This is a genomic window from Variovorax sp. ISS6, assembly GCF_056523145.1.
Map to the genome: position 1 here is coordinate 3,621,325 of NZ_JAWRZC010000001.1, position 109,154 is coordinate 3,730,478.

At 70.4% G+C, this 109,154-nt stretch carries 111 protein-coding genes (2 of these 111 only partly in view); 65 read left to right on the plus strand and 46 right to left on the minus strand.

The features are described 5' to 3' along the window. Positions 1-98: the 3' end of a PQQ-dependent sugar dehydrogenase gene (locus tag AC1HIL_RS16665; RefSeq protein WP_057597281.1), read on the plus strand. The gene continues 982 nt to the left of window position 1, outside the view; 98 of the gene's 1,080 nt are visible here — the last part of the coding sequence; its start codon lies off the left edge, out of view; its stop codon occupies positions 96-98. A gap of 3 nt (positions 99-101) precedes the next feature. Here the strand turns inward: AC1HIL_RS16665 and AC1HIL_RS16670 are convergent, their stop codons facing one another. Together AC1HIL_RS16670 and AC1HIL_RS16675 are read right to left on the minus strand one after the other, a co-directional pair. Next, positions 102-893 (minus strand): alpha/beta fold hydrolase, encoded by a 792-nt coding sequence (locus AC1HIL_RS16670; protein ID WP_479672223.1) that lies wholly within the window; start codon positions 891-893, stop codon positions 102-104. Positions 894-903: 10 nt separating this feature from the next. Next, positions 904-2,541 carry a 4-hydroxyphenylacetate 3-hydroxylase family protein gene (locus tag AC1HIL_RS16675; RefSeq protein WP_479672224.1) on the minus strand — a complete coding sequence of 546 codons (1,638 nt, stop codon included), beginning with the start codon at positions 2,539-2,541 and terminating at the stop codon, positions 904-906. A gap of 131 nt (positions 2,542-2,672) precedes the next feature. Here AC1HIL_RS16675 and AC1HIL_RS16680 point away from each other — a divergent pair, with 131 nt between their 5' ends. Next, the gene (locus AC1HIL_RS16680) at positions 2,673-3,296 is read left to right on the plus strand and encodes a TetR/AcrR family transcriptional regulator (RefSeq protein WP_261210927.1); all 624 of its coding nucleotides are present in this window, start codon (positions 2,673-2,675) and stop codon (positions 3,294-3,296) included. Positions 3,297-3,374: 78 nt separating this feature from the next. Next, positions 3,375-3,977, plus strand: coding sequence for an isochorismatase family protein (locus tag AC1HIL_RS16685; protein ID WP_093342637.1), 603 nt, complete (start codon positions 3,375-3,377; stop codon positions 3,975-3,977). A gap of 12 nt (positions 3,978-3,989) precedes the next feature. Here the strand turns inward: AC1HIL_RS16685 and AC1HIL_RS16690 are convergent, their stop codons facing one another. Both AC1HIL_RS16690 and AC1HIL_RS16695 read right to left on the minus strand, forming a co-directional pair. Next, the gene (locus AC1HIL_RS16690; RefSeq protein ID WP_216087358.1) at positions 3,990-5,375 is read right to left on the minus strand and encodes an FAD-dependent oxidoreductase; all 1,386 of its coding nucleotides are present in this window, start codon (positions 5,373-5,375) and stop codon (positions 3,990-3,992) included. Between the two features lie 44 nt (positions 5,376-5,419). Continuing rightward, positions 5,420-6,397: a Bug family tripartite tricarboxylate transporter substrate binding protein gene (locus AC1HIL_RS16695; RefSeq protein WP_479672225.1), complete on the minus strand. Its 978-nt coding sequence runs from the start codon at positions 6,395-6,397 to the stop codon at positions 5,420-5,422. A gap of 131 nt (positions 6,398-6,528) precedes the next feature. Between AC1HIL_RS16695 and AC1HIL_RS16700 the strand changes: the two genes are divergently transcribed. The 7 genes from AC1HIL_RS16700 (at position 6,529) to AC1HIL_RS16730 (ending at position 17,056) form a co-directional block, all read left to right on the plus strand. Further along, positions 6,529-7,302: a GntR family transcriptional regulator gene (locus AC1HIL_RS16700; protein ID WP_479672226.1), complete on the plus strand. Its 774-nt coding sequence runs from the start codon at positions 6,529-6,531 to the stop codon at positions 7,300-7,302. Positions 7,303-7,346: 44 nt separating this feature from the next. Further along, complete coding sequence (locus AC1HIL_RS16705) at positions 7,347-9,326, plus strand: propionate--CoA ligase (RefSeq protein ID WP_479672227.1); 1,980 nt, start codon at positions 7,347-7,349, stop codon at positions 9,324-9,326. Positions 9,327-9,506: 180 nt separating this feature from the next. Continuing rightward, entirely contained in the window at positions 9,507-12,383 is a 2,877-nt protein-coding gene (locus AC1HIL_RS16710) for a 2-oxoglutarate dehydrogenase E1 component (protein WP_057597272.1), read from the plus strand. A gap of 138 nt (positions 12,384-12,521) precedes the next feature. After that, positions 12,522-13,778: a 2-oxoglutarate dehydrogenase complex dihydrolipoyllysine-residue succinyltransferase gene (odhB, locus tag AC1HIL_RS16715; protein ID WP_479672228.1), complete on the plus strand. Its 1,257-nt coding sequence runs from the start codon at positions 12,522-12,524 to the stop codon at positions 13,776-13,778. Positions 13,779-13,792: 14 nt separating this feature from the next. Beyond that, on the plus strand, positions 13,793-15,223 hold the full coding sequence (gene lpdA, locus AC1HIL_RS16720; RefSeq protein ID WP_057597456.1) for a dihydrolipoyl dehydrogenase: 1,431 nt from the start codon (positions 13,793-13,795) through the stop codon (positions 15,221-15,223). 73 nt (positions 15,224-15,296) lie between these two features. Further along, positions 15,297-16,394: a cell division protein ZapE gene (zapE, locus tag AC1HIL_RS16725; RefSeq protein WP_057597455.1), complete on the plus strand. Its 1,098-nt coding sequence runs from the start codon at positions 15,297-15,299 to the stop codon at positions 16,392-16,394. Continuing rightward, on the plus strand, positions 16,391-17,056 hold the full coding sequence (locus tag AC1HIL_RS16730) for a hypothetical protein (protein ID WP_479672229.1): 666 nt from the start codon (positions 16,391-16,393) through the stop codon (positions 17,054-17,056). Before zapE ends, AC1HIL_RS16730 begins: the two co-directional genes overlap by 4 nt. Positions 17,057-17,087: 31 nt before the next feature. On the opposite strand, the gene AC1HIL_RS16735 is transcribed toward AC1HIL_RS16730, so the two are convergent. Next, entirely contained in the window at positions 17,088-17,855 is a 768-nt protein-coding gene (locus tag AC1HIL_RS16735) for a PP2C family protein-serine/threonine phosphatase (protein WP_261210920.1), read from the minus strand. Between the two features lie 114 nt (positions 17,856-17,969). Here AC1HIL_RS16735 and AC1HIL_RS16740 point away from each other — a divergent pair, with 114 nt between their 5' ends. Beyond that, positions 17,970-18,173, plus strand: coding sequence for a YdcH family protein (locus tag AC1HIL_RS16740; RefSeq protein WP_057597458.1), 204 nt, complete (start codon positions 17,970-17,972; stop codon positions 18,171-18,173). After that, positions 18,170-20,332, plus strand: coding sequence for an ATP-dependent DNA helicase (locus AC1HIL_RS16745; RefSeq protein WP_479672230.1), 2,163 nt, complete (start codon positions 18,170-18,172; stop codon positions 20,330-20,332). The genes AC1HIL_RS16740 and AC1HIL_RS16745 overlap by 4 nt, the downstream gene beginning before the upstream one ends. 80 nt (positions 20,333-20,412) lie before the next feature. On the opposite strand, the gene AC1HIL_RS16750 is transcribed toward AC1HIL_RS16745, so the two are convergent. After that, positions 20,413-21,216: an outer membrane protein assembly factor BamD gene (locus tag AC1HIL_RS16750; RefSeq protein ID WP_057597452.1), complete on the minus strand. Its 804-nt coding sequence runs from the start codon at positions 21,214-21,216 to the stop codon at positions 20,413-20,415. Positions 21,217-21,230: 14 nt separating this feature from the next. Here AC1HIL_RS16750 and AC1HIL_RS16755 point away from each other — a divergent pair, with 14 nt between their 5' ends. The 20 genes from AC1HIL_RS16755 (at position 21,231) to AC1HIL_RS16850 (ending at position 42,109) form a co-directional block, all read left to right on the plus strand. Next, positions 21,231-22,256, plus strand: a complete 1,026-nt coding sequence (locus AC1HIL_RS16755) for an RluA family pseudouridine synthase (RefSeq protein ID WP_057597451.1) — start codon at positions 21,231-21,233, stop codon at positions 22,254-22,256. 136 nt (positions 22,257-22,392) lie between these two features. Further along, positions 22,393-23,286 (plus strand): SMC-Scp complex subunit ScpB, encoded by an 894-nt coding sequence (gene scpB, locus AC1HIL_RS16760; protein WP_479672231.1) that lies wholly within the window; start codon positions 22,393-22,395, stop codon positions 23,284-23,286. After that, on the plus strand, positions 23,283-25,121 hold the full coding sequence (locus tag AC1HIL_RS16765; RefSeq protein ID WP_479672232.1) for a pseudouridine synthase: 1,839 nt from the start codon (positions 23,283-23,285) through the stop codon (positions 25,119-25,121). The genes scpB and AC1HIL_RS16765 overlap by 4 nt, the downstream gene beginning before the upstream one ends. A 158-nt stretch (positions 25,122-25,279) precedes the next feature. Then, positions 25,280-25,705 carry a nucleoside-diphosphate kinase gene (gene ndk / locus AC1HIL_RS16770; protein ID WP_019653122.1) on the plus strand — a complete coding sequence of 142 codons (426 nt, stop codon included), beginning with the start codon at positions 25,280-25,282 and terminating at the stop codon, positions 25,703-25,705. A 21-nt stretch (positions 25,706-25,726) separates the two neighbouring features. Continuing rightward, a complete protein-coding gene (gene rlmN / locus AC1HIL_RS16775) occupies positions 25,727-26,902 on the plus strand; it encodes a dual-specificity RNA methyltransferase RlmN (RefSeq protein WP_479672233.1) in 1,176 nt (391 codons plus the stop codon). A 4-nt stretch (positions 26,903-26,906) separates the two neighbouring features. Beyond that, positions 26,907-27,758 carry a type IV pilus biogenesis/stability protein PilW gene (gene pilW / locus AC1HIL_RS16780; protein ID WP_261210916.1) on the plus strand — a complete coding sequence of 284 codons (852 nt, stop codon included), beginning with the start codon at positions 26,907-26,909 and terminating at the stop codon, positions 27,756-27,758. Beyond that, the gene (locus AC1HIL_RS16785; protein WP_422097291.1) at positions 27,751-28,701 is read left to right on the plus strand and encodes a helix-turn-helix domain-containing protein; all 951 of its coding nucleotides are present in this window, start codon (positions 27,751-27,753) and stop codon (positions 28,699-28,701) included. The genes pilW and AC1HIL_RS16785 overlap by 8 nt, the downstream gene beginning before the upstream one ends. A 14-nt stretch (positions 28,702-28,715) precedes the next feature. Next, a complete protein-coding gene (gene ispG / locus AC1HIL_RS16790) occupies positions 28,716-29,972 on the plus strand; it encodes a flavodoxin-dependent (E)-4-hydroxy-3-methylbut-2-enyl-diphosphate synthase (RefSeq protein WP_413764554.1) in 1,257 nt (418 codons plus the stop codon). Between the two features lie 13 nt (positions 29,973-29,985). Continuing rightward, positions 29,986-31,323 (plus strand): histidine--tRNA ligase, encoded by a 1,338-nt coding sequence (gene hisS, locus AC1HIL_RS16795; RefSeq protein WP_057594716.1) that lies wholly within the window; start codon positions 29,986-29,988, stop codon positions 31,321-31,323. A gap of 89 nt (positions 31,324-31,412) precedes the next feature. Beyond that, on the plus strand, positions 31,413-32,105 hold the full coding sequence (locus AC1HIL_RS16800) for a YfgM family protein (protein WP_057594717.1): 693 nt from the start codon (positions 31,413-31,415) through the stop codon (positions 32,103-32,105). Positions 32,106-32,117: 12 nt separating this feature from the next. Beyond that, complete coding sequence (gene bamB / locus AC1HIL_RS16805; RefSeq protein ID WP_479672234.1) at positions 32,118-33,260, plus strand: outer membrane protein assembly factor BamB; 1,143 nt, start codon at positions 32,118-32,120, stop codon at positions 33,258-33,260. Between the two features lie 50 nt (positions 33,261-33,310). After that, entirely contained in the window at positions 33,311-34,657 is a 1,347-nt protein-coding gene (gene der, locus AC1HIL_RS16810; protein WP_057594719.1) for a ribosome biogenesis GTPase Der, read from the plus strand. 161 nt (positions 34,658-34,818) lie between these two features. After that, positions 34,819-35,064: an RNA chaperone Hfq gene (gene hfq / locus AC1HIL_RS16815; protein WP_056582504.1), complete on the plus strand. Its 246-nt coding sequence runs from the start codon at positions 34,819-34,821 to the stop codon at positions 35,062-35,064. A 58-nt stretch (positions 35,065-35,122) separates the two neighbouring features. After that, positions 35,123-36,292, plus strand: coding sequence for a GTPase HflX (gene hflX, locus AC1HIL_RS16820; protein WP_057594720.1), 1,170 nt, complete (start codon positions 35,123-35,125; stop codon positions 36,290-36,292). 74 nt (positions 36,293-36,366) lie between these two features. Next, positions 36,367-37,731: an FtsH protease activity modulator HflK gene (gene hflK, locus AC1HIL_RS16825; RefSeq protein WP_057594721.1), complete on the plus strand. Its 1,365-nt coding sequence runs from the start codon at positions 36,367-36,369 to the stop codon at positions 37,729-37,731. A gap of 20 nt (positions 37,732-37,751) precedes the next feature. Continuing rightward, the gene (hflC, locus tag AC1HIL_RS16830; RefSeq protein WP_057594754.1) at positions 37,752-38,645 is read left to right on the plus strand and encodes a protease modulator HflC; all 894 of its coding nucleotides are present in this window, start codon (positions 37,752-37,754) and stop codon (positions 38,643-38,645) included. Between the two features lie 28 nt (positions 38,646-38,673). Continuing rightward, complete coding sequence (locus AC1HIL_RS16835) at positions 38,674-38,862, plus strand: DUF2065 domain-containing protein (protein WP_057594722.1); 189 nt, start codon at positions 38,674-38,676, stop codon at positions 38,860-38,862. A gap of 118 nt (positions 38,863-38,980) precedes the next feature. Beyond that, entirely contained in the window at positions 38,981-40,141 is a 1,161-nt protein-coding gene (locus AC1HIL_RS16840; RefSeq protein ID WP_261210910.1) for an ATP phosphoribosyltransferase regulatory subunit, read from the plus strand. A 21-nt stretch (positions 40,142-40,162) separates the two neighbouring features. Then, complete coding sequence (locus AC1HIL_RS16845) at positions 40,163-41,494, plus strand: adenylosuccinate synthase (RefSeq protein ID WP_057594724.1); 1,332 nt, start codon at positions 40,163-40,165, stop codon at positions 41,492-41,494. Positions 41,495-41,584: 90 nt separating this feature from the next. After that, positions 41,585-42,109: a phosphoribosyltransferase gene (locus AC1HIL_RS16850; protein ID WP_057594725.1), complete on the plus strand. Its 525-nt coding sequence runs from the start codon at positions 41,585-41,587 to the stop codon at positions 42,107-42,109. A gap of 67 nt (positions 42,110-42,176) precedes the next feature. Here AC1HIL_RS16850 and AC1HIL_RS16855 read toward each other — a convergent pair whose 3' ends face one another. From AC1HIL_RS16855 to AC1HIL_RS16870, 4 genes are all read right to left on the minus strand, one after another. Beyond that, on the minus strand, positions 42,177-42,635 hold the full coding sequence (locus tag AC1HIL_RS16855) for a VOC family protein (RefSeq protein WP_261210909.1): 459 nt from the start codon (positions 42,633-42,635) through the stop codon (positions 42,177-42,179). A 61-nt stretch (positions 42,636-42,696) separates the two neighbouring features. After that, positions 42,697-43,584 carry a helix-turn-helix domain-containing protein gene (locus AC1HIL_RS16860; RefSeq protein WP_479672235.1) on the minus strand — a complete coding sequence of 296 codons (888 nt, stop codon included), beginning with the start codon at positions 43,582-43,584 and terminating at the stop codon, positions 42,697-42,699. A 1-nt stretch (position 43,585) separates the two neighbouring features. Next, positions 43,586-45,913, minus strand: a complete 2,328-nt coding sequence (locus tag AC1HIL_RS16865) for a VIT domain-containing protein (protein WP_479672236.1) — start codon at positions 45,911-45,913, stop codon at positions 43,586-43,588. A gap of 22 nt (positions 45,914-45,935) precedes the next feature. Next, a complete protein-coding gene (locus tag AC1HIL_RS16870; protein WP_422097285.1) occupies positions 45,936-46,397 on the minus strand; it encodes a MerR family transcriptional regulator in 462 nt (153 codons plus the stop codon). An 80-nt stretch (positions 46,398-46,477) separates the two neighbouring features. Between AC1HIL_RS16870 and AC1HIL_RS16875 the strand changes: the two genes are divergently transcribed. Both AC1HIL_RS16875 and AC1HIL_RS16880 read left to right on the plus strand, forming a co-directional pair. Then, positions 46,478-47,674, plus strand: coding sequence for a PLP-dependent transferase (locus AC1HIL_RS16875; RefSeq protein WP_261210905.1), 1,197 nt, complete (start codon positions 46,478-46,480; stop codon positions 47,672-47,674). Positions 47,675-47,759: 85 nt separating this feature from the next. After that, the gene (locus tag AC1HIL_RS16880; RefSeq protein WP_261210904.1) at positions 47,760-47,963 is read left to right on the plus strand and encodes a hypothetical protein; all 204 of its coding nucleotides are present in this window, start codon (positions 47,760-47,762) and stop codon (positions 47,961-47,963) included. Positions 47,964-48,069: 106 nt separating this feature from the next. Here the strand turns inward: AC1HIL_RS16880 and AC1HIL_RS16885 are convergent, their stop codons facing one another. Beyond that, a complete protein-coding gene (locus tag AC1HIL_RS16885) occupies positions 48,070-48,657 on the minus strand; it encodes an arylesterase (RefSeq protein ID WP_172705552.1) in 588 nt (195 codons plus the stop codon). A gap of 81 nt (positions 48,658-48,738) precedes the next feature. Between AC1HIL_RS16885 and AC1HIL_RS16890 the strand changes: the two genes are divergently transcribed. Genes AC1HIL_RS16890 through rlmB form a run of 4 tightly spaced genes read left to right on the plus strand, consistent with a single transcriptional unit; the run spans position 48,739 to position 51,745 of the window. Beyond that, on the plus strand, positions 48,739-49,449 hold the full coding sequence (locus AC1HIL_RS16890; RefSeq protein WP_057594733.1) for an ABC transporter ATP-binding protein: 711 nt from the start codon (positions 48,739-48,741) through the stop codon (positions 49,447-49,449). 40 nt (positions 49,450-49,489) lie between these two features. After that, complete coding sequence (locus AC1HIL_RS16895) at positions 49,490-49,963, plus strand: ribosomal protein L7/L12 (RefSeq protein WP_296733953.1); 474 nt, start codon at positions 49,490-49,492, stop codon at positions 49,961-49,963. Between the two features lie 5 nt (positions 49,964-49,968). Then, positions 49,969-50,952 carry a hypothetical protein gene (locus AC1HIL_RS16900; RefSeq protein ID WP_479672237.1) on the plus strand — a complete coding sequence of 328 codons (984 nt, stop codon included), beginning with the start codon at positions 49,969-49,971 and terminating at the stop codon, positions 50,950-50,952. A 46-nt stretch (positions 50,953-50,998) separates the two neighbouring features. Further along, on the plus strand, positions 50,999-51,745 hold the full coding sequence (rlmB, locus tag AC1HIL_RS16905; RefSeq protein ID WP_093342589.1) for a 23S rRNA (guanosine(2251)-2'-O)-methyltransferase RlmB: 747 nt from the start codon (positions 50,999-51,001) through the stop codon (positions 51,743-51,745). A gap of 16 nt (positions 51,746-51,761) precedes the next feature. Here rlmB and AC1HIL_RS16910 read toward each other — a convergent pair whose 3' ends face one another. Further along, positions 51,762-51,935 carry a hypothetical protein gene (locus tag AC1HIL_RS16910; RefSeq protein WP_057594737.1) on the minus strand — a complete coding sequence of 58 codons (174 nt, stop codon included), beginning with the start codon at positions 51,933-51,935 and terminating at the stop codon, positions 51,762-51,764. A gap of 92 nt (positions 51,936-52,027) precedes the next feature. Beyond that, positions 52,028-52,636 carry a helix-turn-helix domain-containing protein gene (locus AC1HIL_RS16915; protein ID WP_261210901.1) on the minus strand — a complete coding sequence of 203 codons (609 nt, stop codon included), beginning with the start codon at positions 52,634-52,636 and terminating at the stop codon, positions 52,028-52,030. Positions 52,637-52,690: 54 nt separating this feature from the next. Here AC1HIL_RS16915 and AC1HIL_RS16920 point away from each other — a divergent pair, with 54 nt between their 5' ends. Then, on the plus strand, positions 52,691-53,212 hold the full coding sequence (locus AC1HIL_RS16920; protein ID WP_479672238.1) for an N-acetyltransferase family protein: 522 nt from the start codon (positions 52,691-52,693) through the stop codon (positions 53,210-53,212). Positions 53,213-53,215: 3 nt separating this feature from the next. Here the strand turns inward: AC1HIL_RS16920 and AC1HIL_RS16925 are convergent, their stop codons facing one another. The 4 genes from AC1HIL_RS16925 to AC1HIL_RS16940 form a co-directional block, all read right to left on the minus strand. Next, positions 53,216-53,692: a DUF3237 domain-containing protein gene (locus tag AC1HIL_RS16925; RefSeq protein WP_296725432.1), complete on the minus strand. Its 477-nt coding sequence runs from the start codon at positions 53,690-53,692 to the stop codon at positions 53,216-53,218. A gap of 3 nt (positions 53,693-53,695) precedes the next feature. Further along, positions 53,696-54,670, minus strand: coding sequence for an aldo/keto reductase (locus AC1HIL_RS16930; RefSeq protein ID WP_057594741.1), 975 nt, complete (start codon positions 54,668-54,670; stop codon positions 53,696-53,698). A 42-nt stretch (positions 54,671-54,712) separates the two neighbouring features. Continuing rightward, positions 54,713-55,312 carry a chromate transporter gene (locus tag AC1HIL_RS16935; protein WP_057594742.1) on the minus strand — a complete coding sequence of 200 codons (600 nt, stop codon included), beginning with the start codon at positions 55,310-55,312 and terminating at the stop codon, positions 54,713-54,715. A 61-nt stretch (positions 55,313-55,373) separates the two neighbouring features. Then, complete coding sequence (locus AC1HIL_RS16940; protein WP_057594743.1) at positions 55,374-55,940, minus strand: chromate transporter; 567 nt, start codon at positions 55,938-55,940, stop codon at positions 55,374-55,376. Between the two features lie 87 nt (positions 55,941-56,027). On the opposite strand from AC1HIL_RS16940, the gene AC1HIL_RS16945 reads away from it, so the two are divergent. After that, a complete protein-coding gene (locus AC1HIL_RS16945; RefSeq protein ID WP_057594744.1) occupies positions 56,028-56,948 on the plus strand; it encodes a YihY/virulence factor BrkB family protein in 921 nt (306 codons plus the stop codon). A gap of 6 nt (positions 56,949-56,954) precedes the next feature. Here the strand turns inward: AC1HIL_RS16945 and AC1HIL_RS16950 are convergent, their stop codons facing one another. Continuing rightward, positions 56,955-57,536 carry a DUF924 family protein gene (locus tag AC1HIL_RS16950; protein WP_057594745.1) on the minus strand — a complete coding sequence of 194 codons (582 nt, stop codon included), beginning with the start codon at positions 57,534-57,536 and terminating at the stop codon, positions 56,955-56,957. Between the two features lie 141 nt (positions 57,537-57,677). Here AC1HIL_RS16950 and AC1HIL_RS16955 point away from each other — a divergent pair, with 141 nt between their 5' ends. The 4 genes from AC1HIL_RS16955 to AC1HIL_RS16970 all read left to right on the plus strand — a co-directional run bounded on the left by AC1HIL_RS16955 (position 57,678) and on the right by AC1HIL_RS16970 (position 61,127). Beyond that, the gene (locus AC1HIL_RS16955) at positions 57,678-58,127 is read left to right on the plus strand and encodes a CHRD domain-containing protein (RefSeq protein WP_057594746.1); all 450 of its coding nucleotides are present in this window, start codon (positions 57,678-57,680) and stop codon (positions 58,125-58,127) included. A gap of 211 nt (positions 58,128-58,338) precedes the next feature. Further along, positions 58,339-59,469, plus strand: a complete 1,131-nt coding sequence (locus tag AC1HIL_RS16960) for a patatin-like phospholipase family protein (protein ID WP_057594747.1) — start codon at positions 58,339-58,341, stop codon at positions 59,467-59,469. A 90-nt stretch (positions 59,470-59,559) separates the two neighbouring features. Then, positions 59,560-60,330 (plus strand): acetoacetate decarboxylase, encoded by a 771-nt coding sequence (locus AC1HIL_RS16965; protein ID WP_057594748.1) that lies wholly within the window; start codon positions 59,560-59,562, stop codon positions 60,328-60,330. 14 nt (positions 60,331-60,344) lie between these two features. Then, the gene (locus AC1HIL_RS16970; protein WP_261210897.1) at positions 60,345-61,127 is read left to right on the plus strand and encodes a 3-hydroxybutyrate dehydrogenase; all 783 of its coding nucleotides are present in this window, start codon (positions 60,345-60,347) and stop codon (positions 61,125-61,127) included. A 12-nt stretch (positions 61,128-61,139) separates the two neighbouring features. Here AC1HIL_RS16970 and AC1HIL_RS16975 read toward each other — a convergent pair whose 3' ends face one another. Then, positions 61,140-62,084: a bifunctional helix-turn-helix transcriptional regulator/GNAT family N-acetyltransferase gene (locus AC1HIL_RS16975; protein ID WP_479672239.1), complete on the minus strand. Its 945-nt coding sequence runs from the start codon at positions 62,082-62,084 to the stop codon at positions 61,140-61,142. A gap of 218 nt (positions 62,085-62,302) precedes the next feature. On the opposite strand from AC1HIL_RS16975, the gene AC1HIL_RS16980 reads away from it, so the two are divergent. The 3 genes from AC1HIL_RS16980 (at position 62,303) to AC1HIL_RS16990 (ending at position 66,518) form a co-directional block, all read left to right on the plus strand. Beyond that, a complete protein-coding gene (locus AC1HIL_RS16980; protein ID WP_057594751.1) occupies positions 62,303-64,717 on the plus strand; it encodes a YgiQ family radical SAM protein in 2,415 nt (804 codons plus the stop codon). Positions 64,718-64,757: 40 nt separating this feature from the next. Continuing rightward, a complete protein-coding gene (locus AC1HIL_RS16985) occupies positions 64,758-65,537 on the plus strand; it encodes a helix-turn-helix domain-containing protein (protein ID WP_422097276.1) in 780 nt (259 codons plus the stop codon). A gap of 63 nt (positions 65,538-65,600) precedes the next feature. Next, on the plus strand, positions 65,601-66,518 hold the full coding sequence (locus AC1HIL_RS16990) for a DMT family transporter (protein WP_479672240.1): 918 nt from the start codon (positions 65,601-65,603) through the stop codon (positions 66,516-66,518). Here AC1HIL_RS16990 and AC1HIL_RS16995 read toward each other — a convergent pair. Further along, positions 66,472-66,852, minus strand: coding sequence for a tautomerase family protein (locus tag AC1HIL_RS16995; protein WP_261210894.1), 381 nt, complete (start codon positions 66,850-66,852; stop codon positions 66,472-66,474). The two genes, AC1HIL_RS16990 and AC1HIL_RS16995, sit on opposite strands and share 47 nt — an antisense overlap. Before the next feature lie 127 nt (positions 66,853-66,979). On the opposite strand from AC1HIL_RS16995, the gene AC1HIL_RS17000 reads away from it, so the two are divergent. After that, positions 66,980-67,915, plus strand: a complete 936-nt coding sequence (locus AC1HIL_RS17000; protein ID WP_479672241.1) for a hypothetical protein — start codon at positions 66,980-66,982, stop codon at positions 67,913-67,915. On the opposite strand, the gene AC1HIL_RS17005 is transcribed toward AC1HIL_RS17000, so the two are convergent. Beyond that, positions 67,875-68,879, minus strand: a complete 1,005-nt coding sequence (locus AC1HIL_RS17005; protein ID WP_479672242.1) for a LysR family transcriptional regulator — start codon at positions 68,877-68,879, stop codon at positions 67,875-67,877. The two genes, AC1HIL_RS17000 and AC1HIL_RS17005, sit on opposite strands and share 41 nt — an antisense overlap. A 140-nt stretch (positions 68,880-69,019) precedes the next feature. On the opposite strand from AC1HIL_RS17005, the gene AC1HIL_RS17010 reads away from it, so the two are divergent. Beyond that, positions 69,020-70,015, plus strand: a complete 996-nt coding sequence (locus tag AC1HIL_RS17010) for a Bug family tripartite tricarboxylate transporter substrate binding protein (RefSeq protein WP_057594284.1) — start codon at positions 69,020-69,022, stop codon at positions 70,013-70,015. A 21-nt stretch (positions 70,016-70,036) separates the two neighbouring features. Here the strand turns inward: AC1HIL_RS17010 and AC1HIL_RS17015 are convergent, their stop codons facing one another. Continuing rightward, on the minus strand, positions 70,037-70,915 hold the full coding sequence (locus AC1HIL_RS17015) for a CoA transferase (RefSeq protein WP_479672243.1): 879 nt from the start codon (positions 70,913-70,915) through the stop codon (positions 70,037-70,039). Positions 70,916-71,027: 112 nt separating this feature from the next. On the opposite strand from AC1HIL_RS17015, the gene AC1HIL_RS17020 reads away from it, so the two are divergent. After that, positions 71,028-71,930 carry an SDR family oxidoreductase gene (locus tag AC1HIL_RS17020; protein WP_479672244.1) on the plus strand — a complete coding sequence of 301 codons (903 nt, stop codon included), beginning with the start codon at positions 71,028-71,030 and terminating at the stop codon, positions 71,928-71,930. A gap of 9 nt (positions 71,931-71,939) precedes the next feature. Here the strand turns inward: AC1HIL_RS17020 and AC1HIL_RS17025 are convergent, their stop codons facing one another. Continuing rightward, the gene (locus AC1HIL_RS17025; protein ID WP_261210888.1) at positions 71,940-72,398 is read right to left on the minus strand and encodes an Lrp/AsnC family transcriptional regulator; all 459 of its coding nucleotides are present in this window, start codon (positions 72,396-72,398) and stop codon (positions 71,940-71,942) included. A gap of 128 nt (positions 72,399-72,526) precedes the next feature. Between AC1HIL_RS17025 and AC1HIL_RS17030 the strand changes: the two genes are divergently transcribed. Further along, on the plus strand, positions 72,527-73,135 hold the full coding sequence (locus AC1HIL_RS17030; RefSeq protein WP_479672245.1) for a glutathione S-transferase: 609 nt from the start codon (positions 72,527-72,529) through the stop codon (positions 73,133-73,135). Here the strand turns inward: AC1HIL_RS17030 and AC1HIL_RS17035 are convergent, their stop codons facing one another. Then, entirely contained in the window at positions 73,136-73,525 is a 390-nt protein-coding gene (locus AC1HIL_RS17035) for a DUF488 domain-containing protein (protein ID WP_479672246.1), read from the minus strand. Positions 73,526-73,538: 13 nt separating this feature from the next. Next, on the minus strand, positions 73,539-75,410 hold the full coding sequence (locus AC1HIL_RS17040; protein WP_479672247.1) for a PhoX family protein: 1,872 nt from the start codon (positions 75,408-75,410) through the stop codon (positions 73,539-73,541). 96 nt (positions 75,411-75,506) lie between these two features. Between AC1HIL_RS17040 and AC1HIL_RS17045 the strand changes: the two genes are divergently transcribed. Both AC1HIL_RS17045 and AC1HIL_RS17050 read left to right on the plus strand, forming a co-directional pair. Further along, the gene (locus tag AC1HIL_RS17045) at positions 75,507-76,334 is read left to right on the plus strand and encodes a crotonase/enoyl-CoA hydratase family protein (RefSeq protein WP_479672248.1); all 828 of its coding nucleotides are present in this window, start codon (positions 75,507-75,509) and stop codon (positions 76,332-76,334) included. Positions 76,335-76,702: 368 nt separating this feature from the next. Then, the gene (locus tag AC1HIL_RS17050; protein ID WP_057594268.1) at positions 76,703-77,017 is read left to right on the plus strand and encodes a hypothetical protein; all 315 of its coding nucleotides are present in this window, start codon (positions 76,703-76,705) and stop codon (positions 77,015-77,017) included. A gap of 21 nt (positions 77,018-77,038) precedes the next feature. On the opposite strand, the gene AC1HIL_RS17055 is transcribed toward AC1HIL_RS17050, so the two are convergent. Next, positions 77,039-78,190, minus strand: a complete 1,152-nt coding sequence (locus tag AC1HIL_RS17055; protein WP_479672249.1) for a DSD1 family PLP-dependent enzyme — start codon at positions 78,188-78,190, stop codon at positions 77,039-77,041. Positions 78,191-78,325: 135 nt separating this feature from the next. Between AC1HIL_RS17055 and AC1HIL_RS17060 the strand changes: the two genes are divergently transcribed. Beyond that, positions 78,326-79,189, plus strand: coding sequence for a LysR family transcriptional regulator (locus AC1HIL_RS17060; protein WP_422097266.1), 864 nt, complete (start codon positions 78,326-78,328; stop codon positions 79,187-79,189). Between the two features lie 102 nt (positions 79,190-79,291). Here the strand turns inward: AC1HIL_RS17060 and AC1HIL_RS17065 are convergent, their stop codons facing one another. Both AC1HIL_RS17065 and AC1HIL_RS17070 read right to left on the minus strand, forming a co-directional pair. After that, entirely contained in the window at positions 79,292-79,858 is a 567-nt protein-coding gene (locus tag AC1HIL_RS17065; RefSeq protein WP_479672250.1) for a DUF4865 family protein, read from the minus strand. Positions 79,859-79,982: 124 nt separating this feature from the next. Continuing rightward, positions 79,983-80,687: a GntR family transcriptional regulator gene (locus AC1HIL_RS17070; RefSeq protein ID WP_479672251.1), complete on the minus strand. Its 705-nt coding sequence runs from the start codon at positions 80,685-80,687 to the stop codon at positions 79,983-79,985. A gap of 128 nt (positions 80,688-80,815) precedes the next feature. Here AC1HIL_RS17070 and AC1HIL_RS17075 point away from each other — a divergent pair, with 128 nt between their 5' ends. Continuing rightward, on the plus strand, positions 80,816-81,826 hold the full coding sequence (locus AC1HIL_RS17075) for a VOC family protein (protein WP_296734380.1): 1,011 nt from the start codon (positions 80,816-80,818) through the stop codon (positions 81,824-81,826). 47 nt (positions 81,827-81,873) lie between these two features. Then, entirely contained in the window at positions 81,874-82,728 is an 855-nt protein-coding gene (locus AC1HIL_RS17080) for a fumarylacetoacetate hydrolase family protein (protein ID WP_057594263.1), read from the plus strand. A 16-nt stretch (positions 82,729-82,744) separates the two neighbouring features. Here the strand turns inward: AC1HIL_RS17080 and AC1HIL_RS17085 are convergent, their stop codons facing one another. From AC1HIL_RS17085 to AC1HIL_RS17125, 9 genes are all read right to left on the minus strand, one after another. Continuing rightward, complete coding sequence (locus tag AC1HIL_RS17085) at positions 82,745-83,449, minus strand: ABC transporter ATP-binding protein (RefSeq protein WP_479672497.1); 705 nt, start codon at positions 83,447-83,449, stop codon at positions 82,745-82,747. Positions 83,450-83,466: 17 nt separating this feature from the next. Further along, entirely contained in the window at positions 83,467-84,225 is a 759-nt protein-coding gene (locus tag AC1HIL_RS17090; protein ID WP_261210877.1) for an ABC transporter ATP-binding protein, read from the minus strand. Continuing rightward, positions 84,222-85,238 (minus strand): branched-chain amino acid ABC transporter permease, encoded by a 1,017-nt coding sequence (locus tag AC1HIL_RS17095; protein ID WP_093342540.1) that lies wholly within the window; start codon positions 85,236-85,238, stop codon positions 84,222-84,224. Before AC1HIL_RS17095 ends, AC1HIL_RS17090 begins: the two co-directional genes overlap by 4 nt. A 34-nt stretch (positions 85,239-85,272) precedes the next feature. After that, entirely contained in the window at positions 85,273-86,145 is an 873-nt protein-coding gene (locus AC1HIL_RS17100; RefSeq protein WP_057594262.1) for a branched-chain amino acid ABC transporter permease, read from the minus strand. Between the two features lie 10 nt (positions 86,146-86,155). After that, on the minus strand, positions 86,156-87,400 hold the full coding sequence (locus tag AC1HIL_RS17105) for an ABC transporter substrate-binding protein (RefSeq protein ID WP_479672252.1): 1,245 nt from the start codon (positions 87,398-87,400) through the stop codon (positions 86,156-86,158). Between the two features lie 76 nt (positions 87,401-87,476). Then, positions 87,477-89,864 carry a xanthine dehydrogenase family protein molybdopterin-binding subunit gene (locus AC1HIL_RS17110; RefSeq protein ID WP_479672253.1) on the minus strand — a complete coding sequence of 796 codons (2,388 nt, stop codon included), beginning with the start codon at positions 89,862-89,864 and terminating at the stop codon, positions 87,477-87,479. After that, positions 89,861-90,394, minus strand: coding sequence for a (2Fe-2S)-binding protein (locus tag AC1HIL_RS17115; RefSeq protein WP_479672254.1), 534 nt, complete (start codon positions 90,392-90,394; stop codon positions 89,861-89,863). The genes AC1HIL_RS17110 and AC1HIL_RS17115 overlap by 4 nt, the downstream gene beginning before the upstream one ends. Next, entirely contained in the window at positions 90,394-91,263 is an 870-nt protein-coding gene (locus AC1HIL_RS17120) for an FAD binding domain-containing protein (protein ID WP_479672255.1), read from the minus strand. The genes AC1HIL_RS17115 and AC1HIL_RS17120 overlap by 1 nt, the downstream gene beginning before the upstream one ends. 16 nt (positions 91,264-91,279) lie before the next feature. Continuing rightward, positions 91,280-91,921: a CoxG family protein gene (locus AC1HIL_RS17125; RefSeq protein ID WP_479672256.1), complete on the minus strand. Its 642-nt coding sequence runs from the start codon at positions 91,919-91,921 to the stop codon at positions 91,280-91,282. Between the two features lie 147 nt (positions 91,922-92,068). On the opposite strand from AC1HIL_RS17125, the gene AC1HIL_RS17130 reads away from it, so the two are divergent. From AC1HIL_RS17130 to AC1HIL_RS17155, 6 genes are all read left to right on the plus strand, one after another. Next, entirely contained in the window at positions 92,069-92,746 is a 678-nt protein-coding gene (locus AC1HIL_RS17130; protein ID WP_479672257.1) for a TetR/AcrR family transcriptional regulator, read from the plus strand. A gap of 120 nt (positions 92,747-92,866) precedes the next feature. Continuing rightward, complete coding sequence (locus tag AC1HIL_RS17135; protein WP_261210870.1) at positions 92,867-93,817, plus strand: sulfurtransferase; 951 nt, start codon at positions 92,867-92,869, stop codon at positions 93,815-93,817. A gap of 106 nt (positions 93,818-93,923) precedes the next feature. Further along, the gene (locus AC1HIL_RS17140; RefSeq protein WP_479672258.1) at positions 93,924-95,105 is read left to right on the plus strand and encodes a YeeE/YedE family protein; all 1,182 of its coding nucleotides are present in this window, start codon (positions 93,924-93,926) and stop codon (positions 95,103-95,105) included. Positions 95,106-95,216: 111 nt separating this feature from the next. Further along, on the plus strand, positions 95,217-96,848 hold the full coding sequence (locus AC1HIL_RS17145) for an FAD-dependent oxidoreductase (protein ID WP_479672259.1): 1,632 nt from the start codon (positions 95,217-95,219) through the stop codon (positions 96,846-96,848). After that, the gene (locus tag AC1HIL_RS17150) at positions 96,845-97,174 is read left to right on the plus strand and encodes a 4Fe-4S binding protein (RefSeq protein WP_057594253.1); all 330 of its coding nucleotides are present in this window, start codon (positions 96,845-96,847) and stop codon (positions 97,172-97,174) included. The genes AC1HIL_RS17145 and AC1HIL_RS17150 overlap by 4 nt, the downstream gene beginning before the upstream one ends. Further along, positions 97,174-98,154: an ABC transporter substrate-binding protein gene (locus AC1HIL_RS17155; RefSeq protein ID WP_422097256.1), complete on the plus strand. Its 981-nt coding sequence runs from the start codon at positions 97,174-97,176 to the stop codon at positions 98,152-98,154. The genes AC1HIL_RS17150 and AC1HIL_RS17155 overlap by 1 nt, the downstream gene beginning before the upstream one ends. A 136-nt stretch (positions 98,155-98,290) precedes the next feature. On the opposite strand, the gene AC1HIL_RS17160 is transcribed toward AC1HIL_RS17155, so the two are convergent. From AC1HIL_RS17160 to AC1HIL_RS17180, 5 genes are all read right to left on the minus strand, one after another. After that, a complete protein-coding gene (locus tag AC1HIL_RS17160) occupies positions 98,291-99,316 on the minus strand; it encodes a transporter substrate-binding domain-containing protein (protein WP_479672260.1) in 1,026 nt (341 codons plus the stop codon). Then, positions 99,309-100,142 carry an ABC transporter permease gene (locus tag AC1HIL_RS17165; RefSeq protein WP_479672261.1) on the minus strand — a complete coding sequence of 278 codons (834 nt, stop codon included), beginning with the start codon at positions 100,140-100,142 and terminating at the stop codon, positions 99,309-99,311. Before AC1HIL_RS17165 ends, AC1HIL_RS17160 begins: the two co-directional genes overlap by 8 nt. Next, positions 100,139-100,951, minus strand: a complete 813-nt coding sequence (locus AC1HIL_RS17170) for an ABC transporter ATP-binding protein (RefSeq protein WP_057594250.1) — start codon at positions 100,949-100,951, stop codon at positions 100,139-100,141. The genes AC1HIL_RS17165 and AC1HIL_RS17170 overlap by 4 nt, the downstream gene beginning before the upstream one ends. An 11-nt stretch (positions 100,952-100,962) precedes the next feature. Continuing rightward, the gene (locus tag AC1HIL_RS17175) at positions 100,963-102,078 is read right to left on the minus strand and encodes an ABC transporter substrate-binding protein (RefSeq protein ID WP_479672262.1); all 1,116 of its coding nucleotides are present in this window, start codon (positions 102,076-102,078) and stop codon (positions 100,963-100,965) included. Positions 102,079-102,213: 135 nt separating this feature from the next. Next, positions 102,214-102,657 carry a hypothetical protein gene (locus AC1HIL_RS17180; protein ID WP_479672263.1) on the minus strand — a complete coding sequence of 148 codons (444 nt, stop codon included), beginning with the start codon at positions 102,655-102,657 and terminating at the stop codon, positions 102,214-102,216. 128 nt (positions 102,658-102,785) lie between these two features. On the opposite strand from AC1HIL_RS17180, the gene AC1HIL_RS17185 reads away from it, so the two are divergent. Then, entirely contained in the window at positions 102,786-103,505 is a 720-nt protein-coding gene (locus tag AC1HIL_RS17185) for a nitroreductase family protein (protein ID WP_479672264.1), read from the plus strand. Positions 103,506-103,515: 10 nt separating this feature from the next. Here AC1HIL_RS17185 and AC1HIL_RS17190 read toward each other — a convergent pair whose 3' ends face one another. Genes AC1HIL_RS17190 through AC1HIL_RS17200 form a run of 3 tightly spaced genes read right to left on the minus strand, consistent with a single transcriptional unit; the run spans position 103,516 to position 106,660 of the window. Further along, a complete protein-coding gene (locus AC1HIL_RS17190; protein ID WP_479672265.1) occupies positions 103,516-104,691 on the minus strand; it encodes an acetyl-CoA C-acyltransferase in 1,176 nt (391 codons plus the stop codon). Further along, entirely contained in the window at positions 104,676-106,082 is a 1,407-nt protein-coding gene (locus tag AC1HIL_RS17195) for an AMP-binding protein (RefSeq protein WP_479672266.1), read from the minus strand. The genes AC1HIL_RS17190 and AC1HIL_RS17195 overlap by 16 nt, the downstream gene beginning before the upstream one ends. Beyond that, positions 106,082-106,660, minus strand: a complete 579-nt coding sequence (locus tag AC1HIL_RS17200) for a biotin transporter BioY (RefSeq protein ID WP_057594244.1) — start codon at positions 106,658-106,660, stop codon at positions 106,082-106,084. Before AC1HIL_RS17200 ends, AC1HIL_RS17195 begins: the two co-directional genes overlap by 1 nt. Before the next feature lie 261 nt (positions 106,661-106,921). Between AC1HIL_RS17200 and AC1HIL_RS17205 the strand changes: the two genes are divergently transcribed. After that, entirely contained in the window at positions 106,922-107,152 is a 231-nt protein-coding gene (locus tag AC1HIL_RS17205) for a hypothetical protein (protein WP_479672765.1), read from the plus strand. A gap of 34 nt (positions 107,153-107,186) precedes the next feature. Here AC1HIL_RS17205 and AC1HIL_RS17210 read toward each other — a convergent pair whose 3' ends face one another. After that, positions 107,187-107,456, minus strand: a complete 270-nt coding sequence (locus tag AC1HIL_RS17210) for a hypothetical protein (protein ID WP_057594242.1) — start codon at positions 107,454-107,456, stop codon at positions 107,187-107,189. Between the two features lie 223 nt (positions 107,457-107,679). Here AC1HIL_RS17210 and glgX point away from each other — a divergent pair, with 223 nt between their 5' ends. Next, positions 107,680-109,154, plus strand: partial view of a glycogen debranching protein GlgX gene (glgX, locus tag AC1HIL_RS17215; RefSeq protein ID WP_479672267.1) — the 5' portion only. 655 nt of this gene lie beyond the right edge of the window; 1,475 of the gene's 2,130 nt are visible here — the first part of the coding sequence; the start codon lies at positions 107,680-107,682; the stop codon falls past the right edge of the window.

The window sequence follows — 109,154 nt, forward strand, 5'->3', positions numbered from 1 at the left end:
GCGCGCGCATCCGAGACGTGAAGCAGGGGCCCGACGGGCTGCTCTACGTGCTGACCGACGAGTCGAACGGCAAGCTGCTGCGGCTGCGGCCGAACTGAGCGTCAGCCGGGGCAGCCGGGCAGCGACAGCGTCGGCAGCATCCGCTGCCACAGGCGCCGCCATTCGGGCCAGTCGTGGCCGCCCTCGGTGGTGAAGACGCGTTCGGCCGGCAGCGCACCGGCCAGCAGCCGGTGACTGAAGGCGAAGCGGTCGTCGAGGCCGTAGCCCAGGTAGAGCGGCGGCCGCGCGCCCGCCGTCTGCGTGTAGCCCGCGTAGCCGCGCAGCCATTGCCAGAGCTGGGTTTCGTTCGGCGTGCGCGGGGTGGCGGCGCCGCTGTCGAGCGGCCCGTTCCACTTCGCGAGTCCGCCCGCGTTGGCGATGTCGGTGCTCAGCGTGCGTTCGCCCAGGTAGGGCGCGATCGCCACCACGCCGGCCAGTTCGCCCGGATGCGTCTGCGCGTAGAGCAGGCCGCCGAAGCCGCCGAGAGAGATGCCGACGATCCAGATCTGGCGGTAGCCCTGGCGCCGCGCGGGCGCGATCACATCGGCGCTCAGCCGTTCGAGCACGGTCCTGTCGTTGTAGTAGCCCAGGTGCGCGTCGACCAGCATCGTGTCGACCGCGAGCCGGTTCTCGCGCACCGCCTCGACGAAACCCTCGCGCTCGAACTCGTCGGGCGTCGAATAGGCGCCCGGCAGCATCACGAGCAGGGTGTAGGCCTGGCGCGTGCAGCGCTGGGTTTCGAGCACGGTCGCCAGCGGCACCGTGCTCTTGCGCACGCCGCCGCAGCCGGCCACCAGCAGCACGGCACCGATGCCGAGAGCCGCGAGGCAGAGCCGCTTCGTCAGGACTTTCATCCCGCCGAGTCTAGGCCTGGGCGCGGTGAGGCTTGGGCAGTTCGACCATCACCGGCTGCCCGGGCGTGGTACAGCCCGTGTCGCAGCACTTGCCGGGCTGGCGGTTGCGCGTGATCGCGCGCTGCGGATCGTGCGGCGCGGCCGCGGGCGAGCCGTCGGCGGCGATGCCGCGCTCGAGCAGCCGCTCGACCAGCTCCACCTTCGAGCCCACTGGGTAGTGGCGCCAGATCTCCTGCTTCATCGCGGCGGGCGAACCGCCGCCGTGCAGGCTGATCACGCTGTACCAGCCGCCCTGGTAGCCGGCCGTCAGGTCCTCGATGAAGCGGGCCGCCTCGATGCGCTGTTCGTAGGGCACGGCCGGATTGGCGCGCAGCACGTCCGACAGCCGCGCCGCGGTCTCGGGGTTGTGGTCCTCGTCGGGGCCGGGCAGGGTGACGATCAGGCCGCCGCTCACGGTGTGGGCGATGCGGTGCATGTCGTAGACCTTGGTCGCGAGCAGCAGCTTGCCGATGTTGCTGAACACCGGGTCGGGCATGAAGACCGGGCAGTGCTCGTCGGCCTTGCCGTAGACGCTGGCCGCCACGCCGCAGGCGAAGAAGCCCTCGGTGATGCTGATGAGCTCGACCATCTGCTCGCGCAGATGGCTCTCCTTGCCCGGGTCGAAGCCGTTGGCCTCGCACATCAGCGCGCCGGCGCCGATCAGCAGGTCGCCGAAGCCCGCGCGCGCGCCGATGCAGCTGTGGCGGTGGTGGGTGGCGTAGCTGTAGGTGAGGTGGCCCGAGTGTTCCCAACTGCCGTCGGAGCCGTCGTAGAACACGCGCTCCCACGGCACCAGCACGCGGTCGAAGATGCACACGCCGGTGCTCTGGCCGTACTTGCGGCTGAACAGGGCGTCGCCGTGCTCGAGCTTCTCGCCGGGCCGGCCGGCCGGTCGTGCCACGATCGTCAGGCCCGGCGCGTCGAGCGGCACCGCGCAGCAGACGGCGAAGTCCGCGTCCTCGCGGCCCATGTTGCGGCAGGGCATGACCAGCAGCTCGTGCACGTAGGGCGCGCCGGTCACGATGGCCTTGGTGCCCGAGATCACGATGCCGCGCGCGTTGCGTTCCACCACGTGCACGTAGCTGTCGACGTTGGCCTGCTCGTGCGGCCGGCGGCTGCGGTCGCCCTTGGCGTCGGTCATGGCCACGCCCAGGGTCAGGTCCTGGTCCTGCACGCGGTGCAGGTACTCGAGGAAGCGCGCCGTGTGCTCGCCGCCGCCGCGCGCGTCGTCGATGCGCGCCGACACCTGGGCGATCGCGTTGAGCGCGTCGTGCGTGAGGTAGCGCTGCGCGCAGCCGGTTTCCTGACACACCAGCCGCACCGCCTCGAGCTTGTTGAGTAGGTCGCCGGCGCTGGTGTTGAGGTGCGAGAGCCGGTTCACGCGCTTGCCGCTGGTGTGCTGCACCGCGGTCATCAGCGGTTCGTACTGCGCCTTCAGCGCATGGTCGTAGGTCAGCGCGATGGCGTTGATGCCGGGGCGGAACGCGGGCTCGTCGGCCACGCTCTCGACGCGCCGGCCATCGACGTAGACGACGGGCTTGTAGCGGCGCAGCGATTCGCGGTAGTCGGCGCCGGACATCAGCGCGGCCGAGGGGAGCGGGGCGTTCATCGTGGGTGTCTCCGGTGGTTGTCGTGCGGGCCGGATCGGGCCGGCTCCGCTAAATTTAAACACTGTTCAAAAAATTGATCAACCGTTAAGAAAAATGAGCAACACTTAAAAGAAGGGCTACAGTCCAGCCCATGCAGGCCAAGCTCCAACGACGACAGACCCTGAGCGATGCGCGCCGCGCGCTGGTGCTCGACGCGGCGCGGGCCGTGTTCTCCGAGGCCGGCATCGAGGGCGCGAGCATTCGCGAGATCGCGCGTCGCGCCGGCTACACGCCCGGTGCCATCTATTCGTACTTCGAGAGCAAGGAGGCGATCTACGCCGCGCTGCTCGACGAATCGCTGCTGCGCCTGCGCACCGCGGTGGGGGAGGCCGAGGCCTTCGCGGAGCGGCCCGCGCTGACATTGGCGTCCAAGGCGCGGGCCTGGTTCGGCTTCTACGCGGCCCATCCGCGCGAGCTCGACCTCGGCTTCTACCTGGTGCACGGCATGCGGCCGCGCGGCCTGACCAGCGAGCTCGACCATGCGCTCAACGACCGGCTGAAGGAGGCGCTCGACCCCTGCGAGGAAGCGCTGCGCGCCATGGGGCTCGATGCCGCCGAGGCGCTGCGCGAGAACACCGCCCTGTTCGCGCACGGCGTGGGCCTGCTGCTGATGCGGCACACCGGGCGCATCCGCATGTTCGGGCAGTCGGCCGATGCGCTGTTCGAGGCCTACATCGGGCAGCTCGTGGCCCGCGTGCGGCCGGCGGTGGCCTGAGCCGGCGTTTTCGGTGTTAGTTTCCAGGGTCCAGGACGCACGGCGTCCCCGCAACCCTCAGAAGAAAGAACCTCGCCCATGCTGCTCGACGCATCCCAATCCCAACTCGTGCTGGTCGACTATCAGGCGCGACTGATGCCGGCGATCTTCGAGTCGGAGGCGGTCGCGCAGAACGCGGTCCGCCTCGGCAAGATGGCCCGGCTGTTCGATGTGCCCGTCTTCGGCACCGAGCACAACCCGTCCAAGCTCGGCGAGAACCTGCCCGATATCCGCGCGCTGTGCCGCCGCACGCTCCCGAAGATGCACTTCAGCGGCGTCGAGGAGGGGCTGGGCGAATGGCTGCGCGTGCCGGCGAAGGCGCCGCAGGGCAATGCGCGCAGCCTGCCCAAGCACCTGCAGAAGCCGGCCGCGGCCGCCGAGGAGCGCAACACCATCGTCATCGCAGGCTGCGAAGCCCATGTCTGCCTGCTGCAGACCGCGCTCGACCTGCTGGAGGACGAGTTCGAGGTCTGGGTCGTCACCGATGCCTGCGGTTCGCGCACCGAGCGCAACCGCGACGCCGCCTTCGACCGCCTGGCCGGCGCGGGCGCCGAGCTGGTGACGACGGAGATGGTCGGCTTCGAATGGCTGCGCACGGCCGAGCACCCGGCCTTTCCGGAGCTGCTCGCGCTGGTGCGCTGAGCGCGCCGGGCGTCAGTCCTGCCGCACCTCGCTCGCGAGCAGCGGCATACCGAGTTCGCGCAGGGCCTGCTGGATCTGCGCCACCGGTGCCTGGCGCACCGTCATTCCTGTCTCCACCGCGATCGCGGCGGCCACGCCCGCGGCCTGGCCGGTCGCCATGCAGGCCGGCATGTTGCGCGAGCGCGCATGGGCCTCGTGGTTGGCCGAGATGCAGCGGCCCGCGACCAGCAGCTGCTCGATCCGCTTCGGCAGCAGGCAGCGGTAGGGGATCTCGTAGGGCGGCATGCTCTGGAAATCGACGTCGCCGCCCTTGGGGTCGTGGATGTCGAGCGCCGAAGTGTCGGCGGCGATGCTGTCCTCGAAACGGGTCTCGCCGCGCGAGTCCGGGCCGGTCAGCGTGTATTCGCCCTCGATGTGGCGAGTTTCGCGCACGCCCAGGATCGGCGAGACCTGCCCGAGCCGCGCCTGCTCGAAGCCCGGCACGCGCTCGCGCAGGAAACGGCACACGCCCTCGATCTGGCGATAGCACTCGAGGATCGCGCCCGTGAACTGCGCCGGCGAGAACACGTCGACGCCGAGCACGCGCGTGGCATTCACGTACATCTGGCCGTCGGCCGTCTTCAGCGTGATGTTGTCGCGCTGCAGCTTCACGCCGGTTTCGTCCTGGAAGCGCCGCAGCATGCCGTTGAAGCCGGTCAGCCACAGGCCGTAGGCCAGCCCTTCACGGTCGCGCGGGATGGCGCGCGCGGGCACGTCCTCGCAGTCGCGGGCCCAGTCGGCCAGGCGCTCGAGGTCGACGTTCTTCATGATGAAGTACATCGACACCGGCTGCATGCGGGCCTCGGCTTCGCCCGAACCCATCACGAACGGGGCGCCGGCCTTGGCCGCCATGTCGGCATCGGCCGAGCAATCGATCAGCACCTGGGCCGCGATGAACTGGCGCCCGGCCTTGCTCTCGATGAACACGCCCTTGACCGTGCCGTCCTCCACCCGCGGCGCGGAGACGAAGGTCTCGAACAGGATCTGCACGCCGGCCTCCACGCACAGGCGCGTGAGCAGCATCTTCATGACCTCGGGATCGGTCGGCGAGGCGATGCGCACGCCGCCGGTCTTGGTGGTGGCCATATAGTCCTCGCCGGCGCCGCCGGCCGAGCGCGCGAGGTTCCAGATCTCGAGCGGGATGCCGCCGATCAGCGAGCCCGAGGGCTTGGTGTTCAGGCCCAGCGTGAGGATGCCGCCGAGCGAGCCGAAACGCTCGATCAGCACGACCTTGCGGCCGCGCCGCGCGGCGGCGATGGCCGCGACCGGGCCCGTGGTGCCGCCGCCGACGATGACGATGTCGGCCTCCATCAGCACGGGAGTCTGGCGGGCGGGTTCTTGGATGGTGCTCTGTGTCACTGCGTTGCTTTCCTGGGGTGGGTGGGAATTGGAGGGGAGGGCGGTCAATCGAGCTTGGCGCCCGATTCCTTGATGGCCTTGGACCACTTCGCGATCTCGCTGCGGTTCCAGGCCGCGAACTGCTCGGGCGTGTTGCCGACCACGATCGCGCCGGTGGCCGCCAGCTGCTTCTGCAGCTCGGGCAGGCGCAGCACCGCGACCATGTCGTTGTAGATCTTGTCGGCCACCGGCTTGGGCGTGCCGGCCGGCACCAGGGCGCCGATCCAGGACACGGCCTCGAAGCCCGGCAGGCCGGATTCGGCGGCGGTCGGCACCTCGGGCAGCGCGTCGACCCGCTTCAGGCTGGTCACCGCCAGCGGCTTGAGCCGGTTCGACTTCACATGCGGCATGACGGCGACGATGTTGTCGAACATCAGCCCGATCTGCCCGCTGAACATGTCGTTGTAGGCCGCGGGCGTGCCCTTGTAGGCCACGTGCAGCAGGTCGGTGCGGGTTTCCGCCTTGAACATCTCGCCGGCCAGGTGGTTCGAGGTGCCCACGCCGCCCGAGCCGAAGTTGAGCTTGCCGGGATTGGCGCGCGCGTACTCGACCAGCTCCTTGACGTTGTTGGCCGGCACCGAGGGGTTGGCCACCAGCACCAGCGGCGTGATGGTGACCAGCGTCAGCGGCTGGAAGTCCTTGAGGTAGTCGTAGTTGAGCTTGGTGTAGAGGGTGGTGCTGATCGCGTTGGCCACGGTGCCGAAGAAGATCGTGTAGCCGTCGGCCGGCGCGCGCGCGGCGAGTTCGCTGCCGAGGTTGCCGCCCGCGCCGGGCTTGTTGTCGATGACCACCGGCTGGCCCCATTTCTCCGACAGCTTCTGCCCCACGGCGCGCGCCACCACGTCGGTGGCGCTGGCGGCCGGGAAGCCGAACAGGATGCGGACCGGCTTGGTCGGCCACGGGGTGTCGGCGAAGGCCGGGCTGCCGGCCAGGCCGGCGAGGGCGGCGGCCACGGTGGCCGCGAGCAGGCTTTTCTTGCGCATGGTTTGTCTCCTGGGCTTTGGATCCATGGGGCGGTCTTGCTTGCGCCCCTGTTCATTCAGAGCTTCAATGCTATGGTGCTATATAGCACTTGTCAATTTCGGAGGCGGGTAGCATCGCGTCCCATCACCTCATGAACGAACTCGACAGCCCAGCTTCCGACGATCCCCTGGGTGCCTACACGCACCCGGGCGCCTCGGGCCTGGCCAAGTACGCGCAGCTGCGCGAAACCCTGGTGACCGCCATCCGCAGCGGCTACTGGCGTCCTGGCAGCCAGCTGCCGGCCGAACGCGAACTGGCGCGACGCACCCGCTACAGCCTCGGCACGGTGCAGCGCGCGCTGCGCGAGCTGGCCGACGACGGCATCGTGGTGCGTACCCATGGCAGCGGCACCTATGTGGCCGAGGGGCGCGGTGCCATCGATGCGCCGCTGCACCTGCGCTTCCTCGGCGACGAGGGCGGCGCGGCCAGCTTCCTGCCGCTCTACCCCAAGGTGCTGTCCCGCGCACGGGTGCCCGAGCGCGGTCCCTGGTCCGACTGGCTGCGGCTCGGCGGCGAGGACATGGTGCGCATCTCGCGGCGCATCAGCGTCAACCACGAGTTCAACGTGTTCAACCGGCTCTACTTCAGCGCGGCGGCGTTTCCCGGCATCGCCTCGGCGCCGCTGCCCAGCCTCGACGGCGCCAACCTCAAGCAACTGCTCGGCACCGAGGGCCACATGCCGGTGACGGAAATGCGCCAGCGCGTGTCGTTCGTGGTCTTCGGCGACGAGGCGAGCGGCGTGCTCGAGGTGCCGCCCGGCACGCGCGGCATGCTGCTCGAGAGCGCGGCCATGGCGGGGCGCCAGCCGCTGTACTTCTTCGAGTCGTTCATTCCGCCGAACGAGCGCCGGCTCGACGTTTCCTGAGCGCGCGGCAGGCCTGCGTCAGTTCCGCGCAAGCGCGCCTGCCGATGATCTTCGAGGACGGGCCGAGGCGCGCGCCCGCAGAAATACAAGCACGAGAGACAGGAGACAGCATGCCGAACTACGAAGAATTCCACCGCCGGTCGATCGACGCGCCCGAGGCCTTCTGGGCCGAGCAGGCCCGGCTCATCGACTGGCAGAGCCCGCCGCAACGGATCCTCGACGCGAGCCAGCCGCCGTTCGCGCGCTGGTTCGTCGGCGGCACCACCAACCTGTGCCACAACGCCGTCGACCGCCACCTGGCCGAGCGCGGCGACCAGCCGGCGCTGATCTTCGTCTCGACCGAGACCGGCACCGAGAAGAGCTACAGCTTTCGCGAGCTGCATGCCGAGGTGCAGCGCAGCGCCGCCAGCCTGGTCGAACTGGGCGTGGGCCGCGGCGACCGCGTGCTGATCTACATGCCGATGATTCCCGAGGCCGCGTTCGCGATGCTGGCCTGCGCGCGCATCGGCGCCATCCACTGCGTGGTGTTCGGCGGTTTCGCGAGCGGCTCGCTGGCCACGCGCATCGAGGACGCCGAGCCCAAGGTGGTGGTGAGCGCCGACGCCGGTTCGCGCGGCGGCAAGGTGATCGCGTACAAGCCGCTGCTCGACGAGGCGATCCGCCTGTCGAGCCACAAGCCCGATGCGGTGCTGCTGACCGACCGCGGCCTGGCCCCCATGGCGCTGGTGGCGGGGCGCGACCACCTGGCGAGCGAGCTGCGGCAAAAGTATCTCGACGCGCAGGTGCCCTGCACCTGGCTCGAGTCGACCGAGATCAGCTACACCATCTACACCAGCGGCACCACCGGCAAGCCCAAGGGCGTGCAGCGCGACGTGGGCGGCTACGCGGTGGCCCTGGCCGCGAGCATGAAGCACATCTTCGACGGGAGGCCCGGCGAGACCTACTTCTCCACCAGCGACATCGGCTGGGTCGTGGGCCACAGCTACATCGTCTACGGCCCGCTGATCGCCGGCATGGCGACGGTGATGTACGAGGGCCTGCCCACGCAGGGTCTCGACGGCCAGCCCGACGGCGGCATCTGGTGGCGTCTCGTCGAGAAGTACAAGGTGACGGTGATGTTCAGCGCGCCGACCGCGGTGCGCGTGCTCAAGAAACAGGATCCCGCACTGCTCAAGAAGTACGACCTCTCGACCTTGCGCGCGCTGTTCCTGGCCGGCGAGCCGCTCGACGAGCCCACCGGCCGCTGGATCGCCGAGGGCCTGGGCGTGCCGATCATCGACAACTACTGGCAGACCGAATCGGGCTGGCCGATCATCACCATCGCCAACGGCGTGGAGAAGAAACCCAGCAAGTTCGGCAGCCCCGGCGTGCCGATGTACGGCTACAAGGTGAAGATCCTGCACGAGTCGACCGGCGAGGAACTGACCGCGCCGAACGAGAAGGGCGTGGTCGTGGTCGAGGGGCCGACGCCGCCGGGCTTCATGCAGACCGTGTGGAGGGACGACGCGCGCTTCGTCAACACCTACTGGAAGAGCGTGCCCGGCAAGATGGTCTATTCGACCTTCGACTGGGGCATCCGCGACGAGGACGGCTATTTCTACATCCTCGGGCGCACCGACGACGTGATCAACGTGGCCGGCCACCGGCTCGGCACGCGCGAGATCGAGGAAAGCATCTCGGGCCACGCGGGCGTGGCCGAGGTCGCGGTGGTGGGCGTGGCCGACGCGCTCAAGGGCCAGGTCGCGATGGCCTTCGTGGTGCCCAAGGACGGGCGGGCCGCGAGCGACGAGGCGCTGGCGCTGAAGCTCGAGGGCGAGATCATGAAGACCGTGGCCGACCAGCTCGGCGCGCTGGCCCGGCCGGCGCGGGTGCGTTTCGTGGGCGGGCTGCCCAAGACCCGCAGCGGCAAATTGCTGCGCCGCGCCATCCAGGCGGTCTGCGAGGGCCGCGATCCGGGCGACCTGACGACCATCGACGACCCCGCCACGCTGCAGCAGATCAAACTGTTACTTAAGCCAGCCTGAGTTCCCCGCCTGGGGGGTTGTGCATCCGCTTTCAACCGTCATATGGTTGGCGTGGCACAATCGCCCGGTACTCAGGCCCTTCCCCAGCCACAGTCGCATCCGCCAATCGGTTCAGCCGTGTCGCGGAAGGTTTCTTAAACCAGCTCGTGCTTCCCACAGGGAAGCGAAGGTCAGCGCAATATGAGCGATTCATCGACTCCATCGGTGTATGCCGCCTACCAAGGCAACACCTACCTCTTCGGCGGCAACGCGCCCTATGTCGAGGAGATGTACGAAAACTACCTCGCCAACCCCGGCAGCGTGCCCGACAACTGGCGCACCTACTTCGACGCGCTGCAGCACGTCCCCGCCGCCGACGGCACCAACACCCGCGACGTTCCGCACCAGCCGGTCATCAACGCTTTTGCCGAATTGGCGAAGCAGGGCACGACCAAGGTCGTGCAGGCCAGCGGCGCCGACTCCGAACTCGGCCGCAAGCGCACCGCCGTCCAGCAGCTGATCGCCGCCTACCGCAACGTCGGCGCCCGCTGGGCCGACCTCGATCCGCTCAAGCGCGCCGAGCGTCCCGCCATTCCCGAGCTCGAGCCCTCGTTCTACGGCTTCACCGACGCCGACCTCGAGACGGTGTTCAACACCAGCAACACCTTCTTCGGCAAGGACACCATGTCCTTGCGCGACCTGCTCAACGCACTGCGCGAAACGTACTGCGGCACCATGGGTGCCGAGTACATGTACACCACCGACCAGAACCACAAGCGCTGGTGGCAGCAGCGGCTCGAGAGCGCCCGCACCAATCCCAAGCTCAGCGCCGAGCAGAAGAAGCACGTGCTCAACCGCCTGACCGCGGCCGAGGGCCTCGAGCGCTTCCTGCACACCAAGTACGTCGGCCAGAAGCGCTTCTCGCTCGAAGGCGGCGAGAGCTTCATCGTCTCGATGGACGAGCTGATCAACCAGGCCGGCGCCAAGGGCGTGCAGGAAATCGTGATCGGCATGGCCCACCGCGGCCGCCTCAACGTGCTGGTCAACTCGCTCGGCAAGATGCCGGCCGACCTGTTCGCCGAGTTCGACCACACCGCGCCCGAAGACCTGCCCAGCGGCGACGTCAAGTACCACCAGGGCTTCAGCTCGGACGTGACCACTCCCGGCGGCCCGGTCCACCTGAGCCTCGCGTTCAACCCCTCGCACCTCGAGATCGTGAATCCCGTGGTCGAAGGCTCGGTGCGCGCGCGCATGGACCGCCGCGCCGACCCGCAAGGCAAGCAGGTGCTGCCCGTGCTGGTGCACGGCGACGCGGCCTTCGCGGGCCAGGGCGTCGTGATGGAAACGCTGGCGCTGGCCGAGACCCGTGGCTACTTCACGGGCGGCACGGTGCACATCGTCATCAACAACCAGATCGGCTTCACCACCAGCGACCCGCGCGACAGCCGCTCGACGCTGTACTGCTCGGACATCGTCAAGATGATCGAGGCGCCGGTGCTGCACGTGAACGGCGACGATCCCGAAGCCGTGGTGCTGGCCACCCAGATCGCGCTGGACTTCCGCATGGAATTCCAGAAGGACGTGGTCGTGGACATCATCTGCTTCCGCAAGCTGGGCCACAACGAGCAGGACACCCCCTCGCTGACCCAGCCGCTGATGTACAAGAAGATCGCCCAGCATCCCGGCACGCGCAAGCTGTACGCCGACAAGCTGGCCGCTCAGGGCCTGGGCGACACGCTCGGCGACGACATGGTCAAGGCGCAGCGCGCCGCCTTCGACGAAGGCAAGAACACCGTCGACCCGGTGCTGACCAACTTCAAGAGCAAGTACGCCGTCGACTGGAGCCCGTACCTCAACAAGAAGTGGACCGACGCCGGCGACACCGCGATCCCCACCTCCGAGTGGAAGCGCCTGGCCGAGAAGATCACCACCGTGCCGCAAGGCTTCACGGTGCACCCGCTCGTCAAGAAGGTGCTCGACGACCGCGCCGCCATGGGCCGCGGCGACGTCAACGTCGACTGGGGCATGGGCGAGCACATGGCCTTCGCCTCGCTGGTGGCCAGCGGCTACCCGGTGCGCCTGTCGGGCGAGGACTCGGGCCGCGGCACGTTCACGCACCGCCACGCCGTGCTGCACGACCAGAACCGCGAGAAGTTCGACGAAGGCACCTACACGCCGCTGTCGAACGTGGCCGACAACCAGGCCCCGTTCGTCGTGATCGACTCGATCCTGTCGGAAGAGGCGGTGCTCGCGTTCGAATACGGCTACGCCTCGAACGATCCGAACACGCTGGTGATCTGGGAAGCCCAGTTCGGCGACTTCGTGAACGGCGCGCAGGTCGTGATCGACCAGTTCATCGCCTCGGGCGAAGTCAAGTGGGGCCGCGTCAACGGCCTCACGATGATGCTGCCGCACGGCTACGAAGGCCAGGGCCCCGAGCACAGCTCGGCGCGCCTCGAGCGCTTCATGCAGCTGAGCGCCGACACCAACATGCAGGTGGTGCAGCCGACCACGGCCAGCCAGATCTTCCACGTGCTGCGTCGCCAGATGGTGCGCAACCTGCGCAAGCCGCTGATCATCCTCACGCCCAAGTCGCTGCTGCGCAACAAGGACGCGACCTCGCCGCTGGCCGAGTTCACCAAGGGCAGCTTCCAGACCATCATTCCGGAAAGCAAGCCACTCAAGGCCGAGAAGGTCAAGCGCCTGATCGCCTGCTCGGGCAAGGTCTACTACGACCTGGCCAAGAAGCGCGAGGAGAAGGGCGACGAGGACGTGGCGATCATCCGCGTCGAGCAGCTCTATCCGTTCCCGCACAAGGCCTTCGCGGCCGAGATCAAGAAGTACCCGAACCTCGTCGACGTGGTGTGGTGCCAGGACGAACCGCAGAACCAGGGCGCCTGGTTCTTCGTGCAGCACTACATCCACGAGAACATGCAGGAAGGCCAGAAGCTCGGCTACGCCGGCCGCGCGGCCTCGGCCTCGCCGGCCGTCGGCTACTCGCACCTGCACCAGGAACAGCAGAAGGCACTGGTCGATGCCGCCTTCGCCAAGCTCAAGGGCTTCGTGCTGACCAAGTAATAGAACGATCTTTTTTCAACACGAACGACCCGCTCGGGCGCACGCGGCTTGGCCGCGGCGCCCGATCCCCCACGAGGGGCGGGCCGGGCGAAATCCGGCCCCAGGGGCACACACAAATCAAAGCGGAGCAAACTCCAAATGTCTATCGTCGAAGTCAAAGTCCCTCAGCTGTCCGAATCGGTGGCCGAAGCCACCATGCTCACCTGGAAGAAGAAGGCCGGCGAAGCCGTCGCCGTCGATGAAATCCTGATCGAGATCGAAACCGACAAGGTCGTGCTCGAAGTGCCGGCGCCCGCCGCCGGCGTGCTGGCCGAGATCGTGCAAGGCGACGGCGCCACCGTCGTGGCCGACCAGCTGATCGCGAAGATCGACACCGAAGGCAAGGCCAGCGCCGCGGCCCCGGCCGCCGCGCCCGCCGCCGCCGCCCCGGCACCCGCCGCCGCTGCCGCCGCCACCGGCGGTGCCAAGTCCGATGTCGCCATGCCCGCGGCCGCCAAGCTGCTGGCCGACAACAACCTCAAGACCAGCGACGTCGCCGGCACCGGCAAGGACGGCCGCGTGACCAAGGGCGACGTGCTCGGCGCCGTGGCCTCGGGTGCCACCGCCAAGGCCGCGCCCGCCGCGATCCCCGCGCCGGCCGCCAAGCCCGCGCTGCCGCAGGTCGCCGCGCCCACCAGCGCGCCGGACCTGGGCGAGCGCCCCGAGCAGCGCGTGCCGATGAGCCGCCTGCGCGCGCGCATCGCCGAGCGCCTGTTGCAGTCGCAGTCGACCAACGCCATCCTCACGACCTTCAACGAGGTCAACATGGCGCCCGTCATGGACCTGCGCAAGCGCTTCCAGGACACCTTCACCAAGGAACACGGCGTCAAGCTCGGCTTCATGAGCTTCTTCGTCAAGGCCGCGGTGCATGCACTCAAGAAGTACCCGGTGCTCAACGCCTCGGTCGACGGCAACGACATCCTGTACCACGGCTACTTCGACATCGGCATCGCCGTCGGTTCGCCGCGCGGCCTGGTGGTGCCGATCCTGCGCAATGCCGACCAGATGAGCTTCGCCGACATCGAGAAGAAGATCGCCGAGTACGGCAAGAAGGCCCAGGAAGGCAAGCTCGGCATCGAGGAGATGACCGGCGGCACCTTCTCGATCTCGAACGGCGGCACCTTCGGCTCGATGCTCTCGACCCCGATCATCAACCCGCCCCAGTCCGCGATCCTCGGCGTGCACGCCACCAAGGACCGCGCCGTGGTCGAGAACGGCCAGATCGTCATCCGCCCGATGAACTACCTGGCGATGAGCTACGACCACCGCATCATCGACGGCCGCGAAGCCGTGCTGGGCCTGGTCGCCATGAAGGAAGCGCTGGAAGACCCGTCGCGCCTGCTGTTCGACATCTGAGGAGGAATAACCAGATGGCCAACAAACAATTCGACGTCATCGTCATCGGCGGCGGCCCCGGCGGCTACATCGCGGCCATCCGCGCGGCGCAGCTCGGCTTCAACGTCGCCTGCATCGACGAGTGGAAGAACGGCAAGGGCGGCCCGGCACCGGGCGGCACCTGCACCAACGTCGGCTGCATTCCCTCGAAGGCACTGCTGCAGTCGTCGGAGCACTACGAGCAGGCGAACCACCACTTCGCCGACCACGGCATCAAGGTCGAGGGCCTGGGCATCGACCTCGCCAAGATGCTGGCCCGCAAGGACCAGGTCGTGAAGCAGAACAACGACGGCATCCTGTACCTGTTCAAGAAGAACAAGATCAGCTTCTTCCACGGCCGTGGTTCGTTCGAGAAGTCCGGCGACGCCGGCTACGACATCAAGGTGGCCGGCGCCGCCGAGGAAACCATCACCGGCAAGCACATCATCGTCGCCACCGGCTCCAACGCCCGTGCGCTGCCCGGCGCGGCCTTCGACGAGGAGAACATCCTCTCGAACGACGGCGCCCTGCGCATCGGCGCGGTGCCGAAGAAGCTGGGCCTGATCGGCTCGGGCGTCATCGGCCTCGAGATGGGCTCGGTGTGGCGCCGCCTCGGCGCGGAAGTCACGGTGCTCGAGGCGCTGCCGACCTTCCTCGGCGCGGTCGACGAGCAGATCGCCAAGGAAGCCAAGAAGGCCTTCGACAAGCAGGGCCTGAAGATCGAGCTCGGCGTGAAGGTCGGCGAGATCAAGTCGGGCAAGAACGGCGTGAGCGTGGCCTGGACCAACGCCAAGGGCGAGGCCCAGACGCTCGAGGTCGACAAGCTGATCGTCTCGATCGGCCGCGTGCCCAACACCATCGGCCTGAACGCCGAGGCGGTGGGCCTGAAGCTCGACGAGCGCGGCGCCATCGCCGTGGACGACGACTGCAAGACCAGCCTGCCGAACGTGTGGGCGATCGGCGACGTGGTGCGCGGCCCGATGCTCGCGCACAAGGCGGAAGAAGAGGGCGTTGCCGTGGCCGAGCGCATTGCCGGCCAGCACGGACACGTCAACTTCAACACCGTGCCGTGGGTGATCTACACCAGCCCCGAGATCGCGTGGGTCGGCCAGACCGAGCAGCAGCTCAAGGCCTCGGGCCGCGCCTACAAGGCCGGCACCTTCCCGTTCCTGGCCAACGGCCGCGCGCGCGCGCTCGGCGACACGACCGGCATGGTCAAGTTCCTGGCCGACGCGGCCACGGACGAGATCCTGGGCGTGCACATCGTCGGCCCGCAGGCCAGCGAATTGATCTCCGAAGCCGTGGTGGCGATGGAGTTCAAGGCCAGCGCCGAGGACATCGCGCGCATCTGCCACGCGCACCCCTCGCTGTCGGAAGCCACCAAGGAAGCCGCGCTCGCGGTCGACAAGCGCACGCTGAACTTCTGATCCAGCGGCGAGCACGCCGCGGGCGGCCCTTCGCGGGCCGCCCGCGGCCATTGAACCCTTGAGCACCCCTCCCTTGAGCGTCAAACAGGCTTACGAAGCGGAACTCGCGGCGCGCGGGTTCAAGAGCGATCCCGCGCAGATGCGGGCCGTCGAGGCGCTCGACCGCTGCGCCACGGAATGGGCGGCCTACAAGTCGCAGCGTTCCAACGCGCTGAAGAAGCTCATCAACCGGCCCGAACTGCCGCGCGGCGTCTACATGTACGGTGGGGTGGGGCGCGGGAAGAGCTTCCTGATGGACCTCTTCTTCAATGCCGTGCCGCTGCGGCGCAAGACGCGCCTGCACTTCCACGAATTCATGCGCGAGGTGCACCGCGAGCTGCGCGAGCTGCAGGGCACCGTCAACCCGCTCGACGAGCTGGGCCTGCGCATCTCGAAGCGCTACAAGCTGATCTGCTTCGACGAGTTCCACGTCGCCGACATCACCGACGCGATGATCCTGCATCGCCTGCTGGTGGCGCTGTTCGAGAACGGCGTGGGCTTCGTCACCACTTCCAATTTCAAGCCCGACGACCTCTATCCCGGCGGGCTGCACCGCGACCGCATCCTGCCCGCCATCGAGCTGCTGAACCAGAAGCTCGAGGTGCTCAGCGTGGACAACGGCACCGACTACCGGCGCCGCACCATGGAGCAGCTGCGCATGTATCTCACGCCGAACGACGGCGAGACCGAGAAGGAGATGCGCAAGGCCTTCGAGAAGCTGGCCGAGACCGCCGACGAGAACCCGGTGCTGCACATCGAGTCGCGCGAGATCCGCGCACGGCGCAAGGCCGGCGGCGTTGTCTGGTTCGACTTCAAGACGCTGTGCGGCGGGCCACGCTCGCAGAACGACTATCTCGAGATCGCGAGCCAGTTCCACACCGTGCTGCTGTCCGACGTGCCGCACATGCCGGTGCGCATGGCCTCGGAGGCGCGCCGCTTCACCTGGCTGGTCGACGTGCTGTACGACCGCCGCGTCAAGCTCATCATGTCGGCCGAGGTGCCAGCCGAGGCGTTGTACACCGAGGGGCCGCTGGCGCACGAGTTTCCGCGCACGGTCTCGCGGCTCAACGAGATGCAGTCGGCCGAATTCCTCGCGCTGGAACGCCGCATCGTCGACACTCGCCTCACATGAAGAAAACCCTCGTCCTTGCCCTGTGGATGCTGCTGGCCGGCCTGCCCGCCTGGGCCCAGTCCAACGCCGCCGCCGGCGCCGCCGACCTCGAGGCCGAGCGCAGCCGCCTGGCCTCCGAGCGCGCCGCCATAGAGGCGCGCTACCAGGGCGAACGCAAGGCCTGCTACGCCAAGTTCGCGGTCGAGGACTGCCTGCGCGACAGCCGCGCGCGCCGTCGTACCGAGACCGACCACATCAAGCGCCAGGAATCCTCGATCAACGACATCGAGCGCCAGCGCCGCGGCGCCGCCGAGCTGCGCAAGCTCGACGAGAAGAAGGCCACCGAGCGCCCGCAGGACTCCGCGCAGCAGCGCGAGCAGGCGATGCAGAACCAGCGCGAGCGCGAACAGCGTGCGGCCGACCATGCGCAGGGCCGTGCCGCGACGGCCGCCGAGGCGCCCGAGCGCCAGCGCCAGTTCGACCAGAAGCAGAGCAACCAGGCGGCCGAGCAGGCCAAGGCCGCGCAGCGCCGGGCCGAGGCGCCCGAGCAGGTCCAGCGCTACGAGGAAAAGCAGCGCAAGGCCGAGGAGCACCGCGCCAGCCGCGAGCGGCAGAACGCCAGCCGAACCAAGCCGCGTGGCGCGCCGCTGCCGCCGGCCGAACCGGCCGCGCCGAAGCCCTGAGCGCCGCGCGGCGGCCCGCGGGCCGCGGATCTCAGGCCGCCGGCAGCGGCTCGAGCTTGAGCACCGCGATCGAGATGTTGTCGCCGGTGCCATGCGCGCGGCGACGCGCCTCGCCCACCAGGATCTCTACCGCATCGCGCGGCGGCTGCGCATGCAGCACGCTCGCGAGCTCCTCGGGGGTGAAGTAGTGCCACAGGCCGTCGCTGCAGGCCATCAGCAGGTCGCCGGGCTGCATCCTCGGCACCTGGTCGGGCGCGATCGGCGGTGGTGTCGAGCGCATGCCCAGGCAGCCGAGCAGGATGTTGCCCTGCGGATGCACGTTGGCCTCGGCCTCGGTGATCTCGCCGCGGTCGATCAGCGTCTGCACGTACGAATGATCGCGCGTGCGCTTGATCAGCCGGCCGTCGTGGAAATGGTAGATGCGCGAATCGCCCGCATGGATCCAGGCGCAATCGCCGTTCGGGTTCATGAGGAAGGCCGCCAGCGTGCTGTGCGGTTCCTGCTCGCTCGACACGGCCGTGAGCTTGATCACCGTGTGCGCGTCCTCGAGCAGCTGGCGCAGCAGCGCCTCGGCCTGGTCGCGCGCGGGGTTGTAGCGCGCGAACAGCTGGCGCGCCGTCATCAGCACCTGGTCGGAGGCCTTGCGCCCGCCGCTGCGTCCGCCCATGCCGTCGGCCACCACGGCGAGCACGCAGCCCGGCGTGCGCGGATGCGCGATCAGCAGCACCTGGTCCTGCTGGTAGGGGCGGTCGCCCTTGTGCAGGCCGGTGGCGGCAACGAGTCGAAAGCCTTGGGTCATGAGCGCGAATGCGCCGATGCAGCGCCGCCTGTCTTCTCTGGAGTTCGTGTCACGACGTATTATCGAATGAACACGAGCCCGGGCCGCGCAGAAGATGCGCTCGCTCCTCCCACGTTGGATTCCAATCTCCACTCCCTTTCCCGCCAGCTGATCGAGCTGCGCATCGAGCATGCGGATCTCGATGCGTCCATCGACGGCCTGAGCGAGGTCGTGCCGCAGGACGAGCTGCTGCTGCGCCGCCTCAAGAAGCGCCGCCTCGCGCTGCGCGACCAGATCGTGCGGCTCGAGAACGCGATCGATCCGAAGGAGCCGGCATGAGTGCTGTGGGCCTGGAAGACACGCTCGCATCGAAGGTGCTCGAAGCCTTCTCCGAGGGCGGCGTGCTGTCGCGCGCGGCCGAGCAGTTCCGCGAACGCTCGGGCCAGACCGAGATGGCGATGGCCGTGGCACGCACCATCGAGCAGGGCGGCATGCTGGTGGTCGAGGCCGGCACCGGCGTCGGCAAGACCTTCTCGTACCTGGTGCCCGCGCTGCTGAGCGGCGAGCGCGTGCTGCTCTCGACCGCCACCAAGGCGCTGCAGGACCAGCTGTTCGGCCGCGATCTGCCGCGGCTGGTGGAGGCGCTGGGCCTGCCGGTGCGCACCGCGCTGCTCAAGGGCCGCGGCAGCTACCTCTGCCTGCACCGCCTCGACATGGCGCGCCACGATGCCTCGCTGCCCGAGCGCGGCAGCCTGCGCACGCTGGCGAAGATCGAGCAATGGTCCAAGGCCACGCGCACCGGCGACCTGGCCGAACTGCCGGGGCTCGACGAGCGCTCGCCGCTGATCCCGCTGGTGAGTTCCACGCGCGAGAACTGCCTGGGCGCGCAGTGCCCGCAGTTCAAGCCCTGCCACGTCAACCTCGCGCGGCGCGAGGCGCTGGCGGCCGACGTGGTGGTCATCAACCATCACCTGTTCTTCGCCGACCTCGCGGTGCGCGAGAGCGGCATGGCCGAGCTGCTGCCGAGCGTCAGCGTGGTGGTGTTCGACGAGGCGCACCAGCTCAACGAGACCGGCGTGCAGTTCCTCGGCACCAACCTCGGCACCGGGCAGGCACTCGACTTCGCGCGCGACGTGCTCGCGGCCGGCCTCACGCATGCGCGCGGCCTGGTCGACTGGCAAGGCATCGTGGCCGGGCTCGAGCGCGCGGCGCGCGAGCTGCGGCTGGCGGTGGGCAAGCAGTGGCCGGGCGCGAAGCTGCGCTGGGCCGGGCCTTCGCCCGAGGGCATCGGCGAGCACGAATGGCAGGGCGCGCTCGACACGCTGCAGATCGCCTTCGAGGAAGCGGCCGAAGGGCTCGACACCGTGAGCGAGCTGTCGCCCGATTTCGTGCGGCTGCTCGAGCGCGCGCGCGAGCTCGCGAAGCGCGCCGCCAAGTTCGCGCGCGCCTGCGCGCCGGAGTCGGTGCGCTGGGTCGACGTGGGCACGCAGCTGCGGCTGGTGGAGTCGCCGCTCGACATCGCGGAGGCCATGCGCACGCGCGTGCTCAAGATCGCCAAGCCGCGCGACGACGAGGCGCCGGCGCCCGGCGCTCGCGAGGCCGTCGACGACTACGACGCCTGGCTCGATGCGCAGGGCGGCGGCGATGACGACGACGAGGAGCCGTCGCGCGCGCACGAGCCCGAGCCAGCGGCCGCCGAGCGCCGCCGCCGCGCCTGGGTCTTCACCTCCGCCACGCTGGGCGACGATCCCACGCTGCGCTGGTTCACCGAACCTTGCGGCCTCGAGGACGCGGAGGTGCTGCGCGTGCGCAGCCCCTTCGACTACGCCGCGCAGGCCGCGCTCTACGTGCCGCGCGCCTTCCCCAAGCCCAACGAGCCCTCGCACAGCCTGCGCGTGGCGCAACTGGCCGCGCGCGGCGCCGGCGCGCTCGGCGGCCGCACGCTGGTGCTGACCACCACGCTGCGCGCGCTGCGCACCGTGGGCGACGAGATCCGCCAGCAGATCGAGCGCCTGGGCATCGAGCGGCGGCCCGAGGTGCTGGTGCAGGGCGAACTGCCCAAGCGGGTGCTGATGGACCGCTTCCGCGAGGGCGACACGATGGGTCGCCCCGGCTGCGTGCTGGTGGCCTCGGCCTCGTTCTGGGAGGGTTTCGACGCCCCCGGCGATGCCTTGCAACTGGTGGTGATCGACAAGCTGCCGTTCCCGCCACCCAACGATCCGCTGGTCGAGGCACGCTCGCAGCGGCTCGAGGCGCAGGGCCGCAGCTCGTTCGGCGACTACTCGCTGCCCGAGGCCGCGGTGGCGCTCAAGCAGGGGGCGGGGCGGTTGATCCGGCGCGAGACCGACAGCGGCGTGCTGGTGATCTGCGACACGCGCCTGGTCGCGATGGGCTATGGCCGGCGCCTGCTCGGTGCGCTGCCGCCGATGCGGCGGCTCGAGACCGAGGCCGATCTCGACGCGGCGATCGCGGACCTGAGCGTGCCGGTGCAGGACTGACGCGCGCGCAATGAAAAAGCCCGAGGGCTCGCGCCATCGGGCTTGGATGCGGGGTCAGCCGAGATGGCTGGCCGTTGCGATCACCACATCTTCCACCAGGGATCGTCCTTGGTCTTGAAGCCCTGGGTCAGGTAGGTGCTCTGCGGGTAGTTGGAGGTCAGCACGCGCTGCGCGTCGTCGCGCAGGTCGTTCATGCCGAGCGCGTCGTACGAGCGCACGATGATGTAGAGCGCTTCCTCGACGGCGGGCACTTCACGGTAGTCGGCGATCGCGCTCTGGGCGCGGTTGATGGCCGCCAGGTAGGCGCCGCGCGAGTAGTAGTAGCGCGCCACGTGAACCTCGTACTGGGCGAGCGAGTTCACGATGTAGTTCATGCGCTGGCGCGCATCGGGCGTGTAGCGCGACTCGGGGAAGCGGGTGACCAGCTCCTTGAACGATTCGAACGACTCCTTGGCCGCCTTCTGGTCGCGCTCCGACAGGTCCTGGCGCGTGAGGAACGCGAACATGCCGAGGTCGTCGTTGAAGTTGATCACGCCCTTGAGGTACAGCGCGTAGTCGAGCGCGGGGCTGGCGGGGTGCAGTTTCAGGAAGCGGTCGATGGTGGAGACCGCGGCGGCCTTGTCGCCGCCCTTGTACTGGGCGTAGGCCTTCTCGAGCTGGGCCTGCTGCGCCAGCGGCGTGCCGGCGGCGCGGCCCTCGAGCTTCTCGTACAGCGGCACGGCCTTGTCGTAGGCGCCGGAACCGGCTTCGTCCTTGGCTTCCGCGTAGATCCGGTTGGGGCTCCAGGTCGCGGTCTTGTCGTCCTTGGTGCTCGAACAGCCGGCGAGCAGCGCGAGGGCGCTGAGCGCCATCCAGGCTGGGACCGATAATTTGGCGCGAATCATCACATGCGGCTTTCGTGAAACAGTTGCCCTCAATTATATCGACCGACCCCCGCGACAACTCCCCGGAGGCGGCCGAGCTCGACGAGGGCGCCGATCCGTCCGAAGCCAGCGAGTGGCGGGATTTCGTCGTCGACCCCGCGCAGCACGGACTGCGGCTGGATCGCGCGCTGGCCGCGTTGGTTCCCGAGTTCTCGCGCAGCTACCTGCAGCAGCTCATCGAAGCCGGCGCCGTCGAGCTGCAGGGCCGTGCCGCCACCAAGGCCTCGGCGGCCGTGCGGGCCGGGCAGGCGGGGCGCATCGAACTGCGCCCCACGCCGCAGAGCCAGGCCTTCCGGCCCGAGCCGATGGAGATCGTCACCGTCTACGAGGACGAGCACCTGCGCGTGATCGACAAGCCGGCCGGCCTGGTGGTGCATCCCGCCCCGGGCCACTGGAGCGGCACGCTGCTCAATGGCCTGCTCGCGCTCGATCCCAAGGCGCTGCTGCTGCCGCGCGCGGGCATCGTGCACCGCCTCGACCGCGACACCAGCGGGCTGATGATGGTCGCGCGCACCCGCGCCGCCATGGACGCGCTGGTGGCGCTGATCGCCGCGCGCGAGGTCAAGCGCCAGTACCTGGCGCTGGGCCACAAGCCCTGGACCGGCCCGGCCGCGCGCCAGGTCGACGCGGCCATCGGCCGCGACCCGCGCAACCGGCTGCGCATGGCGGTGGTCGACCTGCAGCAGCACGCCGGCAAGACCGCCCGCACCCTGATCGAGCGCCTGGACAGCGAGGAGCGCGGCTGCGTGGTGCGCTGCACCCTCGAGACCGGCCGCACGCACCAGATCCGCGTGCACATGGCGTCGATCGGCCATCCGCTGGTGGGCGACACGCTCTATGGCGGCACGCCCGCCGCGGGCCTCGCGCGGCAGGCGCTGCACGCGTTCCGGCTGGCCTTCGTCCATCCGGTCACGCAGGCCCCGATCGCGCTGCATTCGCCCGTGCCGGCCGATCTCGCCGAGGCCTTGCGGGCCTGGGGGCTGGACTACAATCGCGCCTGACGGCCTCCAGGGCCGCCGCGCCGGCCGCTTGGTGCCGGCCCCGCGTTGCACTCGCCGCGTGCCGGCAACGCCTCCTTCCATCCTTCTGAACAAAAAAAGCGTCCCCCAAGGCGCCTTTTCCCGGACAACGCGAACCATGAATACGGCGGATGCCAAGCGCATTCTCGAAACCGCCTTGATCTGTTCGAGCCAGCCGCTGCCGGTGCGCGAATTGCGCGTGCTGTTCGACGACGAACTGGGCGTGGACACGATCAAGTCGCTGCTCCTCGAGCTGCAGGAAGACTGGACGCAACGCGGCCTCGAGCTGGTCAGCGTGGGCAGTGGCTGGCGCTTCCAGAGCCGGCCCGAGATGCGCGACCACCTCGACCGCCTGCACCCCGAGAAACCGCCGCGCTACACCCGCGCGGCGCTCGAGACCCTGGCCATCATTGCCTACCGCCAGCCGGTCACGCGCGGCGACATGGAAGACATCCGCGGCGTCACCATCAACTCGCTGATCCTCAAGCAGCTCGAGGACCGCAACTGGGTCGAGGTGATCGGCCACCGCGAGACGGTGGGCCGCCCGGCGCTGTACGCGACCACGCGCCAGTTCCTCGACGACCTCGGCCTGGCCTCGCTGGACCAGCTCCCGGTGATCGAGACGCCGGCGCAGCAGGCGGCGCTGGTCGACTCGCTCGAGCGCGCGGGCGGCGGCGACCAGCCGGCGCTGCCGATCGACGAGCCGGCCGCCGACGACGCCGCGGTTGCCGTGGCGGTGGAAGAGGCGCAGACTGTGCCCACCACCCCGGCAGAAGAACAACAGCCCGAAGTCCGGCAGGCGGTCGCGGACGAAGCGTCGCCCGGCATGGCTCCCGAGCCGGGCGATGCCGTCCCCCTCGACGAACGAGGCGAGGACGCCGAACCGCCAGCCCCCACGGAAGCCCAGGCTCCCGCCGATACCGAACCCACCGAAGAACCCCGCATCGATCCCGACGCTCCGCCGCCGGACGCGACCGATCCTGACGCAGTCCTCCCCGGAAAGACCTCATGAGCTCATCCGATCCCGACGAAGCGGCGATCCTGCCGATCGACCCCTTGTCCAATGAAAACACGCCGGAAACGACCGGCCAGTCCGCGGGTGATGCTGCGAAAACCGTAGCGACGGCGGAGGAGGGCGCGGCACCGAAGCGGCGTCCGCGGCGCAAGAAGGAGGCCGTGGAGGCCACCGAGGCGCCGGCCGTGGCCGAGCCTGAAGCGCCCGTGGCGGCCGCCGAGAGCGCCGAGGAGCCGCCCAAGCCCGCCAAGCCGAAGCGTCCGCGCAAGCCGAAGGCCGTGGCCGAGGCGCCCGCGGCCGAATCCGAGCCGCCCGCGCTCGAAGCGGCACCCGAGCCCGTCGTGGCGCCGGCGCCGGAACCCGAGCCCGCGCCCGAGCCCGCGCCTGCCGAACCGGCGCGTGCCCAGTCGCGCGACGAGGAAGACTCGGACGACCGCTCCGACGACGAAGAAGACGAGGAAGACCCCGACGACGAGGAGGACGACCTCGATCGCGCCCGCCGCGCCGCCGAGCGCGAGCAGCGCAACGCGCCGCCGCCCGAGCCGATCCGCTTCGCCGACGTGATCTCGGGCCAGTTCGACGCCGACGAGGACAGCCCCGAGGTGCCGCCGCTCAAGCGCGTGCTGCTGCCCGAGGCCGATTCGCCCAAGCTGCACAAGGTGCTCGCGCAGGCCGGGCTCGGCTCGCGCCTGGAGATGGAGCAACTGATCCTGCAGGGCCGCATCTCGGTCAACAACGAACCGGCCCACATCGGCCAGCGCATCCAGTACGGCGACCAGGTCAAGATCAACGGCAAGCCGATCCGCTACCGGATCGCGCCGCCGCCGCCGCGCGTGATCGCCTATCACAAGCCCGTGGGCGAGGTCGTCACGCACGACGACCCGCAGAACCGCCCGACCGTGTTCCGCAAGCTGCCGCGCCTGCACCAGGGCAAGTGGCAGTCGGTCGGCCGGCTCGACCTGAACACCGAAGGCCTGCTGCTGTTCAGCAGTTCGGGCGACCTGGCCAACCAGCTGATGCATCCGCGCTTCGGCCTGGAGCGCGAGTACGCGGTGCGCGTGCTCGGCGCGCTCAGCGCCGAGGAACGCCAGAAGCTGCTCGATGGCGTGCGCCTCGACGATGGCATGGCGCAGTTCGGCACCGTCGAGGACGGCGGCGGCGAAGGCTCCAACTGCTGGTACCGCGTCACCATCTCCGAAGGCCGCAACCGCGAGGTGCGCCGGCTGTTCGAGTCGGTGGGCCATGCGGTCAGCCGGCTGATCCGCATCCGCTACGGCGCGATGGTGCTGCCGCGCGGCCTCAAGCGCGGCGCCTGGATGGAGCTCGACGAGCGCGACATCCGCGCGCTGTTCCAGGCCTCGGGCGGCGCGCCCGCGCGGCCGGGCCCGCAGCAGCAACGCGGCCAGGGCCAGGACGGCGGCGGTGGTCGCAACGGGCGCAACAAGAAGCGCCGCGGCGGCCGCAACGGTGGCGGTGCCCAGGCGCGCGACGACGGTCCGATCCCGAGCCCGATGGGCGAGGCGCGAGCGCCGCGCGGCCCGCGCAACAACCGCGGCCCGGGCGGCGGCAACGGCGGTCCGCCGCAGCAACAGCAGGGCCGGCGCAACAACAACGGCGGCAACCGCAACCGGCAGGGCGGCGACGACCGTCCGCCGAGCGGCGCCAACCAGCCCGATCCGATGAAGACCTCGCTCGGCTACATCGGCGCCGACAGCTTCACGCGGCAGCGCAAGGAACAACGCCAGGGCGGTTCCGGCCGCCGCGGCGGCGGGGGCGGCGGCGGTGGTTTCGGCGGGCAGGGCGGCGGCGGTGGCCGGCGCCGCGGACGCTGAACAAAAACAGCCGCGCCCGCGCGGCCTTTCGCGGGGTTTTCACCAAGGTGGTGAATCCCGCCGGTTAAAATCGCGGGCTTTGTCGGGATACGGCGCAACAATATCGTTGCAGTTGTGACAAAAAACTTCAGAATCAAGCAAGCTCAGAAAGCACTTCCATGGCTATCGAACGTACCCTCTCCATCATCAAGCCCGACGCCGTCGCCAAGAACGTCATCGGCAAGATCGTTTCCCGCTTCGAGGCCGCCGGCCTGAAGATCGTGGCCGCCAAGCTGGTCCACCTCTCGCGCAACGAAGCCGAGCAGTTCTACGCCGTGCACAAGGAGCGTCCCTTCTTCAAGGACCTGGTCGAGTTCATGATCTCGGGCCCGGTGTTCGTGCAAGTGCTCGAAGGCGAGAACGCGATCGCCAAGAACCGTGACCTGATGGGCGCCACCGACCCGAAGAAGGCCGCCGCCGGCACCATCCGCGCCGACTTCGCCGACAGCATCGACGCCAACGCCGTGCACGGTTCGGACGCTCCCGAAACCGCCGCCAACGAAGTGGCGTTCTTCTTCGCCGGCCTCAACGTCTACGCACGCTGAAGCCGTATCTCGACCGAATCCATGACCACGGCCAACCTGCTCGATTTCGATCTCGAGGGGTTGGCTGCGTTCTGCGAAAAACTCGGCGAGAAGAAATTCCGCGCCACGCAGCTGTTCCGCTGGATCCACCAGCGTGGCGCCAGCGACTTCTCCCAGATGACCGATCTGGCCAAGTCGCTGCGCGAGAAGCTCGCGACCACCGCGCGCGTCGAGGCGCTGCCGGTCATCACCCAGCACGAATCCAAGGACGGCACGATCAAGTGGCTGTTCGACGTCGGTGACGGCAATGCCGTCGAAGCCGTCTTCATTCCCGAGGACGACCGCGGCACGCTGTGCGTGTCGTCCCAGGCCGGCTGCGCGGTCGGCTGCCGCTTCTGCTCGACCGGCCACCAGGGCTTCAGCCGCAACCTGAGCACGGGCGAGATCGTCGCCCAGCTGTGGTTCGCCGAGCACTTCCTGCGCAAGCACCTGAAGCGCGACGAGCGCGTCATCTCCAACGTGGTGATGATGGGCATGGGCGAGCCGCTGCAGAACTATTCGGCGCTGGTGCCCGCGCTGCGCACCATGCTCGACGACAACGGCTACGGCCTCTCGCGCCGCCGCGTCACGGTCTCGACCTCGGGCGTGGTGCCGATGATCGACCGCCTGGGCGCCGACTGCCCGGTGGCGCTCGCCGTCTCGCTGCACGCGCCCAACGATCCGCTGCGCGACGACCTGGTGCCGCTGAACCGCAAGTACCCGATCGCCGAGCTGCTCGAGGCCTGCAAGCGCTACCTCGCGCACGCGCCGCGCGACTTCATCACCTTCGAGTACTGCATGCTCGACGGCGTCAACGACCAGCCCGAACATGCGCGCCAGCTCATCGAGCTGGTGCGCACGCACGGCGTGTCGTGCAAGTTCAACCTGATCCCGTTCAACCCGTTCCCGGCCTCGGGCCTGCTGCGCTCGCCGCAGCCGCGCGTGCTGGCCTTCGCGAAGATGCTGAGCGAAGCCGGCCTGGTGACCACGGTGCGCAAGACGCGCGGCGACGACATCGACGCCGCCTGCGGCCAGCTGGCCGGCGACGTCAAGGACCGCACCCGCGCGGCCGAGCGCATGGCGCAGCGCCGCCTGGCGTCGTCCGCCCCGGGGACGGAGCGAACGGTCGTGTTGCATCCGGTCCGCAAGACCGCCTCCACCGCCTCCCAGGAGCATTGAACCGATGAGCATGGCTTTTCCGACGGCGAGCGCCGGGCTGCAACGCGTGCTGGCCGCCAGTGTCGCGGGCATCGCGGCGCTGCTGCTCTCGGGGTGCGTGAACACCCGCACCACGACCACCAGCCTCGATTCGGCCAGTTCGCCCTCGGGCGCCCAGCTCGTCACCGAGTCGGACGAGTCGAATGCGCGCCGTCGCGCCCGCCTGCGCATGGAGCTCGCGGCCGGCTATTTCGAGCATGGCCAGAACACCGTGGCGCTCGACGAGATCAAGCAGGCGCTCAACGCCGATCCCAACTACGCCGATGCCTTCGCGTTGCGCGGGCTGGTCTACATGCGCATGGAAGACGCCGGCCTGGCCGAGGACAGCTTCCGCCGCGCGCTGGCGCTCAATCCGCGCGACGGCAACACGCGCCACAACTACGGCTGGCTGCTGTGCCAGCAGAACCGCTACCGCGACGCGGCCCAGCAATTCACCGAGGCGCTGGCCACGCCGGCCTATGCCGAACGCGCCAAGACGCTGATGACGCAGGGCCTGTGCGAGATGCGCGCGGGCCAGCCCGTCGAGGCCGAGCGCTCGCTGCAGGCGGCCTACGAGATCGATGCCGGCAATCCGGTGGTCGGCTTCAACCTCGCCTCGCTGCTCGCGAAGCGCGGGGAATGGTCGCGCGCGCAGTTCTACGTGCGCCGCGTCAACAACGGTCCCTCGGCCAACGCCGAAACCCTGTGGCTGGGGATCAAGATCGAGCGCAGTCTCAACAACCGCGAGGCGGTCGCGCAGCTGGGCGGGCAGCTGCAGCGCCGCTTCCCGCAGTCGCGCGAAGCTTCGGCGTTCGAGCGCGGGAATTTCAATGACTGAACGGGTTTCCGAATTCGGCACTTCCGCGGTGGTCCCGCTCGAGGAAGCCGACAACAGCGACAAGTCCGCCGGCACCATGCTGCGCGAGGCACGCGAGGCGCACGGCCTGCACATCGAGATGGTCGCGGCCGCGCTCAAGGTGCCGGCGCAGAAGCTGCTGGCGCTCGAGGCCGACGACATCGCCGCCTTGCCCGACCCGGTGTTCGCGCGCGCGCTGGCCAGCAGCGTCTGCCGTGCGCTGCGCGTCGATCCGGCGCCGGTGCTCGCCAAGCTGCCGGGCGCGCCCAAGGCCGCGGTGGCGATGGCCGACCGCAATTTGAAGACCCACATCGTCTCGGGCACCTCGCGCTGGGGCAGCGGCCGTTCGGCCGGGCTGCCGTCGCGCGCGCTGCTGACCGTGGTCGCGTTGCTGCTGGTCGGCGCGGCCGCGATCTTCTGGCTGCCGCAGTCGGTGTTCGACCGCATCGGTGCCACGGTGTCGCGCATCACGGCGCGCGGCGCGGCCGAAATCGGCCCCAACGCCGGGGAGCCGCCCGCGGCCACCGGCGGCACGCCGGGCGTCGCGACCGAGAACGTGCCGGTTCCGGCCGCGGCGGTCGGCACCGCCGCGCCCGCGGTCGTGCCGGCTCCCGCGGCGCCGGTCGCGGCAGCGCCCGCGGCCACGCCGCCGGCGGCGGCCGCATCCGCCGCCGCGGCGAGCGGCCAGGCGCTGGTCTTCGTGGCGCGCGAGGAATGCTGGATCACCGTGACCGACGCGGCGGGCAAGCAGTTGCTGCGGCGCAGCCTGCTGGCCGGCGAGACGGTCGGGCTGTCGGGGGCGCTGCCGCTCTCGGTGGTGGTCGGGCGCGCGTCGAGCGTCGACGTGCAGGTGCTTGGCAAGCCCTTCGATCTCAAACCCTTCACGCGCAACGGCGGCGTTGCGCGCTTCGAGGTGAAATCGTGAGCGAACCCCAGCCGATCGAATCCGCGGCGCCCAAGGCGCGCCGCTCGCGCCAGGCCCGCGTGGTCTGGGGGCCGCGCGTTGTCACGGTCGGCGGCGATGCGCCGGTGCGCGTGCAGTCGATGACCAACACCGACACCGTCGACGCGATCGGCACCGCGATCCAGGTCAAGGAGCTGGCCCAGGCCGGCTCCGAAATGGTCCGCATCACGGTCAACACGCCCGAGGCGGCGGCGCAGGTGCCCTACATCCGCGAGCAGCTCGACCGCATGGGCATCGACGTGCCGCTGGTCGGCGACTTCCACTACAACGGCCACCGGCTGCTGACCGAGTACCCGGCCTGCGCCGAGGCGCTGAGCAAGTACCGCATCAACCCCGGCAACGTGGGCAAGGGCGACAAGAAGGACCGGCAGTTCGGCCAGATGATCGACGCGGCCATGCGCTGGAACAAGCCGGTGCGCATCGGCGTGAACTGGGGCAGCCTCGACCAGGAGCTGCTGGCCAGCCTGATGGACGCCAACAGCCAGCGCGCGCAGCCCTGGGACGCCAGGCAGGTCATGTACGAGGCGCTGATCACCTCGGCCATCGAATCCGCCAGGCTGGCCGAATCCATGGGCATGGCCGGCGAGCAGATCATCCTGTCGTGCAAGGTCAGCGGCGTGCAGGACCTGATCTCGGTCTACCGCGAGCTCGCGCGGCGCTGCGACTATCCGCTGCACCTGGGCCTGACCGAGGCCGGCATGGGCACCAAGGGCACGGTGGCCTCGGCCACCGCGCTGTCGATCCTGCTGCAGGAAGGCATCGGCGACACCATCCGCGTGTCGCTCACGCCGCAGCCGGGCGAGTCGCGCACGCAGGAGGTGGTGATCGCCTCCGAGATCCTGCAGTCGCTGGGCCTGCGCATCTTCGTGCCGAGCGTCACCGCCTGCCCGGGATGCGGGCGCACCACCAGCACCACCTTCCAGGAACTGGCCAAGCAGATCGACGACTACCTGCGCCTGCAGATGCCGGTCTGGCGCAAGAAATACCCGGGCGTCGAGACGATGAAGGTGGCCGTGATGGGCTGCATCGTCAACGGCCCCGGCGAGAGCAAGCACGCGGACATCGGCATCAGCCTGCCCGGCACCGGCGAGGCGCCCGCCGCGCCGGTCTTCATCGACGGCGAAAAGGCCCTCACGCTGCGCGGCGACAATATCGCCAACGAGTTCCACCAGCTCGTCGAAACCTACATCGAAAAGCGCTTCGGCCAGCCCCAGGCTGCCGACGTCGCCTGACCACTCCTCTCCCATGGCTGACAAGATCAATGCCGTCAAAGGCATGAACGACATATTGCCGGCGAGCGTGCCGCGCACCGACCGCCTGCCCGACTCGGCCCTGTGGTCGTGGTTCGAGCAGACGGTGCGCTCGCTGCTCGCGCGCTACGGCTACCAGTACATCGTCACGCCGGTGGTCGAGCCCACGGCGCTGTTCGTGCGCGGCCTCGGCGAGGTGACCGACATCGTCGAGAAGGAGATGTACTCCTTCACCGACTCGATGAACGGCGACAGGCTCACGCTGCGCCCCGAGGCCACGGCCGGCATCGTGCGCGCCATGGTCGAGCACAACGCGCTCTACAACGGCCCGCTGCGGCTGTGGACCCTGGGCCCGATGTTCCGCCACGAGCGGCCGCAGAAGGGCCGCTACCGCCAGTTCCACCAGCTCGACGTCGAGGCGCTGGGCTTCGCGGGGCCGGACGTGGATGCCGAGCTGATCCTCATGGTGCGCGCGCTGTGGCGCGAGCTCGGGCTGCTCGAGGGCCAGCACGTGCGGCTCGAGCTCAACAGCCTGGGCCAGCCGGCCGAGCGCCAGGCGCATCGCGAGGCGCTGATCCGCCACTTCGAGGCGCATGCCGAGCTGCTCGACGCCGACGCGCAGCGCCGCCTGCACAGCAATCCGCTGCGCATCCTCGACACCAAGAATCCCGCCATGCAGGCGATGGTCGAGGCGGCGCCGCAGCTGATGGACTTCCTCGGCGAGGAGTCGCGCGCGCACTTCGCCGCGGTGCGCGCGGTGCTCGATGCCGCGGGCCTGGCCTACCGCGTCAACCCGCGCCTGGTGCGCGGCATGGACTACTACAACCTCACCGTGTTCGAGTGGGTCACCGACCAGCTCGGCTCGCAGGGCACGGTGTGCGGCGGCGGCCGCTACGACGGCCTGATCGGCCAGATGGGCGGCAAGCCCGCGCCGGCCGTGGGTTTCGGCCTGGGCATCGAGCGGCTGCTGCTGCTGATCCAGGAACTCGGCCTGCCGGTGCCGGGCAGCGCGCCCGCGGCCTATGCCATCGTGCCCGCGGCCGCGGCACTGCCGCAGGCGATGGTGGTGCTCGAGCAGTTGCGCGCGGCCGGCGTGGCCGTGGTGCAGCACGCGGGCGGCGGCGGCATGAAGGCGCAGTTCAAGAAGGCCGATGCGAGCGGCGCGCGCTATGCGCTGATCTTCGGCGAGGACGAACTGGCGCGCGGCGAAGTCACCGTGAAATCCTTGCGCGACGGCAGCGGTTCGCAGGTGGCCCGCCCGCTCGCGGACGTGGCCGGCTGGGCCGCCACCCTACAATCGCCGGCTCCCGGGGAATCATCGGGCCGTACTTGAGTCTTTCAGCCTCACGGAGGCGGATCATGAAAACACACGGGCGCACCCGGCGCACCGCGGCCTCGAGTCCTTCCAACCACTGACAGCGCATGGCAACCCATCTCGATCTCGAAGAACAGGAACAGCTCGACCAGCTCAAGCATTTCTGGAACACCTACGGCACCCTGATCACCTGGGTCGTGCTGCTCGTCGCCGGTGCCTTCGTGGCCTGGAACGGCTGGCAGTACTTCCAGCGCAGCAAGGCGGCCCAGGCGGCGGCGCTGTACGACGAGGTCGAGCGCAGCGCCCAGTCGGGCGATGCCGCCCGCATCGAGCGCGTGTTCAACGACATGAAGGAACGCTTCGCTGGCACCGCCTATGCGCAGCAGGCCGGCCTGCTGGCTGCCAAGACGCTCTACGACAAGGGCAATGCCGAAGCCTCGCGCGCCGCGCTCGGCTGGGTGGCCGACAAGGCCACCGACCCCGGCTACCAGGCCATCGCCAAGCTGCGCCTCGCGGCCGAACTGCTCGACGCGAAGTCCTACGACGACGCGCTCAAGCAGCTCTCGGGCAACGTGCCGAAGGAATTCGAGCCGCTGGTGGCCGACCGCAAGGGCGACATCTACCTGGCCCAGGGCAAGCGCGACGAGGCGCAGGCCGAGTACCGCAAGGCCTGGACCGGCCTCGGCGCCGCCTCCGAATACCGCCGGCTGGTCGAATTCAAGCTCAATGCGGTCGGCGTCGACCCCAGGAGCCTGGCGCCCGCCATCACCGTCACCCCCGCAGTTCCTGCCAAATCCTGATCGCCCGCCATCATGAATTTCATGCGTTTCATGCCTGAATCGACCGCCGTGCGCGCGGGGTCCGCTCTTGTCCTGGTCGCGGTCCTGGCCGCCTGCTCGGGCACTTCCAAGCCGAAGCCGGCCGAACTGCCGACCAATGCCTCGCTGATCGGCGTGCGCCAGGCCTGGAGCGTGAAGATCCCGGCGGTCAAGTTCCCGCTCACCACCGACATCAGCGGCGACATCGTGACCGTGGCCGCGGCCGACGGCACCGTGGTCGGCATCGATGCCCGCGCGGGCCGCGAGACCTGGCGCGCCAGCGTCGGCGCGCCGCTGGCGGCGGGCGTGGGCAGCGACGGCTCGATCACCGCCGTGGTCACCACCGGCAACGAGCTGGTCGCGCTGCAGGGCGGCAAGGTGATCTGGAAGCAGCGCCTCACGGCCCAGGCCTTCACCGCGCCGCTGGTGGCCGGTCGCCGCGTCTTCGTGCAGACCGCCGACCGCAACCTCAGTGCCTGGGACGGCGAGAGCGGCCGTCGCCTCTGGTCGCAGCAGCGCACCGGCGAGAACCTCGTGCTCAAGAAGCCGGGCGTGCTGCTGGCCGTCGGCGACACCCTGGTGGCCGGCATCGGCGGCCGCCTGGCGGGCATCAATCCGGCCAACGGCACCTCGCGCTGGGAATCGCCGATCGCGGCCCCGCGCGGCACCAACGACGTCGAGCGCCTGGTCGACCTGACCGGCAGCGTGAGCCGCGTGGGCGACACCGTCTGCGCGCGCGCCTACTACGCCAGCGTCGGCTGCGTCGACACGCTGCGCGGCGCGCTGGTCTGGAGCAAGCCGGCGTCGGGCGCCGAAGGCCTGGGCGGGGACGACGGTTTCGTCTACGGCACCGAGGCCGACGGCAGCGTCACCGCCTGGCGCCGTGCCGACGGCGAACGCGCCTGGCAGACCACCACCTTCAAGAACCGCACGCTGACCGCGCCGCTGGCCGTGGGCCGCTCGCTGGTCATCGGCGAGAGCACCGGCCTGCTGCTGTTCGTCTCGCGCGAGAACGGCGGCCTGCTGAACCGCGCCACGCCCGATGGCTCGGCCATCGCGGCCACGCCCGTGGTCGTGGGCAACACGGTGGTCGTCGTCACGGCCAACGGCGGTGTCTTCGGCTACCGTCCCGACTGATCTTTGCTGCAGGGCATGGCCATGAATTGCGAATCCGCGAAGGAGCGGCCATGAAACCCGTCATGGCCCTGGTGGGCCGTCCCAACGTCGGCAAGTCCACGCTGTTCAACCGGCTGACCCAGTCGCGCGACGCCATCGTGGCGGACTTCGCCGGGCTGACGCGCGACCGCCACTACGGCAACGGCCGGCTGGGCAAGCACGAATTCATCGTCATCGACACCGGCGGCTTCGAACCCGACGCGGGCAGCGGCATCTTCAAGGAGATGGCCAAGCAGACGCGCCAGGCCGTGGCCGAGGCCGACGTCGTGGTGTTCGTGGTCGATGCCCGCGAGGGGCTGTCGGCGCAGGACCACGACATCGCCAACGAGCTGCGCCGGCTGGGCAAGCCCTGCATCCTGGTGGCCAACAAGTCCGAGGGCATGCGCGACGGCGCCAAGCTGGTCGACTTCTACGAGTTGGGCCTGGGCGAGGTGCACGGCGTTTCGGCCGCGCACGGGCAGGGCATCCGCAGCCTGGTCGAGCTGGCGCTCGAATCGCTGAACCTGCCCGAGCCCGAGGACGACGAGGATGGCGAAGACGACGTCAACAAGCCGATCAAGCTCGCGGTGGCGGGGCGGCCGAACGTCGGCAAGTCCACGCTGATCAACACCTGGCTCGGCGAGGAGCGGCTGGTCGCCTTCGACATGCCCGGCACCACGCGCGACGCGATCTCGGTGCCCTTCGAGCGCAACGGCCAGCGCTTCGAGCTGATCGACACCGCCGGCTTGCGCCGCAAGGGCAGGGTGTTCGAGGCGATCGAGAAGTTCTCGGTGGTCAAGACGCTGCAGGCCATCGAGTCGGCCAATGTCGTGCTGCTGCTGCTCGACGCCACCCAGGGCGTGACCGACCAGGACGCCCACATCGCGGGCTACATCCTCGAGAGCGGCCGCGCGGTGGTGATCGCCATCAACAAGTGGGACGCGGTCGACAGCTACCAGCGCGAGCAGATCCAGCGCCAGATCGAGACCCGGCTGGTGTTCCTCAAGTTCGCGGCGCTGCATTTCATCTCGGCCATCAAGCGCCAGGGCCTGGGACCGCTGTGGCAGGCCATTGCGCAGGCCCACAAGTCGGCCACGCGCAAGATGTCGACGCCGGTGCTGACCCGGCTCTTGCTCGAGGCGGTGCAATTCCAGACACCCAAGCGCACCGGCATGTTCCGGCCCAAGCTGCGCTATGCGCACCAGGGCGGCATGAATCCGCCGCTGATCGTGATCCACGGCAATTCGCTCGAGCACGTGACCGATGCCTACAAGCGCTTTCTAGAAGGGCGCTTCCGCAAGGAATTCGACCTGGTGGGAACGCCATTGCGGATCGAATTCAAGAGCTCCCACAATCCCTACGCCGACAAGGACGAGTGAGCCTTGGGCGCCGTTGGCGGCCGTTGAGCGGGCGTCGCGGCGGAAGTTCCGTCTTTTGAGAACCGTTATTTTTCAAAGGCTTTTGGCGCGGAATGCTGCAGCGCGGGAGGCCTGTGTTAAGGTCCCTTTTCCAACAACTACTCTTGAACACGGAGAATATCGTGAGCAATAAAGGGCAACTTCTACAAGACCCGTTTCTGAACACACTGCGTCGCGAGCATGTGCCGGTTTCCATTTATTTGGTGAACGGTATCAAGCTGCAGGGTCAGATCGAGTCTTTCGACCAGTACGTCGTGCTGCTTCGCAACACGGTGACACAGATGGTCTACAAGCACGCCATTTCCACCATCGTGCCGGGTCGTGCCGTCAACTTCTCGGCCAACGAGAACGACGACGCCGCAGCCTGATCGGCGCGGAGCGCGGCGGTGTCAAACCCGCCGCGCTTTTCCCCTTTTCTGATACCGCTTGTCTGAACTGAATTCCCGCCAGGAAGGCGCCGTCGTTCTCGTCGGCGTCGACTTCGGGCTGCCCCATTTCGACAGCGAACTCGAAGAACTCGGCCTGCTCGCGCAAACCGCGGGCCTCTCGCCCGTGGCGCGCCTCGTGTGCAAGCGCAAGGTGCCCGACGCGGCGCTTTTCGTGGGCAGCGGCAAGGCCGACGAGATCAAGGAGCTCGCCGCGATGCATCGCGCGAGCGAGGTCATCTTCGACCAGTCGCTGAGCCCGGCCCAGCAGCGCAATCTCGAGCGCCAGCTCGACGTCGCGGTGTACGACCGGACCTTCCTCATCCTCGAGATCTTCGCGCAGCGCGCGCGCTCGCACGAAGGCAAGCTGCAGGTCGAGCTCGCCCGCCTGCAGTACCTGAGCACGCGCCTCGTGCGCCGCTGGTCCCACCTGGAGCGCCAGACCGGCGGTGCCGGTGTGCGCGGCGGCCCGGGCGAGAAGCAGATCGAGCTCGACCGCCGGATGATCGCCGAGTCGATCAAGCGCACGCGCGAGCGCCTGGCCAAGGTGCAGAAGCAGCGCGGCACGCAACGCCGCCAGCGCGAGCGCCGCGAGACCTTCAACATCTCGCTGGTGGGCTACACCAACGCGGGCAAGTCCTCGCTGTTCAATGCGCTCGTGAAGGCCCGCGCCTACGCGGCCGACCAGCTGTTCGCCACGCTCGACACCACCACGCGCAACCTCTACCTCGGCGATGCGCGCCGGCAGGTGTCGATCTCCGACACCGTGGGCTTCATCCGCGACCTGCCGCACGGCCTGGTCGACGCCTTCAAGGCGACCTTGCAGGAGGCGGTCGATGCCGACCTGCTGCTGCACGTGGTCGATGCCTCCAACCCGCACCATCCCGAGCAAATGGCCGAGGTGCAGACGGTGCTGCGCGAGATCGGCGCCGATGCCGTGCCGCAATTGCTGGTCTTCAACAAGCTCGATGCCCTTGAAAGCACGCAACGTCCGCTGCATCTGCAGGACGACATGGACATCGACGGCGTGCAGGTTCCGCGCATCTTCCTGAGCGCCCGCAGCGGCGAGGGCCTGCCCCTGCTGCGCGCGGAGCTGGCCCGCCTCTCGGGCTCGATCGCCGATACCATGACCCCTGAGGGTGACGCTGAATTGCACGGCGCCACCCATTGATTGGGCACAATCCCGCCACTGACAAGAGAACGACGCGAATGAATGCAAAGCCAGTGTGGAAAGGGTTCTTGGGCATGTTCAACCTGAACGATGGCCGATGGGGGCGGGGCGACGATTCGTCCTCCTCGAACGGCGATCGCCCTTCGGGCAACAGGCCGCCCGACGCCGATCCCCCGGGTGCCCCGACGCCCCCGCCTTCGGGCAACAACGGCAACAACAACCGCCCGCGCGGCCAAGGCCCCAACCAGGGACCGCCCGACCTCGACGAACTCTGGCGCGATCTCAACCGCAAGCTCGGCGGCTTCTTCGGCGGTGGCCGAGGCAACAACAACCGTCCCAGCGGCGGCAACGGTGGCGGCAATGGCTACAAACCCGACATGAAGAACGCCGGCTTCGGCATCGGCCTGGTGGCCATCGTCGCCGTGCTGATCTGGCTCGGCACGGGCTTCTTCATCGTGAACGAAGGCCAGCAGGCCGTCATCACCCAGTTCGGCCGCTACAAGACCACCGTGGGCGCGGGCTTCAACTGGCGCCTGCCGTACCCGATCCAGCGCCACGAGACCGTGGTCGTCACGCAGATCCGCTCGACCGACGTGGGCCGCGACGCCATCGTGCGCTCCACCGGCCTGCGCGAATCGGCGATGCTGACCGAGGACGAGAACATCGTCGAGATCAAGTTCGCCGTGCAGTACCGTCTGAGCGATGCGCGCGCCTGGCTCTACGAGAGCAAGACGCCCGCCGACACGGTGGTGCAGGTGGCCGAGACCGCCGTGCGCGAAGTCGTCGGCAAGATGAAGATGGACGCGGCCCTCGCCGAGGAACGCGACCAGATCGCGCCGCGCGTGCGCCAGCTGATGCAGAACATCCTCGACCGCTACCAGGTGGGCGTGGAAGTGGTCGGCATCAACCTGCAGCAGGGCGGCGTGCGTCCGCCCGAGCAGGTGCAGGCCGCCTTCGACGACGTGCTCAAGGCCGGGCAGGAACGCGAGCGCGCCAAGAACGAGGCGCAGGCCTATGCCAACAACGTGGTGCCGCTGGCCACTGGTACCGCTTCGCGTCTCAAGGAAGAGTCCGAAGCCTACAAGGCACGCATCGTGGCGCAGGCCCAGGGTGATGCCGGCCGCTTCGCCTCGGTGCTGACCGAGTACCAGAAGGCGCCGCAGGTCACGCGCGACCGCATGTACACCGACGCCATGCAGCAGATCTACGCCAGCACGACCAAGGTGCTGGTCGACAGCAAGCAGGGCTCCAACCTGCTGTACCTGCCGCTCGACAAGCTGATCCAGCAGACCGGCAACGGCAACCAGGCCACGCCGGTCGATGCCGCCAGCCCGAGCGTCGCCGGCACCGCGCCGGTGCAGTCCTCGGTGATCCCGGTCGCGCCGACCAACGACATGCGTGCCCGCGACGGCCGCTCGCGTGACCGCGACGTGCGTTGAACCAGGAAGGCAACAAGAACATGAACAGAATCGGATTCATCGCCTCGTCGATCCTCGTGCTGCTGGTGCTGCTGAGCTCGACCCTCTTCGTGGTCGACCAGCGCCAGTTCGGCGTGGTCTACGCCCTGGGCCAGATCAAGCAGGTCATCACCGAGCCCGGCCTCAACTTCAAGCTGCCGCCGCCGTTCCAGAACGTGTCGTACATCGACAAGCGGCTGCTCACGCTGTCGAGCCTCGACACCGAGCCCATGCTCACGGCCGAGAAGCAGCGCGTGGTGATCGACTGGTACGTGCGCTGGCGCATCACCGACCCGCAGGCCTACATCCGCAACGTCGGCCTCGACGAGAACGCCGGCGCCATGCAGCTCAACCGCGTGGTGCGCAACGCGTTCCAGGAAAACATCAACAAGCGCACCGTGCGCGACCTGATCTCGGTGCGCCGCGAGGCCCTGATGGCCGACGTGCAGCGCGAGGTGCTGGCCGTCGTGAAGGGCGCCAAGCCCTGGGGCGTGGACGTGGTGGACGTGCGCATCACGCGCGTCGACTACGTGGAAGCGATCACCGAATCGGTCTACCGCCGCATGGAAGCCGAGCGCAAGCGCGTGGCCAACGAGCTGCGTTCCACCGGTACGGCCGAAGGCGAGAAGATCCGCGCCGACGCCGACCGCCAGCGCGAGGTGATCGTCGCCAATGCCTACCGCGACGCGCAGAAGATCAAGGGCGAGGGCGATGCCCAGGCTGCCTCGGTCTACAGCGAGTCCTTCGGCCGCGATCCGCAGTTCGCGCAGTTCTACCGCAGCCTCGAGGCCTACAAGCAGAGCTTCAACAAGAAGAGCGACGTGATGGTGGTCGACCCCTCGTCGGACTTCTTCCGCGCGATGCAGGGTTCGGGCGCCGGCGCGCCGCGCCGTTGACGTCTCCGTTCGCAGCGGCTTCGGGGACGTGAGTTCCGACACCTTCTGGAGCGCGCTGGCGCTGGTGCTGGTGATCGAGGGCATCCTGCCCTTCGTGTCGCCCGGCGGCTGGCGTCGCGGCTTCGGCCAGCTGATGCAGCTGCGCGACGGGCAACTGCGCTTCTTCGGCCTGTGCAGCATCGTGCTCGGGCTGTGCCTGCTCTGGCTGCTGGCCTGAGGCCGGCAGCGCTTCTTTCCGACCCTTTCGCCCGCTTCGTCGCCGGCCCCGAGCGGGCGCCGCCGGGGCGCTTTTCGGCTGCCGGTAGAATTCCGGTTTAACCACGCCCCCGATCCCCATGTCCGCCTGGGTCCTCCCGGATCACATTGCCGATGTGCTGCCCTCCGAGGCGCGCCACATCGAAGAACTTCGCCGCCAGTTGCTCGACACCGCCCGCAGCTACGGCTACGAGCTGGTGATGCCGCCGCTGCTCGAGCACCTGGAATCGCTGCTGTCGGGTACCGGCGAGGCGCTCGACCTGCAGACCTTCAAGCTGGTCGACCAGCTCTCGGGCCGCTCGATGGGCCTGCGGGCCGACACCACGCCCCAGGTCGCGCGCATCGATGCCCACCTGCTCAACCGCGACGGCGTGGCACGGCTGTGCTACTGCGGGCCGGTGCTCCACACCCGTCCCGACCGCCCGCACGCCACGCGCGAGCCGCTGCAGTTCGGCGCCGAGATCTATGGCCATGCCGGCCTCGAGGCCGACACCGAAATCCTGCTGCTCGCGCTCGACTGCCTCGACGCGGCCGGCCTGCGCGAGGGCGTGATCGTCGACCTCGCCGATGCCCGCATCGTGCGCGCGCTGTTCGCCGGCGTGCCGGTCGACGCGGCCGTGCTGGCGCGCGTGCATGCGGCGCTGGCCGCCAAGGATGCGAGCGAGCTGCGCGCGCTGACGCGCGATTTCCCCGCGGCCGCGCGCGAAGGCCTGCTGGCGCTGATCCAGCTCTATGGCGACGCCGCCGTGCTCGACGAGGCCGCCCGGGCGCTGCAGGGCACGCCCGCGGTGCACGCGGCGCTGTCCGACCTCAAGCTGCTGGCCGCCGGCCTCGACGGCGTGGCGGGCCGCAAGATCAGCTTCGACCTGGCCGACCTGCGCGGCTATGCCTACTACAGCGGCATGCGCTTCGGCATCTACGTGCCGGGCGCGGCCGATTCGCTGGTGCGCGGCGGCCGCTACGACGAGGTGGGGGCCGTGTTCGGCCGCAACCGTCCGGCGGTCGGCTTCAGCCTCGACGTGCGCGAGCTGGTCGGCGTGCTGCCGAAGCGTCCGTTGCGCGCGGCGATCCGCGCGCCCTGGAGCGACGAAACCGGCCTGCGCCAGGCCATCGCCGGGCTGCGCAAGGCCGGCGAAACCGTGGTGTGCGTGCTGCCGGGCCATGGCAGCGAAATCGATGAGTTCCACTGCGACCGCGAGCTCGTCGAGCAGTCCGGCCAGTGGCAAGTCCGAACGATCTGAATTTTTAGCAATGGAACGAGCATGAGCGTAACCACCGGAAGAAACGTGGTCGTCGTCGGTACCCAATGGGGCGACGAGGGCAAAGGCAAGCTGGTCGACTGGCTGACCGAGAGCGCCCAGGGCGTGGTCCGCTTCCAGGGCGGCCACAACGCGGGCCACACGCTCGTGATCAACGGCGTGAAGACCGCGCTGCACCTGATCCCCAGCGGCATCATGCGTCCCGGCGTGAAGTGCTACATCGGCAACGGCGTGGTGCTGTCGGCGGCCAAGCTGTTCGAGGAGATCGAAGGGCTCGAGAAGGCCGGCGTGGAAGTGCGTTCGCGCCTGCGCATCAGCGAGGCCTGCCCGCTGATCCTGCCGTTCCACTCCGCGCTGGACATCGCGCGCGAGGCCTACCGCGAAAAGGGCGGCGTCGAGAAGATCGGCACCACCGGCCGCGGCATCGGCCCGGCCTACGAGGACAAGATCGCGCGCCGCGCGCTGCGCGTGCAGGACCTCAAGCACCCCGAGCGCTTCGCGGCCAAGCTGCGCGTGCTGCTCGACCTGCACAACCACGTGCTGGTCGAGGTGCTGGGCGCCACCGCGATCGACTTCGACACCGTGTTCGACGAGGCCATGCGCCACGCCGCGCTGCTCAAGCCGATGATGGCCGACGTCTCGCGCGAACTGAACGACGCCCACCGCGACGGCGCCAACCTGCTGTTCGAAGGCGCGCAGGGCACGCTGCTCGACGTCGACCACGGCACCTACCCCTACGTCACCTCGAGCAACTGCGTGGCCGGCAACGCCGCCGCCGGCTCGGGCGTGGGCCCGGGCATGCTGCACTACATCCTCGGCATCACCAAGGCCTACTGCACGCGCGTGGGCGGCGGTCCGTTCCCGACCGAACTCGACTGGGCCACGCCCGGCACCCCCGGCTATCACATGAGCACCGTGGGCGCCGAGAAGGGCGTGACCACGGGCCGCAGCCGCCGCTGCGGCTGGTTCGATGCCGCGCTGCTCAAGCGCTCGGCGCAGGTCAACGGCCTGTCGGGCCTGTGCATCACCAAGCTCGACGTGCTCGACGGCCTCGAGAAGCTCGAGCTGTGCACCGGCTACGAGCTCGATGGCGAGACCACCGACATCCTGCCGATGGGCGCCGACGAGATCGAGCGCTGCACCCCGATCTACGAAACCCTCGAAGGCTGGAGCGAAAGCACGGTCGGCGTGACGCAGTACGACAAGCTGCCGGTCAATGCGCGCCTCTACCTGCAGCGCATCGAGCAGGTCACCGGCGTGCCGATCCACATGGTGTCGACCAGCCCCGACCGCGATCACACGATCATGATGCGCCACCCCTATCTGGCCGACTGATCCCCCGGTTCGACAACAACCCCAAAAAAGAAGCCCCCTGCGCCCGCTGACCCGGGCGACATCCGCTATTCATCCAGGAGCCCATCCCCCATGTTGACCGAAGACGGCAAGCACCTCTACGTGAGCTACGACGAGTACCACAACCTGATCGAGAAGCTCGCGATCAAGGTGCACCAGTCGGGTTGGGAGTTCGACACCATCCTGTGCCTCGCCCGTGGCGGCATGCGCCCGGGCGACGTGCTGTCGCGCATCTTCGACAAGCCGCTGGCGATCATGTCGACCAGCTCCTACCGGGCCGATGCCGGCACCATCCAGGGCCACCTCGACATCGCGCGCTACATCACCACGCCCAAGGGCGAGATCGCCGGCAAGGTGCTGCTGGTCGACGACCTGGCCGACTCGGGCCACACGCTGCATGCGGTGATCAACATGCTGCGCAACAACTACGCGCCCATCACCGAGCTGCGCAGTGCGGTGCTGTGGACCAAGGCGCTCTCGACCTTCACGCCCGACTACTCGGTGGAGTTCCTGCAGACCAATCCGTGGATCCACCAGCCCTTCGAAGGCTACGACTCGCTGCGGCCCGAGAAGCTGATCGAGAAGTGGTCGGTCTGAGGCCTGCCTCTGATCTCGACCAGAGTTTGACGCCCCGGCTTGCCGGGGCGTTTTTCATGGCGCGGCCTCAGCAGGCGCCGCTGCCGTTCTCGAACATCGCCGTGTAGCGCCGCTGCATCTCCTCGGGCGACAGCTTCTCGATGCTGTGGCCCACGTTCCAGCGGTGGCCGAAGGGATCGCGGAACACGCCCGAGCGCTCGCCGTAGAAGCGGTCCTCGGTCGGCATTTCGAGCGTGGCGCCGGCCGCCACCGCGCGCGCGACCACCGCGTCGGCATCGTCCACGTGCAGGTGCAGGGTGACCGCGCTGCCGCCCAGCGTCTTCGCGCTCGGGATGCCGTACTCGGGGTACTCGTCCGAGATCATCAGGATCGCGCCGTTGTGGAAGTCGAGCTCGACGTGGCCGACACGGCCGCTGGGCTCGACCAGCCGGAAGATCTCCTTGACCTGGAACACCTCGCAGTAGAAGGCCACCGCGGCCTTGGCATCGTGGACGCAGATGTAGGGGAAGAGCTCGTGGATCGCCATGGGGTGCCTCTCGTCGTGGTTCGTGGAAGAAATCGCGTGTCGGCGCCGATTCTGGAAGGCTTCAGCGCGGCCGTCTTGAACGAATTTGACCGGTGGCGGCGTTCGCGGGCGCCGCCACATGGCGCGGCGACGTGGCGCCCGTGCGCCGCCAGGCCTGCGGCGCCATGCCCGCGAGCGCCGAGAACTCGCGGCTCAGGTGCGCCTGGTCGGCATAGCCGGCTTCGACCGCGATCTCGGCCCAGGGCCGCGCCGGATCGGCCGCCAGCGCCAGCGCGCGGTCGAAGCGCATCACGCGCGCGTACTCCTTGGGCGTGAGTCCGATGGCGCCGCGGAACAGCGCGATGAAGCGCCGGTGGCTGTAGCCGCTGTCGGCCACCAGCGCGCCGATGGCCGGGTTCTCGCCCGCGAGCGGCCCGAGCGCCGCCGCGATCGCCGGATGCAGCCCGCGCAGGCCGGCGCGCAGCGCGAGCGCCAGCCGCGCCGACAGCATCGCTTCGAACAACGCGAGCTGGCGCGCCAGCTCGGCCTCGGCATGCAGCCGCTCGAGCGCATCCGCCACCTCGCGCGCGCCCCAGAGCGCGTCGAGCGGCGTGTGCTGGCCCGACAACGCGTCCTCGGGCGCGCCCAGCAGCGCGCGTGCCGCGCCGGGCTGCAGCTGGGCGCCGACCGAGCGCGTGGCCACCGAGACGTCGCGCAGGTAGAAGCTGCTGCGCGCGCCGCCGACGATGGCATGGCCGCAGGTGTGCCCCTCGGTGTCGGCCGCGTGGTCGAACAGCCTGAGCGGCGGCCCCGAGAGCCGGAACACCAAGTGCATGCCGCCCGTGGGCAGCACATGCTCGCGCGCGCCGGGGCGTTCGACCCCAGTGCCCTCGGCGCCGGGCGCCCAGGCCCAGACCTGCCGCACGAAGGGCCGCAGGTGCGGCACGGGCGCACGCGTCAGCTGCCGCATCTCAGGCCTGGGCTTCCACGTGCAGCGCGTAGACCGGGTCGGGCCAACGCTGGGGCGTCATGCCGGCGAGTTGCGCCGCCAACTGTTCGACGAAGCGCATGTCGACGTCGGGCGCCATGCTGGCCGGCCCGCGGCCGAAGGCCTCGCGCAGGCGGCGCACCGCGTTGGCGGTGCCACGCAGCACGCCCTCGGGTTGGCCGGACTGCTCGAAGACCAGCACGTTGGCCAGCAGGTGGAGGAACGAGGCCACCACGGTCGCCTCCGTGCGCTGCCTGCCGTCCAGCGCCGCCATCACCAGCTCGAGCCAGTCGACCACTTCCTGCGGAATGCCTTGGGCCGCCAGCGCGGCATAGCTGGTCGGCCAGGCGCTGGCCGGTGTCTTGCGCAGCCAGGCGCCGAGCGCGCGCGGCGTGCCCGCCGGGGCCATCGCCGCAGCCTCGGCCGCGGAGTTCGCCTGCATCTTCATCAGGCGCCCGGGCGCGCCGCCGGCGGCCGCCGCTACCGGCAGGCCGCGCGTGCGCATCAGCATCGGCGCCGACGCCGACGCCGGTGCGGCGAGCATGGCGTCGAACTGCACGGAGCCGGTGCCGCCCCAGCCGGCCGGCACCATCTGCGCCACCTTGCGCAGCTCGGGCATGTCGGTCGCGCGCTCGCCCTCGGCGCGTTCGACCACGAGCAGGTAGTTGGTGAGGTCTGTCACGAGCTGGTAGGCCACGGCGAGGCGGCGGGCTTGCGCCACGTCCTCCGTGCCGAGTTCGGCCACGCGTGCGTGCGCGGCGATCCGGCCGAGCGCGTCGATCGGTTCGGCCACGGCATTCACGCGCGCGCTGCCGATCGCTTCCTCGGCCGCGTCTCCCTGCGCGCGCACGCCGAGCAGCCGCACCTCGCCCTCGGGCGGCGCGTCGAACAGCGCGAACACGTTCACCGTGTCGGCGCCGAAGGCCGAGCGCGGCAGGGCGGAGGTCCACCGTGGTTGCGCGCCGCCCGGCCATTCGACGCGCAGCGCATCGAGCCGCGGCGAACGCAGGCGCGCGAACATGCGCAACACGGCCGGCTCGACCGCCTCGCCAAGCGCGACGAAATCGCAGGCCCCGCCCGTGGCCTCGGCCAGGCGCCGCAGGTGGCTCTCGGCCGGGCTGCTGCCGATGCCGACCACGAACACGCGGTGCCCCGAGGCACGGGCCGATTCGACCGTCGCGTCGATGGCGCTGATCTCGCCGTCGGTGACCACCAGCACGTCGCTCGACGCGCCGGCGCCCAGCGCGAAGGTGGAGGCCAGCGCGCTTTCCATCTCGGTGCCGCCCAGGTCGGCCTGCAGTGCGCCGATCCAGCGCTGCGCGGCCAGGCGCGTGACCTCGGTGAGCTGCCACAGGCCGCGCGAACGGTGCTCGACCGTGGTGCCGAAGCGCGAGAGCGAGAAGCGGTCGCCCGCGCCCATCCGCGAGACGATCGATTGCAGCGCGCGCCGCGCGGCATCGATGCTGTCGCCGGCCATCGAGCCCGAGCAGTCGACCAGCAGCTGCACGTCGGTGGTGGCCGGGCCGCGCGCCGGCACCCGCGGGCAGAAGCTCGCGAGCGCGACGATGCCGCCGGGCGCGACATCGTCGGGCGCCGCCACGGCCACCGAGGCGTGCGCGAGCTGGTCGACCACCAGCACGAAGTCGCGGTCGAGCGCGCCGCGGCGCGCCAGCGACACCTGCAGCAGGCCGCTCTCGGGCCGCATCGCCACGCCCACCGGATGGCTGGGCGAGGCCACGCGCGCTCGTGCCAGTTCGCCATGCAGGCGCAGTTCGATGTCGAAGGGGTAGGCCGCCACCGCGCTGTGCTCGGGCGCCTGGTGCGGCCGCAGCCCGCCGTCGGCGATCGGGTCGCCATAGCGCGGCGCAATCACCGTCGGGATCAGCAGGCGCAGGCCCTGCTGCTCGAAGGCCAGGGTCTGCGCATAGCGCAGGGTGACCACGCAGGTCTCCTGCGCCGCGAGGTTGCCGAGGTTCAGCGTGTAGCTGCGGTCGTGGTTCTTCTCCAGCATGATGGCCGCGTGGCCCTCGGCCAAAGCGCCTTCGTAGGCCGCCTCGGCCTCGGCCTTCTCGACCACCGTGCCGCACAGACGCCGCTCGCCGAGCTGGACGTCGACGCCCAGCAGCACCGCGCCCCACGGCAGCGGAAAGCCGTAGACCACCTCGACGTTCGAGGCGCCCGGATTGCGGAAGCGCTGCTCGACCGTCATCTCGAGCAGCACGCCGCGCAGGTCGCCGCTGGCCTTCACGCCTTCGAGCAGCATGCTGTCGCCGTTCGCGGTCGTCATGCGTGCATGTTCCTGATAGCTCATGGGATGTCCCTTTCCTGTGTCTTCAATTCTTCTTCGGAGCGTCGGCGGCGGGGCCGTCGACGGGGGAGGGGGCGCAAGCCGCGGCGAAGGCCGCCATCACGCCCTGGATGAAACCGCGCACCTGCTCCGGCGACAGCCCGGCCCGGCCGGGCTCGATCACCACCTCGACGCCGTCGGCCACCGTCAGGTGGCTGCGCACCTCCACCGAGCCGGCCACGCGCGGGCGCGCCGGCACCGGCGCCTCCCGGCCCTGCAGCAGCTCGCGGATGCGCTCGAGCGAGACGCCGGCCGCCGTCCACTTCTTGATGAGCAGCAACTGTTCGAGGTGCCGCGCGCCATAGCGCGCCGCCCGCGTCTCGCCCTCGGGCCGGTCGACGATGCCGATCTGCACGTAGTAGCGCACCGTGCGCGGCGGCAGGTCGGCCAGCACGCACAGGTCCGCGAGCGCATAGGAAGCCGCCGGGGAGGGTGGGTTCGATTTCATACACTTAATTTAAACACAAGAACTGTTTTTAAAAAAGCACACGAAAGCCCGGCCCATGGGGGCGCGCTAGCATCGACCGCATGAGCAAGCCTTCCACGACCCTGATCCACCACCCCTACGTGCCGCCCGCCACCTTCGACGCGCCCCAGCCCGGCGTCTACAAGGCCTCGACGGTGTTCTTCGCCGACGTGGCCGCGATGCGCGCGCGCGACTGGAAGACCAAGGCCGGCTACACCTACGGCCTGCACGGCACGCCCACCACCTTCACGCTCGAGGAGCGCCTGGCCACCCTCGAGGGCGGCACCGAATGCCTGCTGGTGCCCAGCGGCCTGGCGGCGATCTCGCTCGTCGCCTTCGCCTTCCTCAAGACCGGCGACGAGGTGCTGATCCCCGACAACGCCTACGGCCCCAACAAGGCGCTGGCCACCGGCGAGCTCGCGAACTTCGGCATCGGGTACCGCCTGTACGACGCGATGAACCCCGAGGACCTCGCGGCGAAGATCTCGCCGCGCACGAAGCTGGTGTGGCTCGAGGCCGCGGGCTCGGTGACGATGGAGTTCCCGGACCTGCCCGCGCTCGCGGCCGCCTGCCGCGCGCGCGGCGTGCTCAGCGCGCTCGACAACACCTGGGGCGCGGGCCTGGCCTTCGCGCCCTTCGACTTCAACGGCAGCGGGCAGGGCGTCGACATCTCGGTGCACGCGCTCACCAAGTACCCGAGCGGCGGCGGCGACGTGCTCATGGGCAGCGTGGTCACGCGCGACGAGCGGCTGCACCGCGCGCTCAAGCTCACCCACATGCGCATCGGCTTCGGGGTCGGTGTGGGCGATGTCGAGACGCTGCTGCGCTCGCTGCCGAGCATCGGGCTGCGCTATGCGGCGCACGACCGCGCGGCGCGCGAACTCGCGCGCTGGCTCACCGACCGCGACGAGGTCGCGCAGGTGCTGCATCCGGCGATCGAGAGCTCGCCCGGCCACCGCCACTGGCGCGCGCTGTGCGGCGAGGCCGACCTCGCGGCGGGCCTGTTCTCGATCGTCTTCGACGAGCGCTACGGCACCGAGCAGGTCGACCGCTTCTGCGACAGCCTCGAACTGTTCCGCCTCGGCTATTCGTGGGGCGGCCCGATCAGCCTGGTGGTGCCCTACGACATCGGCCTGATGCGCGACCCGGACGTGGCGCCCTGGCCCTACAAGGGCACGCTGGTGCGCTTCTCGATCGGCCTGGAGGACGTGGACGACCTGCGCGCCGACCTGCAGCAGGCACTCGCGCGCATGGCCTGAGCGGGCCTTGCCGGAGGCGCGCCGGATATCGCTTACAGTACCCCGACGCGCAGTCGTCCGACTGCTTCGCCTGAAGGAGAGATCAGTGGCAACACCGAATTACGGTTACGAGAAGCGGCAGAAAGAGCTGGCTCGCAAGAAGAAGAAGGAAGACAAGCTCCGCGAAAAGGCGAACCGCAAGCTTTCCCCGAGCAGCGACGGCCTCGCGCCGGGCGATCCGGAAGACGACGTGGCCTCGCTCGAACGCGATCCGCCGACCGTTCCCGAACTGCCGACCAAGAACGGTTGAACGCTGCACCGTCCGGATTCTTTCCGTTCTGAATGACGAAGCCGCTGGGGGCCTGTCGGTCCCGCAGCGGCTTTTTGTTGGCGCGCGATCGGTGAAGAGGGCGGCCCTACTTCGCGGCGAGCAGCTTGCGCAGTTCGGGCCAGACGTTGTCGAGCAGTTGCGGCTGCGCCGCCGCGGTCGGATGGATGCGGTCGGCCTGGAACAGCGACATCGCATTCGGCGCATCGGCCACGCCCTTGAGCAGGAAGGGCACCAGCGCCGACCTGGTGGTGGACGCCACCTTGGCGAACACCGCCTCGAAGCGCCGCGTGTAGTCGCCGCCGTAGTTGGGCGGCACCTGGATGCCCACGATCAGCACCTTGGCGCCCGCGGCCTGCGCGGACTGCGTGATCTGCAGCAGGTTCGCCTCGGTGTCCGTGAGCGGCAGGCCGCGCAGCGCGTCGTTGGCGCCGAGCTCGAGCACCACGTGGCTGGGCTTGTGCTGCGCCAGCAGCGCCGCGAAGCGCGCGCGCCCGCCCGAGCTGGTGTCGCCGCTGATGCTGGCGTTGACCACGGTGGCGTCGATCTTCTGCTGCGCCAGGCGCTTCTCGAGCAGCGGCACCCAGCCTTCGCCGCGCTTCAGGCCGTACTCGGCGCTCAGCGAATCGCCGAGCACCAGGATCACCGGCTTGCGCGCGGCGGCGCCCTGCGCCATCGCCCCACGCCATGGCCCGGAACTGCCGAGCGCGGCAGTGGTCAAGATAAAGTCACGTCGATTCAAAACCAAAGCCTTTCCATGTCCCAACCCCCGTCCAATGCGATTGTCGCCGTCGAGCATGTGTTCAAGTCCGTCACCGACTCGACCGGTACCCTGGACATTCTGCAGGACATCGATTTCACCCTCGGGGCACGGGAAACCGCGGCCATCGTGGGGGCCTCGGGGTCGGGCAAGAGCACCTTGCTGTCGATCGTCGCCGGGCTCGACACGCCCACGCGCGGCACGGTGAAGCTGGCCGGCGACGACATCTTCGCCATCGACGAGGACGAACGCGCCGCGCTGCGCGCGCAGCGCGTGGGCTTCGTGTTCCAGAGCTTCCAGCTGCTGGGCAACCTCAGCGCCCTCGAGAACGTGATGCTGCCGCTGGAGCTGGCCAACCGCAAGGATGCCCGCAAGGCCGCGACCGAGATGCTGGGCCGCGTCGGCCTGGGCCAGCGGCTCAACCACTATCCCAAGGTGCTGTCGGGCGGCGAGCAGCAGCGCGTGGCGCTGGCGCGGGCCTTCGTGGTGCAGCCCGCCTTGCTGCTGGCCGACGAGCCCACGGGCAGCCTCGACTTCGCCACCGGCGAGCAGGTGATGCGGCTGATGTTCGACCTCAACCGCGAGCTCGGCACCACCCTCGTGCTGGTGACGCACGACCGCGGCATCGCGGCGCAGTGCGAGCGCCGCATCATGATCGAGGCCGGGCGCGTGGTCCTCAACGAGAGGACGGCCGACACGACGGCCTGAGGGCTTCGGGTACAACCGGGCCTGCAGGAGGAGATTCCAGATGCAGGACGAGCTACCCCCCGATGCCCGACTCGCGCTGCAGCGCGGCAACCTGATCGAGGCCATCAAGATCGTGCGCGACCGCACCGGCCTCGGCCTCAAGGAGTCCAAGGAACTGGTCGAGCGGCATGCCAACGCGGTGGAGGACGAATCCGCGCCCGAGACCGACGAATGGAACCGGCTCTTGAGCGGCGGCGCGCAGGGCCTGCCGGCCGAAGCGGTCGCCGCGCTCGCGCGGGGCCGCAAGGTCGAGGCGGTGAAGATCGTGCGCGAGGCCACCGGCCTCGGCCTGGCCGAATCGCTGAAGCGGGTCGACGAGCACCTGCATGGCCAGCGCGGCCAGTCCGCGCCGCACGGTGCCTTCGACCCGATGGCCGAGCCCGGTCGCGTGCCTTCGGGCGGCGGCGTCAGGTTGCTGGCGATCGTGCTGATGATCGCCTTGGTGGCCACGGCATTCTTCTTCATGAGTGCCTGAGCCCGATGATCGTTCCACAGTTCTGGGCCGAAGGCCGCATCCAGCAACGCATCGACGGCCGCCAGCTCACGGTGCGCCGTTTCGGCTGGTCCGACGACAGCCCCGTGGCCGCGCAGGCCCATGCCGACCAGCGCACGCGCGAGGCCTTCGAGCGCATCGCCGCCGGCGAGACGCTGGTGCGCCGCGAGCGCAAGGTGGCCTACAACGGCGCCGACGGCATGCCGATCCGCGAGGAGATCGTCGAGCGCCACGGCGAGGACATCGTCACGCGCAACGGTTATGGCGCGCGCTGCCTCAATACGCCCGACGTGCTGTTCGTCGACGTGGACTTCGACGACCCGCGGCATGCCAGCGGCCGCGGGCTCACCGTCATCGGCGCGGCCCTCATCGGCGCGGTGGTCGCGGGCTATGCCAGCAAGTCGTGGGTGCTGGCCGTGGTGGCGGCCGTCCTCGTGGCGGCCTTCGGCTTCTGGCGCGTGCGCCTCGAAGGGCTGCGGCTGACCGAACCCGAGGCCGATCCGCTCGCGGCCGTGCGTGCGCGCATCGAGCGCTTCGTCCACCAGCATCCCGACTGGCACCTGCGCCTGTACCGCACCCCCGCGGGCCTGCGCGCGCTCGCCATGCACGACGTCTTCGCGCCGTCCGATGCCGCGGTCGCCGACGTGTTCCAGACCCTGGGCGCCGACAAGGTCTATGCGCGCATGTGCCGCAACCAGAACTGCTTTCGCGCGCGCGTGAGCGCCAAGCCCTGGCGCATCGGCATCGGCGATCCGATGCGGCCGCGCCCCGGTGTCTGGCCCGTGGCGCCCGAGCGGCTCGCGCAACGCGAGGCCTGGGTGGCGCGCTACGAGCAGATGGCCGACCGCTTCGCGGCCTGCGAGTACCTCGAGAGCGTGGGCGACGCGCAGCGCGTGCATCCGCGCGCGCTCGCGGTGCAGCAGCTGCACGACGGGCTGGCGCAGGCGCGCGCCGGCCTGCCGCTGGCCTGAAGCCGGGCTAAGGCGGGCGGGGGCGGCCTCCCTCGATAATCGCCGCATGTCTTCTCCCAAAGTGATCTTCGGCTTCCATGCCGTGGGCGTGCGCATCAAGACCGCCCCCAAGTCCGTGCTCGAGGTGCTGTTCGACGCCAGCCGGCGCGATGCGCGCATGAAACAGTTCATGGCGCGGGCCCAGGATGCCGGCGTGCGGCTGGTCGAGGCCGACGGCGCGCGGCTCGCCAAGCTCAGCGGCAGTCATGGCCACCAGGGCGTGGTGGCGCGCGTGGAGCCGGCGGCGCAGATCCATTCGCTCGACGAACTGCTCGAAGGCCTGGAGGAGGCCGGTACCGTGCCGCTCTTGCTGGTGCTCGACGGCGTGACCGATCCGCACAACCTCGGCGCCTGCCTGCGCGTGGCCGACGGCGCCGGCGCCCATGCGGTGATCGCGCCCAAGGACCATGCGGCCGGCATCAACGCCACCGTGGCCAAGGTGGCCAGCGGCGCGGCCGAGACGGTGCCTTATTTCATGGTGACCAACCTCGCGCGCACGCTCAACGAACTCAAGGAGCGCAGCATCTGGTGCGTGGGCACCAGCGACGACGCACCCGGCACCATCTACCAGAGCGACTTCAAGCGCCCGCTGGCGCTGGTGCTCGGTGCCGAAGGCGAGGGCATGCGCCAGCTCACGCGCAAGACCTGCGACGAGCTGGTCAGCATCCCGATGGCGGGCGCGGTCGAGAGCCTCAACGTCTCGGTCGCCAGCGGCGTGTGCCTCTACGAGGCGATGCGCCAGCGCGGCGCCTGAGCGCCGCGCCGCGGCCTCACTGCGACGGATCCTTGCCGCGGGTTCGGCCCACCGCGCTGAAGATGCCGATGCCCAGCAGGATCAGCGAACCGATGCCGATGTAGAGCGTGGGCACGCCGGCCACCGAGGCGCCCCAGATCAGGCCGGCCATGAAGATCAGAAAACCGATCATGTAGAGCGCGAACGACATGCGTGTTCCTCCGAAGCTGTGATGTCTCGCAGTATCTGGAGCGCGCCTGCCGCCCGCACCGGCCGGTGCCGCCAGCGGCTGTGGGAGCGGGCCTACTGGGGGCGCAGGTCCTGGTCGGCCGCCAGCAGGTAGCGGCAGCCGCCATCGCCGAGCGCCTGGAACACCAGCGCCCGGTCGACCCCGAAGTCCAGGCAGTCGCCCGGTGCGAGCCGGAAGCGCTCCTCGCCGTAGTCGACCTGCAACTCGCCCTCGAGCAGCCACAGGCATTGCCGGTACGGCTTGCCGCTCCAGCGCGGATAGGCGACCTGCGCCGCGCGCGGCAGCTCGACCTCGACCAGCTCGATGCCGCCGGCCGCGCCGCGCTCGAGCACCTGCCGCCGCAGGTAGCCCGCGCCGGGGTCGCGCCACACCGCCTGCGCGGCGCGGGGGCGCAGCCGCTGCGTCTCGCGGCCCTCGTCCTGCGTCAGCAGCTGCGCCAGCGGCACGCCCAGCCCCGCCGCCAGCCGGCCCAGCAGCACGGCCGTGGGGCTGCTCTGTGCGCGCTCGACCTTGGAGATCATGGCCTTGCTCACGCCCGAGCGCTCGGCCAGTTCCGACAGGCTCAGGCCCTGGGTCTGACGCAGCGCCAGCAGCCGGTGGGCGATCAGCGCGTCGATGGGTTCGGCGGCTTCCGGAATCGGAGGGGATGCATCGTTTCTCATAAGAGACTATTATTCTCCTATAGTAAACAACCGCGCAATCTGCGAAGGACTCCCATGCGCCTGATCCCCTGCACCGAGGAAGCCCACGCTGGCACCATCCTCGCGATCCTCAACGACGCCATCGTCACCTCGACCGCGCTCTACGACTACAAGCCGCGCACGCCCGAACAGATGGCCGGCTGGTTCGCCACCAAGCGCGCCAACGGCTTCCCGGTGATCGGCGCGGTGGACGATGGCGGCCGGCTCATGGGTTTCGCGAGCTACGGCAGCTTCCGCGCCTTCCCGGCCTACAAGTACACGGTCGAGCACTCGGTGTACGTCGATGCCGCCGACCGCGGCAAGGGCCTGGGCCGCACGCTGCTCGAGGCGATCGTGGCCGAGGCGCAGGCGCGCGAGGTGCACGTGCTGGTCGGCGCGATCGATGCCCAGAACGCCGGCAGCATCGCGCTGCACGAGCGCCTGGGCTTCGAGCACGCGGGCACGGTGCGGCAGGCGGGCTTCAAGTTCGGCCGCTGGCTCGACGTGGCCTTCTACCAGCGCATCCTGGCCACGCCCGCCGAGCCGGTCGACGGCTGAGCGCTAGTTCACGGCCCAGAAGCGCATCACGACCTCGGCCGGCCGGCGCACGCCGGCGCCGAGGAACAGCCGCTCGGCGATCCAGGCCAGCGCGGGCGAGGCGGTCTCGAAATGCGGCGTGCAGCGGAAATACACCTGCGCCGGATCGACCGGCTCGCCGCGCAGCAGCCGCGCCATGGTCTCGCGCGAGGCGCTGCGGATCGCGTGGTTCTGCACGTAGACGAGGTCGCCCGCATCGGTCTCGAGGCCGTAGCGCGCATCGAGCACCGAGAGGGTCTCTCCCACGATCAGCTGGAAGTCGCTGCCGCCCGGCAGCACGCGCGCGGTCCAGCCATGGCCCTGCGCCTGGCCGCCGGTGATCGGCACCACGCGGCGCAGGCCGCCCGGCCCCTGGCCCAGCACCTGGGGTGCGCCGACCTCCACGCGCAGGTCGGCGAAGTGTTCGAGCGAAGGCGCCGCGATGGCGTCGAAGTCGCTCATGGCTCAGGCCGCCGCCTTGCCTTCTTCCTCGCTCGCGCGGTCGAGCATCGCGATCGTGCCCGCGTCGAGCTTGAGCTGGGTGGCGGTCACCAGTTCGTCGAGCTGGGCGATCGAGGTCGCGCTCGCGATCGGCGCCGTCACCGAGGGCCGCGCGATCTGCCAGGCGATCGCGACCTGGCCAGGTTTCGCGTTGTACTGCTGGGCCACCTTGTCGAGCGCCTCGAGGATGCGCAGCCCGCGCGGGTTGAGGTACTTCTTGGTGGTGCTGGCGCCGCGCGCGCTCTTGGCCGCGTCGGCCTCGGTGCGGTACTTGCCGGTGAGGAAGCCGGCGGCCAGCGCATAGAAGTTGATCACGCCGACCTCGCGCTTCAGGCACAGCGGCTCGAGATCGTCCTCGAACACGGCGCGGTCGTAGAGGTTGTACAGCGGCTGCAGGCTCTCGTAGCGCGCGATGCCCAGGCGCTCGGAGACGTCGAGCGCCTCGGCCAGTCGCGGCGCCGTGAAGTTCGAGGCGCCGATGGCGCGCACCTTGCCGGCCTTCACGAGGTCGTCGAAGGCACCCAGCGTGTCCTCGAGCGGCGTGTTGGCGTCGTCGTCGTGCGACTGGTAGAGGTCGATGTAGTCGGTCTGCAGGCGCTTGAGCGAAGCCTCGACCGCCTCGCGGATGTAGGCCGGCGAGAGCCCGACCTTGCCTTCGCCCATCGACTTGCCGAGCTTGGTGGCCAGTACCACGCGGCTGCGCTTGCCGCTCTGCTTGAGCCACTTGCCGATGATGGTCTCGGACTCGCCGCCGCTGTGGCCCGGCACCCAGTACGAGTAGACGTCGGCGGTGTCGACGAAATTGAAGCCGGCGTCGAGCCAGGCGTCGAGCAGCTTGAACGAGGCGGCCTCGTCGACGGTCCAGCCGAACACGTTGCCGCCGAAGGCGAGCGGGGACACCTGGAGGCCGGAGCGGCCGAGGGGGCGAAGTTGCGACATGGGAAAGCTCCTGAGGAAAGAGGGAGGAGGAAGGGGCGAAGGTCAGACGAAACCGATGGCGCCGAGCACCGCGCCGGCGCCCAGCAGCCACAGCAGATGGATGCGCGTGCGCCAGACGACGAGCGCGGCCACGCCGGTCAGGAGCCACAGGTGCCAGGCCGGCGCATCGCCCACGTGGTTGCCGGCGGCCAGCACCCAGCCGGTGGCGATCAAGAGGCCCACCACCACGGGTGCCATGCCCTGCTTGAAGGCGCGCACGCCGCGGCGGGTGCGGTTGCGGTGGCCCCAGCGGGTGGCGAAGTAGGTGAGGGTGGTGCTCGGCAGCATGATGCCGACCATGGTCACGGCCAGCCCGAACAGGCCGAGCAGCCAGGCCGAGGGCCCGGCGCCGATGCCGCCGCCCGCGTTGAGGCCGACGTTCCAGCCCATGAGGCCGACGAACAGCACGTTGGGCCCGGGCGCGGCCTGCGCGATGGCGACCGAGGAGGTGAACTGCGCATCGGTGAGCCAGCCGTGCTGGGCCACCAGGTAGCGGTGCATGTCGGGCACGGTGGTGATGGCGCCGCTGATCGAGAGCATCGACAGCAGCATGTACTGGCCGAACAGCGCCAGCCAGTCGTGCCAGTGCATGACGATGTTCATTGAAGTACCTCCGTGCTTCGCACTGCGGGGCGAGCTTGCTTGGGGCGGCCCGGCGCGGCGCTCATGGCTCGATCCTCTTCCAGGTCCAGCCGCAGGCCACGCCGCCGAGCACCAGCAGCACCCAGCCCAGCGGGACGCGCGCCCAGGCGATGGCGCCGAACACCAGCGCCACGAACACCAGGCAGGTGGCGAAGCCCAGCGGGTGCTTGCGCAGCTGCGGGATCAGCTTGATGCCGGTGGCCGCGATCAGCCCGCCCGACACCGCGCCCATGCCGCGCAGCGCGCCCGCGACCTGCGGGTTGCCCGCGTAGTGCGCGTAGAGCACCGCGAGCGCGAGGATCACGAACAGCGGCACCGTGAGCATGCCGGCCACCGCGGCCACGGCGCCGCGCAGCCCGAAGTAGCGGTCGCCGATCATCAGCGCGAGGTTGATCACGTTGGGCCCCGGCATCACCTGGGCCACGGCCCAGTCCTCGAGGAACTGCTCGGGCGTGAGCCACTTCTTCTTCTCGACCATCTCGCGCTGCACGATCGCCAGCACGCCGCCGAAGCCCTGCAGCGCCAGCAGGGTGAAGGACACGAAGAGGTCGCGCGGCGACTGGGGATGCGCGGGGGGAGACGGTTGCATGGCGCAGCGATTATCGTAGGCGGACGGCAAGATGCCGGGCGTCGCACCGACAGGACGGCGCCACCACCGACAGGAGACTCCAACGCCATGCACCTTCGCGCCCTTTTCGATCTCTGCCGCCGCGCCGTCGCTTCCTGGTCCAACGACTACGCCCCGAGCATGGGCGCCGCGCTCGCCTACTACACCGTGTTCTCGATCGCGCCGCTGCTTCTGATCGTGATCGCCGTCGCCGGGCTGGTGTTCGGGCAGGAGGCCGCGCGCGGCGAGATCCTCGCGCAGCTCTCGGGGCTGATGGGCGAGCAGGGCGCGGCCGCGGTGCAGAGCATGCTGCAGGCGGTCAACAAGCCGCGCGAGGGCATCGTCGCCACCCTGATCGGCATCGCGCTGCTGGTGGTCGGCGCCACCACCGTGTTCGGCGAGCTGCAGGACGCGCTCGACCGCATCTGGCGCGCCCCCGCGCGTGCCAAGAGCAGCGGCATCTTCAACCTGCTGCGCGTGCGACTGCTGTCCTTCAGCATGGTGATGGGCATCGGCTTCCTGCTGATGGTGTCGCTGGTGGCGAGTGCCGCGCTGGCCGCGCTCGGCAAGTGGTGGTCGCCGATGTTCGGCGCCTGGGAGACGCTGGCCCAGTGGGTCAACTTCGGCTTCAGCTTCGCGATGGTCACCGTGATCTTCGCGATGATCTACAAGATCATGCCGCGCGCGAAGGTGCAGTGGCGCGACGTGTGGGTGGGCGCGGCGGTGACGGCGCTGCTGTTCACCGTCGGCAAGCACCTGATCGGCCTGTACATCGGCAAGAGCAGCGTGGCCTCGGGCTACGGCGCCGCGGGTTCGCTGGTGGTGGTGCTGGTGTGGGTCTACTACTCGGCGCAGATCTTCCTGCTGGGCGCCGAGTTCACCTGGGTCTATGCGCGCAGCTACGGCTCGCTCAAGCATTCCGACGTCGGCATCGGCAAGGGCAAGGACGACCACGTGCCGGCGCGCACGCGCTCGGGCGGCGATCTCTGAACGCGCTCAGCCCTTGAAGCCGCCCTCGGCGAGAAACTTCTCTTCCTCGGGCGTGCTCGCTCGGCCCAGCATCCGGTTGCGGTGCGGGAAGCGGCCGAAGCGCGCCACGATGTCCCGGTGCAGCACCGCGAAGCGCAGGGTGTTGGCATCGAGCGCGCCGCAGTGCACGACCGAGCGCTCCTGCTCGGCCAGCACCTCGGAGTGCATGAAGGGCATGTAGAAGAAAGGCCGCAGCACCTCTTCGAGCTGGCGATCGAAGCCGGCCTCGACCGCATGGTGCGCGACGGCCAGCGCCTTGCCGTCGGTGGCCAGCATGTGGGCGTTGTCGCGCCAGGCGTTGCGCGGCAGCTGGTCGAGCAGCACCAGCAGCGCGAGCGTGCCTTCGGCATCGTTCATCCAGTCGTCGAGCTCGCCGCGCGCGGCGGCGTGGTGGGCTTCGACGAAGCGGCCGGCGAACGCGGCATCGAAGGCCTCGTCCTTGGCGAACCAGCGCTTGGGGCCGGCCTCGCGCCAGAACTGCACCACATCGTGCGCCGAGGGCAGGGTGGAAGACGAAGAAGATTCAGAAGATTCGGAGGCGGAAATCATCGCGGCATTGTCTTCTTTCAATCGGCTTTCAATGCGAGGGCTGGCGCCGCGTGCACGGCGAATTCGGGGTGGTGGCCGACAAGGGATCGCGCAGGGCCTGCCTATGCTGGTCCGCATCCATTCACGACCAGGAGACTTTCCATGAACCGATACGGCACCCTCTTGCGCGCCGCCCTCGTCGCCGGCGCGGCCAGCGCGGCACTGGCCGGCTGCGGCATGATGTCCAAGGCCAATGTCGCGAGCTTCAGCGGCGCGATGAACGCCGCCAGCGAGGTGCCGCCGAACATGACGCGCGGCAGCGGCATGGCCGAGGCCTGGCTCAACCGCGACACCAACGTCCTCAAGTACAAGATCACCTACACCGGCCTCAGCGGCCCGGCCACCGCGGCCCATTTCCACGGCCCCGCCGCCGCCGGCGCCAATGCCGGCGTGGTGCTGCCGTTCTCGAACGCGGCCAGCCCGATCGAGGGCGAGGCCACGCTCACGCCCGCGCAGGCGGCCGACCTCAGCGCGGGCAAGTGGTACGCCAACGTCCACACGGCGGCCAACCCGGGCGGCGAGATCCGCGGCCAATTGCTGCCGAAGATGTGACGCAGGTCCGCCGAACGGGGTTCGAGTGCCCCCTGGTCAGTCGGGGGTCACGGGGCTGATGTCAAATGACTTCATGACGACGTCCCCGAAGAAGCCCCGTTCCTCCCCTGTCTCTCCTTCTCCCCGTTCCCCGTCTCCCCCCGCCCGCCGCAAGAGCCAGGCCGTTTCCGCGGCCCGCAAGCTCGAGGCCTTCGCCGCGCGGCGCGAGGACATGCGCGCCGCGGGCAAGGCCCTGGTGCTGCAGGGCGGCGGCGCGCTCGGCGCCTACCAGGCCGGCGTCTACGCGGCGCTCAGCGAGACCGAGCTGCAGCCGCGCTGGATCGCGGGCGTGTCGATCGGCGCGATCAACGCCGCGCTGATCGCGGGCAACGCGCCCGAGCACCGCGTCGACCGGCTGCGCGAGTTCTGGCACCTGGTGTCCTCGGGCCCGTCGCAGCGCCTGCCGTCCTGGCTCGGCGACCGCGCCACGCAGAACCAGTGGAGCGCGACCATGGCCTCGCTGGTGGGCATTCCCGGCTTCTTCGAGCCGCGCTATTCGCCGGCCTTCCTGCTCGGCGGCGCGGCGCCGCTCCTGAGCTACTACGACACCTCGCCGCTGAAGGCCACGCTCGAGCGCCTGGTCGACTTCGACCGCATCAACCACTGCGAGGCGCGCTTCAGCGTGGGCGCGGTCAACGTGCGCACCGGCAACTCGGTGTACTTCGACAACACGCGCCAGCGCATCGGCCCCGAGCACATCATGGCCAGCGGCGCGCTGCCGCCGGGCTTCGCGCCGGTGCACATCGACGGCGACGACTACTGGGACGGCGGCATCGTCTCGAACACGCCGCTGCAGTACGTGCTCGACCTGCATCCGCGCAGCGAGCCGCTGGTGGTGCTGCAGGTCGACCTGTTCAATGCGCGCGGCGAGATGCCGCACACGCTGTCGGGCGTGATGGAGCGGCAGAAGGACATCACCTATTCGAGCCGCACCCGCATGAACACCGACGCGCTGGCGGCCAACATGAACCTGCAGCAGGCGATCGCCGACCTGATCGAGAAGCTGCCGCCGCACCTGCGCCGCGACCCCGCGGTCGAGGCGGTGCAGGCCGAGCTCACGCACCACCCGATCGACATCTTCCACCTGATCTACCGCGACAAGCCCTACGAGCTCGAGTCGAAGGACTACGAGTTCTCGCGCGCGGCGGTCGAGGAGCACTGGGAGTCGGGCGCGCGCGACATGCGCCGCGTGCTCGCGCATCCCGAGACGCTGCGCAGCGACGCCGCGGTCAACGGCGTCACCACCTTCGACCTCGGCGAGGGCGGCAGCGGCCGCGTGAAGCGGCCCGGCCTGTCACGCTGACGAGAAGAACCGCCCTCACGATTCAGCCCCGGCTAAGAAACCGGCACGAGACTGGTTGCCGGTTTTCAAACGCTTCAAAGGAGGAATGTCGTGAACATTGAAGACGTGCGGCGCCAGGCTTTCGCCATGCCGCTCACCAGCCCCGCCTTTCCGCCCGGACCGTACCGCTTCATGCGGCGCGAGTTCATGGTGATCACCTACCGCACCGACCTCGACGCCTTGCGCGCCGTGGTGCCCGAGCCGCTCGAGGTGGTCGAGCCGCTCGTCAAGTACGAGTTCATCCGCATGCCCGACTCCACCGGCTTCGGCGACTACACCGAGTCGGGCCAGGTCATCCCGGTGCAGCTGCGCACCGCGCGCGGCCTCGAGCAGGGCGCCTACGTGCATGCGATGTACCTGAACGACCATCCGCCGATCGCGGGCGGGCGCGAACTCTGGGGCTTCCCGAAGAAGCTGGCCTCGCCGCAGTTCGACTACGAGACCGACACCATCGTCGGCACCCTCGACTACGGCAAGCTGCGCGTGGCCAAGGCCACCATGGGCTTCAAGCACCGCGCGCTCGAGCCCGGCCCGATCCTTGCAGGCATCGCGCAGCCCAACTTCCTGCTCAAGATCATTCCGCACGTGGATGGCACGCCGCGCATCTGCGAGCTGGTGCGCTACCACATGGTCGACGTCACGCTGCACGGCGCCTGGACCGGCCCGGCCTCGCTCGAGCTGCATCCGCATGCGCTCGCGCCGGTGGCCGAGCTGCCGGTGCGCAAGGTCGAATCGGCCGTGCACTACATCGCCGACATGACGCTCGCGCTCGGCACGGTCGAGCACGACTACCTCGCCCCTTCCTCTTCTTCGCAACCCTAACCCAAGGAACCACCATGCAACTCAAGGACAAGGTCGCCTACATCACCGGCTCGGCCAGCGGCATCGGCAAGGAGATCGCGATCCTCTTCGCGCAGGAAGGCGCGAAGATCGTCATCGCCGACCTCAACAAGGAAGCGGCCGACGCCACCGCGGCCGAGCTCAAGGCCACGGGCGCGCAGGCCATCGGCGTGGCGGTCGACGTGACCAGCGAGGCGCAGGTCGACGCCTCGGTCGAGGAGGCCGCCAAGGCTTTCGGCGGCATCGACATCCTGGTGAGCAACGCCGGCATCCAGATCGTGCATCCGGTCGAGGAGTTCAGCTTCGCCGACTGGAAGAAGATGCTCGCGATCCACCTCGACGGCGCCTTCCTCACGACCAAGGCCTGCCTCAAGCACATGTATGCGCAGGGCCGCGGCGGCAGCGTGATCTACATGGGCTCGGTGCACTCGAAGGAAGCCTCGCTGCTCAAGGCCCCCTACGTGACGGCCAAGCACGGCCTGATCGGCCTCGCGAAGACGGTCGCCAAGGAAGGCGCCAAGCACGGCGTGCGCGCCAACGTGATCTGCCCGGGCTTCGTGCGCACGCCGCTGGTCGAGAAGCAGATCCCCGAGCAGGCCAAGACGCTGGGCATCAGCGAGCAGGAAGTCATCAAGAACGTGATGCTCAAGGAAACGGTGGATGGCGAATTCACCACCACCGACGACGTGGCGCGCGTGGCGCTGCTGTTCGCGGCCTTCCCGACCAACGCGCTCACCGGCCAGTCGCTGGTGGTGAGCCACGGCTGGTACATGCAGTGAGCGCGATCGCCGCTAGAGCTTGAGCGACCAGGTCTCGCCGACCAGTTGCTGTCCGAAGCCCTCGTAGGCTTCGGACTTCTCGAGTTCGAAGCCGCGCTTCGCATAGATCGCACGCGCGGCCGTGAGGCAGCTGTTGGTCCACAGCACCATCTTGCGGTAGCCCCTGGCGCGCGCGAAGGCGATGCATTCGTCGGTGAGTCGGCCGCCCAGGCCCAGGCCGCGCGCGGCCGGCGTGAGCAGCAAGAGCCGAAGCTGCGCGGTGGTGGCCGACTTGCGCACCACGAAGATCGCGCCCACGCGCTCGCCGTCGAGCTCGGCGATCCAGCCCTTGTCCCATTCGGGCTGGAACTTGCGGAGGTACTGCGCCACGATCTCCGCGACCAGCGCCTCGAACTCGCTGTTCCAGCCGTATTCGCGCGCATAGAGCTCGCCGTGCTGCTGCACCACCCAGCCCATGTCGCCAGGCCTGGGGTCGCGCAGCACCACCGTGCGCGTGGGCGCGCGCGGTGCCGCGGGGTCGAGCAGGCGCTCGATCCGTCCCATGGCCTCGACCACCTGTTCGCGCTCGCGCGGCGGCAGTGGCGCGAGCAGGGCGGCGGCTTCCTCGCGCGACTTCTGCTGCAGCGGCGCGAAGGCGGCATGGCCGGCCCCGGTCAGGGTCAGCAGGCTCTGGCGCGCGTCGCGCGGGCTCGGCGAACGCACGATCCAGCCCTCGGCCTCGAAGCGCTTGAGGATGCGGCTCAGGTAGCCGCCGTCCAGGCCCAGTTCGCGCGCGAGATCGGTCGCGACCAGCGCGTCGCGGTGCGCGAGTTCGTAGAGCACGCGCACCTCGGTCAGCGGCAGCGCGCCGCCGAGGTAGGGCTCGAGCACGCCGGCCTGACGTGTGAAGAAGCGGTTGAAACGGCGCACGGCCTTGACGGCGTCGGCGGGAACGGCGGGGGATTCGGTGGTCGGCATGGAGCGACTGTGCGCCAATTGATTGACAAAAGCAAGCAATTGAATGACTGAAGATTGGTATATAGGCGGGGCGAACCTGGGCCGAAGCCCCTAATCGAGACGCCGCGCCACCGCTTTCACGGGACAGGAAGGGTGGAAAACCCTAAAATCGCGGGTTACCCATCGCAGCCGCATCTCTCGTTTGTCTTCGAGGCCGCCTGCCGCACCACCCCCATTTGATGAACGCCCCCGTCGACGTCTCCTTTTTCGCGCGCGCCGCCAAGCCGCTGACCAGCTACCGCAAGTACTGGGCAGCCCGCTTCGGCACGGCGAAGTTCCTGCCGACCACGCGCCAGGAGATGGAGGCGCTCGGCTGGGACAGCTGCGACGTGGTGATCGTCACCGGCGACGCCTATGTCGACCATCCGAGCTTCGGCATGTCGGTGATCGGCCGCATGCTCGAGGCGCAGGGCTTCCGCGTGGGCATCATCGCCCAGCCCGACTGGCAGAGCGCCGAGCCCTTCAAGGCGCTCGGCAAGCCGAACCTGTTCTTCGGCGTGACCGCCGGCAACATGGATTCGATGATCAACCGCTACACCGCGGACCGCAAGATCCGCAGCGACGACGCCTACACGCCCGGCGACGTCGGCGGTTCGCGGCCCGACCGCGCGGCCATCGTCTATTCGCAGCGCTGCAAGGAAGCCTGGAACGACGTGCCGATCGTGCTCGGCGGCATCGAAGGCAGCCTGCGCCGCATCGCCCACTACGACTACTGGCAGGACAAGGTCCGCCGCTCGATTGTGGTCGATTCGAAGTGCGACCTGCTGCTGTACGGCAACGCCGAGCGCGCCATCGTCGAGATCGCGCACCGCCTCGCGGCGCGCGAGCCGGTGCACCAGATCGACGACGTGCGCGGCACCGCCTACGTGCGCCGCGAAACGCCCGAGGGCTGGTTCGAGATCGATTCCACCAGCGTGGACGAGCCGGGCCGCGTCGAGGCGCACGTCAATCCCTACCTGATGGTCTCGGACCAGGCCAAGGCCAACGGCGCGAGCTGCGCGCGCGAGGACGAGGCCGAGGCCGTCGCGAAGGCGGCCGAGGTCGCCGGTTCGCCGGCCGTGGCCTCCGCGGCGGTCAACCCCGCCATCAAGCCGCTGCAGTTCGTGCCCAATCCCGCGCTGCAGGGCCGCGGCAAGACCAAGGTGCCGCCGCGCGACCGCTCGGTGATCCGCCTGCCCTCGTACGAGCAGGTGCGCGCCGATCCGGTGCTCTATGCCCACGCCAACCGCGTGCTGCACCTCGAGACCAACCCCGGCAACGCGCGCGCGCTGGTGCAGGCGCATGGCGAGGGCACGACCGCGCGCGACGTCTGGATCAACCCGCCGCCGATCCCGCTGACCACGGCCGAGATGGACCACGTGTTCGACCTGCCGTATGCGCGCAGCCCGCATCCGCGCTATGCCGACGAGAACGGCAGCCACGACGGCGCGACCAAGATCCCGGCCTGGGAGATGATCCGCTTCAGCGTGAACATCATGCGCGGCTGCTTCGGCGGCTGCACCTTCTGCTCGATCACCGAGCACGAGGGCCGGATCATCCAGAGCCGCTCGGAAGACTCGATCATCAAGGAGGTCGAGGCCATCCGCGACAGCGTGAAGGGCTTCACCGGCACCATCTCCGACCTCGGCGGCCCCACGGCCAACATGTACCGCATCGGCTGCAAGTCGCCCGAGATCGAGGCCGCCTGCCGCAAACCCAGCTGCGTGTACCCGGGCATCTGCCAGAACCTCAACACCAACCACGATCCGCTGATCAAGATCTACCGCCGCGCGCGCGCGCTGCGCGGCATCAAGAAGATCCTGATCGGCTCGGGCCTGCGCTACGACCTCGCCGTGCAGTCGCCCGAGTACGTGAAGGAACTGGTGCAGCACCACGTGGGCGGCTACCTGAAGATCGCGCCCGAGCACACCGAGCAGGGCCCGCTCAGCAAGATGATGAAGCCCGGCATCGGCAGCTACGACAAGTTCAAGCAGATGTTCGAGAAGTACTCGGCCGAGGCGGGCAAGAAGCAGTACCTGATCCCGTACTTCATCGCCGCGCATCCGGGCACCAGCGACGAGGACATGATGAACCTCGCGATCTGGCTCAAGAGAAACGGCTTCCGCGCCGACCAGGTGCAGACCTTCTACCCGAGCCCGATGGCCACGGCCACGACCATGTACCACAGCAACCGCAACCCGCTGCGCAAGATCACGCGCGAGAGCGAGACGGTGGACATCGTGCGCGGCGAGAAGCGGCGCCGGCTGCACAAGGCCTTCCTGCGCTACCACGATGCCAACAACTGGCCGCTGCTGCGCGAGGCGCTCAAGGCCATGGGCCGCGCCGACCTGATCGGCAACGGCAAGCATCACCTGATCCCGACCTGGCAGCCGCTGACCGACGGCGGCTACACCAGCGCGCGCCGCAAGAACTCGACCAGCGCACCCGCGACCAAGACCGCCAAGGCCGCGCCGGCCGTGAAGCTGCCGATGGTCAAGCCCTCGAAGGGCCGCATCCTCACGCAGCACACCGGGCTGCCGCCGCGCGACACCGGTTCGGGCCGCCCCTCGGCCAAGCCCGCCGGCGGCAAGCCCTCGGCGCGCAAGGTGCGCTGAAGCGGCGGGCGATCCCGCTGCGGCGATCGCCCCGGCCGCCATGGCACAGCAACGCATCCTCCTGGCCACCGACCCGCGCTGGCGCGTGGAGCGCGTGCGTTCGCACGCAACCGCGCCGCAATGGAGTCCCGTCTACACCGCGCCCTCGGGCCGGCTCGTGCTGCCCTTCGATGCCGCCGCGATGGAGTTCCGCGGCGACGACGGCCCCGGTGCCTGGATCGATGCGCTGACGGCCCTGCGCGTCGCGCCCGCGCAGCGCTACCAGTTGCGCCCCCAGGCGCGCGAGCCGCGCTGCAGCGTGGTCGTGAGCGCCACCGACGGCGTGGCCGATGCGCCCTGGACCGGCGACGCGGCCCAGCGCCTGTTGTCGCCACGCGCCCTGTACCGGCTGCGCCTGCACTGGCGCCGCCTCGAAGCGGGGCTCGATGCCGTCGATGCCACGCCGCAATTGATCGCCGACGCTCTCGCGGCTGGTGGTCTCGCGCACAGCGAGGGCGCCGTGGGCCGAGCGCGGCGCTGCCTGGCGGCGGAGGCGGCGGAAGGCCGCACGTTGTCGCTGCACGAGCTGGCGGAAGCCGCCAGCAGTTCGCCGTTCCATCTGGCGCGCAGCTTTCGCCGCCGCACCGGCCTGAGCCCGCACCAGTACCGGCTGCACCTGCGGCTGGCCGCCGCGCTCGCGCAGCTCGATGCCGGCGAGCGCGACCTCGCGGGCCTGGCGCACGCGCTCGGCTTCTGCAGCCAGAGCCACCTCGGCGCGCTGTTCCTGCGCGAGGTCGGCGTGACGCCCGGCGAGGCGCGCCGCGCGCTTCACGCCGCGTAAGTCCGCACGCGGCTGCGCAGGATCCTGATAGCGCCGCCAGGCGCGCACGGCCAGACTGGCCGCATGAACCGATCCCTTCCCTGGACAGGCGTGCTCGCCGCGCTCGCCACCGCGCTGATCGGCAGCGGCTGGCAGATCGTCTCGCGCCATGGCGTCACCACCTCGCTCGGCCCGCTGGAGCTCGCGGTGCTGCGCTATGCGATTCCCGCGCTGGTGCTGCTGCCGGTGGCATGGGCCTCGCGTGCGGTGCTGCGCGCGCTGCCGGCACGGCAGGGCCTGCTGCTGGTGCTCGGCGGCGGCCTGCCGTTCGGGCTGGTGGCGATGGCCGGCGCGCAGTGGGCGCCGGCCGCCCACATGGGCGTGTTCGTGGCCGGCAGCGTGCCGCTGTTCACCGCGCTGGGCGGCTGGTGGCTGGACGGCGAGCGGCCCGCGCGCTCGCGTTGCCTCGGGCTGGCGCTGATGGCCGCGGGGCTCGCGGTGTCCGGCCTCGGCGGGCTGGCCGCGACCGTCTCGGCATGGCGCGGCGACCTGCTGTTCCTGCTCGCCGCGCTGCTGTGGTCGGGCTACACCCTGGCGCTGCGCCGCAGCGGGCTCACGGCCTGGCAGGGCGCGGCCGCGATCAACCTCGGCTCGACGGTGCTGCTGCTGCCGCTGCTGTGGATCGCGGGCGCGCCGAAGCTGCTGAGCGCGCCGCTGCGCGAGGTGGCGCTGCAGGCCGTGGGGCAGGGGCTGTTCGCGGGCCTGTTGGGGTTGGCGCTCTATGGGCTGGCCGTGGCGCGGCTGGGCGCGGCGCGCGCCTCGCTGTCGGGCGCGCTGGTGCCGCTGATGACCGCCGTGGGCGCGGCCTGGCTGCTGCGCGAGCCGCTCACGGCCTCGAGCTGGATCGCGCTCGCGCTGGTGCTGCCGGGCGTGGCATTGGCCGGCGGCGCCTGGGCTACGCGTACTGCATCTCTCCGTTCCCGAACGACCAGTTCTCCTTGACCACCTCGACCAGGCTGATGAACACGTCCTCGCGCCGGATGCCGAGCTGCTCGTGCAGCCCGTCGGCCACGCGCCGGTAGAAGGCCTTCTTCATCTCGATGCTGCGGCCCTGGTTCAGTGTGATCTGGATCAGCACGAAGCCCGCCGAATACTCGATGCCCAGGTAGCTGCGCGGATGCACGAGCTGCCCCGGCGGATGGCGCGCGATGACCTGGAACTTGTCGTCCTCGGGAACGTTGATGGTCTCGGTCATCACCTGGTAGATGAGATCGCCGATGGCCGGGCCTAGCGTCTCGGGAGCGGTGTCGGGGAGGTCGATGCGGACGAGGGGCATGGTGTCTTCCTTGGCGAGCGGGAGGCGCTCGGCGCGATTGTGGGCGCGTCCGTGCCGGCGTGCAGGAAGCAGGGCGCGGGAAGCGCCCGAGCACGCGAAAGGCCGCGCCGTTGTATGGTGTGGCCCGATGAGCATTTCGTTCTACCGGTCGGGCCCCGGCATGTTCTCGCCAGCGCGGCGCCTGGGGCGTGCCTGTGGCGCCGTCCTGTGCGGCTGGCTGCTGGCGAGCGGCCTGCAAGTCACCGCCGCTCCCACCGCCAGCGAAGCGCCCGCGCAGGCTTTGCGTGCCCAGCACCGGCAGCTCAAGGACAAGCTCGAACGCAGCAGCTTCGGCCGTCCGATACAGCTCGACTCGATCGAGACGCCCGGCGGGCTGCAGGGCGACGTCTATGCGGTGGTCGAGCATCCGCTGTCGGAGGTCGGCAGCGCGCTCAAGGGCTCGGCCAACTGGTGCGAGCTGATGCTGCTGCACGTCAACAACCGGCGCTGCCGCGTCAGCGGCGCGCCGGGCCGCGAGACGCTCACGCTCTACGTGGTGCGGCGCTACGACAAGCCGGTCGACCAGGCCTTCGAGCTGCCCTTCGCCTACCGCGTGGCGAGCGCGACGCCCGAGCACCTGATGATCGACCTGTCGGCCGCCAGCGGCCCGTTCGGCACCAGCAACTACCACGTCACGCTGGAGGCGGTGGCGCTCGACGAACGCAAGAGCTTCCTGCACTTCAGCTACAGCTACGACCACAGCCTGATGGTGAAGCTCGCCACCCAGGCCTACCTCGCGACCTTCGGGCGCGACAAGGTCGGCTTCACCGTGGTGGGGCAGGCGCCCGACGGCAAGCCAGAGTACATCCGCGGCATGCGCGGGCTGGTCGAGCGCAATGCGATGCGCTACTTCCTCACGCTCGACGCCTACCTCGCGGCCGATGCCAAGGGCCAGTCCGAGCAGCGCCAGCGCCACTGGTTCGCGGCCGCCGAGCAGTTCCCGCGCCAGCTCCACGAGATCGACCTCGACACCTACCTCGCGCTCAAGCGCGAGGATCGGCAGCGCGAGGGGCTGGGCCGCTGAGCGCCGCCGTGCCGGCCCTGGCCGGCGGCAGCCGCAGGTGCCGCGTGGCGCCGGCCGTGCGCATCACGGCCGACAGCAGCGAGCGGAACCACAGGTGGCCCGGCGCGCGCTGGTGGCGCGCATGCCAGAGCTGGTAGAAGCGCATCGGCGGGAAATCGAGCGGCGCCGGCACGATCGCCAGCGGCAGCAGGGCGGCGTAATGCTGTGCGAAGTGCCGGCTGGTGGTGAAGATCAGGTCGGTGCCGGGCAGGAGCTGCGGCGCCATCGAGAAGTAGGGCACCGTCACGGTCGGCGTGCGCGCCAGGCGCAGCGTGGCCAGGTGGCTCTCGACCACGCCGCGCTGCAGGGTGCTGTAGAGCTGCGGCACCACGTGGGCGCCGTGCAGGTAGTCGCTCAACGCGAGGCCCTGCGCGCACGGATGGTCGCGGTCGACCAGGCAGACGATCTCGTCCTCCATCAGCAAGGTGGTGTGCAGGTGCTCGGGCGGCTGCGGCCAGTTGCCCACCACCACGTCGAGCGAGCCGTCGGCCAGCGCGGCCTCGACGTCGAACTCGGGCCCGAGCGGATGCATGAACAGGCGCGCGCCCGGCGCGGTGCCGCGCAGGTACTGCACCACCGCGGCCATCAGCGGCGGCGCCAGGTAGTCGGGCGTGCCGAGGTGGAAGGTCAGCCGCGTGGTCGCGGGATCGAAGCTGTCGGCCGGCGCGAGCAGGGCGTCGATCTCGCCGAGCACCACGCGCACCGAGGCCTCGAGCCGCAGCGCGCGCTCGGTCGGCACCATGCGCTGCTTGTCCTTCACCAGCAGCGGGTCGCCGAAGATCTCGCGCAGCCGCTTGAGCGCGGTGCTCACGGCCGGCTGCGACTGGTTGAGCCGCGTGGCGGCGCGCGAGACGCTGCGCTCGGCCAGCAGAACGGCGAAGACGCGCAGCAGGTAGGTGTCGAAAGGATCGTTGGCGCGGGACATGGAGGAAGGGCGCTGCACAGCTTTGGTGCCGAGCCATCGCGCGGGCCCGGCGCTTTGCTATGCCGCGCATAACGCGCTAGCGATTGGCGTGCCATGGGCCGCTTCCTAGAGTGCGGGCATTGCTCTTGCTGGACCGCGCCATGACCTCCACCGCCCACCTTTCCCCTGTTCGTCCCACGCGCCGCGGCGCGCTGCAGCTGCTGGCGGCCGGCGCCGCCGCGCTCGCGCTGCCGGCCTTCGCGCAGTGGCCCGACCGGCCGATCAGGATCGTCGTGACCTTCCCGCCCGGCGGCTCCAGCGACATCCTGGCGCGCGTGATGGGCGAGCAGCTCGCGCGCCGGCTCGGCCAGGCGGTGGTGATCGACAACAAGCCCGGCGCGGGCGGCACCATCGGCGGCGCCCAGGTCGCGGCCGCGGCGCCCGACGGCTACACGCTGATGCTCGCCAACACCACGCCGATCGCGCTCGGGCCCTTCACGCTCGACAAGCAGCCCTACGACCCGGTCGCGGCCTTCAGCCACATCGCCGCGCTGGGCTCGGCGCCGCTGGTGGTGATGGCCAGCAAGGGCTCGGGCATCGCGAGCTTCGCCGACCTGGAAGCCCGCGCGCGCAAGGACGGCCGGCTCGATTTCGGCTCGGGCGGCCCGGGCTCGATCGGCCATATCCACGGCGAGCTGATCCGGCGCGTGACCGGGCTGCACCTGGAGCATGTGCCCTACCGCGGCGGGGCGCCGATGACCACCGACCTGATCGCCAACACCATCCCCGTGGGGATCGACGTGATCACCGCCTACGTGCCGTACTTCAAGAGCGGCCAGCTGGTGCCGCTGGCGGTCACGGGCAGCGCGCGCTCGCCGCTGATGCCCGAGGTGCCGGCCATCGCCGAAGTCGGGCAGCCCAGGCTGGTGCTCGAGAACTTCTTCGGCCTCAGCGGCCCCGCGAAGCTGCCGCCCGAGGTGGTGGCGCGCCTCCATGCCGCCTGCAACGAGGTGCTGGCGATGGCCGAGGTGCAGAAGAAGCTGATCGAGCTGGGCATCGTCGCCAAGCCCGAGACGACGGCCCGCTTCGAGGGCATCGTGAAGGAGCAGGTGGCGGTGCTCGGGCCGACGGTGAAGGCGGCGGGCATCAAGCTCTGAGGCCCGCCGGCCCGGCGGGCTTCAGTCCGCCAGCGTGAGCAGCGGCACGTCGCGCTCGCGCGCCATCGCCTCGAGTTCGGCGCGGCTGCGCAGCGCGATCCAGGCCGCCACGCCCTCGTGCGTGGCCGGCGCCATCATGTCGCGCGAGGCCAGGCCCGCGGCCTCGCACAGCCGGGCGGCGAAGTGCGGCTCGAGCGCGGCCACCGCCACGCGGCCGTTGGCGCAGGGATAGACGCGGTATCCCGCATGCGCGCCGCCGACCGCGCCCTGCGGCTGCGTCAGGCCCCAGGTGCGCGGCAGCGCGAGCCAGTCGGCCGAGACATTGAGCGCGACCTCGAGGTACACGCCCCCGGCCGTGGCGCCGCGCGCACGCAGCAGCAGGGCCTTGAGCACCGCCTCGCTCGCGAGCAGCGCGCCGCCCATGTCGGCGAACAGCGTGGCCGGCAGCGCGGTGCCGGTGACCAGGCCGCTCTCGGCGAGGTAGGTCAGGTCGTGGCCCGGCTCCTCGGCGCGTTCGCCGTGGGCGCCGACGATCGCCACCTGCGACAGCGCCGGATGGCGCGCATGCAGCGCGTTCCAGTCCAGGCCGAGCTTGGCCAGCGCCGAGGGACGGAACGAGGTCAGCAGCACGTCGGTGCGCGCGAGCGCCTCGTGCAGCGCGCGCTGGCCGGCCTCGCTCTTGAGGTCGGCCGCCTCGATGGCGATGCCCTCGTGCAGCGCGGCATAGGCCGCCTCGTTGTAGAGCGCCATCGGGTCGCCCGCGGGCGGTTCGAGCTTCAGGCAATCGGCGCCCATGCGGCGGCAGCGCAGCAGCGCGGCCGGGCCGGGCAGGTTGAGCGCGAGGCTCAGGATGCGCACGCCGGCGAGCGGCTGCGAGGAGGCGTCGATGGAGTCGGGCATGGCGCCATTCTCGCCCCAGCCCCGCGTCGCGCCCGCGACCCGGCCCCCGATGCGCGCGCCGCCCGCCGCGCGTAGCATGGCCGCCGTCAGGCAAACCTCCAGGAGACGACGCATGTTCCAACCTTCCCTCATGAGCGGCCAGCGCATCCTCGTGACCGGCGGCGGCACCGGGCTCGGCCGCGCGATGGCCGAGCGCTTCCTCGGCCTGGGCGCCGACATCGCGATCTGCGGCCGGCGCCAGTCGGTCTGCGAGGAGACCGCGGCCGAGTGGCGCCAGCAGTTTCCCGAACGGCGCATCGACACCTTCGGCGTCGACATCCGCGTCGCCCAGAGCGTGGACGAGATGGTCGAGAGCCTCTGGCAGAGCGGCGGCCTCACCGGCCTGGTGAACAACGCGGCCGGCAACTTCGTCTCGCCGACCGAGAGCCTCTCGCCGCGCGCCTTCGACGCGATCGCGAACATCGTCTTCCACGGCAGCTTCTACGTCACGCATGCCGTGGGCAAGCGCTGGGTGGCCGAGGCCAAGTCGGGCCAGTGGAAGGCCGGCGATGCCTTCCGCAGCGTGATGAGCATCATCGTGACCTGGGTCGACAACGGCAGCCCCTACGTGGTGCCCTCGGCGATGAGCAAGGCCGGCATCGAGGTGATGACCAAGTCGCTCGCGGTGGAGTGGGCGCGCTACGGCGTGCGGCTCAATGCCGTGGGCCCGGGCGAGATCCCGACCGAGGGCATGAGCAAGCGCCTGAACCCCGGCGAGGAGCCCGGCGCGCGCACCATCGCGATGAGCCCGATGGCGCGCACCGGCCGCATGAGCGAGCTGCAGAACCTCGCGGCCTTCCTGATGTCGCCGGGCCAGTGCGACTGGCTCACGGGCCAGAGCATCATGATGGACGGCGCCAACGCGCTGGCCAACGGCGGCAACTTCTACGAGCTGCGCCAGTGGAGCGACGGCGACTGGCTGGCCGCGCGCGAGCGCATCGAGGCGCAGAACCAGAAGGACAAGACGCAGCGCTGAGCCTGCGCGCTACTTCCTCGGCGGCTTCGCCGCGTGCACGGTGACGTGCTTGTTCACGGGGCTCGACAGCACCAGCGAGGTGGTGACCGCGCCGTCGACCGCGAGCGCGTCCACCACGCGCTCGAGCTCGGCCGGCTCGGCGATCGCGCAGCGCACGATGAAGCAGTCCTCGCCGGTCACGCGGTCGGCGCTCAGCACCTCGGGCATCTGCTCGAACAGCTTCAGGTAGCGCGCGATGCCCGCATGCGTGGTGTCGATGCGGATGATGGCCTGCAGCCCCACGCCGAGCGCGCGCAGGTTGACGCGCGCGCCGTAGCCCTCGATCACGCCCGCGTCCTCGAGCTTGCGCACGCGCTCGCTCATGGCCGGCTGCGACAGGCCGATGCGCTTGCCCAGCGCCGCGAGGCTCTGGCGCGCGTCGGCCTGCAGGGCTTCGAGGATCAGGCGGTCTTTCTTGTCGATGTCCATGCGATGAGAAGAGGGGGCACCGATGGTCCATCGGCCGGGAGCGCCGATTTTCGATGAATGCCCGTGGCCCGCGCGCACGGGCGCCGCTAAGGTCGTGGCTTCGTTCAAGACCCAAGGAGGAACCCTCGATGCAACTCGTCGGCATGCTCGACTCGCCCTACGTGCGCCGCACCGCCGTCTCGCTGCGGCTGCTGGGCATTGCCTTCGAACACCGCTCGCTCTCGGTGTTCAGCACCTTCGAGCAGTTCCGCGCGATCAACCCGGTGGTCAAGGCGCCGACGCTGGTGCTCGACGACGGCGCGGTGCTGATGGATTCGACCCTGATCGTCGAGTACGCCGAGTTCCTCGCCGGCCGCAGCCTGTGGCCGGCCGAGGCGGCGGCGCGGCTGCGCGCGCTGCGCCTCACGGGGCTCGCGCTCGCGGCCTGCGAGAAGACGGTGCAGATCGTCTACGAGCGCAACCTCCGGCCGGCCGAGAAGCTGCACCAGCCCTGGGTGGACCGGGTGCTGGGGCAATTGCTGGCGGCCTGTGACGAACTCGAGCGCGAGGTGGCGGTGGCGCCGTGGACCGCCGAAGAAGCGGCGCTGACGCAGGACGCCGTCTCGGCGGCCGTGGCCTGGTCGTTCACGCAGCTGATGCTGCCCGAGCTGGTGGCACCCGCGCGTTGCCCGGCACTGGCGGCCCATGCCGCGCGCGCCGAGGCCCTGCCGGTGTTCGCGGCGCTGCCGCAGCTCTGATCAGGCCGCGATGTCGGCGCCGCGCTCGGCCAGCAGGCCGCGCAGCAGCGAGCGGTGGCAGCGCGACTCGTCCTCGCAGTAGCAGCCCACGGCCAGCGCGGTCCGGTGCGAGAGCGCCGCGAGCAGGTCGAGGCTGCGGCTCGCGTCGGCCTCGGCCATCTCGGCCTTGTACTTGCGCATGAAGGCCGTCCACTCGGCCGGCGTCCGCGCGGCCTGGCCCAGCTTCATGGTCTCGGCCGAGGGCGCGAGGTTCGGGTACCAGACGTCGTACCAGTCCTGCGACGCGAATTCGCTCTTGGGCACGCCGCGCGGCGGGCGCCGCACGGTGCCCACGCGCAGGCCTTCGCCGGGGCTGCGCGGCGTGCCGAGTCGAACGATGCGGATGCTCATGGATGGGTCTCCTCTAGGTACCGACGATGCCGCCGTCGCGCCGCCGGATCGCCAGCGTGGCCGAGCGCGGCCGCGCGCTGCCCGGTGCGGTGCCGTCGGGCCAGGCGCTGTTGTGGGTGGCGCTGCCGTCGTCGCGCGACTCGCCCGGATGCTGGACGTTGACGAACAGCGCGCGGCGGTCGGGCGCGACCACGCAGCCCGTGATCTCGCAGCCGCTGGGCCCGGTCAGGAAGCGCTTGATGCGGCCCGTGGCCGGGTCGGCCACCAGCATCTGGTTGTTGCCCAGGGCGGTGTAGGGCGGCTTGCCGATCAGCTGGCCGCTCATGTCGGTCTGGATCCACAGCAGGCCGCCGCTGTCGAAGTGCAGGCCGTCGGGGCTGCCGAACAGGTCGGCATCGGCGCTCGGGTAGCGCGCGCCGCTGCCGGGCTGCGCGGTGTCGCCCGCGAGCACGAAATGCTCCCAGGCGAAGCCCGCGCTCGCCGCGTCGCCGTCGTCCTCGCGCCAGCGCAGGATGCCGCCGAACAGGTTGTCTGCGCGCGGGTTCGCGGCATCGGGGCCGGGCTTGCCGAGGTCGCCGCGCTGGCTGTTGTTGGTGAGCGTGACGTAGACCTCGCCGCCGGGGCTGATCGCGATCCACTCGGGGCGGTCCATCTTCGTGCCGCCCACCGCGTCGGCCGCGAGCCGCGCATGGACCAGCACCTCGGCCTGGTCGGCGAAGCCGGCCGCGGCGTCGAGCCCGTGGCGGCCGTGCACGAGCTCGATCCAGCGGCCGCGGCCGTCGGCGTCGAAGCGCGCGACGTACAGCGTGCCCTCGTCGAGCAGCCGCGCGTTGGCCGCCGCGCGCGAGCCCTCGCCGGCGGGCGCGATGCGGTCGGTGCTCAGGTACTTGTAGATGTATTCGAAGCGCGCGTCGTCGCCCATGTAGACCGCCACGCGGCCGTCCCTGGTCACGGTGCAGGTCGCGCTCTCCTGGCGCTTGCGGCCCAGCGCGGTGCGCTTGACGGGCTTCGCGGCGGGATCGAAGGGGTCGATCTCGACCACCCAGCCGAAGCGGTGCGGCTCGTTGGGATGGCGGCTCAGGTCGAAGCGCTCGTCGAAGCGCCAGTACTCGACCCATTGCGAGCCCGCCACCGTGCCGTAGCGGCGCTGCGCGGGCGTGGCTTCCTTGGCCGCCTCCTTCGGGCCGCCGAAGTAGCCGTGGAAGTTCTCCTCGCAGGTGAGGTAGGTGCCCCAGGGCGTGACGCCCATCGCGCAGTTGGCGAAGGTGCCGAGCACCTCCGTGCCGGCCGGATCGAGCGCGGTGCGCAGGCGCGGCGAACCCGCGGCCGGGCCGGCGATGCGCATCGGCGTGTTGCCGTGCACGCGGCGGGCATAGGGCGAGGGCAGCACCTGGCGCCAGCCGCCCTCGGGCGTGCGCGCGATCTCGATCACCGACACGCCCATCGCATGCAGCGACTTGCGCACCTTCTGCGCGTTCCATTCCTTCGCGCCGTCGGCGTGCAGCAACTGCTCGTCGGTGTACTCGTGGTTCATCACGAGCAGCGCGCGCCCGGGCGTGGCGAGCGGAAAGAAATGCATGCCGTCGTGGTGCATGCCGGCCTGCAGCGCCTGGTCGGCCGCGCTGTTGCCGCCGTCGGGCGCGAAGGCGGGCATCGGCTGGCCCGCGATGCCGGTGGGCGTGCCCCAGGGGTAGAGCAGCTGCCATTCGTACTCGGGGGGCACCACGACCGCGTCGCGCAGCGAGGCCGGCACGGCCGTGAAGCCCAGCGCTTCCCTGCCTTCGATGGACAGCGTGGGCTTGGTGGCCCCGGCAGGGTGCTGGGCCAGCAGCGCCACCACGGCGGCGGTGCCCGATTGCAGGAAGCGGCGGCGGTCGAGGGACATGAAAGGCGGTGCGGGTGTTGGGTCGGCGACAGCCGCCATCATCGCCGAGCACCGCGGCGCGCGATACTTTGCCAACGACCCCAGGAGACACACCGCATGACCGAACGCATCGAAACGATCCGCCACCCCGACGGCGTGGTGGAACTGCAGCTGGACCGCGCCGACAAGATGAACGCGCTCGACCCCGCGATGTTCGATGCGCTGATCGCCGCCGGCGAAGCGCTGCGCGCCGATGCCACGGTGCGCGCGGTGGTGATCGCCGGGCGCGGCAAGGCCTTCTGCGCGGGCCTGGACATGGCTTCGTTCCAGCGCATGGAGCAGGGCGCGGCCGGCGAGGTGCTGGGCCAGTCGGCCGGCGGCGCCGGGCTGGTGGCGCGCACGCACGGCCTCGCGAATGCCGCGCAGCAGGTCGCGATGGTGTGGCGCGAGGTGCCGGTGCCGGTGATCGCCGCGGTGCATGGCGTGGCCTTCGGCGGCGGCCTGCAGGTGGCGCTGGGCGCGGACATCCGCATCGTCGCGCCCGACACCAGGCTGTCGGTGATGGAGATCAAGTGGGGCCTGGTGCCCGACATGGGCGGCATGGTGCTGATGCGCGAATTGGCGCGCAGCGACGTGGTGCGCGAGCTCACCTACACCGGCCGCGTGTTCTCGGGCGAGGAGGCGCTGCAGCTGGGCTTCGCCACGCGCCTTTCGGCCGATCCGCTGGCCGAGGCGCTCGCGATGGCGCACGAGATCGCGCTCAAGAGCCCTGACGCGATCCGCGCCGGCAAGCGGCTGCTCAATGCCTCGCTGGCGCACAGCGCGGCCGAGCTCTTGATCGCCGAGTCGGTGGAGCAGCAGGCGCTGATCGGCAGCCCGAACCAGGTCGAGGCGGTGCGCGCCAACATCGAGCGGCGCGCGCCGCGTTTCGCCTCGCCCGGCTGAGCGAGCGCAACGACCGCGATACCCCCCGGGGAACATTCACCGGCACCGCCGCGCGAGGCGGGTGGACCTTGCACGCGACGCGCCCGGTGCCGCGGCGCGCGCCTGCGCGTTCGCCGGCCGGGCTGCTGCCTCATGACCGTCGAGTGTGATCTTTTTGGCTCAAACAATTAACAAATTGATGCCGATCTGACACAAAGATTTACGATCATGTAAAATGTAAGTATTCGTTTTGGTGCAATGAGGCTCTTTGGGTCTCATTGTGTGCACTAGGTCACGACCCGATGCTCTGTACACGCCAGTCGCGGGAAATCCTTCGTATCACTGTCATCAATTACTAAAAGAACCTTGCCAAGCGGCAGCGACCCTGCATGTCGACGACCACGTTTTTCTGCAATCTCAACGTCCCCATCCTCGTGGGCGAGGATCGCTACAAGTACGTCCCGATCGTCGGCGTGTTCCGCACGATCGCGATGGACGACGTCGACGCCTGGGTGATGCATGCCGACGGCCGGCCGCGCAGCGACCGCGAACTGGCGGCGGAGGTGCTGGTCGAGATCCGCAAGCCGCTGGGCGCCACCGGCCGCACCGCGCCGCATGCCTTCGAGGTGGCGGACATCCTGCAGCTCGACCGCGCGGCGGCGATCGTGGTGTCGACCTACCTCGCCGCGCTGCCGCGCGTCTGAGCGGCTTCTTCCTTCTCTTCCTCAGCGCTTCCCGCGCGCATCCACCGGCCAGATGGCGACCAGCGTGTCGTCCTCGACCACGTGGTAGACGTCGTGCAGGTTCACGGTCGGGTCGCAGTGCGGCGTCACGAACTCGACGCGCGCGCCCAGCGCCGGGCGTTCGTCGGGCGGCACCAGCAGCTTGCCGTGCTCGTCGCCGAAGAAGGCATAGCGGCTGCCCGTGCCGGCGCCGCGCGCCACCAGCGGCACGCCGCTGTCGGTGGCGAAGCACTTGGTGCCGCCGTCCACCGTGACCCAGTCGGCCGCCTGCGTGCTGACCACCGCGGCCTGCACGAACAGCGAGACCTCGAAGGCCTGTGCCGGCGCATTGCCGGCCAGCACCTGCGCGTACTCGGCATCCATGAACACGTACGAGCCGGCCTGCAGCTCGGTGAAGCCGTCGCCCTGCGCATCGAGGTCGTGGGTGCCGGTGCCGGCCCCGGTCACGATCTCGAAGCGCAGGCCCTGGCGCTCGGCAGCGGCCACGATCTGCGCCACCGTCCGGCGCAGGCCCGCGGCCGAGGCGCTGCGATGTTCGCGCTCCACGATGTGCTGCAGGTTGCCCGCATAGGCCTGCAGTCCGCGCAGCCGCAGCCGCGGCTCGGCCGCGATCGCCGCGGCCAGCGCCAGCACCTGGGCCTCGGTGGCGGCGCCGGTGCGGTTGTAGCCCGCGCCGTAGTCGACCAGCACGTCGAGCGGATGGGGCAGGGCGGCGGCGGCGCGCGCGAGCTCGGCGGCATTGCGCGGATCGTCGATCACCACCATCAGCCCGCCGGGGCCGGCCTGGCGCGCGAGCTTGAGCACGCGCGCGATCTTGCTCGGCGTGACCGCGGGCGAGGTCAGCAGCACGCCCGGGATGCCGCCCGCGACCATCACCTCGGCCTCGCCCACCGTCACGCAGCTCACGCCGATGGCGCCGGCCGCGACCTGCATGCGCGCGATCGCCACCGACTTGTGCGTCTTCACGTGCGGCCGCAGCCCCACGCCGCGCGAGCGCGCGAAGGCGGCCATGCGCTCGATGTTGCGCGTCATCGCGCCGAGGTCGACCAGCAGCGCCGGCGTGTCGAGCTGCTGGCGGCCGCCGGGCACGCCGATCAGCGGCGCATTGACGGGGGAGTGGGTTTCGAGGGACACGGGATGTCTCTTTCTGTGGAGGGTCGATGTGCCGCGCCGGAACACGCGGGCGAATGCCTTGTGAAATGATCGCATCGAAATGAGCGCGCCTTCCATCGTCCCCACCGACCTCCCAGCCTTCGACGGGCGCGCGCGATGAAGGCGCTCGACATCGAGGCCGTGCAGGCCTTCGTGCTGGTGGCCGACCTGCGCAGCTTCACGCGCGCGGCCGAGGCGCTCGACGGTACCCAGTCGGCCGTGAGCCTGCGCATCAAGCGGCTCGAGGACGGCCTGGGCCGCCGGCTGCTCGAACGCACGCCGCGCCGCGTGCGGCTGTCGGCCGAGGGCGATGCCTTCCTGCCGTTCGCGCGCAACCTGCTGGCCGCACACAGCGGCGCGCTCGATGCCTTCGCGGCGCCGCGCCGCAGGCTGGTGGTGGGCCTGAGCCACCACATCGTCGGCGCCGAGCTGCCGCTGCTGCTGCGCCGCGTGAAGCAGGCCGAGCCCGGCGTGGTGATGGAGGTGCGCATCTCCACCTCGCGCGAACTGCTCGAGGCCTTCGACCGCGGCACGCTCGATGCCGTGCTGGTGCTGCGCCACGACAGCCGCCGGCTCGACGGCGAGGTGCTGTTCGAGGAGCCCTTCGGCTGGATGGCCGCGCCCGACTTCGTGCACCGCTCGGGCGAGCCGCTGCCGCTGGCGACGCAGGCCGAGCCCTGCAGCGTGCGGCAGATGGCCGTCACGGCGCTGGCGCAGGGCGGCGTGCCCTGGTCCGAGGTGTTCGTGGGGGGCGGCATCCTCACGGTGGGCGCGGCCGTCTCGGCCGGACTCGCGGTGGCCGCGCTCGGGCGCCGCGTGGCGCCGGCCGGCACGATCGAGGTCGGCCCGGTGCTGGGCCTGCCGCCGCTGCCCGCGCGCGACGTGGTGCTGCATGCGGGCGTGTCCGATGCGCCGGCGCGGCGCGCCCTGAAGTCGCTGTCGGACGCGATGCGCGCGACGGCTGGCGGCCTCACGCGCTGAGCGCGCGCAGGGCGATGGCCGCCACGGCGGTGGCCATCGCCAGCACGGCGGCGCTAGAGAGCACGGCCAGCAGATGGCCCGCGAGCAGGTCGAAGGCGGTGGTCATGGCAGCGTCTCCAGGCCCGGCTTCGCGAGGTGCAGCACTTCGTAGATCGCGTCGCCATCGCCCGCATCGGGCGCCTCGGGCGCGTCCGTCAGCAGCGTGAAGCGCACGATCCGCCAGGCGGCGAGGTCGAGCGCGCTCCAGGTCGCGACCACGCCCGCCTCCGGCTCGCGGGACTGCGCGGCGAACACCGCCGCGCGATCGGCATCGGCATCGAGCGCGCGTTCGCTGCGCCGCAGCCAGGCCGCGCGTTCGGTGCGCGCCGCGCCGGCGCGCGCATCGAGCGGCAGCCAGCTCTCCACGCGCGGCCGGCCGAAGCTGTCGATCACGTTCTGGAAGCGCTCGCCCATCAGGAACGACGCCGCGGCCGCGGGCTCGCGCCACAGGTAGACCGAGGCGTAGAGGTGGCCGACGGCCCGGTGCCGGCCGCGCTCCTGCGCGACGAAGGCCTTGAACACCAGGCCCTCGGTGTGGTCCCACAGCGGACCGCGCTGCGCCGCGCGGCGGCGGATGGCTTCCATGTCGTGGCCGGCCGGCAGCCGGTGCGAGTACTGCATCGCGAACATCGTGTCGCTCCTTGCATGCTTTGTTGAAGACGCAGCGAGCTTGCGATGCCGGGCGGGCCGGTTGAAGGGGCCGCGCGATATAGCTGTGATGTGGCGGCGCAATCGTCGCGTCGTTGCCGCGCAGCTAGGCGCGGCGCTTCGCCGCCTTAGGCGCCCGCGCGCGCAGGCCCTCGACCAGCAGGCGCCCCGTGGTCTGCAGATGCTCCGTGATCAGCGCCTGCGCGGCCTGCACGTCCTTGCCGAGCACCGCGTCGACCAGCGCCTGGTGCTCGCCGCGCACGTCGCGCCGGTCGCCGCCCAGCGGCGCCGACAGCTGCCGGTAGCGCTCGCTCTGCTGGTAGAGCATCAGGTGCATGCGCAGCAGCCAGCCGTTGGGGCAGCCGCTCACCAGCGCATGGTGGAACTCGGCATGGGCGGCGGTCCAGTCCTCGCTCAGCAGCGTTTGCGGCAACTCTTGCTGCAGCTCGGCCAGCCGCGACAGCCGGTGGTGCGCCGACACCACGCGGCCTTCCCATTCGAGGCCGCCGTGGCGGATCGCCTCGGCCAGGCAGAGCTTCTCGATCTCGATGCGCGCCTGCACCAGGTCCTCGAGCTCGGGCTCGGAGATCGGGCTGACCCGGAAACCGCGCGCGGGCTCCGACACCACCAGCGATTCGGCCTCGAGCATCGCCAGCCCCTCGCGCACCGCGCCCGCGCTCACGTCGAGCTCCTCGGCCAGCGCGGCGATGTTGAGCTTGGCGTCGGGCAGCAGGCGGCCGCCGACGATCGCGGCGCGCAGGTGGGTGAACACCAGCCGGGTCTGGCTCATGCCCTTGGTCTTCTCGTTCATCGCGTCCTTTCGCGCCGTGGTGTTGGCCCGGATCATACTTGGCAGGCTTTTAAATCTATGATTCAATAAATAATATATTATTTAAATGAAGAACCACGGATCCACCCGTCCACCGGAGACAAGCCGCCATGACCGCTTCCTCGCTTCGCACCGTCAAGAACCCGCCGCGCGCCGCGCTGCAGGCCGTGCATTCGCTCGACCGCTTCGTGTTCACCGTGCCCGATCTCGCCGAGGCCGAGCGCTTCTATGCCGCCTTCGGCCTTGATCCGCGCCGCGATGGCGACCGGCTCGACCTCCACACCGTCGGCCATCCACAGGCCTGGGGTTCGCTCCACGAAGCGCCGGGCCAGCCCAAGAAGCTGCAGTACCTGCGCTTCGGCTGCTTCGCGGAGGACTTCGACGCCATCGCCGCGCGCGCGCAGCAGCTGGGCCTGCCGCGCTGCGAGGCCCATCCGCTGAGCGCGGGGCAGGGCGGCGAGGCCGGTCTCTGGCTGCTGCATCCCGATGGCTTCCCGGTGCAGGTCGTGGTGGCCGCCAAGAGCTCGCCCGAGGCCGCGGGCGAACGGGTGCTCGCGCCGCGTCCGCCGCCGGGCGTGGGCGCTTCGCTCAACCGCGCGCGCATCCCGAAGGTGCACCCGCGCCGGCTCTCGCACGTGCTGCTGTTCAGCGCCAAGGTGCCCGAGGCGGTGCGCTTCTTCGAGGAGGCGCTGGGCCTGCGCGTCTCCGATCGTTCGGGCGACCTGATCGTCTTCATGCACGGCGTGCACGGCAGCGACCATCACCTGGTCGCGATGGCCAAGTCGGGCGGGCCCGGCCTGCATCACCTGAGCTGGGACGTGGCCGACATCGACGAGGTCGGCCGCGGCATGGAGCAGATGCTGGCCGCCGGCCATGTGCGCGGCTGGGGCGTGGGGCGCCACGTGCTGGGCTCGAACTACTTCCACTACGTGCGCGATCCCTGGGGCAGCTACTCCGAGTATTCGTACGACATCGACTTCGTGCCCGGCGACTTCGACTGGCCCGCCGCCGACCATCCGCCCGAAGACTCCTTCTATGCCTGGGGCCCGCGCGTGCCCGAGGACTTCGTCACCAACTTCGAGATCGAGCCCGCGCCGCCGGCCGCCGATCCCGCCGCCTGATCCCTTCGCGTTTCTCTTCCTCTTTCACCCACCACAAGGAACTCCCAATGCGCCTCCTGGCCTTTCAAAGCAGCGGCAAGCCCGCCCTCGGTCTTCGCCTCGGCGACGAAGTCGTGAACCTCAGCGCCGAAGGCCTGCCCGCCACGCTCGACGAGCTGCTGCGCGCCGGCCCCGAGGGCCTGGCCGCCGCGCGCCGCGCCGGCGAGAGCGCGCGCAGCCGGCTGCCGCTGGCCGGCCTCGACTGGCTGCCGCCCGTGCAGTCGCCCGCCAAGGCGATCGCGGTCGGCCTCAACTACATCGACCATGCGGCCGAGAGCAAGTTCGACCCGCCGACCTACCCGGTGCTGTTCCACCGCTTCGCCTCCTCGTGGGTGGGCCACGGCAAGGCGCTCGAGCGCCCGCACGTCTCGACCCAGTTCGACTACGAGGGCGAGCTGGTCATCGTGATCGGCAAGGCCGGCCGCTACATCGCCAAGGACCAGGCGCTCGACCACGTGGCCGGCTACTCGGTGTTCAACGACGGCTCGATCCGCGACTACCAGTTCAAGTCGGCGCAATGGATGATGGGCAAGAACTTCGACCGCTCGGGCTCGTTCGGCCCCGAGTTCGTGACCGCCGACGAGCTGCCCGCGGGCGCCGCCGGCCTGAAGCTGCAGACCCGGCTCAACGGCCAGGTGCTGCAGGACGCCAACACGCGCGACATGATCTTCGACGTGGCGACGCTGGTGTCGGTGTGCTCCGAGCCCTTCGCGCTGCAGCCCGGCGACATCATCATCGCGGGCACGCCCTCGGGCGTGGGCCTGGCGCGCAAGCCGCAGGTCTTCATGAAGGCCGGCGACGTCTGCGAGGTCGAGATCGAGGGCGTGGGCCTGCTGTCGAACCCGGTGGTCGACGGCGCCTGAGCCAGGCCCGGGCGCGCTACACCGAGCAGTAGCGCTCCTGGATCTCGCGGTCGGCCAGCAGCTCGGCCGCGCCCGCGTGGTGCGCGATGCAGCCCTGGTCGACGATGTAGGCGCGGTCCGCGATCGACAGCGCCAGCTCGACGTTCTGCTCCACCAGCAGCAGCGTCTTGCCGGCGCGCTTCCAGGCCGCGAACAGCGCGAACATCTCGTCCACCAGCACCGGCATGATCCCCTCGCTGGGCTCGTCGAGCATCACCAGCTTGGGGTGCGCCACCAACGCGCGCGCGATCGCCAGCATCTGCTGCTCGCCGCCCGACATCGTGACCGCCACCTGCGCGAGCCGCTCCTTGAGGCGCGGGAAGGTCTGCGCCACCTCGTCGATCAGCTCCTGCTCGCGCGCGCGCCGGCCCGAGGCCAGGATGCCAAGGCGCAGGTTCTCGAGCACCGTGAGCCCGGGCACGATGCGGCGCTCCTCGAACACGTAGGCCAGCCCCTGGTGGAAGCGCCGGTGCGGCGGCAGGCCCAGCAGCGACACGCCGTCGAACAGCACGCTGCCGCGCGTGCGGCCCATCAGGCCCATGATGCTGCGCATGATCGTGGTCTTGCCCGCGCCGTTGCGCCCGATCAGGCAGACGATCTCGCCCGCGTGCACCTCGAGGTCGACGCCCTGCAGGATGTGGCTGCGGCCGTACCAGGCCTCGAGCTTCCGCACCGCGAGCAGCGGTGGTTGCGATGGGGTCATCGGTGTTGCCCTCCGTGGCCGAGGTAGACGCGCTGCACGTCCTCGTTGGCGCGGATCTCCGCGGGACTGCCCTGGGCCAGCAGGCGGCCCTGGTGCAGCACCACGATGCGGTCGCTCACGCCCATGATCAGTTTCATCTTGTGCTCCACCAGCGCCACCGTGCGTTCGGCCACCAGCGCGAGGATCAGGTCCATCACCGAGCGCGTCTCCTCGGGGCTCATGCCGGCCGTGGGCTCGTCGAGCAGCAGCAGCTTCGGGTCGCTCGCCAGTGCCACCGCGATCTCGAGCGCGCGCTGCTCGCCGTGCGAGAGCCGCTCGGCGCGAAAGCCGCGCTTGTCCTGCAGCTGCACCCGCTCGAGCAGCCGCTCGGCCTTCTCGATCCAGTCGCGGCGCGCGGCGCGCGGGCGCCAGCAGTCGAAGCCGCTGTCGAGCGCCTGCACCGCCACGCGCACGTTCTCCAGCACCGTGAGGTCGGGGAACAGGTTGGTCACCTGGAAGGACTTGGCGATGCCCAGGTGCGCGAAGCGGTGCTGGGCCAGCCCGGTGATGTCGCGGCCGTCGAAGCGGATCTCGCCCGCGCTCGGCGCGAAGGCGCCCGAGACCATGTTGAAGAAGGTCGACTTGCCCGCGCCGTTGGGACCGATGATCGCGGTGAGCTGCCCGCGCGGGAAGCTCACGCCGATGTCCTCGTTGGCGGTGAACTGGCCGAAGCGCTTGGTGAGGCCGCGCGTCTCGAGGATGGCTTCGGCGCTCATCGTTCCATCCTCGCGAGCAGCGTGCCCCAGATGCCCTTCGGGAAGAACAGCACCAGCGCGATGAAGATCACCCCGACGATCAGCTGCCAGCGTTCGGTCACGGCCGTCAGCGCATGCTCCATCGCGAGGAACACGCCTGCGCCCACGAAGGGCCCGAAGAAGGTGCCCATGCCGCCGAGCAGCGTGACCATCATCACCTGGCCCGAGGTGTGGTACGACAGGGTGTCGATGCCCACGGTGGCGAGGTTGATCGCCGTCAGCGCGCCGGCCAGCCCGCAGAACAGGCCCGAGATCACGAAGGACAGCAGCTTGGCGCGCTCCACGTCGAAGCCCGAGGCGCGGGCGCGCTGCTCGTTCTCGCGCACCGCCTCGAGCACCGCGCCGAACGGCGACTGCAGGATGCGCGACAGCAGCCACACGGCCAGCGCCACGAAGCAGAGCATGAAGTAGTAGCGGTTCAGCGGCTGCAGCAGGTCGACCTGCCAGCCGCCGAGGCGCAGCGTGGGCACGTTCACGCCGCGCAGGCCGTTGTCGCCGCCGGTCAATGAGGTCGCGTGGAAGGCCGCGAAGTACACGCACTGCGCGAGCGACAGCGTGACCATCGCGAAGTAGATGCCGCGCGTGCGGATCGCGAGCGCGCCGATGGCCAGCGCCACCAGCCCGCCGAGCGCGATGCCCGCCGCCACGGCCAGCGGCCAGGGCAGGCCGTGGCTGGCGATCAGGATGCCGCAGGCGTAGGCGCCGCTGCCGTAGAAGGCCGCGTGGCCGAACGACAGCTTGCCGGTGTAGCCGAAGGTCAGGTTGTAGCCCGCGGCGAACAGGCCGAACAACAGGATGTTGATCGCCATCGCGTGGAACGGAACGACCAGCGGGAACAGCGCGAGCACCGCGATGCTCAGCGGCACGCGGTGGCGCGTGGCCGCCTCGCGCAGCCGTCGCGCGCCCGGGGCGGCGGCGGCTTCGGCGCGCGGCGCGCGCAGCGGGGGCGGGGAGGAGGAAGTGGTGGTGGACATGGTCTGGAAAGCGTTGGAAGCGAAGGGCGCGCCTTCAGTCGCGCGCGCCGAACAGCCCGTTGGGCCGCAGGATCAGCACCGCGGCCATCAGCGCGAAGATGGCGAGCTCGGCGAGCTCGGGCTGGAACAGCGTGGTCATCGCCACCACCACGCCCACCAGCAGGCCGGCCACGATGGCGCCGACCAGCGAGCCCATGCCGCCGATCACGGTGACCACGAAGGCCTCGATCAGCACCGAGCCGCCCATCTCGGGATTCACCCCGCGCAGCGGCGCCGCCAGCAGCCCGGCCAGGCCCGCGAGCGCGGTGCCGAGGCCGAAGATCAGGAGCCACACGCGGCCCACGTCGATGCCCAGCACCTTGAGCACCAGTGGGTCGCGCGCACCGGCGCGGATCACCAGGCCCAGGCGCGTCTTCTCGATGAACAGCCACAGCGCCAGCAGCAGTGCCGCGCACAGGCCGAGCAGGAACAGCCGGTAGAGCGGGAACACGCCGAAGCCCAGGTCGACCGCGCCGCGCAGCGCCTCGGGCGTGGCGAAGGCCTCGCCCTGCACGCCCCAGACCATGCGCACGCCGTCGACCAGCACGTAGGCCAGGCCGAAGGTCAGCAGCAGCGGGTAGTCGACGCCGCGGCCGTACAGCGGCCGGATCAGCCAGCGCTCGGCCACCAGCCCCAGCAGGCCGACCGCGAGCGGCACCAGCAGCAGGCACCACCAGAAGCTGCCGGTGAGGCCGTAGGCGTAGACCGCCACGTAGGCGCCCAGCATGTAGAAGGCGCCGTGCGCGAAGTTGACCACGCCCAGCAGCCCGAAGATGAGCGACAGGCCGACGGCCACCAGCACGTAGATGGCACCGAGCGCCAGGCCCACGAAGAGCTGCTGGAGCAGCAGGGAGACGGAAAGTTCCACGGCGAGGCTCTCAGGCGTGGCCCAGCTCGGCGCAGCTGCGCATGCGCGCCTCGTCGGGTGCCTCGGTGGCGACGATGCGGAAGATGTCGTCCTTGCCCTTGGCCTGCGCGGCGGGCTTCGATTCCACGATCAGCACCGACTGCACCGACTGGTGGTCGCAGGCGCGGTAGTAGGTCGGCCCCTTGTAGGCGTCGCTCCTGAGGGCCTGCAGCGCCTCGGCCACGCGGTCGCTGTCGGTGCTGTTGGCCTGCCTGGCCGCGGCCAGCAGGTTGCGCACGCCCGCATAGCCCAGGCCCGCGTAGTCGGTCGGCGCGGTGCCGCCGTTGGCCGCGCGAAACGCCGTGTTGAAGGCGCGCGCCGAGGGCGTGCTCTCCTCCATGCCCCAGTAGTAGCCGGTGCCGCCGATGATGTCGGCATACACCTCGTGGCCGTCGACCATGCGGCCCGAGTGCATCAGGAGCGGCGCGATGATCTTCGACTTCTGCTTGACGCCGAAGTCGCCGGCCTGGCGGAAGGCGATCGACTGGTCGCGGCCGAAGTTGCAGACCACCAGCAGGTCGGGCTTGAGCGCGAGGATGCGCGGGAAGTAGCTCGAGAAATCGGTCTGGCCCAGCGGATGGCGGATGTCGGCCAGCACCTCGATGCCGAAGGCCTTGCCGGCCGCGAGGAAGCCGCGCGACATCTCGTGGCCGTAGGCGTAGTCGGCCGTGAGGAACACCACGCGCTTGCCCATCTTCGGGAAGGCGTAGCGCGCCACCGCGCCCGCGGTCATGTGCGGGTTCAGGCACTCGTGGAAGGTGTACTTGCTGAAGTCCTTGGCCTCGTTGATCGAGTCGGACTGGCTCACCGAGTTGTAGATGATCTTGCGCTGCTTCGTCGCGTTGTTGACCGACAGCTGCACCGCCGCCGACACCGAGCCCACGATGAAGTGCGCGCGGTCCTTCTCGATCAGCTCGACCGTGCGCGTGACGGCCTCCTGCGGGTTGAGCTTGTCGTCGCGCACCAGCAGCTCGGCGCGCCGGCCGCCGGCCGCGTTGAACTCCTTGATCGCGAGCTCGGCGCCTTGCTGCACGGCGCGCGCCTCGGCCGCGAAGGGCCCGGTCAGCGGGATCGGCAGGCCGACGCGCAACGGTTCGTTCTGTGCCAGCGCGCGCAGCGGCAGCGCGGCGCCCGAGGCCAGCAGGGCGCCGCCGGCGGCCTGCAGCACGGTGCGCCGGCGCAGCGAGGGGGAGGGAAGGTCGAGGGGCGAGGTCATGGCGTGTCTCCTTGTCGTTCGGGTCAATGCAAGCGATGAAGGCGCGGGCCGGGGGAGGGCGCCCGCGCGGCCGGGATCAGATGCGCCCGAGGGCGCGCAGCACTTTCTCGGGGGTCACGGGCTGTTCCGACACGTGGGCGCCGAAGGGCCGCAGCGCATCGTTGATCGCGTTGAGCACGGCGGCCGGCGCACCCGCCGTGCCGGCCTCGCCCGCGCCCTTGGCGCCGAGCTGCGAGGTGCGCGTGGGCGTCTCGATGTGGGCCACCTCGATGTCGGGCATCTCGAAGGCCATCGGCACCAGGTAGTCGGCCATGCTGCCGTTGCGCATCAGGCCGTGGTCGTCGTAGAGGCATTCCTCGTAGAGCACGCCGCCGATGCCCTGCACCACGGCGCCGCGGATCTGCTCGTCGACCAGCATCGGGTTGAGCACGCGCCCGCAGTCCTCCACCACCCAGTGGCGCAGCAGCCGCACGAAGCCGGTGTCGACGTCGACCTCGACATGCGAGGCCTGCACGCCGTTGGTGAAGACGAAGGGATAGTCGCGCTGCGCATAGTGGCGCGTGACCACCAGCTCGGGCTGGAAGCCCGCGGGCAGCAGGTCGGGGCGGAAGTGCGCGAGCCGGCCGAGCTCGGCCAGGTCGGACAGCGTGTCGCCGGTGGCCAGGCAGCGCACCTCGCCGTGCGCGATCGTCAGGCCCTCGGCCGGCCGCTTGAGGTGCGCGGCCGCGAGCGCCAGGATGTGGCGGCGCAGGTCGCGGCTGGCGAGCAGCACGGCCTCGCCGCCGATGCCCGCGCCGCGCGAGGCCCAGGTGCCGCCGCCGTAGGGCGTGGCCGCGGTGTCGCCGGTCAGCACGCGCACCGAGGCCATCGGCAGGCCCAGCGTGTCGGCCACGATCTGCGCGAAGATGGTCTCGGTGCCCTGGCCCTGTTCGCCCACGCCGGTGGCGCAGTGCACCACGCCGGTGGGGTCGAGCCGCACGGTCGCGCCATCCTGCGCCGCGATGCGCGCGCCGCCCACGCCGTAGAAGGCCGGGCCGGGATTGGTCAGCTCGATCAGCGCCGCCAGACCGATACCGCGATGCACGCCGCGCTGGCGCAGCGCGGCCTGCTCGCGGCGCAGCGCGCCGTAGTCCATCAGCGTCTCGATGCGGTCCAGGCAGGCCTGGTGCGACAGCCCCTCGAGCAGGATGCCCGAGGCACCCTGGCGCGGATAGCTGCCGTCCTCCATCACGTTGCGGCGGCGCAGTTCGAGCGGGTCGATGCCCAGCTTCGCCGCGGCGAGATCGACCAGCCCCTCGGTCACGGTGCAGGCGATCGGATGGCCGACGCCGCGGTACTGGCTGGTCTGCACCTTGTTGAGGAAGGCGACATCGAGCGTGGCCTTGTAGTGCGTGTGCTTGTAGGGGCCACCCGTGATGTTGATGACCTGGTTGCCCTCGATCGCGCTGGTGCGCGGGAACATCGAGAACGGGCCGATGCCCGTGAGGTCGTCGATCTGGAAGGCCAGCATGCGGCCGTCGCGCGCCAGCGCGAGCCGCGCCTTCACGCGGTGCTCGCGCGCATGCACGTCGGTGACGAAGGACTCGAGCCGGTCGGCGACGAACTTGACGGGCCGCCCCAGCAGCACCGACAGCGCCACCGTCGCGAAGTCGTCGGCATAGGCATGCACCTTGATGCCGAAGGAGCCGCCGACATCGCGGCAGACCACGCGCACGTCGGCCTCCTGCAGGCCGAGCTGGCGCGCATAGAGGTCGGCCATCATGTGCGGCGCCTGGTGCGAGTGGTGCACCACGAGGCGCCGGCCGGTGGGCGTGAAGTCGGCCAGCACGGCGCGCGGCTCCAGCGTCACGCCGGTGTGGCGGCCGAAGCGGAACTCGTCCTCGACCACCACGTCGGCACCCTCGAACACCGCCTCCACGCCGCCGGTGTCGATCTCGCGGTGGAAGCACAGGTTGCTGCCGAGCTCGGGATGGATCACCGGCGTGGCGGCGTCGAGCGCCGTGTCCATGTGCACCGCCGCGGGCAGCGGCTCCCATTCGACCTGGACCGCGTCGAGCGCGTCCTCGGCCAGCGCGCGGGTGCGGCCGAGGATGGCGAGCACCGCCTCGCCCTGCCAGGTGGCGCGCTCGATCGCCAGCGCATGCTGCGGCGGCGAGCGCATGCCTGCCAGGTGCTTGAGCGTGCCGACCCAGGGCGCGCAGACCGCCGCGAGCTGGCGGCCGTCGACGATGGCCGCGATGCCCGGCATGCGGCGCGCCGCCTCGGCATCGATGCGCACGATGCGCGCATGCGCGTGCGGGCTGCGCAGGTAGACCACGTGCAGCATGCGCGGCAGCTCGAGGTCGTCGACGTAGTTCGCGCGGCCCTGCGTGAGCCGCTGCATGTTGGGCCGCTCGACCGACTGGCCGATGTAGCGCTGCGCCTCGATCTCGCGCACCGGCGCGGGGAGGGTGAGGTCGTTCATGCCGCACTCCCCGAGGCGCCGGTACAGCCGCCGCATCGTGCCTGCCGTTCCTGCCCGGCCAGCGCGATCGCGTCGACGATCGCGTGGTAGCCCGTGCAGCGGCAGTAGTTGCCCGAGATCTGTTCGCGGATCGTGTCGCGGCCCGGGCAGGGCGTGCGTTCGAGCAGCGCATGCGCGGTCAGCAGCATGCCCGAGGTGCAGGCGCCGCACTGCGCGGCATTGCGCGCCGAGAAGCTGCGCTGCAGGTCGGCGAGCGTGCCGGCGTCGGACAGGCCCTCGATGGTCTCGATGCGCCGGCCGTCCGCCTGCACCGCGAGCACCAGGCAGCCGCGCGCGATCTCGCCGTCGATCAGCACCGTGCAGGCGCCGCACACGCCGTGCTCGCAGCCCACGCGCGTGCCCTTGAGGCCGAGCTCGTCGCGCAGCCAGTCGACCAGGTGCTGGCGCGGCTCCACGCGACAGGCGTGCACCTCGCCGTTGACCTCGATGCGCACCGCGAGCTGGAGGTCGTGGGTGTCGGTGGTGTCCATCACTGGGCGGTCTCCGGTTGCAGCACGCGCTCGACCGCGCGCCGCAGCAGCACGCCCGCCAGGTGGCGCTTGGCCGCGGCGCTGCTGTGCAGGTCGGCATCGGGCTGCATGTCCTCGTCGAGGCTCAGCACGGCGGCCTCGAGCGTGCTTTCGTCGGCCCGGGTGCCGGCCAGCCGGGTCTCGGCGCCGAGCGCGCGCATCGGCGTGTTGCCCATGCCGAAGAAGGCGATGCGCAGGTCGGACAGCCGGCCCTCGTGCACGTCGGCGGCCAGCGCGATGCCCACGATGGCGTAGTCGCCATGGCGCCGCGCGAGTTCGGCGAAGGCGAAGCGGCGCGCCGGGCCCGGCAGCGGGAACTCGAGCGCCACCAGCACCTCGTGCGCGCGCAGGTCGGTCTGGTAGAGGTCGACGAAGAAGTCGCCGGCCATCACGCGGCGCTCGCGCTGGCCGTCGCTCACGATCAGCTCGGCATCGGCCGCGAGCGCGCAGGCCGGCCACTCGGCCGCGGGATCGGCGAAGGCGATCGAGCCGCCGAGCGTGCCGCGGTTGCGGATCGCCGCATGCGCCACGTGCGGCGCGGCCTGCGACAGCAGCGGCAGCCGCTGCGCGATCAGTTCCGAGCATTCGATGTCGACGTGCCGCACCAGCGCGCCGATGCGCAGGAAGTCGCCGCGCAGTTCGATGCCGCGCAGCTCGGGCAGGGCGGCGATGTCGATCAGCAGTTGCGGCTTCGACAACCGCATGTTGAGCGTGGCCAGCAGGGTCTGGCCGCCGGCCAGCACGCGGGCCGCGTCGCCGTGCTCGCGCAGCAGGGCCGAGGTCTGGGCCAGGCTCTGCGCGCGCAGGTAGGAGAAGGCGGGGGCTTTCATCGCGGGCTTTCCTGGCTCAGAACGCGCGGCTCGCGAGCCAGCCGATGCCGCTGCCGATCGCGAGCCACAGCAGGCGCTGCAGTTCGCCGGACCAGGGGCCGAAGCCGGCCGATGCGGTGGCGGCGAGCACGGGTGCCGCCAGTGCCGCTGGCGCGGAGGCGGTTTCGCGCCGTGCCTCGGGCAGGTCCGCCGCGGCTTCGAGCACCTGCGCCGCGGGCTTCGGCGCGAGCTGCTCGTTGAGCGCGAGAAAGAACTCGTCGGCCATCTTGCGTGCCGAGGCATTCACGAGCCGGCCGCCGATCTGCCCCAGCTTGCCGCCGACGGCCGCCTCGACCGTGTAGGTCAGCCGCGTGCCGTTGCCCTCGGTGGCGAGCGTGACGCGCGATTCGCCCTTGGCCATGCCGGCCGCTCCGCCGCTGCCCTCGAAGGCGATGCGGCAGCTCTGCGGCTCGACCACGTCGAGCCGGCGGATGCGGCCGCTGAAATGCGCGCGCACCGGGCCGATCTTGGCGAGCAGCCGCGCCTCCATCTCGTTCTCGCCGAGCCGGCGGATCTCCTCGCAGCCGGGCACGCAGCGCGCCAGCAGCTCGGGATCGTCGAGGGCGCGCCAGACCGTCTCGCGGCTCGCGGGAATCCACTGTTCGCCTTGCAGTTCCATCCGTCGTCTCTTTCCTCGGTGGCGCACCGGGAGCCGGTGCCGTTCGCATGGGGCGGAGTATTTAACGACTGGTCAATAAGATCATTGGTACTTACCATGAGGTAAATTGCGACCCTCCAACGACAACACCGACGACAACAGCCGTTCATGAAAGACGCATCCGAAGACCCGAAGAACGTGGCCGTCAAACCCACGCGCCAGCGGCTCTCCACCGAGGACCGCGAGCGCCAGATCCTCGATGGCGCGATCGCCTTCTTCTCGGAGCGCGGCCTCGACGGCCAGACGCGCGAGCTGGCGCAGCAGATCGGCATCACGCATCCGCTGCTCTATCACTACTTCCCGAACAAGCGCGCGCTGATCGAGCGCGTGTACGAGGAGGTCTACCTCGAGCGCTGGCAGCCCGAGTGGGAGGAGTGGCTGTCGGACCGTTCCACCCCGCTCGAAGCGCGGCTGGTGCGCTTCTACGGCGCCTATGCGCGCGCGATCCTCACCAAGGAGTGGGTGCGCATCCTGGTGTTCTCGGGGCTGTCCGACGGCTACGTGCCGGGGCAGTACATGGAACTGCTCAAGGAACGGCTGTTCCCGCACATCTGGCGCGAGATGCGCCACGAGCTCGGCCTCACGGGGCGCGCCAAGCCCACCGAGCGCGAGCGCGAGCTGATGTGGGGCATCCACGGCGGGATCTTCTACATCGGCGTGCGGCGCTGGATCTACGCCGAGGCCATGCCCGAGGACCTCGACGCGGTGCTGGCCGACCGCGTGCGCGCCTTCATGCTGGTGGCGCCCGAGGTGTTCGGCCGCAAGGGCGCGAAGCCCTCGGCCTGATCGCGCCGAAGCGGCTGCCGCTTTCAGATGCATTGGTCATAGCCATATTGCAAACGCTTCGTTGGTGAGCGCGCGGCGACTCCCTACAGTGCGGCCTGCACTTTTCACAAGGAGTTACGCATGTCGATCCTGAGCCGCTGGTGGCGGGCCGCCTCCCTTGCCACGCTGACCTTCATCGCGAGCGCCCCCGTGGCCGTCGCCCAATCCACGGCCGAAGCCGGCGAGGCGCTGGTGTCGACCGAGTGGCTCGAGAAGAACCTCAGGAACGCCAAGGTGCGCGTGATCGAGGTCAGCGTGAACCCCGGCCTCTACGAGCGCGGCCACATCCCCGGCGCGGTCAATTTCTCGTGGCACAACGACCTCAACGACCGCGTGCGCCGCGACATCGTGAGCCAGGCCCAGTTCGAGAAGCTGCTGTCGGCCGCGGGCGTCGACAAGGACACCACCGTCGTGCTGTATGGCGACAACAACAACTGGTTCGCGGCCTGGGGCGCCTGGGTGTTCGAGCAGTACGGCCTGAACAACGTCAAGCTGCTCGACGGCGGCCGCAAGAAGTGGGAGGCCGAGAACCGCACGCTCGAGAACCGCACGCCCGAGTACGCCGCCACCGCCTTCAAGGCGAGCCGGCCCGACCCGGCACTGCGCGCGCGCCTGACCGACGTGGTGGCGGTGGCCGACGGCAAGTCGGACACGCGCCTGGTCGACATCCGATCGGCCGACGAATACAGCGGCAAGATCTTCGCGCCGCCGGGCGCGGCCGAACTCGCGGTGCGCGCGGGCCACATCCCCGGCGCGGCCAACGTGCCCTGGGGCCGCGCGGTCAACGAGGACGGCACCTTCAAGTCGCCGGCCGAGCTGAAGGCGCTCTACGCCGCCGCGGGCATCGACGGCAGCAAGCCGGTCATCACCTACTGCCGCATCGGCGAGCGCTCGAGCCACACCTGGTTCGCGCTGCACCGCATCCTCGGCTACAAGAACGTGCGCAACTACGACGGCTCGTGGACCGAGTACGGCAACGCCGTCGGCGTGCCGGTGAACAACCCGAGCGGCACCGTCTGGGCGTCGAAGTGATTCGAGGAGAGAAGAAGAACGAGGAGGGGGTGTGAGCCGTCCCGAGTTGGGTGGCCGTCCGCCGGAAGCGCGGACGGCATTGGGCGAGCCTTCGGGCTCGTTTTTTTTGGATGGCACGGGCGCGGCGCGATGGCCCGCGCTGGCCACGGCGTCGGTCGTGCTGGTGCTGCTCGCGGCCGGCGTGCACCTGCTCGGCGAGCGCAGCGGCGGCCGCGCGCTGGCCTTTGCGCTCGGAATCGGCGCGGTGCTCGGCATCGTGCTGCAGCGCTCGCGCTTCTGCTTCTATTGCCATGCGCGCGACTACTTCGAGCGCGGCGACGCGCGCGGCCTGCTCGCGATCGTCGCGGCGCTCGCGGTGGGCACGCTCGGCATGCACGTGGTGATGAGCGGCTGGCTGCCGGTGCCGCAGCCGGGCCGGCTGCCGCCCGATGCCCACATCGGCCCGGTGAGCTGGGCACTGGTGCTCGCGGGGCTGGCCTTCGGCGCCGGCATGGTGGTGTCGGGCTCGTGCATCAGCGCGCACTGGTACCGGCTCGGCGAGGGCTCGCCCACCGCGCCCTTCGCGCTCGCGGGCGCGGCGCTGGGCTTCGTGCTCGGCTTCAACACCTGGAACCCGCTCTACAGCGCGACCATCGCCACCGCGCCCGTGCCCTGGCTGCCGCATTACCTGGGTTATGCGGGATCGGCGGCGCTGCAGCTCGCGGTGCTGACGCTCGCGAGCGCGCTACTGTGGCGACGCCTGCCGCCCGCGCGGAACGCCGCGGTGCCCGGGAGCTTCGGCGCCGCGCTGCGCGCGCTGCTGCGAGGACGCTGGCCCTACGTCTGGGGCGGCCTCGCGGTGGGCGCCATCGCCGTGATCGTGGTGCTGCGGCTGCGGCCGCTGGGCGTGACGGCCGCGCTCGGCAGCGCGGCGCGCGCGGCCGGCGAAGGGCATGGCCTGCTGCCGCAGCGGCTCGAGGGCCTCGACGGCTTCGCGGGCTGCGTCACGGCCGTGGCGCAGAGCCTGTGGCAGACGCCGAACGCGCTGCTGGTCGGCGGCCTCGTCGCCGGCGCCTTCGCGGCCGCGCTCGCGAGCGGGCAGTTCCGGCCCGCGTGGCCGCGGCCGGCGCAGGTCGCGCGCGGGCTCGGCGGCGGCCTGCTGCTCGGCTGGGGCGCGATGACCGGCCTGGGCTGCACCGTCGGCAACCTGCTGTCGGGCACCATGGCCGGCGCGCTCTCGGGCTGGGTCTTCGGCGCGGCCGTGCTGCTCGCGGTCTGGGCCGGCCTCAAGCTGCGCTGGGGCAACTGAGCGGCATTCCAGGGCCGCGCATATCGAAGCACGCATTCCTTCTTTGTGCCGCGCCCGCGCCGTTGATACGGTCGGTCCTCTTTTCTTTCTTTGCAGCAGAGGACACGCGACATGGGCGCCAGGGATTTCGAGCGGCAGCTTCTTTCGGGCGCCGATGGCGGCACGCGCCACGAGGCCGACGTGCTGGTGATCGGCGGCGGCCCGGCCGGCGCCTGGGCCGCGGTGAGCGCGGCCGCGCGCGGCGCGCGCGTGCTGCTGGCCGACAAGGGCTTCTGCGGCACCTCGGGCGCCACCGCGCCTTCGGGCACCGGCCTGTGGCACGTGCCGGCCGAAGGCACGGCGCGCGAGGAGGCCAAGGCCAGCCGCTTCGCGATGGGCGGCCAGCTGGCCGAGCACGCCTGGATGGACCGCGTGCTCGAGCAGACCTGGACCAACGTCGAGACGCTCAAGGAATGGGGCTATCCGTTTCCGGTCGACGACCAGGGCGCGCTGCGCTGCACCTCGCTGCAGGGCCCCGAGTACATGCGGCTGATGCGCAAGCGCGTGAAGGCCGCGGGCGCGCGCATCCTCGACCACAGCCCGGTGCTCGAACTGCTGGTCGACGAGCACGGCACCGTCTGCGGCGCCACCGGCGTGAACCGGCAGACCGGCGAAAGCTGGGTGGCGCGCACCGGCGCCGTGGTCATCGCCACCGGCGGCTGCGCCTTCCTGAGCCGCGCGCTGGGCTGCAACGTGCTGACCGGCGACGGCCAGCTGATGGCGGCCGAGGTCGGCGCGGCCCTGTCGGGCATGGAGTTCTCCAATGCGTACGGGCTCGGGCCGGCCTTCTCGTCGGTCACCAAGTCGCTGTTCTACAACTGGGCCACCTTCTACACGGCCGACGGCGTGGCGATCGAGGGCGCGGGCTCGTCCAAGGGCCGCGGCGTGATCGCGCAGACGCTGCAGGCGCAGCCCGTCTACGCCTGCCTCGACCGTGCCGACGCGCAGATCCGCGCCTGGATGCGCACCGCGCAGCCGAACTTCTTCGTCTCCTTCGACCGCCAGGGCATCGATCCCTTCACGCAGCACTTCCCGGTCACCCTGCGGCTCGAGGGCACGGTGCGCGGCACCGGCGGCCTGCACCTGGTGGACGACAGTTGCGCCACCACCGTGGCCGGCCTCTATGCCGCGGGCGACGCGGCCACGCGCGAGCTGATCTGCGGCGGCTTCACCGGCGGCGGCAGCCACAACGCGGCCTGGGCGCTGTCCTCGGGTTTCTGGGCCGGCGCCGGGGCGGCCGAGTTCGGGCGCGATGCGCGCGCGCGTTCGCAACGCGCGGCCCTGCGTGCCGGCGGCGTCGCGCTGGCCACGCGCGGCGCGCAGGCCTGGGACAGCCAGGCCGTGGTGCGCGCGGTGCAGGCCGAGGTCTTCCCCTACGAACGCAACTGGTTCCGCGAAGGCGACGCGCTGCGCGATTCGCTCGCGCGGCTCGACGCCCTGTGGGAGCGCCTGCGCCAGGGCGCACCGGCCGCCAGCGCGGCCGACGCCGTGCGCGCGCGCGAAGCGGCCGCCATGCTGGCCACCTCGCGCTGGATGTACCGCAGCGCGCTGCAGCGCACCGAGACGCGCGGCATGCACCGCCGGCGCGAGCATTCGGCCATCGACCCGAGCCAGCGCCATCGCCTGCTGAGCGGCGGGCTCGACGAGGTCTGGGTACAGCGCCATGCCGTGCAACGGCGCGCCGAGGAAGAGGTGGCCGCATGATCGAGCTCATCAGCGCCGAGCGCTGCACCGCCTGCAACATCTGCGTGAGCGCCTGCCCGACCAACGTGTTCGAGGCCGTGCCCGGCGGCCTGCCGCGCATCGCGCGCCAGGATGATTGCCAGACCTGCTTCATGTGCGAGCTCTACTGCCCCGAGGATGCGCTCTACGTCGCGCCGATCGCCGACCGCGGCGCCACCGCCGAGGAGCGCGACGTGGCCGCCCAGGCGCTGATGGGCAGCTACCGCCGCGACATCGGCTGGGGGCGCGGCCGCCAGTCGACGGCCTCGGCCGACGCCAGCTTCGAACTGCTGCGGCGCGCGCACTGATGGCGGCGCCTGTCGATACCGGCCGCCGGCGGTTGCTGCGCGGCGCCGTCGCCGCAACCGCGGCCACGCTGCCGCTGTTCTCGATCGCCCAGGGCGCACCCGGCGCGGGCGTGCTGCGCCTGGGCTACATCGGTCCGGGCAGGAAGCCCGCGGCCGCCACCGGCTGGGCGCTGCGCCAGGGCCTCTTGCAGCGCGAGCTCGCGCCGCTGGGCTTCAAGGAGGTGGTCACGCGCAACTTCCCGAACGGACCCGACCTCAACGAAGCCTTCATCTCGGGCGTGCTCGACGTCGGCATCTACGGCGACACGCCCGCCGTGGTCGCGCGCTCGCGCGGCCTCGATGCGCGGCTGATCGGCTTCGACACCGTGGGCATGAACGTCTGGCTGCTCACGCCGCGCGACGGCGTGCGCAGCGTGCGCGAGCTCGAGGGCCAGGCCATCGGCGTGGCGCGCGGTTCCTACATGCACCGCTACGTGCTGGGCCTGCTCAAGGAGCACGGCCTGCAGAAGTCGGTGAAGGTGATCCACATGTTCCCGCGCGACGGCGAGGCCGCGCTCGACCAGCGCTCGATCGCCGCCTTCGCGGCCCAGATCGACGTCGGGCCGCTGCTCGCATCGCGCGGCTACCCCGTGATCGACGAGGCCGACCGTCATCCCACCCTGCGCGGCACCTCGGTGATCGTCGCTTCGTCGAAGCTGCTCGCCACCGCGCCCGGCCTGCCGGCCGCCTGGACCCGCGCGCGCCGCGCGGCCATCGCCGAAATGCGCGCCGACAGCGCGGCCTACTACGCCTTCCATGCCGAGGTCAGCGGCTTCCCGCTCGAGGCGGTCAAGGCCTCGCATCCGCTGAGCCAGTACCCCGAGGCCGCCTATCCCGCCGACGGGCTGGGGCTGATCGAGGAGGTGAAGAAGTTCCTGCTGGCGGAGAGGCTGGTGACGCAGGACTTTGCGTTGGCGCAGTGGCAGTGGAGTGAGGGATAGAAAGCGGGCAGCCGAACGCAGAAGTCGCGAAGGTTTCGCAGAAGTCGCAGAAGGAAATCCCAAACTGGTTTTTCTTCTGCGACTTCTGCGCTTCTTGGTTTTCCTTCTGCGTTCGGCTGTCCGCTTCCTGGCACTGTCACGAGTGGCAGACCAGGCCATCCTTCAGCAAGGTGATCTCGAACTGCAGATTCCCCGCACGCGCCCCCCGCGCCTGCGCCAGCGTGCCGTCGGCGCGCCAGCGGCGCAGCGCGGCCGCGATGTAGTCGCGCGACACGGCGTCGCCCGCCGCGAGCCGCACGGCCGCGTCGGCCGGCGCGCGCAGGTCCCGCGCCACCGGCTTGTAGAAGCGCCATTCCTCGTTGCCCATCAGCCGCTCGAGCACCTGCGCGTCTTCGGCCAGCGCCGCGCATTCGCCGGCCATGAAGGCCGAGGCCGCATGCACGGCCGAGGGATAGTTGCGCGGCTGCGCGCCATAGCGCAGCGCCACCGCGCCCGCATAGCCCGAGCCTTCGCCGACGCAGACCGAGGCGCCGCGCAGCGCTTCTTCGTCCTGCACGCGGCCGCGGCGCAGCGCGATGACCTGGCCGCGGCCGGTGTCGTAGCTGCCGGGCGCGGCGTCGATGCCGGCGCCGCCTGCATCGTCGCGTGCGTCCCGTGTGGGCACACCGGCCACCAGCAGGTCGACGCGGCCGTCGCGCAGCGCCTCGTCGCGTTCGTCGGGCGCGAGGCCGACCAGCACGGCCTGCACGCCCAGCGAGGCGGCGAGTTCGCGCGCCAGCGTGGCGTCGAAGGCATCGGGTTCGGGCGGCGTGGGCGAGCCGGGCGGGGCAGGGCGCGGATAGCGCCGCACGCCGACGACCAGTTCGCCGCGCGCGATCGCGCGTGCGAGCACCGGGCCCTTGGGCAGTTGATTCAGCGGCGTGGCCAGCGCGGGCACGGCCAGCGGCGGCAGCCATGCGAGCCAGGTCGCGGGGCCCGACAAGCCACGCTCGCGCGGCGCGTTGTCGGCATTCGGCCAGGCACCACCCGCGGCGGCCAGCGCGGCGACCACCGCGAGCACCGGGCCGGCCGCGACCAGGCTGGGCCAGCGGCCGATGCCGTCGAGCAGGCCGGCCACGGCCGAGGAGGCAGAGGAAGAAGGGGGGCGCGGGTTCTCACTCATCGAGGCTCAACCCGCGCCGCCAGCGCAGCAGCCGGCGCTCGAGCAGCGCCAGCAGGTAGTTCAGCAGCAGCCCGAGCACCGCCAGCAGCAGGATGCCGGCGTACATGGTCGGGATCTGGAAGGTCTCCTGCGAATTGAGCGTGAGGAAGCCCAGCCCAGAGTGCGCGCCGATCATCTCGGCCGCCACCAGCGCCGTGATGCTGTAGGCGCCCGCGAGCCGCACGCCGGTGAAGATCGAGGGCAGCGAGGCCGGCAGCACCACCTTGAAGAAGACGAAGCGGCGCGAGGCGCCCATCGACAGCGCGGAGTTCACGAGCAGCCGGTCGACCTGCTTCACGCCGCTCACGGTGCTCAGCAGCACCGGCCAGAACGAGGCCCAGAAGATGATCGCCACCTTCGACAGCTCGCCGATGCCGAGGAACAGGATGAAGACCGGGAACAGCGCGAAGGCCGAGGTCTGGCGGAACAGCTGCAGCACCGGGTCGACGATGGCCGCGAGCCGGCGGAAGCCGCCGATCAGCAGGCCCAGCAGCACGCCCGCGCTGCTCGCGAGCACCAGGCCCCAGAGGGAGCGCTGCAGGCTCGCGGCCACGTGCTTCCAGAGCTGGCCGTTGTCGAGCAGCTGGCCGATGCTCGCGAGCACGGCCGAGGGCGGGCTCAGGTAGGCATCGCTCACGATGCCCAGGCGCGACAGCGCTTCCCACAACGCGAGGAACAGCACGATGCCGGCGGCGCGTTCGGCGAAGCGGCCCGCGAACCGGGCGAAGCGCGCCAGCGTGCGGCGCGGTGCGGGCGCGGCAGGCGCGCCTTCGAGCACGGCGCTCACGAGACCACTCCTTCGAGGGAACGCGGCTTCAGCCCGACCTGCACCTCGTCCTTCAGCACCTCCCAGGCACGCTGGCGCAGCGCCGCGAACTCGCTCGAATGGCGCAGTTCGGCCGAGCGCGGCCGCGCCAGCGGGATGTCGATGATCGCCTTGATGCGGCCGGGCCGCTGCGTCATCACGGCCACGCGGTCGGACAGGTAGACCGCCTCCTCGAGGCTGTGCGTGATGAAGACGATGGTCTTGCGGTACTGCTCCCAGATGCGCAGCAGCTCGCCCTGAAGGATCTCGCGCGTCTGCGCATCGAGCGCGGCGAAGGGCTCGTCCATCAGCAGCACGTCGGGTCGGTAGGCCAGCGAGCGCGCGATCGCCACGCGCTGCTTCATGCCGCCCGAGATCTCGTGCGGATAGCGTTCGCCGAAGCCGTGCAGGCCCACGAGCTCGAGGTACTCCTGCGCGGTGCGGCGGCGCGCGGCCTTGCCGATGCCGCGGATCTCGAGGCCCACCGCGATGTTGTCGAGCACCGTGAGCCACGGGAACAGCGCATAGCCCTGGAACACCACGCCCTGGTTGCGGTGCACGCCCGCGACCGGCTGGCCGTCGATGGCGATGCGCCCGCCGGTGCGCTCGGTGAGCCCGGCCAGGATGCCGAGGAAGGTCGACTTGCCGCAGCCCGAGGGGCCGAGCACAGAGAGGAACTCGCCCTCGCGCACGTCGAGGTCGAAGCCCTCGAGCACGCGCACGCGCTCGCTCGCGCCGCGCGCCGCGTAATCCATGCGCACGTCGCGCGCCGAGATCTTGATGCCGCTCATGCGCGCGCCGCTCAGGTCTTCGCCGCGGCGGGCTGCGACGGCGCCTGCGCATAGGGGTTGAACTCGTTGGTGTAGACGTCCTTCACCGCCACCTTGCCGGCCGGGATCTTGCCCTCTGACTGCAGGATGTCGACGTAGTACTCGATCGGCGGTTCGGTCACCACCAGGTCCTCGACGTAGGCGTAGCGGTCCACGTTCCGCAGGTCCATGTTGATGCGCTTGGCGACCAGCTTGCGCGCCTCCTCGGGATTCGCATTGACCCAGTTGCCGGCCTTGGCCAGCGCCGTCACCACGTCGCGCACAGCCTCGGGATGCTCGCGGATGAAGCGGCCGTGCGCGCTGTAGGGCGCCATGCCGCCGAGGCCGCCGTCGAGGTCGAAGTCGCTCCACAGCCGCACCAGCGCGTCGGCATGGTCGGCGCGGCCCGAGAAGGGCGCGTGGATGATCGCGAGGTCGGTGTTGCGCGTGACCAGCGTCTGCTCGGCCTGCTCGTCGGGCACCACCACGAAGTTGATCCTGTTCACGTCCACGCCATGCTGGCGCAGGTACTTCTTGGTCACGAACTCGGCGCAGGCGCCGAAGCTGTTGAAGCCGATGGTCTTGCCCTCGAGGTCCTTGGGCTTGAGGATGCCCGAGTCCTTGCGAACGAAGTACTTCATGTGCGGCGCTTCCTGCAGCGTCTTGCCGCCGGCCGCCACCACCTTGAGGTCGGCGCCCGAGGCGATGGCCGAGATCACCAGCGGCACCATGCGGCTGCCGAAATCGATCTCGCCGGTGCCCACGAGCGGAATGATCTGCGGCGCCGCGATCTTGCCCACGTACTGCGGCCGCGTGTTCGTGCCCTCGAAGTAGCCGAGCTGGTCGGCCAGGTAGATCAGGTCGAACGAGGGGTTGTCGGGGTACTTGAACGCGACCTTGTCGCCGGTCTTTTTGACGATGGCCGGCGCGTCGGCCGAGGCCGACTTGGCCTCGTCGCGCGAGCAGCCCACGAGCGCGGCCGCGCCGAGCCCGCCGAGGCTGCCCACCGTGCCCAGCGAGACGAGGGTTTGCAGCAGGCCGCGGCGCGAGGGCGCGCGCAGTGCGTTGGTGGTGGATTCGCGGGAGGGGGAGAGCTTCTCGATGGACATGGCGACCGGCAGCGGAACTGCCTCTGAACAGGGATGGCCGATGCTAGGAAGCGGCCGGTGCCGGACCAACGAAGAAATCCATGCATGGATATGCGGGGAGTGGGGAAGCCCCTTTTCGCCTCCGGGCTCGATCGATCAGCCGGCCTTGCGCGGCGGCCGTTGCGCGCGGGCACTGGCGAGCCTCGTCCTCGCCAGTGCCAGGTGAGCGATCAGGAAAGGGAGGGGCATCAGGTAGAGGCTCCAGTTGCTCCTGATCGCCTGCTGCAGCGGCGTGAGTTCGATCAGGTGCGGGTAGGCGGCCGCCCGTGCAATGGAGATCGCGTAGTAGGCACAGCAGACATACACCCTGGTGGCTGCGAACAGTCCGTTCAAGACGACGATGTAGATGCTGGATAGCCTTCTGTCACCAGCCACCAGACCGAACGCGAAGCTGTATGCCGCCACTTGAAGGAGCGAAATGCCAAGGATGAGGGGCCACCAGCCGCGCGCGTCCACGCTGAAGTGACAGGCGATGGCTGTTTCGACGATGGCGCCGATCGAAAGGATGGCCAGCGGCAGAGCGACGTTGCGATATCTCATGGTGGGGCGGTTGTACCGGCTGGCGTGCTCGCACCGCGGATCGCGCTGTTGAAGTATCGATTTCCAGCACCGAGGGTCGCAGCGACGGCTCGAACCGAGGTGCCCTGGATTGCTTGCGAAAATGCGGCATGCACAGCCTTCTCGCTGCCGACCCGGCAGCCGTTTCTTCCGCCCCCGACCCCCTCGCACTCCAGACGCTGCTCGAGCAGCGCGGCTCGACCCGTGGCTTTACCGACCAGCCCCTGCCCGAGGGCTGCCTCGAGCAGCTCCTGGTCCAGGCGCGCCGCGCCCCCAGCGGCGCGAACCTGCAGCCCGGCGAGTTCGTCTCGCTCGAAGGCGATGCCCGCGCGCGCCTGAGCGCGGCGCTGGTGGGCGCATTCCGCAACGGCGAACAGGAAGCCGAGGACTACAGCTACTTTCCGCGCCCGATGCCCCACAGCCTGCGCCGGCGCCAGGTCGCGGCGGCACAGGCGCTCTATGGCGCGCTGGGCGCAGCACGCGAGGACCGGGCCGCGCGCGATGCGCAGTTCGAGCGCAACTTCCGTTTCTTCGATGCGCCGGTGGCGCTGCTGGTGCTGATCGATGCGCGCATGGGCAGCGGTTGCTACATGGACCTGGGCATGTGCCTGTTCGGTCTGATGATGGCCGCGAGCGCGCAGGGCATCGGCAGTTGCGCCATCGGCGCGATCGCGTCCTATCCGGGCCTGGTGCGTTCGACGCTGGGGCTGGGCGATGAGCACCACATCGTGTGCGGCCTGGCGCTGGGCCATGCCGATCCGCGGGCGCCCGAGAACGCCGTGCGGACCGCGCGGCGGCCGCTCGACGACTTCTTCCGCGTGATGCGCTAGCTGCTGGAGCCTAGAGCCGCTGCACCAGCCCCGCCGCGCCGAGGCCACCCGCGCCGGCAATCGCCGCGAGACCGTGCGCGCCCGATGGGGCATCGTGCTGCATGTCGGCGAGCAGGCGCACCAGGCTGACCGCGCCCGAGGCGCCGATCGGATGCCCGCGGCCCAGGCCGCCGCCGCCGCGGTTCAGGCGCGAGGGCTGCAAACCCAAGGCCTGGATGAAAGACAGCGCCTGCACGGCGAAGGCTTCGTGCAACTCCACGCCCCACAGCGCGCCCGCATCGAGGCCGGCACGGCGCAGCAGCGCTTCGGCGGCGGTGGAGGCGCCGAGCATCGGCATCTCCGGTGCCACGCCGATCGAGGTGCCACCCAGCCAATGGAAACGCGGCGCGATCTTCAACGCGGTCGCGGCCTGCGGCGTGGCGAGCAGCACGAAGGCGGCGCCGTCGGCGCGCGGGGCGATCGCGAGGCGGCTGACGGCCATCTCCTGAGCAACGACCGGGTCGGACAGCGTGTCGGCGACCGCCTCGATCGGCATGCGGGCCATGCGCGAGGCCGTGAGTTCGCGCGCATAGCTGTCGTGCATGGCATCGCCGATGGGCACGATCTCCTGCGACATGCGTTCGCGCCACGCGAGCGCCTTCGCATGGCTTTCTGCGGCGAAAGCATCCTGCCGCGCGCGGCCGATCGAATGCAGCGCGGCATGGCGCGCGGCGGCGAGCAGCAGGTCGGGATCGCGCGCCGGGTCGGGCGCGAAGGCGGGGCGGTCGTAGGGCACGGGCGCCTCGCCGGCATCGCGCGGGCGATGCTGGCGGATGGGAGCGCGGCTCCAGGCCTCGACGCCGCCGGCGATCGCGATGGCGGCATTGCCGCTGGCCAGCAGGCCGGCGGCCAGGGTCAGGGCATCGAGGCCGGCGCAGCACTGGGTATCGACCGACAGCGCGGCGACGTGGTCCGGCAGGCCGGCCGCCAGCGCGACCATGCGCGCGGGATTGCCGCCCGCGCCGAGCGCGTTGCCGGCGACGACCGCATCGACCGCTTGCGCGGGAACGCCGGCGCGCGCCAGCAAGGCCTGCAGCACCGGCGCGCCGATCTCGTGCGCCGCCAGCGCGCCGAGCGCACCGCCGACCGGTACCACCGCGCTGCGGGCCCAGCCGAGGATCACGGGCGGATTCACAGCCGGCTCCATGGCGCCGCGGACGCATCGGCCAACTGTCGCGCGAGCGCAGCGTGATCCGTCTTGCCGCTCGGCGTGCGAGGCCAGGCGTCGACGCGGTAGAAGCGCCGGGGCAGCTTGAAGGGCTCGAGCCGGTCGCGGCACCAGGCCTGCAGTTCCTCGCGCGAGAGCGGTGCCGACAACGCCAGCAGGGCCACGGCCTCCATGCCGCGCAGCGGATGCGGCAACCCCTGGATCGACGCGGCCGCGATGGCCGGATGCCCGGCCAGCACGTTCTCGACTTCCTCGGGGAACAGGTTCTTGCCCTGCACGAGCAGCATGCGCTGCTGTCGGCCGACCAGGCGCAGGAAACCGTCCTCGTCCACATGGCCCATGTCGCGCACCGAGAGCCAGTCGCCGTCGCGCAGCACGGCGGTGCCGTCTTCCTCGGCCGTCAGCGTCACGTAGTCGCTGAACACCATCGGGCTGCGCACGTAGATCAGTCCGGGCAAGGGCGGCTCGATCCTGAGTTCGACGTTGGCGAAGGGCCGGCCGACCACGTCGTCGGGCAGGGCCTCGTCGCTGTCGGCCCAGGCGATGAACGAGGTTTCCGAGGCGCCATAGAACTCGACGATGCGTGCCTCGGGAAACAGCGCGCGCAGCGCGGCGGTGCGCGCCCGCGGCCAGGGGGCGCCGCTGATCATCACGAGGCGCGTGCCCGTCACGGGCGCCAGGCCATGGCGCTGCGCGTGCTCGAGCATCAGCAGCAGCTGGCTGGGCACCGCGACCAGGCTGCCCGCGAGGCCGCGCCGCAGCGTCTCGAGCGCGGCGGCGGCCGAGAACTGGCGCTGCAGGCGCATGCCCGCGCCGGTCCACAGACCCAGCAGCGCGCCGAACAGGAACAGCGAATGCGAGAGCCGGCCCGGCACCAGCACGGTGGTGCCGGTGGCGGGACCGAAGCTTTGCACGCAGATCTCGAAGCTGTGGGTCCACGATCCGTGCGTGCGCCGGAAGCCCTTGGGCACGCCGGTGCTGCCCGAGGTGAAGCCGATGTAGAAGGGGGTGTTCGCGTGCGCTTCCTCGATGCCGGTGGCCGCGCCCAGGTGCCGCGCCATGCGCGCCTGCACCTTGTCCCGGACGGCCTCGGGCCAGTCGGGATCGCCGACGGCCGCGGTGCGGTTGCTCGCGAGGATCGCGAGGAAGCTCGCGAGCTGGTCGGCCGGCGATGCGCTCGCGCTGGCCCAGGCGACCGTCGGCGTGGCCGCGGCGTCGAGCGCGGCGGCTTGCGTCGCGACGCGGGCCGCGAGCGCGGCGAAACTCAGTCGCGTGTGGCCATCGTCGAGCGCGAGCGCATCGGGCGTGTGCCGCGCCCACCAGGCGAGCGGCGCGTGGACGGTCCGGAAATCGGGCGCCGGACCGGTCATCAGTCGCGATCGAGCCGCCAGCTCGGCAGGCCGCGTGCCACGGTCTGCACCACCAGCGCGCAGACCACGCATTTGACGAGGTCGCCCGGCACGAACACCAGGCTCGCGAGCGCCGCCTTCTGCAGCGGCAGGTGGGCCACCAGCGACAGGCCCGCGATGCCGAACAGGTAGACCACGACGATGCCGCCGATGAACGAGGCGGCCAGCGCCGCGGCGAACAGGGCGCGTCCGCGCGCGGCGGCGAAGCGCCGCATGACCCAGCCGCACACGAAGGCGCCGAACAGCCAGCCCACGAGGAAGCCGGCGGAAGGCGTCACGAAGGCGCCCGGACCGCCCCGGCCGCCGGACAGCAGCGGCAGGCCGAGCGCCACGCCCACGAGCAGCAGCGCCACCGCGAGAAAACCGCGGCGCGGGCCGAGCAGGCAGCCGGCGAGCATCACGCCGAGCGTCTGCAGCGTGATCGGCACGCCCAGGGCCAGGTCGATGCGCGGAACGGCGCCCAGGGCGGCGATCAGCGCGGCGAAGAGCGCGACGTAGGACAGCGTGCGGGAGGAGGTGATCGGGGTGGAGGTGGACATGGAAATGGGATGTCGGGGAAGGTCGCGCCACGGGCCGTGGCCCTGGCTTCCTTGCGTGCCGGACGGGCCGCGGGTGGCAAGGCCTTCACTGCCTGCACGGGGGCGGGCAGGAGGCGCCCGAGAGCGTAACACCGTCGCCGCCAGGCCCGCGCTGGTACCCTGTCCGTCCGACTTCAGACTCAGGCGCGAGGAGGCGCCGCCCCATGAAACAACAGAATCTCGCGGCTCTCGCCGCATCAGAACGGCAAGGTGTTCGGCGTCATGATGGCGGTCACCTCGCTGGTGTTCATCGTGCCCTTCGCGCTGCTGTTCGCGCTGGTCCAGCCGGCCGGCAAGAGCGGGCCGTCGATCCTGGTCCTGCTGCTCGCGCCGGTGATGTACCTGGTCTTCGCCTATTGCGCGGTGGCCGTCGGCTGCCTGATCTACAACTTCCTGCAGAAGTTCGTCGGCGGCATCGAGTTCGAGACCTCGACCGACCTCAACGCGCGATAACGGCTCGGGCGGCCCCGGCAGCCGAACGCGGGCGTCAGGCCTTGTCGGCCTCCGACTTCTTGTCGATCGCCGCCTGCAGCTCCCTGGCATAGGCCAGGAGCTGGTCGCGCATCGCATCGGCGCCCTGCAGCAGCGCGTCCGACGTGGGCTGGCCCAGCAGGATGCCCGCCTGCTGGTTGCCGAAGCGCTCCATCCGGTCGAACAGCAGCCTGGGATTCGGGTGCGAGGACATCAGGGCCAGGCAGAAGCTCTTGAGCGCGGCCACTTGTCCCTGGAGGTAGTCGAGGCGTTCTTTGTCGGTCATGGGAGAGGCGTGCGGTTGCAAAGGAGCCGTGGTGGACTCGGGCGGGGACCCCGGGGTTCCGGGTCCGGCGACGGGCCGCATTATGAGCCGCCGGCCGGCATGGCCGGATGACGGGCGCGCCGCCTACGCGAGGCCGCGCCAACTGCTGCCGCACGCGGGCGCGGGGCACACGGAGACTTTGCCGTCCCTCCCCGCAACCCCCAGCCCGATCACCCACACGCCCATGGCCGACACCCCTCACGTTCCGACCCCCCTGACGGTGCTCGAAGGCACCGCGCACCCCCTCGGCGCCACCTTCAACGGCGACGGCGTCAACTTCGCCGTGTTCTCGGCGCATGCCACGCGGGTCGACGTCTGCATCTTCGACGAGGCCGGCACCACGCAGGTCGGCTGCGTCACCCTGCCCGAGTACACCGACGAGATCTGGCACGGCTTCGTGCCCGGCCTGCAACCCGGCGCGCGCTACGGCCTGCGCGTGCACGGTCCCTACGAGCCCGAGAAGGGCCACCGCTTCAACCACCACAAGCTGCTGCTCGATCCCTATGCCAAGGCCTACATGGGCGAGCTCAAGTGGGGCCCCGAGCTGTTCGGCTACACCGTGGGCCATGCCGACGGCGACCTGAGCTTCGACGAGCGCGACAGCGCGCCGCTGGTGCCCAAGTGCGTGGTGGTCGATTCGCGCTTCGAGTGGACGCAGACCGACGCATTGCGCGTGCCCTGGCCCGAGACCGTGTTCTACGAGACCCATGTGCGCGGCTTCACGATGAAGCATCCGCAGGTGCCCGAGCAGTTCCGCGGCACCTTCGCGGGCATGGCGCGCGACGAGGTGCTGGCGCCGATCCGCGCGCTCGGCGTGACCAGCGTGGAGCTGCTGCCGGTGCAGATGTTCCTGAACCAGTCCTCCCTGCTCGAGAAGGGCCTGACCAACTTCTGGGGCTACGACACCATCGGCTTCTTCGCGCTCGACCCGCGCTACATGGACGGGCCGCAGATCGACGAGTTCAAGCACATGGTCGACCGCTTCCATGCGCACGGCCTCGAGGTGATCCTCGACGTGGTCTACAACCACACGCCCGAGGGCAACGAGCTCGGCCCGACGATCTCGTTCAAGGGCATCGACAACGCGAGCTACTACCGCCTGCTGCCCGACACGCCGCGCTACTACATCAACGATACCGGCACCGGCAACACCGTGAACCTCAGCCATCCGCGCGTGCTGCAGATGGTGACCGACAGCCTGCGCTACTGGGTGACCGAGATGCGCGTGGACGGCTTCCGCTTCGACCTCGCGACCATCCTCGCGCGCGAGCCGCACGGTTTCGACGAGGGCGGCGGCTTCCTCAAGAGTTGCCGGCAGGACCCGGTGCTCTCTAGCGTGAAGCTGATCGCCGAGCCCTGGGACATCGGCCCGGGCGGCTACCAGGTCGGCGGCTTCCCTCCGGGCTGGGCCGAGTGGAACGACCAGTTCCGCGACACCGTGCGCGCCTGGTGGAAGGGCGAGGAGGGCATGGCCGGCAAGCTCGCGCAATGCCTCACCGCGAGCGGCGAACGCTTCAACCACCGCGGGCGGCGGCCCTGGGCCAGCGTCAACTTCATCAGCGCGCACGACGGCTTCACGCTGGCCGACACCGTGAGCTACAACGACAAGCACAACGAGGCCAACGGCGAGGACAACCGCGACGGCCATTCGGACAACCG

Bases quoted from the DNA above. Each gene is read 5' to 3' on its own strand.
- AC1HIL_RS16840 (WP_261210910.1), top strand. From the start codon at position 38,981: ATGTCCGCCTGGGTCCTCCCGGATCACATTGCCGATGTGCTGCCCTCC.
- odhB (WP_479672228.1), top strand. From the start codon at position 12,522: ATGTCTATCGTCGAAGTCAAAGTCCCTCAGCTGTCCGAATCGGTGGCC.
- AC1HIL_RS16800 (WP_057594717.1), top strand. From the start codon at position 31,413: ATGGCAACCCATCTCGATCTCGAAGAACAGGAACAGCTCGACCAGCTC.
- AC1HIL_RS16915 (WP_261210901.1), bottom strand. From the start codon at position 52,636: ATGAGAAACGATGCATCCCCTCCGATTCCGGAAGCCGCCGAACCCATC.
- rlmN (WP_479672233.1), top strand. From the start codon at position 25,727: ATGACCACGGCCAACCTGCTCGATTTCGATCTCGAGGGGTTGGCTGCG.
- AC1HIL_RS17025 (WP_261210888.1), bottom strand. From the start codon at position 72,398: ATGGACATCGACAAGAAAGACCGCCTGATCCTCGAAGCCCTGCAGGCC.
- hflC (WP_057594754.1), top strand. From the start codon at position 37,752: ATGAACAGAATCGGATTCATCGCCTCGTCGATCCTCGTGCTGCTGGTG.
- rlmB (WP_093342589.1), top strand. From the start codon at position 50,999: ATGTCTTCTCCCAAAGTGATCTTCGGCTTCCATGCCGTGGGCGTGCGC.
- AC1HIL_RS17105 (WP_479672252.1), bottom strand. From the start codon at position 87,400: ATGACCTCGCCCCTCGACCTTCCCTCCCCCTCGCTGCGCCGGCGCACC.
- AC1HIL_RS17020 (WP_479672244.1), top strand. From the start codon at position 71,028: ATGTTCCAACCTTCCCTCATGAGCGGCCAGCGCATCCTCGTGACCGGC.
- AC1HIL_RS16900 (WP_479672237.1), top strand. From the start codon at position 49,969: ATGATCGTTCCACAGTTCTGGGCCGAAGGCCGCATCCAGCAACGCATC.
- pilW (WP_261210916.1), top strand. From the start codon at position 26,907: ATGAGCATGGCTTTTCCGACGGCGAGCGCCGGGCTGCAACGCGTGCTG.
- AC1HIL_RS17060 (WP_422097266.1), top strand. From the start codon at position 78,326: ATGAAGGCGCTCGACATCGAGGCCGTGCAGGCCTTCGTGCTGGTGGCC.
- AC1HIL_RS16910 (WP_057594737.1), bottom strand. From the start codon at position 51,935: ATGTCGTTCGCGCTCTACATGATCGGTTTTCTGATCTTCATGGCCGGC.
- AC1HIL_RS16850 (WP_057594725.1), top strand. From the start codon at position 41,585: ATGTTGACCGAAGACGGCAAGCACCTCTACGTGAGCTACGACGAGTAC.
- AC1HIL_RS16920 (WP_479672238.1), top strand. From the start codon at position 52,691: ATGCGCCTGATCCCCTGCACCGAGGAAGCCCACGCTGGCACCATCCTC.
- AC1HIL_RS16750 (WP_057597452.1), bottom strand. From the start codon at position 21,216: ATGATTCGCGCCAAATTATCGGTCCCAGCCTGGATGGCGCTCAGCGCC.
- AC1HIL_RS17090 (WP_261210877.1), bottom strand. From the start codon at position 84,225: ATGAGCGCCGAAGCCATCCTCGAGACGCGCGGCCTCACCAAGCGCTTC.
- AC1HIL_RS16860 (WP_479672235.1), bottom strand. From the start codon at position 43,584: ATGCGGCAGCTGACGCGTGCGCCCGTGCCGCACCTGCGGCCCTTCGTG.
- AC1HIL_RS16945 (WP_057594744.1), top strand. From the start codon at position 56,028: ATGCACCTTCGCGCCCTTTTCGATCTCTGCCGCCGCGCCGTCGCTTCC.
- AC1HIL_RS17035 (WP_479672246.1), bottom strand. From the start codon at position 73,525: ATGAGCATCCGCATCGTTCGACTCGGCACGCCGCGCAGCCCCGGCGAA.
- AC1HIL_RS17115 (WP_479672254.1), bottom strand. From the start codon at position 90,394: ATGGACACCACCGACACCCACGACCTCCAGCTCGCGGTGCGCATCGAG.
- AC1HIL_RS17015 (WP_479672243.1), bottom strand. From the start codon at position 70,915: ATGCCCGACTCCATCGACGCCTCCTCGCAGCCGCTCGCCGGCGTGCGC.
- AC1HIL_RS16960 (WP_057594747.1), top strand. From the start codon at position 58,339: ATGCGCGCCGCGGGCAAGGCCCTGGTGCTGCAGGGCGGCGGCGCGCTC.
- AC1HIL_RS17135 (WP_261210870.1), top strand. From the start codon at position 92,867: ATGTCGATCCTGAGCCGCTGGTGGCGGGCCGCCTCCCTTGCCACGCTG.
- hflK (WP_057594721.1), top strand. From the start codon at position 36,367: ATGTTCAACCTGAACGATGGCCGATGGGGGCGGGGCGACGATTCGTCC.
- AC1HIL_RS17130 (WP_479672257.1), top strand. From the start codon at position 92,069: ATGAAAGACGCATCCGAAGACCCGAAGAACGTGGCCGTCAAACCCACG.
- AC1HIL_RS17200 (WP_057594244.1), bottom strand. From the start codon at position 106,660: ATGTCCACCTCCACCCCGATCACCTCCTCCCGCACGCTGTCCTACGTC.
- AC1HIL_RS17150 (WP_057594253.1), top strand. From the start codon at position 96,845: ATGATCGAGCTCATCAGCGCCGAGCGCTGCACCGCCTGCAACATCTGC.
- AC1HIL_RS16865 (WP_479672236.1), bottom strand. From the start codon at position 45,913: ATGAGCTATCAGGAACATGCACGCATGACGACCGCGAACGGCGACAGC.
- AC1HIL_RS17005 (WP_479672242.1), bottom strand. From the start codon at position 68,879: ATGTCCCGCGCCAACGATCCTTTCGACACCTACCTGCTGCGCGTCTTC.
- AC1HIL_RS17030 (WP_479672245.1), top strand. From the start codon at position 72,527: ATGCAACTCGTCGGCATGCTCGACTCGCCCTACGTGCGCCGCACCGCC.
- AC1HIL_RS16685 (WP_093342637.1), top strand. From the start codon at position 3,375: ATGCTGCTCGACGCATCCCAATCCCAACTCGTGCTGGTCGACTATCAG.
- AC1HIL_RS17145 (WP_479672259.1), top strand. From the start codon at position 95,217: ATGGGCGCCAGGGATTTCGAGCGGCAGCTTCTTTCGGGCGCCGATGGC.
- AC1HIL_RS17080 (WP_057594263.1), top strand. From the start codon at position 81,874: ATGCGCCTCCTGGCCTTTCAAAGCAGCGGCAAGCCCGCCCTCGGTCTT.
- AC1HIL_RS17120 (WP_479672255.1), bottom strand. From the start codon at position 91,263: ATGAAAGCCCCCGCCTTCTCCTACCTGCGCGCGCAGAGCCTGGCCCAG.
- AC1HIL_RS17070 (WP_479672251.1), bottom strand. From the start codon at position 80,687: ATGAACGAGAAGACCAAGGGCATGAGCCAGACCCGGCTGGTGTTCACC.
- bamB (WP_479672234.1), top strand. From the start codon at position 32,118: ATGAATTTCATGCGTTTCATGCCTGAATCGACCGCCGTGCGCGCGGGG.
- AC1HIL_RS17160 (WP_479672260.1), bottom strand. From the start codon at position 99,316: ATGAGTGAGAACCCGCGCCCCCCTTCTTCCTCTGCCTCCTCGGCCGTG.
- AC1HIL_RS16930 (WP_057594741.1), bottom strand. From the start codon at position 54,670: ATGTCGCAACTTCGCCCCCTCGGCCGCTCCGGCCTCCAGGTGTCCCCG.
- AC1HIL_RS16695 (WP_479672225.1), bottom strand. From the start codon at position 6,397: ATGCGCAAGAAAAGCCTGCTCGCGGCCACCGTGGCCGCCGCCCTCGCC.
- scpB (WP_479672231.1), top strand. From the start codon at position 22,393: ATGAATACGGCGGATGCCAAGCGCATTCTCGAAACCGCCTTGATCTGT.
- AC1HIL_RS17045 (WP_479672248.1), top strand. From the start codon at position 75,507: ATGACCGAACGCATCGAAACGATCCGCCACCCCGACGGCGTGGTGGAA.
- AC1HIL_RS17155 (WP_422097256.1), top strand. From the start codon at position 97,174: ATGGCGGCGCCTGTCGATACCGGCCGCCGGCGGTTGCTGCGCGGCGCC.
- AC1HIL_RS17040 (WP_479672247.1), bottom strand. From the start codon at position 75,410: ATGTCCCTCGACCGCCGCCGCTTCCTGCAATCGGGCACCGCCGCCGTG.
- AC1HIL_RS16955 (WP_057594746.1), top strand. From the start codon at position 57,678: ATGAACCGATACGGCACCCTCTTGCGCGCCGCCCTCGTCGCCGGCGCG.
- lpdA (WP_057597456.1), top strand. From the start codon at position 13,793: ATGGCCAACAAACAATTCGACGTCATCGTCATCGGCGGCGGCCCCGGC.
- AC1HIL_RS16890 (WP_057594733.1), top strand. From the start codon at position 48,739: ATGTCCCAACCCCCGTCCAATGCGATTGTCGCCGTCGAGCATGTGTTC.
- AC1HIL_RS16980 (WP_057594751.1), top strand. From the start codon at position 62,303: ATGAACGCCCCCGTCGACGTCTCCTTTTTCGCGCGCGCCGCCAAGCCG.
- AC1HIL_RS16735 (WP_261210920.1), bottom strand. From the start codon at position 17,855: ATGACCCAAGGCTTTCGACTCGTTGCCGCCACCGGCCTGCACAAGGGC.
- AC1HIL_RS16970 (WP_261210897.1), top strand. From the start codon at position 60,345: ATGCAACTCAAGGACAAGGTCGCCTACATCACCGGCTCGGCCAGCGGC.
- AC1HIL_RS16990 (WP_479672240.1), top strand. From the start codon at position 65,601: ATGAACCGATCCCTTCCCTGGACAGGCGTGCTCGCCGCGCTCGCCACC.
- AC1HIL_RS16700 (WP_479672226.1), top strand. From the start codon at position 6,529: ATGAACGAACTCGACAGCCCAGCTTCCGACGATCCCCTGGGTGCCTAC.
- AC1HIL_RS16705 (WP_479672227.1), top strand. From the start codon at position 7,347: ATGATCTTCGAGGACGGGCCGAGGCGCGCGCCCGCAGAAATACAAGCA.
- AC1HIL_RS16785 (WP_422097291.1), top strand. From the start codon at position 27,751: ATGACTGAACGGGTTTCCGAATTCGGCACTTCCGCGGTGGTCCCGCTC.
- AC1HIL_RS17110 (WP_479672253.1), bottom strand. From the start codon at position 89,864: ATGAACGACCTCACCCTCCCCGCGCCGGTGCGCGAGATCGAGGCGCAG.
- AC1HIL_RS16870 (WP_422097285.1), bottom strand. From the start codon at position 46,397: ATGAAATCGAACCCACCCTCCCCGGCGGCTTCCTATGCGCTCGCGGAC.
- AC1HIL_RS16855 (WP_261210909.1), bottom strand. From the start codon at position 42,635: ATGGCGATCCACGAGCTCTTCCCCTACATCTGCGTCCACGATGCCAAG.
- AC1HIL_RS17195 (WP_479672266.1), bottom strand. From the start codon at position 106,082: ATGACCGGTCCGGCGCCCGATTTCCGGACCGTCCACGCGCCGCTCGCC.
- AC1HIL_RS17125 (WP_479672256.1), bottom strand. From the start codon at position 91,921: ATGGAACTGCAAGGCGAACAGTGGATTCCCGCGAGCCGCGAGACGGTC.
- AC1HIL_RS16940 (WP_057594743.1), bottom strand. From the start codon at position 55,940: ATGCAACCGTCTCCCCCCGCGCATCCCCAGTCGCCGCGCGACCTCTTC.
- AC1HIL_RS17175 (WP_479672262.1), bottom strand. From the start codon at position 102,078: ATGTCCATCGAGAAGCTCTCCCCCTCCCGCGAATCCACCACCAACGCA.
- AC1HIL_RS16935 (WP_057594742.1), bottom strand. From the start codon at position 55,312: ATGAACATCGTCATGCACTGGCACGACTGGCTGGCGCTGTTCGGCCAG.
- hisS (WP_057594716.1), top strand. From the start codon at position 29,986: ATGGCTGACAAGATCAATGCCGTCAAAGGCATGAACGACATATTGCCG.
- ndk (WP_019653122.1), top strand. From the start codon at position 25,280: ATGGCTATCGAACGTACCCTCTCCATCATCAAGCCCGACGCCGTCGCC.
- AC1HIL_RS16925 (WP_296725432.1), bottom strand. From the start codon at position 53,692: ATGAGCGACTTCGACGCCATCGCGGCGCCTTCGCTCGAACACTTCGCC.
- AC1HIL_RS17010 (WP_057594284.1), top strand. From the start codon at position 69,020: ATGACCTCCACCGCCCACCTTTCCCCTGTTCGTCCCACGCGCCGCGGC.
- AC1HIL_RS16710 (WP_057597272.1), top strand. From the start codon at position 9,507: ATGAGCGATTCATCGACTCCATCGGTGTATGCCGCCTACCAAGGCAAC.
- AC1HIL_RS17180 (WP_479672263.1), bottom strand. From the start codon at position 102,657: ATGAGATATCGCAACGTCGCTCTGCCGCTGGCCATCCTTTCGATCGGC.
- AC1HIL_RS16745 (WP_479672230.1), top strand. From the start codon at position 18,170: ATGAGTGCTGTGGGCCTGGAAGACACGCTCGCATCGAAGGTGCTCGAA.
- AC1HIL_RS16995 (WP_261210894.1), bottom strand. From the start codon at position 66,852: ATGCCCCTCGTCCGCATCGACCTCCCCGACACCGCTCCCGAGACGCTA.
- AC1HIL_RS16975 (WP_479672239.1), bottom strand. From the start codon at position 62,084: ATGCCGACCACCGAATCCCCCGCCGTTCCCGCCGACGCCGTCAAGGCC.
- AC1HIL_RS17095 (WP_093342540.1), bottom strand. From the start codon at position 85,238: ATGTCCACCACCACTTCCTCCTCCCCGCCCCCGCTGCGCGCGCCGCGC.
- AC1HIL_RS17210 (WP_057594242.1), bottom strand. From the start codon at position 107,456: ATGACCGACAAAGAACGCCTCGACTACCTCCAGGGACAAGTGGCCGCG.
- der (WP_057594719.1), top strand. From the start codon at position 33,311: ATGAAACCCGTCATGGCCCTGGTGGGCCGTCCCAACGTCGGCAAGTCC.
- AC1HIL_RS16985 (WP_422097276.1), top strand. From the start codon at position 64,758: ATGGCACAGCAACGCATCCTCCTGGCCACCGACCCGCGCTGGCGCGTG.
- AC1HIL_RS16950 (WP_057594745.1), bottom strand. From the start codon at position 57,536: ATGATTTCCGCCTCCGAATCTTCTGAATCTTCTTCGTCTTCCACCCTG.
- AC1HIL_RS16885 (WP_172705552.1), bottom strand. From the start codon at position 48,657: ATGGCGCAGGGCGCCGCCGCGCGCAAGCCGGTGATCCTGGTGCTCGGC.
- AC1HIL_RS16875 (WP_261210905.1), top strand. From the start codon at position 46,478: ATGAGCAAGCCTTCCACGACCCTGATCCACCACCCCTACGTGCCGCCC.
- AC1HIL_RS16765 (WP_479672232.1), top strand. From the start codon at position 23,283: ATGAGCTCATCCGATCCCGACGAAGCGGCGATCCTGCCGATCGACCCC.
- AC1HIL_RS17185 (WP_479672264.1), top strand. From the start codon at position 102,786: ATGCACAGCCTTCTCGCTGCCGACCCGGCAGCCGTTTCTTCCGCCCCC.
- AC1HIL_RS17065 (WP_479672250.1), bottom strand. From the start codon at position 79,858: ATGTTCGCGATGCAGTACTCGCACCGGCTGCCGGCCGGCCACGACATG.
- AC1HIL_RS17170 (WP_057594250.1), bottom strand. From the start codon at position 100,951: ATGAGCGGCATCAAGATCTCGGCGCGCGACGTGCGCATGGATTACGCG.
- AC1HIL_RS16730 (WP_479672229.1), top strand. From the start codon at position 16,391: ATGAAGAAAACCCTCGTCCTTGCCCTGTGGATGCTGCTGGCCGGCCTG.
- AC1HIL_RS16680 (WP_261210927.1), top strand. From the start codon at position 2,673: ATGCAGGCCAAGCTCCAACGACGACAGACCCTGAGCGATGCGCGCCGC.
- AC1HIL_RS17075 (WP_296734380.1), top strand. From the start codon at position 80,816: ATGACCGCTTCCTCGCTTCGCACCGTCAAGAACCCGCCGCGCGCCGCG.
- AC1HIL_RS17205 (WP_479672765.1), top strand. From the start codon at position 106,922: ATGATGGCGGTCACCTCGCTGGTGTTCATCGTGCCCTTCGCGCTGCTG.
- AC1HIL_RS16895 (WP_296733953.1), top strand. From the start codon at position 49,490: ATGCAGGACGAGCTACCCCCCGATGCCCGACTCGCGCTGCAGCGCGGC.
- AC1HIL_RS16670 (WP_479672223.1), bottom strand. From the start codon at position 893: ATGAAAGTCCTGACGAAGCGGCTCTGCCTCGCGGCTCTCGGCATCGGT.
- AC1HIL_RS17050 (WP_057594268.1), top strand. From the start codon at position 76,703: ATGTCGACGACCACGTTTTTCTGCAATCTCAACGTCCCCATCCTCGTG.
- AC1HIL_RS17000 (WP_479672241.1), top strand. From the start codon at position 66,980: ATGAGCATTTCGTTCTACCGGTCGGGCCCCGGCATGTTCTCGCCAGCG.
- AC1HIL_RS16675 (WP_479672224.1), bottom strand. From the start codon at position 2,541: ATGAACGCCCCGCTCCCCTCGGCCGCGCTGATGTCCGGCGCCGACTAC.
- AC1HIL_RS17190 (WP_479672265.1), bottom strand. From the start codon at position 104,691: ATGGAGCCGGCTGTGAATCCGCCCGTGATCCTCGGCTGGGCCCGCAGC.
- AC1HIL_RS16845 (WP_057594724.1), top strand. From the start codon at position 40,163: ATGAGCGTAACCACCGGAAGAAACGTGGTCGTCGTCGGTACCCAATGG.